At 42.4% G+C, this 115,343-nt stretch carries 103 protein-coding genes and 2 pseudogenes (2 of these 105 running past the window's edge); 64 read left to right on the forward strand and 41 right to left on the reverse strand.

What is annotated here, in order from left to right; all coding sequences use genetic code 11:
• The 19 genes from L4D20_RS02600 to L4D20_RS02690 form a co-directional block, all read left to right on the forward strand.
• Window positions 1-647 carry the 3' portion of a succinylglutamate desuccinylase/aspartoacylase family protein gene (locus L4D20_RS02600; RefSeq protein WP_428799997.1) on the forward strand. 352 nt of this gene lie to the left of the window's left edge, so 647 of the gene's 999 nt are visible here — the last part of the coding sequence; its start codon lies beyond the left edge, outside the window; it ends in the stop codon at window positions 645-647.
• A gap of 116 nt (window positions 648-763) precedes the next feature.
• On the forward strand, window positions 764-1,429 hold the full coding sequence (locus tag L4D20_RS02605; protein WP_428799998.1) for a response regulator transcription factor: 666 nt from the start codon (window positions 764-766) through the stop codon (window positions 1,427-1,429).
• Window positions 1,429-2,811 (forward strand): histidine kinase sensor domain-containing protein, encoded by a 1,383-nt coding sequence (locus tag L4D20_RS02610; RefSeq protein ID WP_428799999.1) that lies wholly within the window; start codon window positions 1,429-1,431, stop codon window positions 2,809-2,811. Before L4D20_RS02605 ends, L4D20_RS02610 begins: the two co-directional genes overlap by 1 nt.
• 230 nt (window positions 2,812-3,041) lie before the next feature.
• Window positions 3,042-5,150, forward strand: coding sequence for a TonB-dependent siderophore receptor (locus L4D20_RS02615; RefSeq protein WP_428800000.1), 2,109 nt, complete (start codon window positions 3,042-3,044; stop codon window positions 5,148-5,150).
• A gap of 210 nt (window positions 5,151-5,360) precedes the next feature.
• On the forward strand, window positions 5,361-6,128 hold the full coding sequence (locus tag L4D20_RS02620) for a DUF3450 domain-containing protein (RefSeq protein WP_428800001.1): 768 nt from the start codon (window positions 5,361-5,363) through the stop codon (window positions 6,126-6,128).
• On the forward strand, window positions 6,128-7,510 hold the full coding sequence (locus L4D20_RS02625; protein ID WP_428800002.1) for a MotA/TolQ/ExbB proton channel family protein: 1,383 nt from the start codon (window positions 6,128-6,130) through the stop codon (window positions 7,508-7,510). The genes L4D20_RS02620 and L4D20_RS02625 overlap by 1 nt, the downstream gene beginning before the upstream one ends.
• A gap of 56 nt (window positions 7,511-7,566) precedes the next feature.
• Window positions 7,567-8,088, forward strand: a complete 522-nt coding sequence (locus L4D20_RS02630; RefSeq protein ID WP_428800742.1) for a MotA/TolQ/ExbB proton channel family protein — start codon at window positions 7,567-7,569, stop codon at window positions 8,086-8,088.
• Entirely contained in the window at window positions 8,085-8,489 is a 405-nt protein-coding gene (locus L4D20_RS02635; protein ID WP_428800003.1) for an ExbD/TolR family protein, read from the forward strand. The genes L4D20_RS02630 and L4D20_RS02635 overlap by 4 nt, the downstream gene beginning before the upstream one ends.
• Window positions 8,489-9,109, forward strand: a complete 621-nt coding sequence (locus L4D20_RS02640) for an energy transducer TonB (protein WP_428800004.1) — start codon at window positions 8,489-8,491, stop codon at window positions 9,107-9,109. The genes L4D20_RS02635 and L4D20_RS02640 overlap by 1 nt, the downstream gene beginning before the upstream one ends.
• A complete protein-coding gene (locus L4D20_RS02645) occupies window positions 9,106-10,278 on the forward strand; it encodes a tetratricopeptide repeat protein (protein ID WP_428800005.1) in 1,173 nt (390 codons plus the stop codon). Before L4D20_RS02640 ends, L4D20_RS02645 begins: the two co-directional genes overlap by 4 nt.
• Before the next feature lie 215 nt (window positions 10,279-10,493).
• A complete protein-coding gene (locus L4D20_RS02650; protein ID WP_428800006.1) occupies window positions 10,494-11,120 on the forward strand; it encodes a PepSY-associated TM helix domain-containing protein in 627 nt (208 codons plus the stop codon).
• A 29-nt stretch (window positions 11,121-11,149) separates the two neighbouring features.
• The gene (locus tag L4D20_RS02655) at window positions 11,150-11,668 is read left to right on the forward strand and encodes a DUF2271 domain-containing protein (protein ID WP_428800007.1); all 519 of its coding nucleotides are present in this window, start codon (window positions 11,150-11,152) and stop codon (window positions 11,666-11,668) included.
• Between the two features lie 143 nt (window positions 11,669-11,811).
• A complete protein-coding gene (locus L4D20_RS02660) occupies window positions 11,812-12,645 on the forward strand; it encodes a DUF4198 domain-containing protein (RefSeq protein WP_428800008.1) in 834 nt (277 codons plus the stop codon).
• A gap of 70 nt (window positions 12,646-12,715) precedes the next feature.
• A complete protein-coding gene (locus tag L4D20_RS02665) occupies window positions 12,716-13,087 on the forward strand; it encodes a hypothetical protein (RefSeq protein ID WP_428800743.1) in 372 nt (123 codons plus the stop codon).
• Window positions 13,084-13,749 carry a DUF6162 family protein gene (locus L4D20_RS02670; RefSeq protein ID WP_428800009.1) on the forward strand — a complete coding sequence of 222 codons (666 nt, stop codon included), beginning with the start codon at window positions 13,084-13,086 and terminating at the stop codon, window positions 13,747-13,749. Before L4D20_RS02665 ends, L4D20_RS02670 begins: the two co-directional genes overlap by 4 nt.
• 20 nt (window positions 13,750-13,769) lie before the next feature.
• Window positions 13,770-14,690, forward strand: a complete 921-nt coding sequence (locus L4D20_RS02675; protein WP_428800010.1) for a metal ABC transporter solute-binding protein, Zn/Mn family — start codon at window positions 13,770-13,772, stop codon at window positions 14,688-14,690.
• Entirely contained in the window at window positions 14,690-15,418 is a 729-nt protein-coding gene (locus tag L4D20_RS02680) for a metal ABC transporter ATP-binding protein (RefSeq protein WP_428800011.1), read from the forward strand. The genes L4D20_RS02675 and L4D20_RS02680 overlap by 1 nt, the downstream gene beginning before the upstream one ends.
• The gene (locus L4D20_RS02685) at window positions 15,418-16,293 is read left to right on the forward strand and encodes a metal ABC transporter permease (RefSeq protein ID WP_428800012.1); all 876 of its coding nucleotides are present in this window, start codon (window positions 15,418-15,420) and stop codon (window positions 16,291-16,293) included. The genes L4D20_RS02680 and L4D20_RS02685 overlap by 1 nt, the downstream gene beginning before the upstream one ends.
• A 2-nt stretch (window positions 16,294-16,295) precedes the next feature.
• Window positions 16,296-17,183 carry an ABC transporter substrate-binding protein gene (locus L4D20_RS02690; protein ID WP_428800013.1) on the forward strand — a complete coding sequence of 296 codons (888 nt, stop codon included), beginning with the start codon at window positions 16,296-16,298 and terminating at the stop codon, window positions 17,181-17,183.
• A 50-nt stretch (window positions 17,184-17,233) separates the two neighbouring features.
• On the opposite strand, the gene cueR is transcribed toward L4D20_RS02690, so the two are convergent.
• On the reverse strand, window positions 17,234-17,620 hold the full coding sequence (cueR, locus tag L4D20_RS02695) for a Cu(I)-responsive transcriptional regulator (protein ID WP_428800014.1): 387 nt from the start codon (window positions 17,618-17,620) through the stop codon (window positions 17,234-17,236).
• A gap of 59 nt (window positions 17,621-17,679) precedes the next feature.
• On the reverse strand, window positions 17,680-18,759 hold the full coding sequence (locus L4D20_RS02700) for a helix-turn-helix domain-containing protein (protein ID WP_428800015.1): 1,080 nt from the start codon (window positions 18,757-18,759) through the stop codon (window positions 17,680-17,682).
• Between the two features lie 73 nt (window positions 18,760-18,832).
• Between L4D20_RS02700 and L4D20_RS02705 the strand changes: the two genes are divergently transcribed.
• The 4 genes from L4D20_RS02705 to L4D20_RS02720 all read left to right on the forward strand — a co-directional run bounded on the left by L4D20_RS02705 (window position 18,833) and on the right by L4D20_RS02720 (window position 24,542).
• Entirely contained in the window at window positions 18,833-20,839 is a 2,007-nt protein-coding gene (locus L4D20_RS02705) for a TonB-dependent siderophore receptor (protein ID WP_428800016.1), read from the forward strand.
• 85 nt (window positions 20,840-20,924) lie between these two features.
• Window positions 20,925-21,230 carry a DUF2218 domain-containing protein gene (locus L4D20_RS02710; RefSeq protein ID WP_428800017.1) on the forward strand — a complete coding sequence of 102 codons (306 nt, stop codon included), beginning with the start codon at window positions 20,925-20,927 and terminating at the stop codon, window positions 21,228-21,230.
• Window positions 21,231-21,541: 311 nt separating this feature from the next.
• Window positions 21,542-22,735, forward strand: coding sequence for an acetate/propionate family kinase (locus tag L4D20_RS02715; RefSeq protein ID WP_428800018.1), 1,194 nt, complete (start codon window positions 21,542-21,544; stop codon window positions 22,733-22,735).
• A 274-nt stretch (window positions 22,736-23,009) separates the two neighbouring features.
• Window positions 23,010-24,542: a phospholipase D family protein gene (locus tag L4D20_RS02720; RefSeq protein ID WP_428800019.1), complete on the forward strand. Its 1,533-nt coding sequence runs from the start codon at window positions 23,010-23,012 to the stop codon at window positions 24,540-24,542.
• A 166-nt stretch (window positions 24,543-24,708) separates the two neighbouring features.
• Here the strand turns inward: L4D20_RS02720 and L4D20_RS02725 are convergent, their stop codons facing one another.
• Window positions 24,709-27,408, reverse strand: coding sequence for a DUF2339 domain-containing protein (locus tag L4D20_RS02725; protein ID WP_428800020.1), 2,700 nt, complete (start codon window positions 27,406-27,408; stop codon window positions 24,709-24,711).
• 309 nt (window positions 27,409-27,717) lie between these two features.
• On the opposite strand from L4D20_RS02725, the gene L4D20_RS02730 reads away from it, so the two are divergent.
• Entirely contained in the window at window positions 27,718-29,697 is a 1,980-nt protein-coding gene (locus L4D20_RS02730) for a methyl-accepting chemotaxis protein (RefSeq protein WP_428800021.1), read from the forward strand.
• A 108-nt stretch (window positions 29,698-29,805) separates the two neighbouring features.
• Window positions 29,806-30,081 carry a nitrogenase-stabilizing/protective NifW family protein gene (gene nifW / locus L4D20_RS02735; RefSeq protein ID WP_428800022.1) on the forward strand — a complete coding sequence of 92 codons (276 nt, stop codon included), beginning with the start codon at window positions 29,806-29,808 and terminating at the stop codon, window positions 30,079-30,081.
• 19 nt (window positions 30,082-30,100) lie between these two features.
• Here nifW and L4D20_RS02740 read toward each other — a convergent pair whose 3' ends face one another.
• The gene (locus tag L4D20_RS02740) at window positions 30,101-30,988 is read right to left on the reverse strand and encodes a LysR substrate-binding domain-containing protein (RefSeq protein ID WP_428800023.1); all 888 of its coding nucleotides are present in this window, start codon (window positions 30,986-30,988) and stop codon (window positions 30,101-30,103) included.
• Between the two features lie 112 nt (window positions 30,989-31,100).
• On the opposite strand from L4D20_RS02740, the gene L4D20_RS02745 reads away from it, so the two are divergent.
• Together L4D20_RS02745 and L4D20_RS02750 are read left to right on the forward strand one after the other, a co-directional pair.
• Window positions 31,101-32,432, forward strand: coding sequence for a 6-phospho-beta-glucosidase (locus L4D20_RS02745; RefSeq protein WP_428800024.1), 1,332 nt, complete (start codon window positions 31,101-31,103; stop codon window positions 32,430-32,432).
• A gap of 94 nt (window positions 32,433-32,526) precedes the next feature.
• Window positions 32,527-33,300, forward strand: coding sequence for a carbohydrate deacetylase (locus L4D20_RS02750; RefSeq protein ID WP_428800025.1), 774 nt, complete (start codon window positions 32,527-32,529; stop codon window positions 33,298-33,300).
• Between the two features lie 16 nt (window positions 33,301-33,316).
• Here L4D20_RS02750 and L4D20_RS02755 read toward each other — a convergent pair whose 3' ends face one another.
• Window positions 33,317-34,213 carry a homocysteine S-methyltransferase family protein gene (locus L4D20_RS02755; RefSeq protein WP_428800744.1) on the reverse strand — a complete coding sequence of 299 codons (897 nt, stop codon included), beginning with the start codon at window positions 34,211-34,213 and terminating at the stop codon, window positions 33,317-33,319.
• Window positions 34,214-34,403: 190 nt separating this feature from the next.
• On the opposite strand from L4D20_RS02755, the gene L4D20_RS02760 reads away from it, so the two are divergent.
• Window positions 34,404-34,976: an SOS response-associated peptidase gene (locus tag L4D20_RS02760; protein ID WP_428800026.1), complete on the forward strand. Its 573-nt coding sequence runs from the start codon at window positions 34,404-34,406 to the stop codon at window positions 34,974-34,976.
• Between the two features lie 18 nt (window positions 34,977-34,994).
• Here L4D20_RS02760 and L4D20_RS02765 read toward each other — a convergent pair whose 3' ends face one another.
• The 6 genes and pseudogenes from L4D20_RS02765 to L4D20_RS02790 all read right to left on the reverse strand — a co-directional run bounded on the left by L4D20_RS02765 (window position 34,995) and on the right by L4D20_RS02790 (window position 40,266).
• Window positions 34,995-35,327: a PBPRA1643 family SWIM/SEC-C metal-binding motif protein gene (locus tag L4D20_RS02765; protein ID WP_428800027.1), complete on the reverse strand. Its 333-nt coding sequence runs from the start codon at window positions 35,325-35,327 to the stop codon at window positions 34,995-34,997.
• A 123-nt stretch (window positions 35,328-35,450) separates the two neighbouring features.
• Window positions 35,451-35,990: an RNA polymerase sigma factor SigZ gene (gene sigZ, locus L4D20_RS02770; RefSeq protein WP_428800745.1), complete on the reverse strand. Its 540-nt coding sequence runs from the start codon at window positions 35,988-35,990 to the stop codon at window positions 35,451-35,453.
• Window positions 35,991-36,246: 256 nt separating this feature from the next.
• Window positions 36,247-36,921, reverse strand: a pseudogene (locus L4D20_RS02775) (glutathione S-transferase family protein); the annotation flags it as partial.
• Between the two features lie 257 nt (window positions 36,922-37,178).
• Window positions 37,179-38,564 (reverse strand): TRAP transporter large permease, encoded by a 1,386-nt coding sequence (locus L4D20_RS02780; protein ID WP_428800028.1) that lies wholly within the window; start codon window positions 38,562-38,564, stop codon window positions 37,179-37,181.
• The gene (locus tag L4D20_RS02785; RefSeq protein ID WP_428800029.1) at window positions 38,551-39,105 is read right to left on the reverse strand and encodes a TRAP transporter small permease subunit; all 555 of its coding nucleotides are present in this window, start codon (window positions 39,103-39,105) and stop codon (window positions 38,551-38,553) included. The genes L4D20_RS02780 and L4D20_RS02785 overlap by 14 nt, the downstream gene beginning before the upstream one ends.
• 96 nt (window positions 39,106-39,201) lie before the next feature.
• The gene (locus L4D20_RS02790) at window positions 39,202-40,266 is read right to left on the reverse strand and encodes a TRAP transporter substrate-binding protein (RefSeq protein WP_428800030.1); all 1,065 of its coding nucleotides are present in this window, start codon (window positions 40,264-40,266) and stop codon (window positions 39,202-39,204) included.
• Window positions 40,267-40,496: 230 nt separating this feature from the next.
• Here L4D20_RS02790 and L4D20_RS02795 point away from each other — a divergent pair, with 230 nt between their 5' ends.
• Together L4D20_RS02795 and L4D20_RS02800 are read left to right on the forward strand one after the other, a co-directional pair.
• Window positions 40,497-41,870, forward strand: coding sequence for a cache domain-containing protein (locus L4D20_RS02795; protein ID WP_428800031.1), 1,374 nt, complete (start codon window positions 40,497-40,499; stop codon window positions 41,868-41,870).
• A complete protein-coding gene (locus L4D20_RS02800; RefSeq protein ID WP_428800032.1) occupies window positions 41,867-42,496 on the forward strand; it encodes a response regulator in 630 nt (209 codons plus the stop codon). Before L4D20_RS02795 ends, L4D20_RS02800 begins: the two co-directional genes overlap by 4 nt.
• Before the next feature lie 53 nt (window positions 42,497-42,549).
• On the opposite strand, the gene L4D20_RS02805 is transcribed toward L4D20_RS02800, so the two are convergent.
• Window positions 42,550-43,200 carry a Qnr family pentapeptide repeat protein gene (locus tag L4D20_RS02805; protein ID WP_428800033.1) on the reverse strand — a complete coding sequence of 217 codons (651 nt, stop codon included), beginning with the start codon at window positions 43,198-43,200 and terminating at the stop codon, window positions 42,550-42,552.
• 306 nt (window positions 43,201-43,506) lie between these two features.
• On the opposite strand from L4D20_RS02805, the gene L4D20_RS02810 reads away from it, so the two are divergent.
• Window positions 43,507-44,538 (forward strand): extracellular solute-binding protein, encoded by a 1,032-nt coding sequence (locus tag L4D20_RS02810; RefSeq protein ID WP_428800034.1) that lies wholly within the window; start codon window positions 43,507-43,509, stop codon window positions 44,536-44,538.
• 8 nt (window positions 44,539-44,546) lie between these two features.
• Window positions 44,547-46,994 (forward strand): putative bifunctional diguanylate cyclase/phosphodiesterase, encoded by a 2,448-nt coding sequence (locus L4D20_RS02815; RefSeq protein WP_428800035.1) that lies wholly within the window; start codon window positions 44,547-44,549, stop codon window positions 46,992-46,994.
• Window positions 46,995-47,122: 128 nt separating this feature from the next.
• Here the strand turns inward: L4D20_RS02815 and L4D20_RS02820 are convergent, their stop codons facing one another.
• From L4D20_RS02820 to L4D20_RS02835, 4 genes are all read right to left on the reverse strand, one after another.
• Window positions 47,123-48,733 (reverse strand): MopE-related protein, encoded by a 1,611-nt coding sequence (locus tag L4D20_RS02820; RefSeq protein WP_428800036.1) that lies wholly within the window; start codon window positions 48,731-48,733, stop codon window positions 47,123-47,125.
• A 250-nt stretch (window positions 48,734-48,983) separates the two neighbouring features.
• Window positions 48,984-50,753, reverse strand: coding sequence for a sensor domain-containing diguanylate cyclase (locus tag L4D20_RS02825; RefSeq protein ID WP_428800037.1), 1,770 nt, complete (start codon window positions 50,751-50,753; stop codon window positions 48,984-48,986).
• A 400-nt stretch (window positions 50,754-51,153) separates the two neighbouring features.
• Window positions 51,154-52,227: an ACR3 family arsenite efflux transporter gene (arsB, locus tag L4D20_RS02830; protein WP_428800038.1), complete on the reverse strand. Its 1,074-nt coding sequence runs from the start codon at window positions 52,225-52,227 to the stop codon at window positions 51,154-51,156.
• A 129-nt stretch (window positions 52,228-52,356) separates the two neighbouring features.
• Window positions 52,357-52,698, reverse strand: coding sequence for an ArsR/SmtB family transcription factor (locus L4D20_RS02835; protein ID WP_428800039.1), 342 nt, complete (start codon window positions 52,696-52,698; stop codon window positions 52,357-52,359).
• A 204-nt stretch (window positions 52,699-52,902) separates the two neighbouring features.
• On the opposite strand from L4D20_RS02835, the gene L4D20_RS02840 reads away from it, so the two are divergent.
• Window positions 52,903-53,577, forward strand: a complete 675-nt coding sequence (locus L4D20_RS02840) for an ankyrin repeat domain-containing protein (RefSeq protein WP_428800040.1) — start codon at window positions 52,903-52,905, stop codon at window positions 53,575-53,577.
• Between the two features lie 156 nt (window positions 53,578-53,733).
• Here L4D20_RS02840 and L4D20_RS02845 read toward each other — a convergent pair whose 3' ends face one another.
• The gene (locus L4D20_RS02845) at window positions 53,734-55,161 is read right to left on the reverse strand and encodes a methyl-accepting chemotaxis protein (RefSeq protein ID WP_428800041.1); all 1,428 of its coding nucleotides are present in this window, start codon (window positions 55,159-55,161) and stop codon (window positions 53,734-53,736) included.
• Between the two features lie 481 nt (window positions 55,162-55,642).
• Between L4D20_RS02845 and cspE the strand changes: the two genes are divergently transcribed.
• Window positions 55,643-55,855, forward strand: coding sequence for a transcription antiterminator/RNA stability regulator CspE (gene cspE, locus L4D20_RS02850; RefSeq protein WP_120032071.1), 213 nt, complete (start codon window positions 55,643-55,645; stop codon window positions 55,853-55,855).
• An 82-nt stretch (window positions 55,856-55,937) separates the two neighbouring features.
• Here the strand turns inward: cspE and L4D20_RS02855 are convergent, their stop codons facing one another.
• On the reverse strand, window positions 55,938-56,795 hold the full coding sequence (locus L4D20_RS02855) for an AraC family transcriptional regulator (protein ID WP_428800042.1): 858 nt from the start codon (window positions 56,793-56,795) through the stop codon (window positions 55,938-55,940).
• Window positions 56,796-56,918: 123 nt separating this feature from the next.
• Here L4D20_RS02855 and L4D20_RS02860 point away from each other — a divergent pair, with 123 nt between their 5' ends.
• The 7 genes from L4D20_RS02860 to L4D20_RS02890 all read left to right on the forward strand — a co-directional run bounded on the left by L4D20_RS02860 (window position 56,919) and on the right by L4D20_RS02890 (window position 67,585).
• On the forward strand, window positions 56,919-59,474 hold the full coding sequence (locus L4D20_RS02860; RefSeq protein ID WP_428800043.1) for a glycoside hydrolase family 3 protein: 2,556 nt from the start codon (window positions 56,919-56,921) through the stop codon (window positions 59,472-59,474).
• Window positions 59,475-59,514: 40 nt separating this feature from the next.
• A complete protein-coding gene (locus L4D20_RS02865; protein WP_428800044.1) occupies window positions 59,515-61,878 on the forward strand; it encodes a GH36-type glycosyl hydrolase domain-containing protein in 2,364 nt (787 codons plus the stop codon).
• A 332-nt stretch (window positions 61,879-62,210) separates the two neighbouring features.
• Complete coding sequence (locus L4D20_RS02870) at window positions 62,211-63,761, forward strand: sulfatase-like hydrolase/transferase (protein WP_428800045.1); 1,551 nt, start codon at window positions 62,211-62,213, stop codon at window positions 63,759-63,761.
• Window positions 63,762-63,905: 144 nt separating this feature from the next.
• Window positions 63,906-65,051: an anaerobic sulfatase maturase gene (locus L4D20_RS02875; protein WP_428800046.1), complete on the forward strand. Its 1,146-nt coding sequence runs from the start codon at window positions 63,906-63,908 to the stop codon at window positions 65,049-65,051.
• A gap of 37 nt (window positions 65,052-65,088) precedes the next feature.
• Window positions 65,089-66,006: a LysR family transcriptional regulator gene (locus L4D20_RS02880; protein WP_428800047.1), complete on the forward strand. Its 918-nt coding sequence runs from the start codon at window positions 65,089-65,091 to the stop codon at window positions 66,004-66,006.
• A gap of 85 nt (window positions 66,007-66,091) precedes the next feature.
• Window positions 66,092-66,913: an AraC family transcriptional regulator gene (locus L4D20_RS02885; protein ID WP_428800048.1), complete on the forward strand. Its 822-nt coding sequence runs from the start codon at window positions 66,092-66,094 to the stop codon at window positions 66,911-66,913.
• 90 nt (window positions 66,914-67,003) lie between these two features.
• The gene (locus L4D20_RS02890) at window positions 67,004-67,585 is read left to right on the forward strand and encodes a GNAT family N-acetyltransferase (RefSeq protein WP_428800049.1); all 582 of its coding nucleotides are present in this window, start codon (window positions 67,004-67,006) and stop codon (window positions 67,583-67,585) included.
• Between the two features lie 121 nt (window positions 67,586-67,706).
• Here L4D20_RS02890 and L4D20_RS02895 read toward each other — a convergent pair whose 3' ends face one another.
• From L4D20_RS02895 to L4D20_RS02920, 6 genes are all read right to left on the reverse strand, one after another.
• Complete coding sequence (locus L4D20_RS02895) at window positions 67,707-68,588, reverse strand: DUF7916 family protein (protein ID WP_428800050.1); 882 nt, start codon at window positions 68,586-68,588, stop codon at window positions 67,707-67,709.
• Entirely contained in the window at window positions 68,569-68,931 is a 363-nt protein-coding gene (locus tag L4D20_RS02900; protein WP_428800051.1) for a PTS lactose/cellobiose transporter subunit IIA, read from the reverse strand. Before L4D20_RS02900 ends, L4D20_RS02895 begins: the two co-directional genes overlap by 20 nt.
• Window positions 68,915-70,249 (reverse strand): PTS sugar transporter subunit IIC, encoded by a 1,335-nt coding sequence (locus L4D20_RS02905; RefSeq protein ID WP_428800052.1) that lies wholly within the window; start codon window positions 70,247-70,249, stop codon window positions 68,915-68,917. The genes L4D20_RS02900 and L4D20_RS02905 overlap by 17 nt, the downstream gene beginning before the upstream one ends.
• 4 nt (window positions 70,250-70,253) lie before the next feature.
• A complete protein-coding gene (locus L4D20_RS02910) occupies window positions 70,254-70,577 on the reverse strand; it encodes a PTS sugar transporter subunit IIB (RefSeq protein ID WP_428800053.1) in 324 nt (107 codons plus the stop codon).
• 279 nt (window positions 70,578-70,856) lie between these two features.
• Window positions 70,857-71,861, reverse strand: a complete 1,005-nt coding sequence (locus L4D20_RS02915) for a LacI family DNA-binding transcriptional regulator (protein WP_428800054.1) — start codon at window positions 71,859-71,861, stop codon at window positions 70,857-70,859.
• Between the two features lie 128 nt (window positions 71,862-71,989).
• A complete protein-coding gene (locus L4D20_RS02920) occupies window positions 71,990-72,415 on the reverse strand; it encodes a universal stress protein (RefSeq protein WP_428800055.1) in 426 nt (141 codons plus the stop codon).
• A gap of 248 nt (window positions 72,416-72,663) precedes the next feature.
• Here L4D20_RS02920 and L4D20_RS02925 point away from each other — a divergent pair, with 248 nt between their 5' ends.
• From L4D20_RS02925 to L4D20_RS02960, 8 genes are all read left to right on the forward strand, one after another.
• Window positions 72,664-73,371, forward strand: coding sequence for a helix-turn-helix domain-containing protein (locus L4D20_RS02925; protein ID WP_428800056.1), 708 nt, complete (start codon window positions 72,664-72,666; stop codon window positions 73,369-73,371).
• A 98-nt stretch (window positions 73,372-73,469) separates the two neighbouring features.
• Window positions 73,470-74,444, forward strand: coding sequence for a DMT family transporter (locus L4D20_RS02930; protein ID WP_428800057.1), 975 nt, complete (start codon window positions 73,470-73,472; stop codon window positions 74,442-74,444).
• A gap of 106 nt (window positions 74,445-74,550) precedes the next feature.
• Window positions 74,551-75,513, forward strand: coding sequence for an ABC transporter substrate-binding protein (locus L4D20_RS02935; RefSeq protein ID WP_428800058.1), 963 nt, complete (start codon window positions 74,551-74,553; stop codon window positions 75,511-75,513).
• A 124-nt stretch (window positions 75,514-75,637) separates the two neighbouring features.
• A complete protein-coding gene (locus L4D20_RS02940) occupies window positions 75,638-76,072 on the forward strand; it encodes a copper resistance protein (protein ID WP_428800059.1) in 435 nt (144 codons plus the stop codon).
• 60 nt (window positions 76,073-76,132) lie between these two features.
• Window positions 76,133-78,277: a protein-disulfide reductase DsbD family protein gene (locus L4D20_RS02945; RefSeq protein ID WP_428800060.1), complete on the forward strand. Its 2,145-nt coding sequence runs from the start codon at window positions 76,133-76,135 to the stop codon at window positions 78,275-78,277.
• Entirely contained in the window at window positions 78,274-78,825 is a 552-nt protein-coding gene (locus L4D20_RS02950; protein ID WP_428800061.1) for a protein disulfide oxidoreductase, read from the forward strand. The genes L4D20_RS02945 and L4D20_RS02950 overlap by 4 nt, the downstream gene beginning before the upstream one ends.
• Window positions 78,826-78,888: 63 nt before the next feature.
• On the forward strand, window positions 78,889-79,599 hold the full coding sequence (locus tag L4D20_RS02955) for a DsbA family protein (RefSeq protein ID WP_428800062.1): 711 nt from the start codon (window positions 78,889-78,891) through the stop codon (window positions 79,597-79,599).
• Between the two features lie 439 nt (window positions 79,600-80,038).
• Window positions 80,039-81,010 (forward strand): TerC/Alx family metal homeostasis membrane protein, encoded by a 972-nt coding sequence (locus L4D20_RS02960; RefSeq protein WP_428800063.1) that lies wholly within the window; start codon window positions 80,039-80,041, stop codon window positions 81,008-81,010.
• Window positions 81,011-81,080: 70 nt separating this feature from the next.
• Here the strand turns inward: L4D20_RS02960 and L4D20_RS02965 are convergent, their stop codons facing one another.
• From L4D20_RS02965 to L4D20_RS02985, 5 genes are read right to left on the reverse strand one after another with little or no spacing between them, the layout of a single operon-like run.
• Complete coding sequence (locus L4D20_RS02965; RefSeq protein WP_428800746.1) at window positions 81,081-81,974, reverse strand: hydroxymethylglutaryl-CoA lyase; 894 nt, start codon at window positions 81,972-81,974, stop codon at window positions 81,081-81,083.
• 33 nt (window positions 81,975-82,007) lie between these two features.
• Entirely contained in the window at window positions 82,008-82,883 is an 876-nt protein-coding gene (locus tag L4D20_RS02970; protein ID WP_428800064.1) for an enoyl-CoA hydratase-related protein, read from the reverse strand.
• A gap of 10 nt (window positions 82,884-82,893) precedes the next feature.
• Window positions 82,894-84,498 carry a carboxyl transferase domain-containing protein gene (locus L4D20_RS02975; protein ID WP_428800065.1) on the reverse strand — a complete coding sequence of 535 codons (1,605 nt, stop codon included), beginning with the start codon at window positions 84,496-84,498 and terminating at the stop codon, window positions 82,894-82,896.
• Between the two features lie 43 nt (window positions 84,499-84,541).
• Window positions 84,542-85,711 carry an isovaleryl-CoA dehydrogenase gene (locus L4D20_RS02980; RefSeq protein ID WP_428800066.1) on the reverse strand — a complete coding sequence of 390 codons (1,170 nt, stop codon included), beginning with the start codon at window positions 85,709-85,711 and terminating at the stop codon, window positions 84,542-84,544.
• Between the two features lie 37 nt (window positions 85,712-85,748).
• Window positions 85,749-86,135 carry a MerR family transcriptional regulator gene (locus L4D20_RS02985; protein ID WP_428800067.1) on the reverse strand — a complete coding sequence of 129 codons (387 nt, stop codon included), beginning with the start codon at window positions 86,133-86,135 and terminating at the stop codon, window positions 85,749-85,751.
• Between the two features lie 195 nt (window positions 86,136-86,330).
• On the opposite strand from L4D20_RS02985, the gene L4D20_RS02990 reads away from it, so the two are divergent.
• From L4D20_RS02990 to L4D20_RS03025, 8 genes are all read left to right on the forward strand, one after another.
• Window positions 86,331-87,602 carry a thiolase family protein gene (locus L4D20_RS02990; protein WP_428800068.1) on the forward strand — a complete coding sequence of 424 codons (1,272 nt, stop codon included), beginning with the start codon at window positions 86,331-86,333 and terminating at the stop codon, window positions 87,600-87,602.
• 124 nt (window positions 87,603-87,726) lie between these two features.
• Window positions 87,727-89,220: a CoA-acylating methylmalonate-semialdehyde dehydrogenase gene (locus tag L4D20_RS02995; protein WP_428800069.1), complete on the forward strand. Its 1,494-nt coding sequence runs from the start codon at window positions 87,727-87,729 to the stop codon at window positions 89,218-89,220.
• Window positions 89,221-89,291: 71 nt separating this feature from the next.
• Complete coding sequence (locus L4D20_RS03000) at window positions 89,292-90,446, forward strand: acyl-CoA dehydrogenase family protein (RefSeq protein ID WP_428800070.1); 1,155 nt, start codon at window positions 89,292-89,294, stop codon at window positions 90,444-90,446.
• Between the two features lie 60 nt (window positions 90,447-90,506).
• A complete protein-coding gene (locus L4D20_RS03005; RefSeq protein WP_428800071.1) occupies window positions 90,507-91,316 on the forward strand; it encodes an enoyl-CoA hydratase in 810 nt (269 codons plus the stop codon).
• Window positions 91,317-91,385: 69 nt separating this feature from the next.
• Entirely contained in the window at window positions 91,386-92,573 is a 1,188-nt protein-coding gene (locus tag L4D20_RS03010) for an enoyl-CoA hydratase/isomerase family protein (protein WP_428800072.1), read from the forward strand.
• A gap of 70 nt (window positions 92,574-92,643) precedes the next feature.
• Window positions 92,644-93,549, forward strand: coding sequence for a 3-hydroxyisobutyrate dehydrogenase (gene mmsB / locus L4D20_RS03015; RefSeq protein WP_428800073.1), 906 nt, complete (start codon window positions 92,644-92,646; stop codon window positions 93,547-93,549).
• A gap of 23 nt (window positions 93,550-93,572) precedes the next feature.
• A complete protein-coding gene (locus tag L4D20_RS03020; protein WP_428800074.1) occupies window positions 93,573-94,331 on the forward strand; it encodes an SDR family oxidoreductase in 759 nt (252 codons plus the stop codon).
• A 90-nt stretch (window positions 94,332-94,421) separates the two neighbouring features.
• The gene (locus L4D20_RS03025) at window positions 94,422-95,093 is read left to right on the forward strand and encodes a cupin domain-containing protein (RefSeq protein ID WP_428800075.1); all 672 of its coding nucleotides are present in this window, start codon (window positions 94,422-94,424) and stop codon (window positions 95,091-95,093) included.
• Window positions 95,094-95,120: 27 nt separating this feature from the next.
• Here the strand turns inward: L4D20_RS03025 and L4D20_RS03030 are convergent, their stop codons facing one another.
• The 7 genes from L4D20_RS03030 to L4D20_RS03060 all read right to left on the reverse strand — a co-directional run bounded on the left by L4D20_RS03030 (window position 95,121) and on the right by L4D20_RS03060 (window position 100,770).
• Window positions 95,121-95,462, reverse strand: a complete 342-nt coding sequence (locus L4D20_RS03030) for a Fis family transcriptional regulator (protein ID WP_428800076.1) — start codon at window positions 95,460-95,462, stop codon at window positions 95,121-95,123.
• Between the two features lie 123 nt (window positions 95,463-95,585).
• Window positions 95,586-96,122, reverse strand: coding sequence for a nucleotidyltransferase family protein (locus L4D20_RS03035; protein ID WP_428800077.1), 537 nt, complete (start codon window positions 96,120-96,122; stop codon window positions 95,586-95,588).
• A gap of 142 nt (window positions 96,123-96,264) precedes the next feature.
• On the reverse strand, window positions 96,265-96,654 hold the full coding sequence (locus L4D20_RS03040; RefSeq protein ID WP_428800747.1) for an MAPEG family protein: 390 nt from the start codon (window positions 96,652-96,654) through the stop codon (window positions 96,265-96,267).
• 57 nt (window positions 96,655-96,711) lie between these two features.
• Complete coding sequence (locus L4D20_RS03045) at window positions 96,712-97,251, reverse strand: GNAT family N-acetyltransferase (RefSeq protein WP_428800078.1); 540 nt, start codon at window positions 97,249-97,251, stop codon at window positions 96,712-96,714.
• 200 nt (window positions 97,252-97,451) lie between these two features.
• Window positions 97,452-97,796: a YajD family HNH nuclease gene (locus tag L4D20_RS03050; protein ID WP_428800079.1), complete on the reverse strand. Its 345-nt coding sequence runs from the start codon at window positions 97,794-97,796 to the stop codon at window positions 97,452-97,454.
• A 189-nt stretch (window positions 97,797-97,985) separates the two neighbouring features.
• Window positions 97,986-98,798, reverse strand: coding sequence for a family 16 glycosylhydrolase (locus tag L4D20_RS03055; protein ID WP_428800080.1), 813 nt, complete (start codon window positions 98,796-98,798; stop codon window positions 97,986-97,988).
• A 250-nt stretch (window positions 98,799-99,048) separates the two neighbouring features.
• A complete protein-coding gene (locus L4D20_RS03060) occupies window positions 99,049-100,770 on the reverse strand; it encodes an electron transfer flavoprotein-ubiquinone oxidoreductase (protein ID WP_428800081.1) in 1,722 nt (573 codons plus the stop codon).
• A 125-nt stretch (window positions 100,771-100,895) separates the two neighbouring features.
• Here L4D20_RS03060 and L4D20_RS03065 point away from each other — a divergent pair, with 125 nt between their 5' ends.
• Window positions 100,896-101,675: an electron transfer flavoprotein subunit beta/FixA family protein gene (locus tag L4D20_RS03065; RefSeq protein WP_428800082.1), complete on the forward strand. Its 780-nt coding sequence runs from the start codon at window positions 100,896-100,898 to the stop codon at window positions 101,673-101,675.
• A 33-nt stretch (window positions 101,676-101,708) separates the two neighbouring features.
• Window positions 101,709-102,698 (forward strand): electron transfer flavoprotein subunit alpha/FixB family protein, encoded by a 990-nt coding sequence (locus tag L4D20_RS03070; RefSeq protein WP_428800083.1) that lies wholly within the window; start codon window positions 101,709-101,711, stop codon window positions 102,696-102,698.
• Here the strand turns inward: L4D20_RS03070 and L4D20_RS03075 are convergent.
• From L4D20_RS03075 to pdhA, 4 genes are all read right to left on the reverse strand, one after another.
• Entirely contained in the window at window positions 102,681-103,754 is a 1,074-nt protein-coding gene (locus L4D20_RS03075) for a GGDEF domain-containing protein (RefSeq protein ID WP_428800084.1), read from the reverse strand. The genes L4D20_RS03070 and L4D20_RS03075 overlap by 18 nt on opposite strands.
• 275 nt (window positions 103,755-104,029) lie before the next feature.
• On the reverse strand, window positions 104,030-105,187 hold the full coding sequence (locus tag L4D20_RS03080) for a dihydrolipoamide acetyltransferase family protein (RefSeq protein ID WP_428800085.1): 1,158 nt from the start codon (window positions 105,185-105,187) through the stop codon (window positions 104,030-104,032).
• On the reverse strand, window positions 105,184-106,167 hold the full coding sequence (locus L4D20_RS03085) for an alpha-ketoacid dehydrogenase subunit beta (RefSeq protein WP_428800086.1): 984 nt from the start codon (window positions 106,165-106,167) through the stop codon (window positions 105,184-105,186). The genes L4D20_RS03080 and L4D20_RS03085 overlap by 4 nt, the downstream gene beginning before the upstream one ends.
• Window positions 106,160-107,290 carry a pyruvate dehydrogenase (acetyl-transferring) E1 component subunit alpha gene (gene pdhA / locus L4D20_RS03090; protein WP_428800087.1) on the reverse strand — a complete coding sequence of 377 codons (1,131 nt, stop codon included), beginning with the start codon at window positions 107,288-107,290 and terminating at the stop codon, window positions 106,160-106,162. Before pdhA ends, L4D20_RS03085 begins: the two co-directional genes overlap by 8 nt.
• A gap of 485 nt (window positions 107,291-107,775) precedes the next feature.
• Here pdhA and L4D20_RS03095 point away from each other — a divergent pair, with 485 nt between their 5' ends.
• From L4D20_RS03095 to L4D20_RS03115, 5 genes and pseudogenes are all read left to right on the forward strand, one after another.
• Complete coding sequence (locus tag L4D20_RS03095) at window positions 107,776-109,659, forward strand: HD domain-containing phosphohydrolase (RefSeq protein WP_428800088.1); 1,884 nt, start codon at window positions 107,776-107,778, stop codon at window positions 109,657-109,659.
• Between the two features lie 180 nt (window positions 109,660-109,839).
• Window positions 109,840-111,102: a GGDEF domain-containing protein gene (locus tag L4D20_RS03100; RefSeq protein WP_428800089.1), complete on the forward strand. Its 1,263-nt coding sequence runs from the start codon at window positions 109,840-109,842 to the stop codon at window positions 111,100-111,102.
• A 198-nt stretch (window positions 111,103-111,300) separates the two neighbouring features.
• Window positions 111,301-112,599 carry an ADP-ribosylglycohydrolase family protein gene (locus L4D20_RS03105; RefSeq protein WP_428800090.1) on the forward strand — a complete coding sequence of 433 codons (1,299 nt, stop codon included), beginning with the start codon at window positions 111,301-111,303 and terminating at the stop codon, window positions 112,597-112,599.
• A gap of 107 nt (window positions 112,600-112,706) precedes the next feature.
• A complete protein-coding gene (locus L4D20_RS03110) occupies window positions 112,707-113,327 on the forward strand; it encodes a hypothetical protein (RefSeq protein ID WP_428800091.1) in 621 nt (206 codons plus the stop codon).
• 139 nt (window positions 113,328-113,466) lie between these two features.
• A pseudogene (locus L4D20_RS03115) lies at window positions 113,467-114,435 on the forward strand (glycosyl transferase family protein); the annotation flags it as partial.
• Between the two features lie 119 nt (window positions 114,436-114,554).
• On the opposite strand, the gene L4D20_RS03120 reads toward L4D20_RS03115, so the two are convergent.
• On the reverse strand, window positions 114,555-115,343 hold the 3' portion of the coding sequence (locus tag L4D20_RS03120; RefSeq protein ID WP_428800092.1) for an acyl-CoA desaturase. 375 nt of this gene lie beyond the right edge of the window; the window shows 789 of its 1,164 coding nt (coding positions 376-1,164); its start codon lies off the right edge, out of view; it ends in the stop codon at window positions 114,555-114,557.

The following is a 115,343-nucleotide window of genomic DNA, read 5'->3' on the forward strand; positions in this document are numbered from 1 at the left end:
GCTCCTCTGCCAATCTAAATCGTGTATTTCCTGGTAGTTCTACAGGCGATGATGCCAGTCGTTATGCTCATAGTCTGTGGGAAAATTTATTAAAACCAAATACTGACTTGGCGATTGACCTTCACTCTCAGACGAGTGGTTCAACGTACCCACTTTATGCCTTCGCAGACTATCGATTGGAAGACTCAGTACGTATGGCAAAGCTCATCGCTCCAGACGTTATTCTTAATGACCCTGGTGATCCGGGCGTTCTTGAAACGGTTTACAATCGAGCCGGTATTCCATCAATTACTATTGAAGTGGGGGTTGGACGCTATACCGATTTAGAGATGATAGATCGAGCCACTCAAGGCGTGCTCAATATTCTTAAATCGTATGAAATTCTATCTGGTGAGATTGAATCAGCTCAAGTTCCCTGTATTGAGGGCAATGAGATTATCAGCGTACGAGCTAAACAAGGTGGCTTTGTTATTTGTCACGTCGAGTTGATGGATACAGTAAAAAAAGGGCAGATGTTAGCCAAGCAGTACAATAGCTTTGGCGATGAAGTGGAAATTTATACCTCCCCCATCAATGGCACGGTGATCAGCCATAATGTTGAATCAGTGCGAGCACCGGGTTCCTTGGTCGTAAGATTGATACGCTAAGCCGTTATGTAAGTTATCCTCATTCTCCCTAGAATTGGGTGATACAAGATAAATGGTTGTATTTGATATAACTGATAATTAGAATGCGAACCATTATTGTTTAATGGTGCGCAATTATGTCACGTGTTTTAGTTGTCGATGATGATATTCAGTTATGTGAACTTCTTAGTGAAGTCCTTGAAGAGGAGGGCTATCACGTAGATTCAGTACACTGCGGTGAAAGTGCATTAGAGTTTATTCAAAGTAATCCCGTCGACTTAGTGTTACTTGATGTGATGCTCCCTAATTTGAGCGGCCTTCAAGTTGCTCGTCGAATCTGTCAGCGATTCGCCACTCCAATCCTAATGCTCACAGCCCTCAATGATGAAGCGTCAATGCTAGATGGTTACCAAGCGGGTGCGGATCAATATATTGCAAAACCGTTTAAGGTTCCTGAGTTATTAACTCGAATCAAAGTTATATTGCGTAGAGTTGGCTTAGAAAAGCAAAGGCAATCTATCGCCACCAATAATAAGGGATTAAACGAGCAATTATCCCGGTTACCGTTAACGGGTACAGAATCTGAATTGTTAGATTACTTAATCAAAAACCACGGTGTGGTGGTTTCAAAATCTGATTTACAAGTGAGAGTGTTAAAAAAGGAACTGTGTCCTTTTGATAGAAACTTAGATATGCACATCAGCAATATTCGTCGCAAATTAGTGCAAGCAGGGCTTTCTAAACAACATATAAAAACGGTGCGAGGCAAAGGGTACAGTTATTTAGAAACGGTTGGGGCTTAATGAAAAACTGTATTCGATGCCCTGAATTTATTGCTAAACGAAAAGACGGGTTAACCTTTAAGCTCTTTAGCTACCTAACGGTCATTCTTGTATCAATATTGATTCTTCAAGGGCTTGCAGAAAAAGCCTTGATGAAGGCTCTTCTTAAAGTTCCACAAACCGTCAAGGTAGACATGTTAGATATGGCATATCAAGCTAACGTGTTAATCGAAGAGGGGGACATGGATGAACTGGCGGATTGGGCCAACGCTCAGCCGTATTACTTATTTGTGCTGGATGCAGAAAATCATCCAATTACACATAGAAATATGCACCCTCACTTTGAATTCAAGCTTCGGTATCTACGTGATTTAAATCATCAGCTAGATGCCCGTGTTAATAAACCAATTTTTGGTATCAAGTTAGTTCAAAATAAAACACTGGTGATTCAACTACCTCATCAGGTCCACCCAGCTCAACATTTCTCTTTGTATTTTTCACTGATCAAAGCCTTTATTGCACTCGTAATCTTGACCTTATTTTCAATCATCATGGCGAAGAGTCTTCAACAGCCTTTGGATAGATTACGAGAAGCGAGTAGAAGGCTCTCAAAGGGCGACTTTTCAGTGAGTGTTGTTTCGGAACTAAAATCAAAGACACGTGAGTTCAATGAATTGGCACAAGATTTCGATCATATGACTAATGAGATACATTCACTCGCAGAGAAGCAGCGTAGGCTCATCAGAGATGTCTCTCACGAATTAAGAACACCATTAGCAAGGCAAAACCTCGCACTGCATTTACTCCGTAATAAAATCCCTAGCAATGAGCAGTACTTACTTGATCGTTTAGAGAAAGAAACCGAAGAAATGAATGATTTGGTTGGGGAGATTTTGGAATTCAGTCGATTAGAAAATTCTCGATACGATGCGAAACTGACCCTTGTTCAGCTAGAGCAATATTGTTCTCTACAAGTCAATCAGATGCAGGCTGATGTGAAGCCTAATCAAACGCTAGTAATGAATGACCGGAATGACCTAACCAACTTTGTAAAAGCGGATGAACGTCTATTGTTACGAGTGCTTGGTAACTTAATCGCTAATGCCGTTAAATATGCAGGGGAGGAAGCCGAGATAATAGTTTCTTGTTTTGAAGCTACTTATGCCAAGCGCTGCAGCGTTATAACTATAGAAGATAACGGACTAGGCATTCCAGAAAGCCAACTAGAACGGATATTTGATCCATTTACACGCTTAGAGTCAGCGCGTGACAAGCAATCTGGCGGTTACGGTCTCGGGCTTGCGATTGTTAAAGAGGCGATGGTTCTGATGCAAGGTCAAGTTATTGCTGAAAATAGAAAAAATGGTGGACTGCGGGTTAGTTTATTGTTCCCAATTGATTAAAAATGGCGCTTTATAGCGCCTTTTTTATATCTGATGGCGTGTTGTTAGATTGATTGGTGAATCTTTACAAAAATTTACGAATGCAAAGAATGTAAATTTAATGCAAATGGTAATAATTATCACTTATATTCACCTCCGAAATAATTCAGTGGTACCGGAAACGGATTAACAGGAATAGCTCATCAAATGAGCCGAAACCTGAACAATAATAATATCGGAGATAAAGGATAATGTTTTCAAAGAGCCCATTGGCTTTAGTAATTGGCGCCGTACTTGCCTCGCCTGTAGCTTTAGCAGATTCAGTAAAAACAGATGAACATATGGTTGTCGAGGGGCGTGAGTATGGCTACAAAGCCGACACCAACTCAACGGCAATGCGTATGGAAGCGACTCAGCTAGAGACTCCAGGACAAGTTTCCGTTATCGATGAGAAAATCATTGATGAACAGCGCGCAAGCACACTTGGTGAAGTTTTGAAGAATGACGCTTCTATTTCAGCGGGTTCAAAATCGACCAACCGTGAGCGTTTCAACTTACGAGGCTTCTCTTTAGACAGTGGCTCAAGTTACCTACGTGATGGTGTTCAACATTGGTCTCACTATCGCCAACCTGTTGAGTTGTTGGAACGCGTAGAAGTATTAAAAGGCCCTGCTGGTTTACTGTACGGTGAATCAACGCCGGGTGGTTTAGTGAATATGATCTCTAAAAAGCCAACCTATGAGACTCAAGTGAGCGTGAGTCAAGACCTTGGTTCAGACAACTATACACGTACTGTTGCAGACGTGAGTGGTTCATTGAACGAAGCTCAAACACTAAGAGCTCGTGCGATTGTATCGCAAGAAAATCAAGACTCTTGGCGTACACGTTTCGATGGGACTGATGTAGAAACTGAGCGTTTTGTTGGTGGCCTTTTTGTTGATTACGATATTAACGACGATGTTATGCTTTCTCTTCATTACGACCGTACTCAAGAGCTTGGCGATTTAGACAATGGGTCGAAAATTGACACGACGACTGGGGAAGTCATTGACCCTAGTATCGTGAATGATCAGCGCTTTGCACAAACTGACAATGATATTGCGAATTACGGCGCAGCGATAACTGCGAGCCTAAATGACACTTGGTCTGTGAAAACGGGCATCAGCCGTCAGTTTTACGAACGTCAACGTACTGAAGCAAATAACACAGTTCGCCAAACGGGTTCAGACTACGGTTATAAAGTCTCCGATCGTCATGACGAGTGGACATTCGATACTGCGTACGCAGATTTTACGGGTGATTTTGATGCATTAGGCGTTAATCACCGTTTGCTACTTGGTGTGAACGGACTGCACTACGACTACAAACAGCTGTACTACTCTGATTACGCGTGTGTGAACTCGACTGAAGCTGATGCAATTAAAGAGTGCGGCAATGGTTTCGACAAACCGTCTGATATCCATTACAGCAATGACACATCAGGCCTTTCACATTCTGAAAGCAAACACTACGGCTTTTATGTACAAGATCTAATAACGATCAATGATCAATGGCAGGCGCTTGCGGGTGCTCGTTTTGCTTACGATAAAACAATCAGTAGCAGTGGCTCAGAAGAGAGTTACAACAACATTTTGCCAAAAGTCGGCGTTATTTATTCACCAGCTGAAAATGGCTCTATCTACGCCGTTTATTCTGAAAGCTTTGAACCCGTTGGTGAAATCACGGACCAAGACGATGTGAATTATGGTCAAAAGCAGGATGCTAAGAAAGGCACGCTTTATGAGCTAGGCTCAAAGTGGGAGTTGTTCGACGAGCGTCTATTAGTCTCTGGTGCATTGTTCCAAATTACCCAATCGAATATGCAAGTAACAGAAGACTTGGATCCAAATGGTGATAGCACTCGTACGACGCAAGTGGGTGAGCAAGTTCATACTGGTGCGGAACTGTCAGCTACTGGCTACATCACTAATGAGTTCTCATTAAGTGCTTCAACAATGTTCTTAGATGCAGAGTACAAAAACGACCCTGAACTTGAAGGTAAAACGCCTGCAGACGTACCTGAATTTACCGCGAGTATTTGGTCTACGTACGCGTTCAATAATGGTACTGATGTTAACTTAGGTATTTACCATGTTGGTGAGCGTTACACAGAAAGTGCTAATGAGTTTAAGAAAGATGCCTACACACGTGTAGATATGGGTATTTCACATACGATTAAGTATGACGAGAACCTAGATTTCGTCGCGCGTTTCAATGTCGAGAACTTGTTTGATACTGAATACCTAGAAGGCGGCAGCACAAGTGGTGTTGTTGTTGGAGAAGGCCGTAACTATATGGCAACACTCCAAGTTAAATACTAAATATATTTACTGTCGAATTTACTGTCGAATTTAGTCAGCTTTGAGTAAGAAGCTTTAATAATTCAAGTATCGGGGAAGGGTAGCACCTTCCCCATTTGCGCATTTGTTGTTAAAGCGGCATGAATAGCCTTTTATTTCTAATAATTGCTGCTGATAGACATCAGTCAATGACTTTATCTGTAACCTTTTCACACGTAATCAAATACCACTATGAACCCTCTTAAAACCAGCCTTACCTTTCTGATGTGCTCAATGGCAACGTTTGCGACAGCGAATAGCCTAAGTCAGGCACAAGCGATACAAAATAAAACGAACACTGCTTCTGCATCGAGCCAGAAAGTGATTAATCAGAGTGCGGAAGCGGCACTAAGCTTAAAAGCCGAGATAGAACAATTACAAGAGGAGGTGAAAAACCTCGAGATCTACCATAACCATCTCGCTGCGTTAGTGGATAGCCAAAACAGTGAAGCCGTCAATATAGAAGAGCAAATTGACCAGATAAAAGTGACGCGTCAAGGGGTTGTACCTCTGATGTATCGAATGATTGATGGCCTTAATATCATCATTGAAGACGATGCCCCACTTAAGCGTGAGCAACGTTTAGCGCGAGTCGAGAAATTAACCACAATGATGGCTCAAGCTGATGTGAGTGATGCTGAAAGGTACCGCCGTATTTTAGAGGCTTACCAAATTGAAATGGATTACGGCACCAAGCTGGGTGTTTACCAAGGCCGTGTGACGCTAGGTGATTCACAAAACATTAAGGCAGATATTTTACATTTAGGCCGTGTGTCTTTAGTCGCTCGAAACCTGAAAGGCAATCAATATTGGACCTGGAACAAGAATTCAGAGCGCTGGGTTGACGTTGATAGTGGCATGAAAGGTGAGTTGGATAAGGCGTACGAAGTAGCTAACCAACAAGTCGCGCCAAGTTTGATCATGTTACCTGTTTCTCTGAATATTGCTGAGGCCAAATAATGAATTTAAAACGATTAGTTACTGTGAATTTTACGGTATCAACCCTGTGCCTTTTATCCCTATCGTTCAATAGCTTTGCTGAAACAGAACTTGTGGCCCAATCAAAGGCAGAAAATAAGCACCAGCAACAACACAACGCACAGCGTGAAACTGGTTTTAAACTCACAGAAAATGAGTTACTTACGCTGAAATCTAAGATTGAAGCTCAGCGAGTGTCACTTCAATCCAAAACGGACGCTCTTACCGCTAAGTTTAGCGATAACGAAAACAAACTGGCTCAATTAGAAGAGCAGCTTCGCCTTGAAACAGGCAGTCTTGGTGAGTTATTTGGTGTTGTTCGTCAAAATGCCAAAGAGCTGGGCACTGAACTTAACACCAGTGTGACTAGTGTTGATCGCGGTGAACATACTGCAATAGTCGATCAAATCATCGAAGCGAAATCTTTACCATCAATGTCTCAGCTAACAGGTTTGTGGCTAAGCATGGTTGACCAAATTCAAGCAAGTGGCGAGCTAAGTGAAACGCAAATTCCTTTTGTTGATGGCGAAGGTAACACGCACACCATTGACGCTGTACGTTTAGGCTCATTAGGTCTTATTACTGAACATGGTTATGTAAATTGGAACGCCAACCACAATGAGGCTATTGCTTATTTAAAGCAGCCGGGCAACGGCCCAATTCTAAGCAGCCTATCTGCACTTGAAAGTGGTGGCGTTTCAAATGTCGTCTTGGATCCTTCGCGAGGGATAATGCTTGAACAACTTGCTTTATCGCCAAGCCTTATGGATCGCCTTCAAGCGGGTGGGGTCGTCGGCAGGGTTATTATCGGGTTATTGGTTGTTGGCTTAATTATCGCTTTGTTCCGTGGTGTTTCGCTTGCTATGGCAAGTCAGAAAATACGTAAACAATTAAAGAACCCGACTCAACCAAGTAACAATCCTCTTGGGCGTGTTCTCGCTGTCTATGATAAAGAGCAAAATCGCAGTGTGGAAGCCCTAGAGTTACGTTTACTGGAAGCTGTTGTCGATGAACAGACTCATTTAGAGAAAGGGCTGTCGATGCTCAAACTCTTGGCGGCGTTAGCTCCGATGCTGGGGTTACTTGGTACGGTGACTGGAATGATTGAAACATTCCAAGTGATCACACAGTTTGGTAATGGCGATCCGAAAGTGATGGCTGGTGGTATTTCAATGGCATTGATTACAACGGTACTTGGCCTTGTTGCGGCTATGCCTCTGCTGCTTGCTCACAACATTTTGAGTACCCAAGCGGAAAACATTCGCAATACTTTAGAGAAGCAGGGTATCAGCCTTATCGCGGAACAGGCAGAAAAAGACACTAAATCACATTCCCCTGCATCCTCACTCGAGGTAGCGGCGTAATGAGTGCTGTGTTATCAGAGGTTTTGTTATCAAGCTCTATTTTTGTTGACGTATGGATGAACAATAACTGGCTGCTTTCGCTGTCAGAATTTATGGAGCAAGGCGGCTTTGTCTTGTGGTGGTTAGCCGCTGTGGTCTTGCTTTATTGGTTTTTGGTTATTGAGCGCGTTCTGTATTTGACGCTCTATTTCCCAAAACAGCGCCAGTTATGGGTATCGAAGTGGCATGAACGTATGGACCACTCTTCTTGGCATGCTCGCTCAATAAAAGAGGGATGGTTAGGCAAAGCCCGTACATCGCTTCAACAGAACTTAAGTTTCATTAAACTACTCGTTGCACTTTGCCCAATGCTCGGATTGCTCGGTACTGTAACTGGGATGATTTCGGTCTTTGATGTGATGGCAAACCAAGGCAGTAGCGACCCTCAGTTGATGGCATCGGGTATCTCACTTGCGACATTGCCTACCATGGCAGGAATGGTCGCGGCTTTAGCTGGGATGTTCGTGCATGCTCGGCTATCCAAAAAATGTAACTTATTAGAACTGAAATTAGAAAAATCTTTAAGGAGTCAACGATGAGACTTGGTAGACGGCATAACCAAAATGATGAAGCGCAAATCGATCTAACTTCCATGCTTGATATTGTTTTTATCATGCTAATTTTCTTCATTGTAACCAGTTCATTTGTACGTGAGTCAGGTGTCGAAGTGAATCGCCCTCAAGCGTCTAATACAGTCAGCCAGAAAGACGCGGGTATTTTTGTCGCGATCACTTCGGCAAACGATATTTACATAGATAAACGCATGATTGATGTTGAGCGAGTACAAGCTACATTGGAGCATTTATTACTTGAACAGCCAGATGCTTCTCTTGTGATTCAAGCGGATGAACATGCTTATAACGGCACCGTTGTAAAAGTGATGGACGCGGCAAAAGGGGCGGGTGTTAAAAACATTGCCTTGGCTGCGGAGAAGCAATAATGGTGCGTTATTTACTAGCGCTGCCTTTGGCGGCAATCTTTGGTTTGGCTCTGTTCTCTTTCATGGCTTGGATGGTGGATAATGGACATCAAAGAGCACCTAAGGGAGCTGAAGCCTTAAGTTTCAACATGGTTATGGTCGAAGCGGAGCTGGAAGTCCAGCGCCGACAACGAACGGTTCCTGAACCGCCTAAAGCCCCTGAAATACCGCCAGAAGCTAAAGTTTCTCACTCTAAAGCAGAGGTGACCCCGATAACAGCAATGACGTCATTACCATCACTAGGTCTAGACACTGCAATAGATGGCTTGGCGATCAATACACCTACCTTTTCAGGTTTTGGAGCTAATCAGCAGGCGTTACCACTGTACCGTGTAGAGCCTCGTTACCCAGCTAAAGCATTAAAACGCGGAGCTGAAGGCTTTGTGATCATGCAATTTACGATTGATGAAACGGGACGTCCAATCGACATTCACATTCTTGAAGCCAACCCAAGACGTATGTTTGAAAGAGAAGCGATACGAGCGCTAAAAAAATGGAAATATCAGCCGAAGGTCATTGATGGAAAATCCATAGCGCAGACAGATCAAACAGTAAGACTGGAGTTTAAATTAGCCAAATGATGAAGCGGATATTTATTAGTCTCGCAGCGGTATTGATTTCACTGTCTGCAATAGCCAGTGAGCTGAGTCAATATACAGCGGTGCGGGTTCAAAAAGCACATCAGCTCGCCCAAGATGAGAAAGTGACTGAGGCGATAGAAACGCTAAACAAACTGGATCTTACGCGTGCCTATGACAAAGCCTTTGTTGCTCGGATGTTGGGTGTGTTTTATTGGCAAAATGAGCAAACTAAACTGGCGGTCAAGCAGTTAACTTACGCTGTAAACAGTGGGTTGCTGACGGATGATCAAGCTTGGATAACCCAGAGAATGTTGGCCGATGTGCTGCTTAACGAACAGCAGTTTAAGCAGGCGTTACTGCACTACTATGCCTTAGTGAAAAGTGTTCCTGACACTCAAAAAGAAGACGAGTTATGGATGCGTTTAGCCCAAGCGGAATATCAAGTTGAGAATTGGAATAAAACCCTCTCGGCGTTAGAGCAATATGAGGGCTTTGAACATCCTAATGCATTACCACCCTTATCTTTAAAGTTGGGGGCTCAACTTCAACTGAAACAATGGAACAGTGCCATTCCAACATTAGAGAAGCTCATTTTACTGCAACCTGAGAAATCAAATTGGTGGCGTCAACTTGTCGGCTTACAACTGCAGTTAGAGGATGATAAAGCGGCGTTAGATGCTTTATCACTGGCTAAGCTAAACGGAGTCGAGTTAACACAATCAGACCGCCGATTACTTGCACAGTTGTATGCCAAGCAAGACATTCCTGAGCGTGCCGCCATAGAACTCAGTGAATTGGAAGGAGCGAACAGTGATGAGAAATTACTTGCTGAACAAGCGACCTACTGGCAGCTCGCGAAAGAGTGGGACAAATCGATTCAAGTTTGGTCTTTGGCATCAAAAATAAATCCAAAATACCATTGGAATGTCGCACAGTTATTGGTGCAAGAGGGTCATTATCGTCAAGCACTCAAACAACTTGATCGGGTGGAAGCGAAGGATAAACAAGCGGATATTGCTTTAGCTAGGGTAAGGGCTTTGTATAAGCTCAACAAGTTAGAAAATGCGTTGATTCAAGCTAAGCATGCAAACAATGTGGAGCCGTCGACAGAAGCGAAAGGTTGGATAAAGTACTTAATTCAACTACGTACTATGGACGCCAGTTCGTAGTGGCCCAGTTAAAAGGGGGTAGTAAATTTTTCTTTAATATATTGATTTTTATATTAATTTGAAATCATGGGCATGGACTTGCTAGTACCGACATTAACCGCTCACCATGAGCGTTTTTTTTACATTTAAAACAAACGTAAACAATGTAAATTAAATGCCAATACGAATGATTATCACATAAATTAACGTCGAATATTTAATGGGTAACTCGTTTTATGGTGTTAAAAAACAGAGCCGTCCAGCTTTGGGCTCGTCGTCTTCATATCTACATATCTATGGCTTTGTTGCTGGTCGTGCTGTTCTTTTCCGTAACCGGGATTACTCTAAATCGTCCTCAACTATTCGAATTGAATGAACCAAGTATTGAGCAGTTTGAGTTGGCTCTCCCTGCTTCAATTTTCCCTATGAAAGACGGAAAAATTCAATCTAATAAAGCACAATTAATTGACTATCTGAGAGATGCAGGTGTGTCCGGTATTGCGTCGAACTTAGATGTGTATACCGAGTATGAAGATCATGAGCTTGTCATTGGAGAGATGACTCTTGATTACAAAGCGCCAGGTTATAACGCCGCCGTTTTTATCGATTTAACAACGTATACAGCAGAAGTTGAAACCACCGATTACGGCACCATCGCTTTGCTTAATGATCTGCACAAAGGTCGCAACAGTGGTGAGGTCTGGCGGTGGTTCATCGATATTACGGCGTTACTTATGATCTTTTTTGTCCTCACCGGTGTGTGCTTACTGGTACCCAAGAAGAAGACCTTTGCGACGTCCCTTAAATGGACGATGTTTGGCTCTGCAATTTCCCTCGTTATTTACTTAGTTGCCGTGCCTTAAGCGCACCACTGTAGAAAGAGATACTCATAATGATTACGTACCCTTGGAGCAAAACACTGCTGGCTCTCGCCATGTGCCCAATTGCAGTATTCGCAAAGCCACTACCTGAATCAGCAAAACTCGATATCAGCTTTGAATTACCAAAAATTGAAACCTCAATGTACGCAAGACCATATGTCGCAGTATGGCTTGAAGACAGTAATCGAAAGCCAGTCAAAACCATGGAGTTGTGGGTCGGCAAAGACGAATGGCTCAAAGATTTACGAAGCTGGTGGAGAAAGGTAGGCCGCTATGATCGAGAGTTGGTTGATGCCGTCACATCCGCAACTCGCCCAGCTGGGCAGTACCGTTTTATTTGGGATGGAACCAATGATGTCGGTCAGAGAGTCGAGCAAGGTACTTACACCCTTCATATAGAAGTGGTTCGTGAACATGGGGGCCGAGATTACTTGCGTCAAAAAGTGGAATTGAATGATACCGAAGTTGTGTATCAGTTAGAGCCAACGGACGAGACGGGTCAAATTACTCTCAATTATCAAGTGAAGTAATTATCAAGTTAAGTAATTCACGTCATACGCATCTGATTGTTTTTATGTAATGGAAACCGCCAGTTAGTGACATGAGATTTAGATAAGAATGATCTTACATTCTCAAGCAGAAAGCTTGTGAACAAACAATGGAATTGAATGAAATGAAACAGACAAAAATGAAAGCAATTGCTCTAGCTGGCGTGATGGCGTTTGGTTTAGTGGCTGCGACGACAGCACAGGCTCATCCTCGTTGGGTTTTACCGTCACACTTCACGGTATCAAAAGAAGGAGGTGACTGGCTGACGTTCGATGTTACTGCCTCTCACGGCACGTTTGTGTTTGATAAACCCGCTGGAAGCGATAAAGCATTCGTTATCATGCCTGATGGACGCAACGAGCGACCGAATTTCGTTGTAAAAGGTAAACGTCGTTCAATGTTTGACTTCTACTTTGAAGAAGAAGGGACGCATAAGGTTGCGATAAACAATGAACCGACATACTACACGCAGTACAAAGCGGGTCGACGTGACACGGTTAAATGGGTAAAAGCGAACAAGGCTGAGCGTGCGGGTATCGTTCCAGAAAAAGCACGAGATATTGTCACGCAAGTTAGCTACACCCGTGCTGAAAGTTATATCACAGTCGGAAAGCCAACTGAGAAAGCACTAGAGATTGAAGGCAAGTTGCTTGAAATGAAACCTGTCACTCACCCTGCTGACATCATTGAAGGTGAGGCAGTGACATTCCAGTTCTTCTATAACGGTCAACCTCAACAAGGTGTAACGGCTGAAATTACGCGTGAAGGGACTCTTTACCGCAATCAACAAGAACAGATTGATGTTGTGAGCAATGAGCAAGGTGAAGTGACGTTCACACCGGATGTTGCAGGCCGATACCTAATGAAGGCTAATTACAAAGGTGAATTGAAAAATCATTCAATGGCTGACACAGCAAGCGTCAATGTGCATCTAACTTTTGAAGCGCTACTTCAATAAATCATTCTACCTATTTTGGGGCTCAAGTTTGAGCCCCTTGCTGCGCCACTGGAACACTTCTATGAACCATATGCTAATTAAAAAACTGCTACTAAAAAAACAGTTACTAGAAAAACAATGTCTAATAATTAAACCATCTTTAGCTGTTACAGCATTAATCACGAGCTTGTTTTCTCAGCCTGCATTTGCGCACTTTCCATTGATGAGTTGCTGGCTAGAAAGCCAAAATGTTATTTGCGAAGCGGGTTATTCTGATGGCAGTACTGCGGTTGATTATGCCGTTGAAATGTTTGACTACGAAGACAACTTAATAGCAAAAACTATGACGGATAAACGTTCTATCGTTGAGTTTACGCATCCTGAAACGGATTTCTATTTGGTATTTGATGCGGGGCATGAAAGCCCAGTTGAAGTGGATGTCGTCGAGATTAGCGAGAAATGATTACGCAAAAGGTTAGAGCCGACACTGGTGGTCGTGAAGGGAAGTGGGTCGGTGTAATTATCTTGGGCATCTTGTTGTTTGCCTCTGTGTCGATTCCTTTTCATCAAGTTGAATCAAGCGCTCAGCCGTTACTCGATTATCAAGTTGATATTTCAGATATTGAGCAAGAGAACTTAGCGATGATTGCTGAGCTTCGCCTCGCGCATGAAGAGATCCGAGATGTTTATTTTGAGAGTAACTTAGCTGTATCAAACAAAGCTATCTCAAACGCAGATACGGATGCCTCAGCGTTAGATTCTTCAGAAACTAATCAAAATATTCCACATAAAGTTTGGCCTTCAATTGAGCAAATGGAGAGTGACTGGATCGCACCGTTTGTAAAAGATCAAAGCTGGAAAAGAAAAGGTGAGCACGAGTGGCAGGGTTTAGGGGAAGGGATTTACTTAGGCATTCCAAGCAACCTCGATGCTGCAAGTCTAGTTTTACTCGACAGTACACAAACTTCACCGAAGATATGGCTCTCTGAGCCAGACAAGGCAAGTTCAAAAGATGTGTTGGTGATGGCGGAATACCAACCTGAGCACTTGATAAAAAGGGGTTGGAAGCAAGTCATCATGAACTCAGTCTTTATGAGCCAAGACCAAGACAAGCATCAACACTAATTCCAATAAGAGAAAACAACATGCGAGTTATTACACTTATAGCGATGCTATTTACAGCGATTGTCTCACCATCGGCGTTCGCTGAAAAAGACAAACTGAACATCGGTATTACACTTCAACCTTACTACAGTTACGTCAAAGCTGTGGTCGGGGATAAAGCCAATATTTTACCTTTGGTTGATGCGGGCTTTAACCCACATAACTATTTACCACAGCCTAATGATTTAAAACGATTAAATCAGATGGATGTCATTGTCGTAAATGGGATCGGGCACGATGATTTTGCTTTGAAGGTTATTGCTGCGTCTCAACGAGATGATCTTGTTGTGATCAAGGCAAATAATGAAGTTCCGTTGCTACCTGCAATGGGGCAATCCGTTGGTCAAGGGGCCGTGAACCCACATACATTTGTTGGCCTTTCTACGACCATTCAAAAGGTGTATACCATTGCCAGCGAGCTTTCAGTGATCGACCCTGAAAATGCAACGTTCTATCGAAAAAACGCACGTAAATATGCCAAAAAATTCCGCTTGATGAAGCGCGATGCAATGGCCTCTTTAGGTGAGCTGAATACATCGGGTATGAAAGTGGCAACCACGCACAATGCTTATGGCTATATTCTTCAAGAATTTGGTGTGGATGTAGCAGCAGTTATAGAGCCCGCACACGGCGTTGAACCAAGTGCCAGTCAGCTACAAGGCACGATTGAAAAAATTCGAGAGTCGGGCATTGATGTCCTGTTTTATGAGTTAAATATGCCCAATCGTTTTGTTGACACCATTGAAGCTGAAACGGGCGTTCAATTGTACCGATTTTCGCACATGACGCATGGCGAGTACGAGAACGATAAAGTCGAGGTCGAGATGAAGAAAAACCTTGAGACGTTGATCGAAGCAATGAAGTTCGCGGCAGAAAATCAAATAACGCAAGGTCACGTTTAATGCTCGGTCCATCTATTTCTATTTCAAACCTGTCATTAAAGTACGATGACAACATTATACTTGATGGAATTACTACCTCATTTGAAGAGGGACAGTGCCATGTCATTATGGGGCCTAACGGAGGTGGAAAAACCTCGTTATTACGCTCAGTGCTTGGTTTGACCCCATTTTCTGGTGATGTGCAGATTCAATGGCCCGCTAAAACCAGTATTGGTTATGTTCCCCAAAAGGCGACGTTTGAGCCAAGTTTGCCATTGACGGTCATGGATTTTGTGTTGTTGAACCAAACCCGAATGCCTCTTTTTTGGCGAAAGCAAACGAAGCAACATCAACAAGCATTAGCGCAACTCGATCGTGTTGGTATGGCGACAAGGTCTGATCGTCGAATGGGGCAGTTATCTGGCGGTGAGCAGCAGCGTGTTCTGTTTGCACAAGCTCTCCTCGATAACCCTAGTTTATTGGTGTTAGACGAACCGACAACCGGTATGGATGAGCAAGGCGTACGCTATTTAGAGGCTTTGATTCGTGAATGTGTATCAGAAGGCCGAACTATATTGGCGGTACATCATGACGTTTCTGCGGTTAGGCGATTGAATGCAACGGTACATGTGGTGAATCGCTTTCTTGTCGAAAGTGGTCATCACGAACAAGTTCTACATCCAACAAAAATTGAAAGCTTATTCCAGCACTATACGTCTTCCGTGCCTTTGAAAAAGGAGGTCGCGTAATGGATTGGTTAAGAGAATTGGCGGTATCCGGTGTTCAAGCAGGGCTGCTCAGTGAAAGTTTTTCATACGCATTTATGGTGAACGCCTTAGTTGCGGCATTGCTACTAGGCCCACTTTTAGGTGGGTTAGGGACATTAGTTATCGCAAAACGTTTGGCTTTCTTTTCTGAAGCGGTCGGACACGCTGCGTTAACCGGAATAGCAATCGGTGTGCTATTGGGTGAGCCTGCTGAGAACCCAATCATTGGTCTGTTTAGCTTCTGTATGATATTCGCGTTATTACTTCACTTTGTGCGTAATCGTACCAATGTCCCTTACGACACTTTGGTGGGTGTGTTTCTGGCCTTAGCGTTGGCGGTAGGCGCTGCACTTTTGATGTATGTAGCGCGGAAGATCAATATTCACATGCTTGAAAATGTATTGTTTGGTTCAATTCTGACGGTGACGGATCAAGACCTCGCAATACTGGCAATAAGCTGTTCGTTAATTTTGGTTTTACTTATTCCTACATTCAACCGAATTTTACTGACCTGTATTAGCCCTGATATCGCAAAGGTTAGGGGATACAACACCAGCTTTTATGACTACCTGTTTGTCATGATGATCACTCTGGTCACCATTGCAGCCGTTAAAATTGTAGGCGCTGTGTTGGTAGGTGCATTACTTCTTATTCCAGGAGCAACCGCTAGGTTGTTAACGAAACGGATGGGTAGCTTTGTTCTGTTATCTGCGTTACTGGCGACGATCGCTTGCCTAGTTGGAACGGTGCTACCTATGGAGTTAGCGTTGCCAGTGCCTTCTGGTGCATCAATCATTATCGTATCGGCGTCGTTTTTTCTTACCGCAACGATTTATCGAATCATTAAAAAGGCTTAGCAATGAAATCAATAACAAAGCGCCGATACCTTCGTAGTGTTGCTTTTTTACTATTAAGCGCATTCAGTGTGTCAGCACTAGCCCAAGATATTTTAACAAGTACACCAGTTACTTATGCGATTGCCAGTGAGTTGACGAAAGATACTAGTATCACCACTCAGTATTTACCGCCTAAGCGTTACGGTATAGAGCGGTTACCGAATTGGTTTGCGACAAAAGGAACTGAAGCCGCGACGCAAGCGGGAGAAAAGGCGACGGTTGCTATTACTATGAGTTCTGTTTGGCAAAGTGACCCAACTTATGTATTCGCAAGACAAGGAAATATTGGGCTTATCGAAATCGATGCGGCGCAGGCTATAACACCTCGCGCCCAAGGTGTAGCAGCTTTAACATTAGATAACGGCTCGCTTTCAAAGTATGTATGGCTTAATCCATCGAACCTGATTCGAATGTCTGTCATCGTGGCTGATGACTTGAAGAGAATCTGGCCTCAATATCATTCGTTAATAGACACGAACTTGCAGGCGATGATGTTGAATGTACGTACATTGATTAATACTCAACAAGATACGATCTTCGACAACGATATAGACTCTATCGTTCTTCTGTCAGAAGCATTAGAAGACTTTGCCTCAGGAAACCAGCTGTTTGTCGTAGACCGAGTGTTTCAAGCCGAGTTGGAGTGGAGTGATGCGCAGAAACAGAACCTTAAAACTCAATTCAATGATGATGAAACACTATGGTTGGTTACTGCCCGACAACCATCTAAATCGCTACTAGCATTAGTGCCCAAAAGTCGGATTCTGGTAGTGGATTCAGTCGATAGATGGGGCTCTAAAGGAATTCAGGCTGATAAGACGTTGGAACGTTGGGAACTAAGGCTTCAATAGGGGTTTTGCTCCCCCTTAACTTAACGACGTACCGGTGAGGGTTTTCGAGATTACTTGGTTAAATCATCAATAATAGGGCATTGGCTGTCTGCGTTACCCGGGCAGGCCGATACCCAGCTTTCCAATTGGTTTTTTATTTCTGTCAGCTCATCGATTTTCATTTGAATCTCCCCGAGTTTCTCTTTAGTTTTCGACTTCACTTCACTGCTTTTTCTATTGGGGTTTTGTGCGAGTTGGACGAGCTCTTTACATTCAATTAATGAAAAACCTGCATTTTTGGCTCTAGCAATTAAACTCAGTTCTTGAACGTTCTTTGATGAATACTCTCGATAGCCAGATTCGCTACGAATTGGCGCGGTAATGATCCCTTTCTCTTCATACAAACGGATCGATTTGCTCGATAACCCAGTCAGTTTTGAAACGGTACCTATATTCATGTTGTGCCTCAGTAATTTGAACGTTATCGCTTTCGTTATGGCTTTTGTTATAGCAAGAGTTAAAGCTTGGCATAAGTAGTCGGCGTACAGCCAAATGTCTTCTTAAATGCATTGGTAAAATTCGCTGGGTGATGATAACCGGCTTCATAAGCCGCCTCGGTCACACTGACTAACCCTTGCTCTAAATGTTGCTTCGCGATTTCAAGCCGACGATATCGAATATAACTGTTCACTGTCAATCCAAATTGCTGTTTAAACTTTCTTTGTAAATTGGAGACGCTCATTGAAAAACGGATAGCAATCTGCTCCAACGATAGTGGATGATCGAGCTGAGATTCAATAAAGCTGATCATATCTTCAACTTTATTATCGGTTTTAATATGGTGTTCAGTCTCGAATGACGGCGGCGTTTCCTTTTGTGTTTTGAGTTGCGGCGAAAGTTGCTGGAGTAAATCGACTAGCAAAGAGTATGAGAGCGATTCAAGCTGTATTTTTTCGATAAACGTAGTTGGAGTTTCTGAGGCCAGAATTTGTTTCGTTAGTGACGCCATTTCATTAGTCACTGAGATCTTCAGGTGGCTCTTATGTTGCTGTAGAAAGGAACTGATGTCGCACTCTTTTCCAAGGTGTTCTCGGAGCCATTTTGGCTCCATCATTAAGTTGATTTTAACGACATGATTTCCTTGATTAATACTGCGTCTGAAATTTGCGGGCTTTTTCAAATTCACTAATATAGCGATACCCTTATGCTCGTTAGAGTTAGAGTTAGAGTTGTTGTCGGTATCAAGGTTGAAGGATAGGTTGTCGTAAGCAAATTCAAGTTGTCCCTCTAGCAAAATGGTGACAATCAAAGACTTCGGTGCAGTAGAAATGATATTGGAGTTAACCAGCTCATGGCTGTCTCCACCGTGAACAGTGAATCCATTATTAAAACTATAGGAGACAAATTTACCTTCAACGAGTGATGCACTTTTCTTTTCACCTCTGCTGACAATGATCTGTTTTTCCGTGTCTTCTATTTTTTCTGTCAGTGCGATCTTTCTTTTCTTCGGTTTATCATTTCTCGTTTGTACTTCCTTGTTTTTATGAATAGTCATATGCGATTTCTCATAAGCATTGTGTGATTTTGCATAACTCATTTACCTTTCCGATTATTGAAATGAAATCTATCATACTTGCGAATTATTATCATTTGCATTTAGGAAGAGTTACATGGAAAAGTTCCAGTTTTGTCCTCAAAAAAAATCTTTAGTATCCCTAGCCATCGGTCTCGCTCTGTCACATTCTGCTTTTGCAGAAGAAGTGAAAGCACTAGAAGAAGTTGTCGTATGGGGCACTAAGGTATCGAGTAGTTCTGAGTCTATTGGGGCTGATGATATGTCTCTGAAACAAGCGGATCATATGTCTGATCTGCTACGTGACGTTCCTGGTGTTGATGTTGGCGGTACGCATTCTGTAAATCAACGGATTAATATTCGTGGCCTTAATGAAACGAATTTGGACATTCGATTAGATGGTGCCTCTCAGCATGCCAATATGTTCCATCACATTGGTAACTTAACGCTGAACCCCGATATTTTGAAGTCAGCGGACATCCAAGTAGGTAATAACTCTGTTACTCAAAGCGGCTTAGGTGGCGCGGTTTATTTTGAAACCAAAAACGCGACGGACCTACTTCGCTATGGTGAAACCTTTGGTGCACGTGTCTTTGGCGGATACGCTTCAAATGATAGCCAGCAAGGTTCTATGACGGTATACGGAATGTTAAGCGAGAAAGTTGATGCCATGGTGTACGGGCATTTGGTCAGCCGCGATAACTTTACTGATGGAGCTGGCGAAGAAAGTTTTGGAACCGCAGGGGATGTATACAACATTATGGGTAAAGTTGGCTTTGAGCCATCGGAACATCATCGATTTGAATTTGCTTACGATCTTTATAGCGACGAAGGCGATTATAGCCCACGCCCAGATATGAATGGTGATGCGAATGAAGAGATTTCTGGGGATATATTACTTCCGACGGTTTATGAACGAAACACAATCATCCTCAGCTACCGATTAGATACCGATCAGCATAAGGGAAAAGTATCAGTTTATTCAACAGAGACAGATATTGAGCGAGACGAGAGTAAAACTGGTTGGGTTAGACAGCAGCGAGACTCAATCAATACAGCGAACAATAATAACACTGGGTTAAACGCGACTTTCCAATCTGATTTTATCGTTACCGACCTAGATAATGAACTGACTTATGGTCTGGATTACATGGATAAGTCTAGCACCAGTTCATTTGGCGACGTTCAGTTCATGGATGAGTCAGCTGTTTCGACCGCTGCGTTTGCTGAAAATAAGATCTATTTAATGGATAACTGGTCCGTGACTGGTGGCCTTCGCTACGACGATTACGAGCGTAAAGCCGATACTGGAACACATGACTTCAATGACGTTACTTGGTCAATAGGCACTAATTGGGATATCGATCAAAACTGGGCCATCTTTGCTAGTGCAAGAACGTTATTCAAAGGACCAGAGCTGCTAGAGACATTCATTCGATACCAAGACGTTACATATCTTGCTGATGATATCAAAGCGGAAACGGGGATGAACTCTCAGGCCGGATTCAGTTATAACAATCGCAATGGTGAGCATCGCTATGGTTTCAATTTAACGGCATTTCAAACCAATATTGACGACTATATTGTAGAAACTTGGGCTTCAGATTACAGCACATTAACCATGGAAAATGGTGGTGATGTTGAAATACGCGGCTTTGAGTTGAGCAGTACATATAGCTATGAACAGTTTGCAGGTAAATTGTCTTACGCGAAGTCAGACAATAAATACAGTGATACTGGATTACCTGTTGATGATGGAAACGGCGTCAGTTCAGACATGGGTGATAGTATTGCGCTCACACTAGACTACTACGCTGACTCGCTAGATACACTGTTTGGTTGGACATCTATCGTCGTTCTTGAAGAAGATAATGTCTTTGAAGGTGCTGACAATAAAGCCGCTTACGATACTCATAATTTATACGCTCAGTGGCTACCTTCTCAAGTAGAAAACTTGTCGGTCACGTTTGGCGTCGATAACGTATTTGACGAAGCTTATGTATCTCATGCCTCTAGAAGTGGTACAGCAGGTAGAAATGCGACTCAAACAGATGATTATGAACCAGGCCGTAACTATAAGTTATCTGCTGCTTACCAGTTCTAAGTCGTTCTTAAACAAGGGCCTGATTTTTAGCGGGCCTTTGTCTTTTCTAATACAAACAGATCAACTCAATTGGTAAATAACAACCATGAAAAACTCAACATCATTTATCGCGCAGACGATTATTCAATCGGATCACGCAAGTAAGTATTTAACGGTGCTGTGCCGACATTTTGCACGTAAAGTAGAGGCCGAGTGGGATGACATAACCGGAACAGTACATTTCCCTGTGGGAGTGACGACAATGAGAGTCGATAACAGCAGAAATCAGCTAGAGATCACCTGCACTTCGGACAGTAAAGAGCAACTCGAAGTACATAAACTCATCATATCTCAACACGTAGAAACTTATTCTAGACGGGAAACGATTGATGTCGTTTGGCGTGGTGTATAAATTTTATTCGATTAAAATCACTTCATTCAACTTTTTTTTAGTCTAAACCCTCTATTACAGGAGAGGTGTAAACTACGCATATTTAGTAGAGTTAACGTAATAACACTGCTAAATGTGGGGTGTTGAGTAATAATTAGTATTTATTTCGTTACTAAAATAAATAAAAAACATGAGCTGGATCAAACTAAATTCGTTTGTATAACAATAAATTTTAAAAGAAAGTTGAAACATTAAAAAATTATTGAATAATAGGGGCACACAAAAATTGAAGCATTTGCTTCATCTCTCAGCCTAAACAGGATGCATATTAAATGTCGAACTCGTTTGTTCTAGTCATCAACTCTGGAAGTTCATCTTTAAAGTTTGCTGTTATTGATGCAAATAGTGGTGATGATATCGTCACCGGTCTTGGTGAGTGCTTTGGTCTACCTGAAGCGGTTATCAGCTGGAAATACAACGGCGAAAAAACGGAAGAATCGATTACTGCACCTGATAGCCATCATCAGCATGCTATCGAACGTATTGTTGCACTAATGGATACATTGGGCTTCAATCAAGATTTAGTGGCTGTTGGACACCGTATTGTTCACGGTGGAGAGAAATTTACTTCAACAATTCGCATTGATGAAGAAGTGCTTGCTGAAATTGAGAGCTTGTCTGATCTTGCTCCGCTCCACAACCCTGCTGGTGCTATTGGTATTGAAGCGGCGATGAAGGCTTTCCCAAGCCTTCCACAATTCGCCGTCTTCGATACTGCATTTCACCAAACGATGCCACAAAAGGCATTTACCGGTGCAATTACTAACGAGTTATACAAAGAGTACGGTATCCGTCGCTACGGATTCCACGGCACTAGCCACTACTTTGTTAGCCGTGAAGCAGCAAAAGCGCTTAATAAGCCAATTGAAGAAGCGAGCTTTATTTCAGTTCACCTAGGTAATGGTGCTTCTGTTTGTGCGATTGAAAATGGTGAGTCTGTTGATACTTCAATGGGTTTCACTCCTCTTGCTGGCCTAATGATGGGTACTCGCTCTGGTGACTTAGACCCAGGCATCATCGAGTTCCTAATGAAAAAAGGTTGGAGCCAAGAGAAAGTCTTCGACACACTAAACAAGAAATCAGGTTTCTTAGGTGTTTCGGGCCTAACGTCTGATGCTCGTGGCATTTTAGAAGCGATGGAAAATGGACATGAAGGTGCTACGTTGGCGTTTGAAGTGTTTACTTACCGTGTAGCTAAATACATCGGTTCTTACCTAATTCCTCTAAATCACTTAGATGCAATAATCTTCACGGGTGGCATTGGTGAAAACGCTTTGCCAATTCGTCGCGAAATCTTGAAGAACCTAAATCTATTAGGCTTTGTTGAAGATGAAAAAGCGAATGAAGGTGCACGATTTGGCGCTTCAGGCATTATCGCTAAATCTGAATTACTAGACGCAGTAGCGATGGTAATCCCAACCAACGAAGAATTCGTAATTGCTCAACAGTCGGTTGAACTTCTGTAATAACGGATAAAATGCAAATATTAGAAAGCGAGCCTTAATGGCTCGCTTTTTTTGCTTGGCCTGCCTCGTCTAGAGGAGACGCACACCAGATGTTCTTTAGCTTCAACACATAGAGCTAAATATTTCCTACTTTTGTAAGCCCCTGTCCAAGAAACAGCTTTGAGCGTTGATAAATTATTCCCGTTAGATAAAAAGCTATATACTTCATGCAATATCACTATTAACTAGTGATGAACCATATTCTGTTAGTCGAAGTCCAAAGGAACGGTAACAAATGTCTGTGCTCCAACGCATTAGTATAACTCTATTTTTAATGGCTACTCTCAATGGGTGCTCCTCACTTCCAGAGGAGATTGATCACCCCTATGAACCACAAGTCACCCTATCAAAAAGTACGTTGTCAGAGCTGAGTGACATGTATAGCCTTGAACACTCTTCACAAGAAAGTAGTGCCGTTTTGTTGCAAGACACGGGTTGGGACGCCTTGTCTCAAAGGTTGGCGTTAATCGAAACTGCAGAGCAGAGCATTGATATTCAGTACTACATCTGGAACTCCGACGAGTCGGGGCATTATTTGGCAAGTCGCTTGATCAAAGCTGCAGACCGCGGTGTTCAAGTTCGGGTCATGCTTGATGATATCAACCTTAATGAACGCGAGGATCTTCTAACCACTCTTAATTCCCACCCTAAAATAGAGATCCGTATATTCAATCCAACGCCAAGTCGAAATGGAGTGTCAAAATGGCTTAGCTTCCTTGGTGATTTCTCCCGTCTAAATCGTCGTATGCACAATAAATCATTTACCGTTGATGGTGCGTTGTCTGTTGTTGGAGGGCGTAATATCGGTGATGAATATTTTGACCTTTCTGATGAGATTAACTTTCGTGACCGCGATGTTTTAGTCATGGGCCCCGTGGTTGACGATATACAAACCAGTTTTGTAGAGTACTGGAATAGCCGCTGGTCTTACCCTGTCGAGCTTTTGGGAGGAAAAGCCTCACCAGATTTTCCGGCTTTAGACGAAATTCTCACTCCTCAGTATAAGAATTACCCAGCGTTGCCTGAAGGGAATCAGGTAGCGAAACTGTTTTTACAAGATGCAATGAGTGAGATGACGTGGGTTAAAGCTCGCTACATCTCAGATAAACCAGTACCAGTCGATTCTGATAATACTGATGAGCCTAAAGCGACAGCAATAATGTTGGCAGAACTGGCGAATCAATCTAAACAAGAAATAGTGTTGGAATCCGCCTATTTGATTTTTGATGACTCCCAACTTGAAGCGCTACAAAATTTAACGAGTAACGGGATTGAAATTAAAGCTTTAACCAACTCAATGGTCTCGAATGATCTGATTGCTAATCATTCCGGTTACGCGGGTCGACGTCAAGATATGCTTGAACATGGAATGCAGCTGTTCGAGCTAAAACCTAATTCGTTATTATGTGAGGAATCGACGAAAGACAAATCTAAGTGTGCACCAACTACGGCTTATGGTCTTCATACTAAGTCTGTTGTGTTTGACGAGCAGATAGCTGGTATTGGGTCTTTTAACTTCAACTTGCGTTCAACCTACCTTAATACCGAGTCGGTACTAGTGATTGAAGATAAACGCATTGCTGAAAAGCTTGCGGCCGATATGGAACTAGCGATGAATGAGGATAACAGCTGGTATTTGAAGGTAAGCGAGGGTGACGTCACTTGGCATTCAGGATCGCAAGTGTGGGATAGTGAACCAAAGACGGGTCAGTGGGAAAGGTTTCAATCGTGGTTTTTACAGCTATTACCCATTGAGAAGTATTTATAATTCTATTCTTACCTCTTATTTTCTTACGGGCTGAGATTCGCAGCCCTATGAAAATAGGAGGGTGCTCAGTTCTAGGTCCGTTTTCATTCGTCGTATCTAGAACTTTGCAAATCGATCTGTCTTATCTTTAAATTCAATCCCTTGAATCAGTGGTTAGATCACTTCCTCATTCTATTGAATGCGTCTCTTTAAGTTTCTGAAATAACCATCCGATTCCGAGCAAACTGATTCCTAAACCAAGGAAGGATAAGGCGCGGTATAGTCCTGTTAACTGTGACATATCAATTAGAAATGCTTTACATACGACGACGGCCAGAATCCCAAAGCCAACTTTTGAAATGAGTGGCGCGGTGTAACGGCTAGCAAAGAGCAGACAACCAATAGAGATCAACAACCAAACTAGTGAATAGGCGTACATTTCTAACTCTTGGGTAGATAGACTGAGTGAGATGACATCATCATGAAATTGGTGGCGAATGGTGCCATTGATAAATTGCAGCAACCACAGTGCCGATATGCTGTACATGATAACGCGCTGTTTAGATTGGAACAGAGGCAAGCGACTCGTTACCAGTACTACTAGAGTTGGTATCAACCATAAGGGTAGCATCCAGTTTAATAGTGACCATTCCCCAATCGATAGATAGAAAACCCAGGGGTTGTTGAAAGTGAGTAGGCCTAAATGGTAATAGCTTGCGCCAATAGTTAACAGTGCAGCGAAGCCAAGGTAGGCCGTGCGAAGTGATTGAGAGTACTGGCTTCGATAACAATAAACAGCCGCCATAATTAACCAGTTCATAGCCAGTAATATGGCTTCATGAAAGCTTGGTGAGATAAGGTCTGGGTAGCTGCCAACGAGCTGGTAGCTACTTTCAGTTGTTACCAACAACGCGGTCACATGCAGGATTGCTCCACTGATAATTTGGCTCAGGTTAGTATCTTGATAATAGCGACGAGCCGCAAAAAGCAGAGCGATAATCAGCGGGTAAATTATGATCGTCCAATGAAAGCCAAACAGTAATTCATCGCTGTATCCATCAAGCCATGGGAACAGCGTTAACCGAACTAACAAGACTGATAACAGTGTTTTGACTAACCAAGGTGGAGGAGTGAGTATTAAGCGGTGACACCAATACCCTAAACCGACAACTTGCATACTCAATGCTAAGGTTAGAGTGCTAGACTCGAGCAACATAGTCAGAATTAAGCTGACATGCACGTTAACCAGTAACAACCCTGACAGTTTTACCCACGCACAGTCGTGCTTTGCGGTTAGCCTCTCTGCGATAAAAGCCAGTAATGCAAGTTCAACCGCCCAAAGTGAATACATCGCTAGGTTTGCTTGTGGAGGTGAGAAGATATAACACAGCGCAAAAAGAGAGCTAGGCGCTACGACGAGTAACAAAGAAAACGCCAACCGTTCTGGATAGAGCCGTTGTGCGTATAATGCATAGCTAAACAGTGCGAGTGCGATGGCCTGACTATATAGATGAGCACCAGTGAAAACAAAGTCTAGGTCGTTATAATCAGCTTCTGGTAATAGCATCCAAAGAGTCGCGATGGAGAAAAGCCAACCGAGAATTGGCCAAGTATCGAACGCTGAATGTCTAAGTGGAGCTGCGCATAATAACGCGAGTATTGCTACGGTGGTAAGGATAAGGCTTGGTTGGTAACCGTAGACATAATAAAACAGCCAAATAGGCAACAGTGAGGCTAGCAGCCCTACCTGTTCTTTTCTCGGCATGAGTAAAACATTGATGGGCATTGGACGAGAATTAACATGCTGTAGCTTCCAACCCAAAATATCGCTCAGTACATATAGATAAAGCGATACCAGAGAAAATAGCACTATGGTCAAGGCTTCTCCTTTTCCACCCAGTACGACCATGATGAAAAACCAGCTAAAGTGAGCAACGAAGCTTAACCACCATAACCAGTTAAGCCGTATTCTGTTAGCAACAAATATGGCAGATGCACTAACTAATACGATGTAACCTGCAATCGCCAATACACTATAATCGAGGTGCCAAAATGGCAAAGGAACAGAGTATGCGCCTAAAATGCCAATGACTGCGACAATTGGCCCATATCGCAGCGTCATTGCTGTTGCTGTTAAAGCGATAATTGCTAAGGTGATAAACGCAAAGGTAGGCGATATAAGCTGGTAGTAATGAGATGCGACGAGTGTCATTGCGTAGCAAGTGATCACCCCACCTGACACAAGAGCGGCACTTATGTAGTCCCCCTGAATGTTAAAGCGCTCTTTTTTCTGGGTGAGATACTCAGCCGCAATAATCAAACCAATACCGGTAGTAAAGCCGAGCAAGACGCGGGCAACAGGTGACAGTAAACCTGACTCTAAGGTGTATTTTGCTAGGAATAAACCACCAAAGGCGAGTATTACTCCTCCTAGCCAGTAAAGCCCGTTATCTTTGATGTTAAAAGAGCTGATCAACCCACTGAACATTTGCCAAGTAGAGCGCGAGTTCCTAGTCGGCTTCTCGTCACTACCATCACCCAAACTGACATGCACACCATCTTGTTGATCAATTTGTGATATGGCATTCGCGCTAACCAATTCAGACGCCTGAAAGTTCGCTATCTTTTCGGTTTCATCTTTAACTGAGTGACCGATATCTTCAGAAGTGAGGTTTGGAGAGGAGTTAGCTGAAGGACTAAGATCGTCAAGGTTTCGCTCTCTGTTAGTGGTTTCAGCTTGGATTTGTTCGGATAACTGCTGTTCAAGTCGAACGATACGTTTGGTCAGTTTGTTTACTTTATTACGCGCTTCAATTCCAAGCGCAGCACCGTAAAGTAAAAAACAAAAAATAGCAGCAATGACGATAAGTATTAGTGTGAAATCCATCTCAACCAAACTCAATGAAAGATATGTATAGGGTGACTATAGCCTATTGATAATTACCGATGAAGCAGGGAATGAGACAACTGTCTAAATCACTATAGAAACAGGTAGAGGCTCCATGTTTGATGGAGCCATGTCACAAAATAATGAATAAAGTGCTATATCTCTTGAGTCAAGATAAAGAAGTACCCGTATAACCATTAAGGGTTATTGATGTTCAACTAGCTGAGTAATATTTTCATGCCACATAAAAGTCGTCTAGACCTAAAGGCTTAGTAACAGCGCATCTATGCGCGACGTCAGGAAGTATTAATGAATCTATCAAATATCTCTTTCAAGCATAAAATTATCACTTTGCTCGCTTTACCTATACTTGGTTTTCTATGGTTAAGTGGCTCTGCTATTTCCAACAGTATCTCAACAACAAACGAGATGCATTCTTTGAATCAACTTACGCGCCTATCGGTTGTTTACAGTGAGTTAGTTCATGAACTACAAAAAGAGCGCGGTATGACTGCGGGTTTTCTTGGCTCAAAAGGAAAGCAATTCTCTAATGAACTCAAGGCGCAAAGAAATGCCGCGGATAGCAAACGTGTTAAACGAAATGAATACTGGCAAGGTGCCCATATTGAACTTGCTGATATTAAACAGCTTAATCGTTCAATCAACCAAGGGTTAGACCAAATAGACGCGATACGTCGCCAGATCGATTCACAATCTATAACGTTAGCGAACGCCTTAGCGTTTTATACCCAGATTAATAAACAGCTGTTGTCTGTATCTGGTTTAGTTGCAGAACTCAGTAGCGATCCTCTTGTGACCAAAGAAACCATTGCATATTACAATTTCTTGCAAGGTAAAGAACGCGCTGGCATAGAACGAGCAGTGATGAACAACACGTTTGCTAAGAATGAATTTGGCGCAGGAATGCTGACGAAGTTTGTTACGCTTGTTGCAGAGCAAAATACCTACTTCAATAACTTTGAAGTACTTAGTAGCCGCCAGAATGTTCGATTCTATGAGCAGCAATTACAGGATAGTTCGGTCAAAGAAGTAGAAAACCTACGTGCTTTGGCTAAATCAAAATTGAGCGGCTTTGACGTTGATCCAGTACATTGGTTTTCTCAAGCGACAGGGCGAATTGGACAGCTTAGTAAAACTGAAAACGAGATTGCTAAATCTTTGATTCAGCTAACGGACCAAAAATATCAAAGCGCGCAAACGTCGATGATCATCAGTATCATTCTTTGTACACTGGTGATTCTAGTGGCAGGATTGGTCAGTTACTTCACCATTAAAGATCTTACCGCGCGAGTAAAAGATTTAGTTTCAGTGATGGGGACGGTCAGAGAAGAGAGCGACCTGACGGTTCGTGCTACTCATATTGATAAGAGCGAATTAGGCATCATTTCCGCATCGTTAAACGCTACGTTAGAGCAGTTTTCTGGTGTGATTGATAATCTATCAAGTTCGAGCATGACACTCGCTTCTGCAGCGGAAGAAACTTCTCAAACCTGTCAATACAACTCGGAGACGATGGTTGAGCAAAAAGACCAAGTTGGCCTTATTGCCACAGCTATTGAAGAGCTATCGGCGACCGTTAGGGAAGTCGCTATAAAAACACAGCAAACTGCAGAATCAGCGAAGGTGGCGAATGAGCAGAGCCTGTCTGGATTAGGAACTGTGCAGAAATCGTATCAATCGATTGATAGTTTAGCGATGGAAATCGATGGTCTTGCTGAGAAAATCACGCGTCTACATGAAAGCAGCAATAGCATAAACAGTGTTATTGATGTGATTAAGTCGGTGGCGGAACAGACAAACTTACTTGCGCTTAATGCGGCAATAGAAGCGGCGAGAGCAGGTGAACAGGGCCGTGGTTTTGCTGTTGTGGCTGATGAAGTGAGAACACTTGCTCAGCGAACACAGCAATCAACGAGTGAAATTGAAGGCTTTATCAGTTCTTTACAATCCGATGTTCAAGATGCATTTAATGTTATTGATAGCAGTCAGGAAAAAGCCAAAGTTGCCGTTGAAGAATCCAAAAATGTTGAGCAGACCTTAGAAGGTATTTCTGAAGCGGTCAATGAGATCTTTAGCATGGCAGAGCAAATTGCAACGGCGACAGAAGAGCAATCTGTTGTCACACAAGATATCGCGATGAATGTAACGATTGTTGATGAAAAATCGACAGAGACAACAACAGGTGCGGCTCAAATAGCGGCAACTGCGGTAGAGCAAGCCCATTTGGCTACGTCTCTTAAGAACCTTTCTAGTACGTATAAGATTTAAGACGATAAGACATAACTTAAATGGAGGCCTTAGATTAGTCGTACTGCTATTCTAAGGTCTCTTTTGTTATGATGGTTTGGTTAAATAAACGTATACCAAAGTAAATCCATGAGCCAAGCTGACATTCAAAAAACCATCGCTGAATTTACTTCCATTGAGCAAGCGCTTGAATACTTCGATATTGGGTTTGATAGCCGATTTATAGAAGAGTATCGGATCCCTCTCACAAAGCGATTTGGTGGTAATTTATTGTTGGAAAAGCCCGACGACTGGTTCTCTGCTCGTCGAGCACTTAAAAATGCGTACTGCAAAATACAACGTGGACGATTAGACAAAACCACCCGATCTGCCTGCCGCGGCTGTACATCGTGTCAAAGGCGATAGTGTCTTCGGAAACACCTCGTTATTCGCCTTTTCTACACTCATCAACAATCCAATTTGAAAACGCTTGGAATTTCGCTCTTGATTGCATCCCTTGTGGACAAACCAAGTCATAGCCTTTTCCTGACTCTATAGCAGGGAATGGGGCAACCAACTCACCAGATTCAATGAGTGCATAATCAAACTCTAGCCTTCCTAGCGCAATCCCCATCGATTGGCGTGCTGCTTCTGATGAGTGTTCATGAGCAAATACGTCGCAGCGCTGTGTACAGTCAATGTTAACCTTCATTTGATCAAGCCAATATCGCCATGCAGAGTGACTGCCGTTATGGATAAAATTGACCTCTTTTAGATTAAGTACATCATCGAACAATCGATGCTTGTCTGCGTACTCAGGCGTGCAGATAGGAGTACGCTTACCTTGAAATAGCGGCACTTTAAATTGGTCAGGGTAATGGCCATCGCTATAGAAAATACCAAGGTCGATCGGATCAAATTGAAAGTCTGAGATATTCTGTTTTGTTACCAGTTTTATACTTAAGTTTGGATACAGACCGCGAAAATTCTTTAATCGCGGCATTAGCCAAGCGGACGCGAAGTAGGGTGATGTTCCAATGTAGATTTCGCCACTGAGTTCGCCGTTTTGAATATCGGACAACTCAGAAAAAATTAGTTCAAAAGAGGTGTTGAGCATCGACAACACACGAAAACCTTCAGGGGTTAATTCTAGCTTTCTTGTTTTGCGGATGAAGAGGTTGAACTTAAGTTGAGTCTCAAGTTTCTTGATTCGGTGGCTGACGGCACTTTGAGTCAAAAATAGTTCATTCGCAGCGTCAGTAAAACTCAAATATTTAGCCGCTACGCTAAAGGTGTGTAAATGGGCCAAAAGTTGTTGTTTATTATCAAACATACGCTATACATGAATTCTAGTAATCTATGGGGTGATTGTAGTCGTTTGTCAACCGTTAGTGAATTCGTTTTAATGAACTCAATTAATGGGTTTCTAGCGAAAGGTAGTAGATATGACAAACAAACAGACATTAAAAGTAACGGTGATTGGCGGTGGTTCTAGTTATACACCTGAGCTGGTTGAAGGATTATTAGCTCGAAAGGATGAACTGCCTATTTCAAATCTGTGGCTTGTTGATATCGATGCGGGGATGGAAAAAGCGAAAGTCATTGCTGCACTCACAGAGCGAATGATAGCGAAAGTCGGTGCAGATATTACCGTGCATTTAACAACAGATCGTAAAACAGCGCTGAAAAATGCAGATTTTGTTTGTTCTCAGTTTAGAGCGGGACGGATTGAAGCGCGACTACGTGATGAGCGTATCGCACTCAAATATAAAATGATTGGCCAGGAGACCAATGGGTTAGGTGGTTTCTCAAATGCTTGCCGTACGATTCCTATCGCCCTTGAAATTGCAAAAGAGATGGAAGATCTATGCCCTAAAGCGTGGCTACTGAATTTTACGAACCCATCAGGCATGGTAACTGAAGCTCTACTTAAACATTCAACCATCAAAACGGTGGGTCTGTGTAATGTACCTATTAACATGGAACGTGGCGCATCATTGATGTTAGGCGTTCCTCAAGATGAATTGACGATGCAGATAGCTGGTCTTAATCACTTAGTCTGGGCACGTAAGATCCTACATAACGGTGAAGATAAGCTTGAACAAGTGAATGAACAGCTTCTAGCGGGCAACGATAGAATGACGCCTAAGAATATTCCGCCATTTTCTTGGAATGAAGATCTACTCAAAAATATGGGCATGACGCCTTGTGCTTACCTTCGTTACTACTATCAGTCTCGAGATATCATTAACAAAGAGTTTGAAGCATCAAAGAATAAGAGTAACCGAGCTGATCTGGTTGCAAAAATTGAAGCTGATTTACTCGAGCTGTATAGCGACCCAACACTAGACACGAAACCTAAAATCTTGGAAGAACGTGGTGGTGCGTATTACTCAGATGCCGCATGCGAATTGATGAGTAGCATACATAATGATAAGCGTTCTATTATGCATGTGAATACGCGCAACAATGGTGCTATTCAGGGCCTGCCTGATGATTGTGCCGTGGAAGTGAGTTCGGTAATTACTAGCTCTGAAATCCTGCCACTTAATGTTGCGCCATTTCCAACAGATACACTGAGGTTAATTCAGCTGATGAAAGAGTTCGAAACCTTAACGGTGAAAGCCGCAATAGAAGGCGACCTTAACGCTGCGCATCGAGCTCTTATTCTAAATCCAATTGTCGACAGTGGCTCGCATATTCAGGACGCGTTTGAAGAAACGGTCCGTGAAAACATTGAATATATGCCTGCTTTTGCTCACGTTCTGAAAAAGTAATAGCGAGTCATAAAATGCAGCCGGTAAAGGCTGCTCTCTTTGGTAAAGCATTCTTTGAAATTGCTTTATCAGCAGAAACTGGCGAGATGAGACAATGAAATTAATTATGAATGCTGATGACTTCGGCCTATCTGAAAGCGTAAACAACGGAATCGTAGAGTGTATTAAAGCCGGTGTTGTGAAATCAACGACTGTAATGATGAATCAAAAAGCTGTTGAGCATGCGGCTAATCTGTACAAAGAAGGGCTTATTCCTGAGGTGGGTCTGCACTTTACGGTCACAAGTGGCAAGCCGTTATCTGAACCATCTGAAGTCTCTAGCTTGGTTGATGGGCAAGGAAACTTTATCGACAAAACTGTGCTTGTTAACAAGACTGACGTGTGTGAAAAAGAGGTCTACAAAGAGCTTAACGCTCAGTACTGCGCGGCCATTGAAGCCGGGTTTGAGGTAAATCATATCGACTCCCATCATTTTGCAGGTGTATTTCCACCGCTTAAGAATGCTTTTGTGAAGTTTGCTAATGACATTAACTTGCCTGTACGTCGTGTAGACAACATTGTTTCAGGGCAAAGTATGTTGCGGGTACAAACGCCAGATGTCTTTGACATGGGATTTTTTGATACAGGCGCAACAATTGAAAATCTAAAACAGATTATATCTGACTATAAAGAGAAGCACCCTGAAGGGGTGATAGAGCTAATGTGTCACCCAAGCACACAAGAGTTTGACGACTTAACAGGACTGACAGGCTATCGATCTATACGAGCAAACGAGACTGAAATCTTGACGTCTCCTGAGCTAATAGACTGGTTACAAGCTCAGGAGATCGATTGTGTGGGTTTTGATGTATTTAGTCGCGCTGTTTAGCTATGCATTACTGCTCTCAATCATTATGGTTTGATGATCTAAATTGACTCAGTGCTTGGATGTGCTCAGGGTGAATACCACAGCATCCTCCAATGATTGATGCACCTGAATCTAGCCACTGTTTCGCATATTCGAGGTATTGTTTTGGTGAAAGGTCATCACGAATGGCTGATAATCCGTCATTGGCAAGGTGGTCGTCTTGTATGGGTGTAAAGCCATTGGCATAAACACCAATTTGAATGTTTTTACCAAGCTCAGTGAAAATCTGTTTGCTGATTTTAACTGCGTCGTCCATGACCTCTGGGCAGGAGCAATTGAATAGAATCGCTTGTGCATTGGATTGAGCGACAGCTTCTGCAACGCGTTTAATCTCTTCTCCCGAACGAAGCTTAGAGGGTGGAGTCATATCATCTTTGAGTGTAAACGCGTAGTACACCGGTTTGTTTGAATCCGATAGCATTGCTTGGACTAGTTGAAACTCCTCAAGAGAGCTGATGGTTTCAACAATCCACAAGTCGACAAAAGGTTCTTGTGCATTGATGAGGGCGTCAAGAATAGGCCTTGCTTGTTCAGCGTTAAACAGGTCAGGGCGGTACGAGCCTAATGCAGGTGGTAGTGCACCAGCGACAAGCGTGTTTGGGTGTTCATCAGCTGCATTACGAGCAATTTGAGCCGCTGTTGTGGCTAAACCCTGTCCTTGCTCTTCAAACAACTCCGTTCCTAGGTGAAACGGTACGCACGCATAACTGTTGACGGTAATAACATCACAGTCAGCTTCAATAAAATTGCGATGTGCTTGCAGTACATGCTGTGGAGATTCTATTAGAGATTGCGCACTCCATAACGGCTGAGAAAACGGCGCACCCATACGCTGTAGCTCTCGCCCCATACCGCCATCAAAAAGTGTAAACATCATCCAACTTCCAACTATTCGTAAATGGGCAACAGTACTACATTATTTAGATGTTGAAAATGGTAAGTGCTTGTAGGGAAACACTCAAACATAAGTAAATGATTTTTAACTATTCGATCATTAGAAGGATAACGCTAACTCTTATACAGTCTTTATCTATACTCAAACTATTTAGTGAGTGGGAGACGGTATGTGTGGACGCTTTAATGTTATTGATGACCCGTTAACTAAGTTAGTTAGTGAACTGCTCGACATGCAATTTACTACCCAACCTAATAGCGATGTAAGACCAACGAATATGGTATCCACTGTTGGTCACTCTAAGCAGGCATATAAACAGTTAGAGCTAAATTGGGGAATAAAACCAAGCTGGGCTAAGCGAGTGATCATTAATGCACAGGCGGAAAGCGTATCGACGAAATCGACGTTTCGGGAGGCGTTTGAAAACCACAGAGTAATTGTGCCATGTTCAGGCTGGTATGAATGGAGAACAGAACAAGGAAGTAAACGGAAATATCTATTTGGTAACGCTGATGGTTCACCGCTCTATATGGCGGGAATCGCACTAGAGTCTCAGCAGAAACTGGTAACTCTGACGACAACATCAAATAATCAATGTCAGCCATACCATCATCGAATGCCATTTCTGGTTCCGAGCTTTGCAATTGAGGAGTGGCTGACGGTTCCATCGTCACAATGTGTTCAACTGCTCACTAATTACTGGGACGAAGAGCTATTGATAAAACATTGTGACGAGGGTTAACTTTCAGTCGTGGGGAACTTAACCGCAACACTTCTTGTATTTTTTACCACTTCCGCAAGAACAAGGGTCGTTACGGTTTGGTGTTTTTTCAAACGTTGTTGTTTTTGGCTTGTTTAGCAGCGTATCAAGCTCAAGTGTGTTTTCTTCTTTAGTCGAATCAACAGTAATGCTTGCTACGATAGCGTGCTCAGCGACTAATGCTTCAATTTCAGCTTTACGCTCGTCAGTGCTAACCATTACAGAGACCGGTGCTTCTTCAGTTCCTAACTTGACGTCACGATTAACGTTATAGCCTGATTGAACGTGGCTTTGTCTTGCATCGATTCGGCCTTTAAAAAACAGTTTTGACATTGGGGACTCGCTAACAGTTGGGGTGCGTAATTGAGCGAGGGATTATACGCATATATACCGAATGTGAAAGGCGCAATGGCGTTAAAGCTAAGTATTACTTATTGATAGCCACTATATGAACGCTTAGCAACCCGAGCACTGTTTGGGCTTTTGATGAAAATCCAGTAAGTTACCTTGAGCATCAATGGAAAATTCACAGCAGTCGCTAAACAAGGCATGCAGCATTGAACGACTTTTTTGCACACGAGATTTTAATGTGGAGTATTTAATGCCATGAGTTTGAGCGTACTCTTTTTGAGGAACACCTTCGATCTCTATCTTTGTGAGTAAGTCTGCGTGTTCTTGTGGCAGGCCTTTAATAAAGGGGAGTACGCAGGATGAAAGCTGTTGTAGTACCTCTTCGGGCTCTCCTTCCCAAACATGATCTTCTATTTCCTCAGTTCGTTTACCGTTTTTTCGGTAGAAATCGATGATCGTATTATTGGCTATCTGAAACAACCATGACTTGATCTTCTTCTTATCTTTTATGACACCTAAGTTATTGTACGTTTTGATTAAAATCTCTTGAAGAAGGTCGTCAACGTCATCGGGGTTAGAGACGTTTTTGTGTAAAAAGGCTTTGAGGCTAGCTCGGTACTCAGACCATACAGTTTCAACTTTCATCTTTTCGCTATTCACTTCTGTTTTCCTAGTACCTTGTATAAGTTAGCAAATAAGTGCTCCTAAGAGCACTTAATTTAACGGTTATCAAATAACCAAATTAGTTTGTGCAACAGTCAGGTGTGCAGCAGTTCGCTACGCTACCATTAGTCGTACAGCACTTCTCTTTGGCATTGTCTGAGGTGCAGCAATCAGAAGTACAACAATTAGCTTCGCAACAACCATCATCACAACAATCGGCATTATTACAATCGACAGTGCAACAGTTAGAGGCTTGGCCTTCATTAATTGTCGCAACAAACGTGTTGGTGAGATAAAAGTTTTTGAATCGCTCGATAAAATCTGAAGAAACTGATTTTTCTCCAAGCTCTGTTGATAATATAGCTTGTTGCCATGCTTGCGTTTTAGGCAAGCAGCAAAGTAGGTCGTACCCTGAATGCTCCTTTACTATAGCCGCGCGATGCAGAAGGGGTAACCAAGCAATATCGACATTGCTGAGTTGGTTTGAATTGAAGAACGTTGTAGAGCCAGTCAGTTGCTTCTCAATCTTTTGAAATACAGTGCGCAATTTCTCTGTACGTTGGTTGAATGTCGATTCATCTTTACTGCTCATGGCCCCGCATTGTGACAGGTAGTTTTTGGTTCCAAGATAGCTCCATGCGCGATCCTGCGCTCGTTGTTCATTTGAAATACCACCTTCTAATGGGCCAAACTCATCCTCGATGTATTCAACAATCGCATCAGATTCAAAAAGGGCGGTGTTGTTCTCGGTGATCATTACTGGCACTTGGCCGTTAGGTGAAAGATCAAGGAACCACTGCGGTTTATTCTTAAGGCTAATGAATTCGATCTCGTAAGGGATGTTTCTTGTCTCAAGTGCCGCTGTTACACGCTGAACAAATGGGCAAATTTCAAAACTAATCACTTTAATCATAATGGTCTCTTCAATAAGGTTTTAATGTATTTACCCCTATAAGACGAAGAGACGTTGAAAAAGACGAAATAAAATTGAAGTTAAGTAGAATTGAATGGATACGAATATTATCGGGGGCACTGTCATTACTGAGAGAACTTGACTGCAAAGTTGTGGAGCGGTTATAGGCGAAGCAAGCGTATAGACGAAGCAAACGTATAGGTGAGTTTGCTTCGTCTGGTCATTTTCTGACTTTGGCTTACATCTGACGCAATAACTTAGCCATAAGCAACGCTAGGGAACCAAAGTACCAATTGAGGCCAAGCGACCAAGCAGCTGAGGGCAATCAGTTGAATCACGATAAAGGGTATAACGCCTTTATAGATATCTTTTAACGCGACACCTTCTGGGCAGACCCCTTTTAAATAGAACAGGGCGAACCCAACCGGAGGGGTTAGAAAACTTGTTTGCAACGCCATGGCGACCAACATAACGAACCAGACTAGGCTAGGGTTATCAACTACGCCATGACCGTCTAATTCAATGCCTAAGCTTGAAATAACAGGAGCAAGCAAAGGAAGCGCAATAAGGGTTATTTCAATCCAATCTAAGAAGAAGCCTAAGAAGAAAATGATCATTAAGATAAAGGCGATGATCCCATAAGGCCCGAAAGGTAAACCGCTTAGGAACGATTCAATCAGTTCATCACCCCCTAATTCACGTAATACCAAGGCAAAACAGGATGCGCCTAAAAAGATCATGAAAATATAAGCGGTGGTGCCATAGGTGGAAAGAAGGACATCTTTAATCACTTTAAGTGAGAGTTTTCTATTGTAGGTTGCCAACAGGGTAGCGCCTAATGCACCAATCCCAGAGGCTTCTGTTGGGGTCGCGATGCCTGCAAAGATAGACCCAAGAACCGCAATAATAAGCACCACGGTCGGCGTAATCGCTTTGAATACTTCAAAGATGATACTCCAATCGACCGGCTGAACATCATCAGGTACAGGAGCATGATTTGGGTTGAGTTTACCGACAATCAGGATATACGCGATGTATAAGCTACCAAGCAACAACCCTGGTAATATCGCCCCCATAAAGAGATCGCCAACTGATAAGCCCAGTTGGTCAGCCATGATAACCAGCATGATGGATGGCGGAAGCAAAATACCAAGTGTTCCAGCAGAGGCCACCGTACCAAGTGCCAGTGGGAGGTGATAGCCTTGGCGCATCATGGTCGGCAGTGACATGACGGTCAGTAATACAACCGACGCACCGATGATTCCGGTTGATGCCGCGAGAATGATCCCGATAGCCATGACTGTGACGGCTAATCCACCATGAACCTTACCAAACAGCTTTTGCATCGACGCCATCAGTTTTTCGGCAATGCCTGACTTATCTAGCATATTCCCCATAAAGATAAACATGGGCAAAGCTACCAAAATCCAGTTGTCCATTATTTTGTAAATACGGTTAACCACTAGCCCAAGGGTGTTGTAATCCAAGCCTGTGAATGTATCTAAATAGATGTCGGCAAAATAACCAACACCTGCGAAGAATACGCCGATGCCGCCCAATACATACGCAACGGGAATACCAGTGAACAGTAACAGAATAAATGAGCCAAACATGGCGATAACGATCCACTCATTTGCTTCCATGGGAGTCTCCTTTCTGTGTGTTGGAATTTAAGGTATGGATGTTTCGCAAAATACGAGAAACTAGTGACAGAAGAAGCACACTGAAACTGACGGGTATGACCGCTTTGATTAGCCAACGAAAAGGTAAACCAGAAGGCGATGATGAACGTTCATTGACTCGCCAAGCTTCATAGGTGAAATCGTAAGCATGAAAAATCACGACAAGTACAAATGGAATAGCGAATAGGGATAGCCCAATAATATCGACCCATGCTTTTTTACGTTCGCTGAACTTGTGGTAAAACAAATCGACTCTAACGTGCAGGTTATTCACTTGTGCGTATGCGGTGCCAAACATGACGGCAGTTGCATAAAGGTGCCACTGCAACTCTTCAAAGGCTATTTGTCCGTTAGAGAATACTTTCCTTAAAACCACCTGAATAATGATGACAGCGATAAGTGCCAAGTTGGCCCAAGCAATAACTTTGCTGATTGATTGGATAAAATTATCGATGTGTAAATACACGGGTGTAGGACTAGAAGTGGATAACGCACGAAGCATAATTTCCTCCAGTGAGACTGATCAGCGTTTAATGCTGACCAGTCGAGCTATTAATTGAATAGTGATTGCTAAAAAGTGTTAGGTTTTAGTGCGCGTTTATTGGCCTGACTCTCTCGGAAGGAATGCATGAGATTCCCACAAAGCGTAACCACGTCGGAACTCACTTAAGTCTTCCCAAACTTTGGCAAAGAATGGGTCTTCTACTTTTTCATCAACCACTTCTAGCCACGTCGTTTCAAACAGGTTCAACATCTCGTCGTTCCAGTATCGAATCTCAACACCTTTCTCTTTGGCTTTTTGCATTGCGCTGTATTGCATCGCTTCGCCTTCAGCGATTGAGTAAGTCATTGCAGCCATACAGGTCGTTTCAACAGCGCTTTGCTGCATTGTGTCCATGCCGTTCCATGTATCTTTGTTGATCAGCAGCTCAAACACGGTGGATTGTTGGTGCCACCCAGGGAAGTAGTTGTACTTGGCCACTTTGTGGAAACCAAGACGTTGGTCAATGGCGGGTTGAGAGAATTCAGAGGCATCGATCGCCCCTTTTTCCATCGCGCCGAATATTTCACCACCCGGCAGTTGCACCGTGCCGACACCCAATTTCTCCATAACAGACGCACCCAACCCAAAGAATCGCATGTTCAAACCTTTAAGATCTTCTGGCTTCTCGATCGGTTTTTTAAACCAGCCTGAAGTTTCTGGGGAAATAATGGCACAAGGAAGAACCTTGACGTTGTAACCGCCTTGGTCATACATCTCTTGATAGAGTTTCAACCCGTTACCAAAGTGAAGCCATGCCATGTATTCGCCTGCTTCTGGCCCAAAGGGAACAGCAGAGAAAAGAGCCGCCGCCGGTAGTTTTCCTTGCCAGTAACCTGCTGTTGAATAGCCCGAGTTAATTTTACCGGTAGAAACGGCATCTAGAATCTCAGCAGGATTAACCAACTTGCCTGGCTCATAGATTTTCATCTTAATGGTGCCACCTGAGGTTTGTGGAATGCGCTCTGAATACCATTTGATAGGCGTACCAAGTGCAGGCAAGTGACTACCAAAAGCGATAGGCGTTTTAAGCAGTACTTTGTCGGCGGCGTGTGCTGAGCTGAACGTCAATCCACTGGTTGCTGCAACAGCCATGATCAGAGCGATTTTGTTGAGATTCATATCCATTTCCTCGTTAGGTCCCTAGTGTGTGTTGTTTGAAATGCGACTATTGCAAGGCAGTACGCTGATACTTGTGTTAATGCAATGTTACATTTAAGGTAGAGTTTAAAGGTCGTAGTGAGCGGGCGAAATTGGGATAAACGCGCAAATTGAATGAGTAGTATTGCTGAAAGTTTTTCGAATGTTACGTAGTAATACGTATAAAAAATTAATGTTAGTTATGGTGTTGTATGCGTTTTGTGAATAATAAAAAATTATCGATTAACATTTTTTTGCTCTCTGTAGTGCCCCTAATTGTGGTGGTTTCTATCATGGCGACCTTACTGTTTAGCCAAGCCAAACAGCTGGTGGAAGAAGAGGTTCATTTGATTCGCGCCAATCTGATTGCCTCCAAGAAACAGGAGCTGCAACAGTATGTCGAGCTTGCTATTAAAGCGATTCAGCCCTATTACGACAGTGACCTTCCTGAAACTGAAGCGAAAACCATCGTTCGCGAAAAGCTTACCCAAATGACCTACGGAAATGACGGTTACTTTTTTGCTTATGATTGGGAAGGTGATGCTTTGGTATTACCTTATCAAAAAGACAGAATTGGCAAGAACTGGTGGCTCGTTGAAGATGTTCATGGAAAAAAATTGCTTCAAGAGTTAATTAAAGTCTCCAAACAAAAAGGCGGTTTTGTTGACTACCAGTGGCACAAGCCGTCCAAATTAGAGCCCTTACCTAAATTAAGCTACGCCGTAGGGCTTGAAAAATGGCAGTGGATGATAGGCACTGGGGTTTACCTTGATGATATCGAACAACAAGTGCGCCACATGCACAATGGCTTTGATGACAAGGTGAGCCAAAGTGCTGCTGCCATGTTTGCGGTCATGATCGTTGCGGTATTTCTTATTGCGGCAGTAGGGGCATCGCTTAATTTAAACGTAAAGAAACTCGCGAACGAACAACTCAGTTTACTCAATGAGCAGATAGTTGATTCTCAAGAAAATGAACGGCGACGCGTATCGAGAGAGCTTCACGATGGTGTAAATCAACTGTTAGTTGCGGCTAAATATCGCATTGAGAATGTTCGTGATGAAAGCGATGAAAAGAGAAAACTGGAAGAGTTAGAATCAGGTAAGATCGCAATGGAACAAGCCATTGTAGAACTAAGGCGGATCTCACGAGATTTGCGCCCGCCTCAACTTGATGATTTAGGGTTGGTGGCTGGTATTGAAGCGTACCTAGATCAATTGAGGGCAAGAACGGATTTGGATTTACTCTTTGAGCATGATATCGATGAAGTCGTGTTACTGCCTGAAGTTGAAACGACACTGTATAGAGTGACTCAAGAGGCACTTCATAACGTAGAGAAACATGCGCAAGCGAAAGGAGCAGATGTCATTTTGCAGCGAGAAGGATCTGAGCTTCTGTTGACCATCAGTGACGACGGGTGTGGGTTTTCTATACCCAACAAGCGTAGAGAGAGAGCTGCGGCACAAGGAATGGGCGTGAGAAATATGAATGAACGTATTCAAGCACTTGGCGGAAAGTTTTCGGTGTCGAGTGAGGTAGGGCAAGGGACTGAAGTTCGAGTGAGCTTGAACATGGAGTTGTTATGATTAATTTAGTATTAGCCGACGATCATCGATTGATGCAGGATGGCTTGAAATCGCGCCTAGAGAGGGAAGATAATCTCAATATATTAGCCTGTGCTGGAACTGGTCTGGAGGCGCTAGAGATTACTCGTTCATTAAAGCCCGACGTTCTTTTGCTCGACATTAATATGCCCTTGTTAAACGGTATTGAGGTGCTGCAACAGCTGAAAAGCGAAGCGTGTGAAACCTCAGTCATTATGTTGTCTATGCACGATACGAAAGAGTACGTTGTCACTTCAGTGAAGGCGGGTGCGAAAGGCTATGTGTTAAAAGACGTTGGCTCAGAAGAGTTGGTATTGGCGATCAATCAAGTTGCCCAAGGGCGTTCTTATTTAAGTGCGCAGGCATCAGACAAGTTACTTGAGCAGTTCAATGAAAAACCAGAGCCCAAAGATGACACATTATCAAAACGAGAACTTGACGTGTTACATGCGTTGGTTGAAGGTGACTGCAACAAAGCCATTGCTAAGAAGCTGCATATTAGTGTACGCACAGTGGAGACTCATCGATTAAGAATTAAGAAAAAACTGGCGGTAACTTCTACAGCAGGGTTAGTGAAAGCGGCTATTGATCGAGGGTTGATAGAGTAGCTTGAAGACAAGTAGAAGCGGACATCAGGTTATGTCCGCCAAACTTTATGAGACTACATTACAATGAGCCCAAATGGTTCGAGCAACTGTGCTTGCTGCCAGTCACACACCTTCACGCCATACATAGAAACGCGGCGAATATCGAGCCCTTCCAATTCAACATGAGTTAAGTCGCATTGCTCCATGCCAAACGTTCCCCATTGTTCTGGGCTAAATTCTCCTCGTGATAAATCAGACCCTTTTAGGCTTGCGCCCGATAAGTTAGCCCCATTCCAGCGGTTTTCAAACAATTCGCATTTCTCTAGTAATGCACGCTCGAAATTACTGTAGGTTAGGTTACAGCCCGTAATATAGGCCGATGAAAAAAAAGCTGCGTTACTGATTCGATTAATAAAGTTAGCTTGTTGGAAATTTGCTCCCTTTAAATCACATTTACGCAGTTCAATGCCAAAGCAATCAGCGCCGCTGAATTGGCACATGGTCAGCATACAATTGTCAAAACTGGCGTCTTTTAAGTTGGCGTATTGGAAGCTACATCCTTCCAGTGCTTTGGGTTCAATGAAGCGACACTCTAAAAATTTTGCATCTCTCAAATCTGCGCGATCAAAACTACAATTAAAAAATCGACACTGTTTAAAGGTTTGGCCCTGCAAGTCTTGGTGAGAAAAATCGTGCTGGTGATAAGTCAGATCTGTATGAGTCATATTCCCTCTTTTGGAATGGTGTACCGAAGATGGGCTAAGACTAACACCGCTTATTGCTATATTTCCACATAATTAAACGCCGTAATATCAGTGGGTTACAATCGCTTAAATTGCCCATTTAAAGAGCCTGTAGAGCCCGCTAGCCATATCGATTTGAAATTATCGCGATAGCATATCAAGAAAATAGTTTCATTCCACGTGTAAGCTTAGCGTACGTATTAAGCAATGCCACACTCATGGTCTATAGTTAGCTAAGTATTAGAAGAACAATAAAAACAAATGTCAGATGGATTTGAGAGTGTATTTATGAACGTAACTAAAATACTAGCTGTCGCTTTAGGCTGGATAATTTGTGTCCCTCTATTTGCTGATGAGATACGTCTACTTACCTGGGAAGAGTACTTTTCTTCAGAGTTAATCAGCGAATTTGAACAACAAACCGGGCATACCCTCAAACAAGTCTATTTTGAAAGCGAAGCGTTACGCGATCAGGTTGTCTATTCAGGCAAAGCAAAAGCATATGATCTTTTTATTATTGATGGCTATACACTTCAGCAATTGAGCGAAGAAGGTGTGTTGAGTAGAGTAGATCGTTCTCTAGCAGAAGGTAATTTTTCAAAAGACTCGGTGGCGGCGTGCAAAGATTATGGTGTTCCATATTCGTTTGGATCGATTGGTATTGGGTATAGAGGATCAAAAGTGGATAAAACATTTAATTCTTGGATGGATGTTTTTGACTACGCAAAAGAGAATCCAAATACAGTCGTTATGCCAGATGAGGATCTGGATACTGCCGGAATTGCTTTGATGGCACTTGGGTATCATCCTATGAGTACGAGTGAAAACGAGCTAAAGGAAGCGTATCAATTGTTGGATGGAGTCGTAGGTAGCTTACTCGCATTTAGAAACACGCTCGGCTATGCAATGGACAAAGGTGCTGATTCTTCCATGAATGTGTCGGTGTTTTATTCTGGTGAAAAAGAACAAATAAGCATTGCAACGAATCAAGATGATTGGGAGTATGTGATTCCCACTGAAGGGACGTTAATGTGGTATGAGTGTTTTTCCAGTCATGTGGATAGACCGATTAACGAGGCTACAAGATCATTCTTAAACTTTATAAATAAACCACAAAATGCCATCAATAACGCTCAAAGTATATGGTTTGCAACAACAAACAGTAAAGCGTTGAAGTTAGCTGAGAGCGACTATCTAAAGGATAGTGAGCTATTCCCGAAGGTTACAGAAAAAACTAAGAATTACAGTTATGATGTAATAGATGAAAAATCACAACAGATAAGGGCCAATATTATCAATATACTATCATCAGACAAGTAGGGTTATTTATGCAGCTTTCACTTAAGCTTAATATAATTATACTCCCTGTTATGATATTGATATTTTCAATGACTGGCTATATAACTTATTTTGCTCAAAAACAACAATTAGAATCTGTATTGGATTTGAAGATTAAATATGAATTAAAACATGTAGCGGGAACGTTAAATAAATCCATCAATGCACTAGAGACACTGAGTAACCTATTTTTAGATAGTGATGCAATTAACGGGTATCTAAACTCATTAAGTGTGAGTAAACACAGTTCATATTCAAATAGTAGGTTAACAAAGTATATAACGAGCTTAGACCCCAGCTTTGGTTCTGTGACTCAATTTTCGTTAGTTGATTTAGCGGGAAATGAGCTGTTTATCTATGATACGAAAGATCCCTTTGCGTCTATTGAATTACCTGAAGGTTTTAGTGAGTTTTTTGAAAGTGTTAGCAGTGAGTTAAAAGACCAAGGACTGACCAAGATTGATACTAGTATGTATCATTATCATACTTTGGAGTCGAAAAGAGACGAAATTTTATTGGTGAAAATATTTTCACCAGACGTTCCTATTCCTAGTACAAACGTTTCTAAAACACATAGACTATATGCTGCGATATTTACCGTTTTGCTTAATCCGAATGAAGGGTCGTTATCTTTACAAGATTCAGCGCTAAAGAGTAATATTGAATTGAAATTATCGTCATTAGGTCCTTCTCGTACTATCTATAAAAACCAACATATTGATAGGCAGAGTACAGACGAAAGCAGGTATGGATTCTCACTAACCTCCGATCTTTTTCATATTACAATATCGCTACCCAACGAAAAGCTAAATGATTTTTATCGTCCTTATAAGGTCATTTTTACGATTATTGTATCGCTAGTGACATTACTCTCATATATGTTCCTAAAAGTACTAATAGAAAAAGGCGTGATTGGGCCCATTGTGGATCTGACACAGCAGGTAGAATTATCAACGCCGGGTGGCGTAATGACAATAAAGCGTTCTAGCGATGATGATGAAGTTTCTACCCTTGCAAATAAATACCTTGATCTAATTGAAAGTCTGGAAGCTCAAGCTAAATATGATACTTTAACTGAGCTTGCGAATCGAAATCAGTTTAACTTATTTTTAAACAGTACACTTAATACAAATGTTATCTCTAATGACCGCTTTGCTGTACTTTATTTTGATATAGATAAATTTAAAGTGGTGAATGACCGATTTGGCCATCGAGTAGGTGATGAGATATTAAAGTCAATATCGAGTGACTTAATCAACATATTAGATTCGTATAAAATACCTTATGGAGAGGATGATAAACGCCTTTTGGCGCGAATATCGGGTGATGAGTTTGCTATTATTATTCAGAACGTCCGGGGTATGAGAGACATTGAGACAATATCTAATGAAATAATCAATTTATTTCAAGGAGGGTATGAAATTGATGACGTTGTATTTGATATTGGCATTAGTATTGGTGCTTCGATATACCCTGATGATGCGATTGATGTGGAAGGGCTGATGCGTAATGCAGATATAGCGATGTATAAAGCTAAAAAATCAGAAAAAAGCGTACTGCAAATTTATACGACGGAACTTGGGGATGAGGTGGAACGCTATGAGTATATTAATTCTAGCTTGAAGCTGTCTTTAAATGAAAATGCATTCTATCTCGTGTATATGCCTATCTATCATTGCCAAACGAGGAAAATTATTGGCTGCGAAGCTCTTTTAAGAAGCACATTGTCAGAGTTATCCCACTATGGTCCCGATGAGTTTATCCCTATCGCTGAACGATCTGGAGTGATAAAAGAAATTGATTATTGGGTGATGGAAGCTGCAATAAAACAGTTATCGTTATGGATGGAGAATATTAACTTCGATGGGGTAATGTCGATCAATTTTTCATCATGGCAGTTGAAGAATCAGGAGTTTGTGCCGAAGGTTGTAGAGCTAATTAAACGATACAATGTTCCGCCTCAACGTGTTGAACTTGAAATTACAGAGACATGCTTCGTACCTGGTGAATACAAGAACTTAGAAATACTTACCGAGTTACATAACATCGGTGTGAAGCTGTCTCTTGATGATTTTGGCACAGGGTATACGGCATTCAGTCAGTTGATCGACTATCCAATCAATACATTAAAAATTGATAAGATGTTTGTTGATGCGTTAGAAGATAGTGGAAACGGAAAGAATGGTGACCGTCCGCTGGTCGATATCATGGTTGATGTGGCTAAGTTGTATAATTTAAACATGGTTGCAGAGGGTATCGAAACCGAACATCAATTGAGATACGTGACAAAGTTGGGCTGCCAAAGTGCCCAAGGTTATCTGCTATCAAAACCATTGACTGTCGAGCGTTTTGTTGAACAGTGGGAGAGTCAAGAATTGCTATTTAACGATCTTGAGGGGCAAAAATCAGAGCATCAACGAAAGCTAAAATCGGTATAGATAAGTAATCGTAAGTCGCTTAAGAAAATTTGGCTGAATAAGCCATATGCCACCGTCTTGATTGTAGATATAAAATCTCTAGTACACTTAAAGTCTCAGTGCACTAGAGATTCTCTTTGTTGTTTAGTCTATTGATTACAATTTTCACTCACTATAGTTGTAGCCTCATTAAGTGCATTTGAAGTCGCAGTTAATTCATTAAGAGCGCTCGAGCACTGCGAAGTATCCCTATTTTTATGGGTACAGTTTCGTTTCACTTGTCTTAATATTGTTTGATAATCACGTTCTAACGCTGTTGCAGTAGCGATATCATCCAGACAGGTATCTGTTTCTGGCGGAGGAGGCGGTGGTGGGTTACCCGCTAAGTTAGGGTCAGTTTCACCACTGTCTACCTGTCCATTTGAATTCGCATCTTCGACACCGTCTAACATACCGTCACCATCAGTATCTTCATTAAGAGGGTCAGTGACGGTTGATATGTCAGCATCAGGAATGAAAATATTGAAGTCGGTATCACTTCCTTGCGGAGTGTTTAATCCTAGCTCCAGTCCATCTTGTAAACCGTCGATATCAGAATCGATGAGATTAGGGTCGGTCTCACCACCATCCACGTTCCCGTTTTGGTTCACATCTTCATTACCGTCTAATACGCCATCGTTATCGGTATCATCATCCAATGGGTTGGTGGTTGAAGTTGGGTCGTAGTCACCGCCGTTTCCAGTTTCAATGCCGTCTAGCAGGCCATCAGAATCAGTATCTCTATTTACTCGGTCGGTTTCATTTGGACCTACAGTTCCATCCCCGTTTACGTCTTCCTCTTCGTCGGCTAATCCATCATTATCACTGTCTAGATCCAAGTAATCTGCTAGTCCATCGCCGTCCGTATCGCTCCCACCAGTATCTTCTTCGATATTCGTAAAGATACCGTCCCCGTCGTCGTCAGGGTCAATACGATTAACATCTCCATTATTGTCACTGTCGGCATTCAACTCATCGATGTCGGCAACAGTATCGTTGTCACTGTCTGCGTCCAAATAATCTGGAGTGCCATCACTGTCAGTATCTACACTTGGGTAGCCTTCTTCTAAATCTGAATAACCATCCGCGTCAGAATCAGAGCTACCTGTTACATCGTCCGCCATGCCATTACAGTTATCATCAATGCCGTTTCCAACGATTTCAATCATATTGGGATTAATACTAGGGTTGCTATCATCACAATCAGTGCCACCGACGATATCACTATCAAAACCATCACCATCGGCGTCTGCTGCATCAGCGCCATCACAGTTTTGGTCTATTCCGTCGTAATAAATTTCTGATGCATGAGGGTAAATTGAATTGTCGCCATCGTTACAGTCGCCTAAGGCAGAACCATCTGAATAGCCAGTGTCACTACAGCTTAAAGTTTCGTTAACCACTGCCATTGAGTCAGAGGCATATCCATCGTCATCTGCATCGACGTAACAAGCATCATAACTGTCACAGTTTTGATCGATGCCATCGCCAACAATGTCATTTGCGTCAGGGTGAATACGGTAGTCATTATCATCACAGTCACCACCATATTCAATCCATCCACCGCCTAAATGATCACATGTGTCTTGGTCAGTGTTAATCACGCTATTTTCGTCACCAAACCCATCAAAATCAAAGTCTGAATAGCACAATAGAGCGTAAGTGTTGGTCGACACCAAAATACCCAAGAGAAGTATTAAAGTCTTTAAAAGTAATTTCATATTATTATCCCCACAACGGTGGATAGATCACTTGTCACACGCGTAGGAACGGAAACTCGGCTCATAGCGCGATAATTTTGTAGTTAAAAGTTCAATTAACTAAAGGTAGAGCATGTATTGATTGATCTATCAATAAAGGAGTGAGGGACGGAGTTTTATGGTGAATAACCATACTTTTCACTAGCGAATGACTAAATGAAAGGAGCACGTATTGTTGGTTTATCGCTCTAGTCACTAGAGCGATAATAGGTTAGATATTCTCTACGGCATCTAAATCTTCAGACTCTTCTTTACTGTCGACTGGGGCAGTATTTTTGATAGGGTCTATTTTGGTGATATCAACCAAGATGTCAGCATCTTGATGGGTGTGAATAGCTTGGCTACGACCATTGTTTTTCGCTTTATACAGCGCAGTATCCGCGGCTTTAATAAGATCAACAGTAGATGCTTTTAGGTGAGGGTAAGTCGTTACGCCGATAGACACACCGAGTTGCCCGAGCGATAGCCCTTTCATTTCTAAGTGAAGCTCTCGTATCTCTTTAACGATGGCTTCAGCAAGCTTGGTTGATTCTTGAATACCACAATTTGGACTAATGACCGCTAGTTCTTCTCCGCCTAGACGACAAGCGACATGTTCTTCATCAATAACTCGTTTCAATAAGTTAGAGACTTCTTTTAAAACATAGTCCCCAGCATCGTGGCCGAAGTTATCGTTAAAGCGTTTAAAGTGGTCCAAATCAAGCATAAGAAGAGACAAAGGCTCTTGGCTTGAGTTCGATTTTGACCATTCGTTTTCGAAGACTTCTTCAAAGTAACGACGGTTAAACAGCCCTGTAAGAGGATCACTCAACGCTTGAGAACGCAGTTTTTCTTGTAGGCTTAAATTCGCTAAGGCCAAACCTAAGTGTTCTGCAATGGTAAATGCCAACTGTTTGGTCTCATCGTCAATTAACTTTTCACCAAAGTGCAGGTGATACATGCCAACAGTGTTGCCGTGAGCTGTTAAAGGAATACAAAGCGTAAGCCCGTCATCTTCACAACTGCTCATATGGGTACATGGAAGATGGTGGTGCTCATCGGCAGACAAATGATACTTCCCTTTGCGTAGAGCCCAGCAATCATTAGGAGCATAAACTTTATTAGCTGGCCATTCTCCACCCCAATCAAGTTTGATTTCTAATTGATTTCGAGAATCTCGCATAATGGAAACACACCCGTTTATATTCCCTAGGATCCGAGGAATTATGTCAGCGACTACGGTTTGAGCTTCACTGATGCTGTTACAAGCGGCCAACATATGCGCCAGCCTTTGCAGGAGTTCAATCTCTTCGGTGCTTTTCCGAATGCGAGATTCTTGCTTATCTCGCTCTTGGTTAATCAACGTCAATATTCTTCTGTTACTGATCCAAGAGGAAAGAATAAGAACTAATAAGCTGCCACCTAATAATGCATAAACGATGATTTCTAATTCGGAAGCCATGGCGTAAAGAGTTGTCATTGGCATGGCTAACCGCAGGACATATCTTGCGTCGTGCCCATGATCACTATCGTTGGTGTGATTTGTTTCTTGAGATAAATTGAGCGGTTTAGCAACGTAAAGAAGCTCTTGATGAAGATCTGGGCTGAAATATTTATTCATACCACTTTTACCTTCGAAAGCTGTGGCTATTTCAACTCGTGTTCGGTGATCGTCCATTTTCGCTATTTCACGTGCATTGAGTGTTGTGTCGGCAAGTACTTTCCCACTGCTGTGGATGATAGTAAACCGTCGTCCGAACTTGGATTGCGACAACGTCTGGAGATAGTTGTTTATTTCAGTGGGGCTCATTTCATAAAGATCGATTTGATCGGTTTGAATTTGCTTTGCCACATCGTCGACCAGTCCAAACATATAATCACTGACAATATGGGTTAGCCAATCATCTAAGGTTTTTTTGTAAAAGTGGATACCGACTAACATAGAGAGGGCAATAGCAATAATAGGGAAATACTGAAATTGACTAAACGATTTTCTTTTCATTTTTATCACCGTAAAACTAGCCTACATGATCATGCCTTACCAAAGCAAAGCACCTCAATTTGTACTGACGTTAAATTATAGTTATTCATTGAGTTTAGTATCAATTCTGAGATCCGCTACTTTTGAGGGGTGGAAATATTTATTCAGATAGGAATAGTGGATAAATACGTGGCAGAAGTCTCACTATCTATAAGTAACTGATAATGAGTTGAAAAGTTGCAGTTACGTTTGTCACAAATAGTTATTAAAATGAGTGAAAAGCCGTAGTTTTTGTAAGTTTAAGTGCCTTTATAGCTAATTTAGCGAGATCTTATATGAAGAGACTTAAAAGCCGATTGAATGGAAATTAGAGCCAACTTGTATAAGTGGCTCTAAAATTAAAAATCAGCAGTCATAAATGCTAGTTCAAGATTCCCGCAGGCTCTTTATTCGAATAACGTTCTTTTAATTTCAGCGATACGTTAATTAAAGCTATTAGCACAGGGACTTCAATGAGAGGACCAATCACACCAGCAAATGCTTGATCTGAACTGATGCCAAAAACTGCGATAGAAACCGCGATAGCGAGTTCAAAGTTGTTGCCCGTTGCGGTGTAAGCAATGGATGTGTTTTTGTCGTAAGGAATCCCCATTCGTTTACCGATAAAAAAGCTGGTAAAAAACATGATTACGAAATAGAGAGTAAGAGGGATAGCTATTCGAACCACATCCATCGGCAACTCGACGATCATTTCACCTTTTAGGCTAAACATAAGCACGATCGTACCCAGCAGAGCTATCAATGTAATAGGGGAAATACGGGGAATAAAGACATCGTTGTACCACTCCTCACCTTTGAGGCGTACCAGTAATTCACGGCTAAGAAAGCCCAGTAAGAAGGGAATACCAAGGTAGATTAATACGCTATGAGCTATGTCGAGTATCGATATATCGACGACCATGCTTTCATACCCAAACACAGGTGGTAGCACAGTGATAAACAGCCATGCCATGAAACTATAAGTAAAGATTTGGAATACGCTGTTTAATGCAACCAACGCGGCTCCGTACTCTTTATTACCTCCACCAATGTCATTCCACACCAGTACCATCGCGATGCAGCGAGCTAGCCCTATAAGGATAATTCCCACCATATATCCAGGATGATCACCCAGAAACGTCAGTGCCAATATAAACATTAGAACTGGGCCAACGATCCAGTTCATGATTAACGACAGGGTAATCGCGTGTTTGTCTTTTGTGACTTTACCAAGCAGGCGGTAATCTACCTTTGCAAGGGGAGGGTACATCATCAAAATTAGACCGATTGCTAATGGGATGTTGGTAGTACCGACGGACATTGCTTCGTTTAGTTGCTCTACCTGCGGGAAAGCTACGCCAAGGGCGACACCCACTGCCATCGCGACGAATATCCATAGAGTTAGGTAGCGATCCAAAAAGCCAAGTTTAGGGATAGCTTCTATTTGTTTAGTCATAAATTAACCTACATTATTAACAATAAAATCAATTCGAATATCGTCGATTAACGATTGGCGGATTGCTAAAAAGGAAGATAGAGATTCTCTTAAGAATGGTTATCTTCCAATATCAAACCTAGTTGTTTATTAGTTAAAAATTCCAGAAAACAATGCTGAGTAAGTATCTATTTTCTCGCGATTAACTCGATAACACATTCTAGGCGGGTTAGGTTCTGCGGTAATAAATTCCGCTTGTTTTAGAATGCGCAGGTGCTCTGATACTGTTGATTGAGCAAGTCCCAATTCGGATACTAAATCACTATTTAAGCAGCCACCTAAGTTGTCCAACGTGAGCAGTATCTTTAAAATTCTGACACGAGCAGGGTGAGAGAGTGCTTTTGATAAAGCAGCAAAGTTATTTTCTTGAGCTAACTCTTGCTCTGTAGCAGAAAATGCAGCCGAATTAGTGTTAGAACAGGCAGTCGTCATAAATAGCTCATAGTTAATCGTCGAATTACGATTGAATATACGCCCTTATAATTTATCGATCAAGTTTTCTCTTCAACGGTGATCTTTTATAAAGTAACTGATTAATAATTGTTATATGTTTGACGAATGAAGCGGTCTTGTGAATAATTTATCACTGCTTTGTTGTTAACAATAATCAGGCTTTTGCCGACTAGGAAAGTATGTATGTTTAATTCTGCTTTAGAAACGATTAATAGATTACTGACCACCATTGCGTTATTGATGGTCATTGCTTACGGATGGCAACACGCTTTTAGTCCTAGAGCAAAGAATGTCCAGATGATTCAAGAGGCTGGATATAATATAGACAGCTCTTCATTAACAGATGCCATCATGTATGGTGATGAAAACATTGTGAAAGCATTATTGAATTTTGATTTGGATCCCTCAAGGCCAGATATTGATGGTTATACACCACTGATATTGGCTGTCGAATCTGAACAGTCAGAAGTGATTAACTTACTAATAAGTAAAGGGGCAGATATAAATGGCATCGACCCTGAAGGTGGGTATCCGATCTGGTATGCTGTTGACTCTGGAAACTTGAAGTTGATTAAACAATTGGTTGGTCATGGCGCATCGCTTAACGAGCTAGACGATCTCAAACAAACCATCCTTATGTATGCGTCGTCTGAAGGGAAGAGAGAGTTAATTGAATTGGGTATTCAGGCAGGAGTGTCGCCAATGAGTCAAGATTTGGAAGGGGACACGATGCTTCACTATGCGGCTTATGGCGAAATGTATGAGACGTATGAATGGATTGCTGACCAGTTTCCTCAATTAATCGGTGTGAAAAATACTGATGGATTTACAGCTTTGGATATCGTGAGTCTAAATTAGGTCGCTCTGTTGCTTCACTGGTTCATTAGTCCCTAATCAAAATGACAAAGGCTCCCTAGTTCTTTCATTTTCGAAAGTTCTAGGGAGCCTTTGGGCTATATGAGAGTTACATTCTCATTTTGGGCCTCGGCTCATAACGTCTAAGACGTAGTTTAATTAAGTACGATAACGCGTTAACACTTTCCCCAATTCACGGGAAGACTCCGTAAGATTTGCGACCCCTGATAAAGATTGCTCAGCAACGCCCTTAAGGGTATTCGATTGGGTTCTAATATCGGACAATTCACTGGCTATATCGTTGGCGACTGAACTTTGCTCAAGCGCGGATGTGGAAATTTGAACACTCATATCATTTATGTTTCTCGCCGAATCAGCGATGAAATTAATGTCATCACCAATGTTTGTGATTATATCTCGGCTGTTTTGAGCTTGATTTACTGTTTGTTCCGTAATTGACGCGATACTTTGACTCTCATTTTGCAGCTTTTCAATCATGGCTTGAATTTCAACGGTTGCTGCTTGTGTACGGCTAGCAAGGGTGCGAACTTCATCGGCAACGACTGCAAAACCTCGGCCTTGTTCACCCGCTCGTGCTGCTTCAATCGCTGCATTAAGTGCCAGTAAGTTGGTCTGCTCGGAAATACCGTTAATAGTGGTCACGACATCACTAATTTGCGCTGTGTTATCGTTGAGCGTTGCTGCTGAGCTAGAAGCCTGTGAAATATAATCAGACAGTTGAACGATCTGCTGGATTGCTTTTTCAACGCGAGATCGACTCTCGTTAACCTGAGCGCTGTCTTGCTCGGTTTGCTGAGTCGCTTGGTTGGCAATCGAAGCGACTTCTTGTGCCGATGCCGTCATTTGTTCCATAGCAGTAGCAACAGAATCAAGTGATGAATATTGATTATTAATCTGTGCTTCACTCTCTTTCATTTCACGCTCGAAAGAACTTGATGTCTCCCCAAGCTTAGTTGAGTTACTTTTTACCGTATCAACCAGTTGAGAAAGGGTGTCCATTGCGTTATCCAGCGCGCAACCAATCGTTCCGAATTCATCCCGGCCTGCGTGAAACCCAAGACGAGAGGTTAGATCACCTTCTGATATCTTTTCGGTTGTTGAATACAATACCCATAGCGCACCACCAATAAATGTCGCCACCCAATAAACGAAAAGAGCAAAAGGTAAAACCCAAAGGTAGCTAAGAGCAAAAGAGCCTCTAGCTGAGCTGAGCATGGTGTTGTATCCGGTAGAAAAGTTTTCTGTTAGCTGATAGGTGGTACCGGATTTATGTTGGCCGTTAACCGTCACGACGCCATTGTTATAATGAGATTCACTCATTCTAGATGTCGTTGAAAGGCCGCGAATAGAAGAGGTATCAATATTGTCAGAAGCTAGAATGCCAGTCAGTTTGTATTCCGCTGCCATAATAGACTGTGCTTCAAATTGATCGATGGTGTAATAATAGCGAGCCCCCGCAATACACGTTAGGGTTGTTAAGAAAAGGGCAAAGACCACCCACATTTTGTCGTTGATCGACATTTTAATAAACAGACGATCAATCGTTCGAAAATCCACTTCTTTCATAGAAAGCTCCATGCACAAAATTTGCAGACATTTTACAAATCAATGAAAACCATTAGTGGGATATACATCTCAAATCTATGTGCTGGATGGTTTCTGTTGCGTAATTTATGTGATCTGCATCAGTAGGGGCTTGTGTTTTGGTATTAACAAAGAGGTTAACAAGGCTCATTTCTAATCAATTTGGCTTTCAAAAGACGTGCTAGATACAAATTGGTATCTGTATACGACTGTTAATGTTGAAAATTTAATAAAAATTAAAAAAAGTACTGTACATAACGATTTCAGACGTTATTATATTCCGCAGTTGTTCAGAGAGTTATTAAATGCAGCATCAAGTACAAGTAAAACTTCCACTACTAGAACCACGTTTTTGTAGCTAGGCGTTTCCCTTTTATTTTAGCGTAACATGATATAATTCAACACATTAACATACTGTTAATGTTGAACTTTTTCTTAAATATAAATAAATAAGGGACATCACATGTCTAACTCAATTACTGGTACTGTAAAATGGTTCAACGAAACTAAAGGTTTCGGTTTCCTAACTCAAGATAACGGCGGCGCAGACGTATTCGTACATTTCCGTGCTATCGCATCTGAAGGTTTCAAAACTCTTAACGAAGGCCAAAAAGTGTCTTTCGAAGTAGAGCAAGGCCAAAAAGGTCTTCAAGCTAGCAACGTTATCGCTCTTTAATTAGACGTTAATGTCGTAAGCTTATTACGAATAAATGAAAGGTCGCCATTGGCGGCCTTTTTTATGTCTGCTATAAAATGCCTTAACGAAACTGTCTTGGGCTTGAGCCGTATTGGCTTTTAAAGCACTTAGAGAAATAATTGCTGTCCGAAAATCCGCACTGTTCTGATATAGCTTGGATAGACAAGTTCATATCATCCTTAAGCAACCTCGCTGCATGTTTAAGTTGAACCTCCCGAATGTATTGATTAGGTGAGGTCTGGAAGAACTGACGAAACAACCGCTCTACCTGTCGTTTACTAATAAAAGCAGCTTTTCCGATGGCTTCGCTGTTCAGCTGAGTGCTAGAAAAGTGCTGTTCTATATGAACAAGCGCACGGCTCAGTGCTAGTGTTTGCTGATTATTGTCTTGTGAGCCTCCTTGATAAGTTCTGGAAAGGTTAATCACTAACTGTTGCATAAGCGAAGAGAGCATGAGTTCAAACCCATTGGGTGCGTTGTTGTATTCGAAATCTATTTGATTAAGTAGTTCTTCTATCCGAGCTAACTGAACGAGATCCAGAGTGAGCTTTGCTTGGTACTCACTAGTTTGCCTAGCAATAGGCTCAACGTTAAATAGTGCTTGATAGCCTGGCAACAGTTTTAGTTGAGGGGATTCAAATAGCGGTGCTTTTGAATCAAACATTAGATTAATAATTCGTAGATTGTTCACATCTTTAAATCCGTGCTCTACTTCCCCATTGATTACAAACACATCTCCTTTATTTAATGGGTATACATGCCCGGCAACTTGGTGCTTTCCAGAACCATCAAAAACGATAAACAACTCTGAAAAATCGTGCTTATGAGGTGCAAAGTCATGGTCGTGGTAGCCATGATCATAAGCAAATTGAATGTGTTTATGTTTCTGGTGTGACTTGAGCTGGTAAGTGGTCACCATGTCGCAATATTCCTCTTTATTGTCGCTATTTTGGTAGAATTGGAAATTCTAGAATTTTAAACTAATCCCATCAAGTGTATTTCGCACATTTCCTGTTTAGAAGTCACAAATGGATTTTTTATTATGACGACCCAATTCCAGACACCGTATTTCTCTAGTTGGCCTAAAGTCCAATCAGAATTTTCTGTAGAGCCAGAGATGGAAGCTGAGATTGCCTCTATTGTTGACTTGATGACCAATGAAGAAAAGGTCGGTCAGATGATACAACCCGAGCTTAGAGAGATCACTTCCGAGGAGGTTATCCAATATAAGATCGGATCTATTTTAAATGGTGGAGGTTCATGGCCGAACGGTAATAAGCACGCAACTGCAATCGAATGGGCAGAGAAGGCCGATGCGTATTGGCTTGCCACTGAACAGGCATTTATAGATCGACCATTTCGTATCCCTTTTGTCTGGGCGACAGATGCTGTTCATGGGCATAACAATGTTTTTTCATCAACCGTATTTCCTCACAATATTGGCTTAGGCTGCGCGCGAGACCCCGAACTAATTCGGGCAATTGGCCGGATTACTGCACTTGAAATAGCTGCAACGGGTCTTGATTGGACGTTTGCGCCAACTGTTGCCACGCCGCGTGACCTCCGCTGGGGCCGTGTTTATGAAGGTTACTCTGAAGATCCCGAAATTACTTATGCGTATGCAGGTGAGATGGTAAAAGGCCTACAAGGTAATAGTGAAGAATTGAAAGACGATCACCATGTCATTTCTAATGTAAAACATTGGGTTGGTGATGGCGGTACGTTATCAGGTATAGACCGTGGGATTAATAGCTACAGTGAAGATTTGCTTAGGAACATTCACGCAATGGGCTACTTTAGCGGTTTAAATGCAGGTGCTCAGGTGGTGATGTCATCTTTTAACAGTTGGGATGATGGCAATAACTACGATCACGATACCGCGACATCTGGATCTTACAACAACAAAATTCATGGCAGTAAATACTTATTAACGGATGTACTTAAAGAGCAAATGGGCTTTGATGGGTTTGTTGTTACAGACTGGAATGGTCACTCTGAAATAAGCAAATGCAGTGATGAAGATGCGAGTTATGCGATCAATGCAGGTAACGATATTTTGATGATACCGGTTCGTCAGCATTGGCAGGCGGTATACCACAAGACCTTAGCCGATATTGATTGTGGCGTGATTCCAACATCTCGAATTAACGACGCAGTGTCGCGCATATTACGAGTGAAAATGCGTGCTGGTTTGTGGGATAAGCCACAACCTTCAAAGCGAGAACTCGGTGGAAATCAGTCAATCCTTGGGGCTGACGAACACCGACAGGTGGCTAGAGAAGCGGTAAGAAAATCACTCGTCCTGCTTAAAAATAAAGAACAGATATTACCGCTAAAACGCAATCAACGTATCGTCTTAACGGGAAGCGCAGCCAACGATCTACAAAAACAGTCAGGTGGTTGGAACCTGACTTGGCAGGGCGACGAAAACTTATTCAGTGACTTCCCTGGTGCGACAACGGTGAAAATGGGGTTAGAGGCTCAGCTTGGTCGCGAGAACGTTATTTATGACCCTGAATTGGAGACAAAGCTTGTTGCCGGAGATACCGCTGTTGTGGTGTTTGGCGAAGATCCTTACGCTGAGATGATGGGTGATATCAAAGCGTGGCAAAACCTAGAATTTTCTAAACTAAAGCGAAGTTACGCTGCAGATTGTGAAAAAATCACTCAGCTTCACAATGCTGGCGTTAAAGTTATTTCGATTTTCTTTAGTGGTCGCCCTTTGTACTTAAATGAAGAGATTGCTCGTTCGGATGCATTTATTGCTGCATTTCTACCGGGCAGTGAAGGGCAGGGGATCATTGATGTGTTGGTTGCCGATGAAAATGGTGAACCTAACTACGATTTTGAAGGTGTACTGTCATTTAGCTGGCCAAACAAGAAATCGAGTACAACGGTTCATCGTATCCCGACGCATATTACCGAATATCAATTACCAGCCAATGAACAACACCCTGACGGTGAGCACGTGCCCTTGTTCGAATATGGCTATGGCTTGAATTACAGCAATAAGTTGCAAGCACGAAATCTCGATGACATTGAACTAGATATGAGTGTTGATGTAACCCTTACAAAGCAAACCCATATCTTTGGTGTGCAAGCTACCATGGGCGATTACCAATGCAGGGTAGCCGATGTCACCAATCCTGTTGGCGTTGAAGTTTCGAGAAATAATTCAATTGAGCTAGCAACTTTAGCCACTAATCCGGTCAACTATCAACAGCAGCAAGATGCGATAGAACTTACCTTTAAAGAGGGCGGGAATGTTCTGTATATTGAAACGACTAACCCCGATGGTGAAGATCTTAGCCGATACCAAAACGGGGTGATTTCATTTGAGTTGAAAGTACTAGAAGCTGCGAGTGATGAGGTGATCGTTACCCTAGCTAACCCAGCTGACGATATCGACAATGCAGTCAAATACGTACTAAATAGAGTGCTAATTAAAGAGTCTGAAGAATTTGTACAAATTCAGGTCCCCTGCCAGCACTTTTCTTATGGTGGTTTGGATTTAACAAACTTGAAGACTGTTTTCTCATTCGCAAGCCGAGGAAGCTTTAAAGCTGTGATGGCGAACGTGTGCTGGCAAGCACAATAACCTTTAAACCAAAACGAACGAAGCGTAAGAGGTTTCATTGATGTCCAAGTTTATCGATAACGGAAAACGGTTTTCTCTCACCACACCAACTGAACTGCCCAATTCAGCAGGATACCTATGGAATCGTCATATGATGATTCATATGAACTGTCAGGGCTATGCCGTTGCTCAGTACATGAACCCAGAACCCAAGAAATATGCACATATCCCGGCCCTTGCGGCAACCAGCTTCATGCAACCCGAGCAACCCTATTTTGCACACCATCCGGGTCGGTTTTTCTACTTGAGAGATGACGAGAGTGGAGAGCTGTTTTCTGTTCCGTTTGCACCTGTGAAGGCTGGGCTAGATTCGTTTAAGTTTGAACCGGGACTTGCCGATATACGCTGGAACGTTGAGCATATAGGTCTTCGTATTGAGGTGACTTTAACGCTAAGTGAAACCCATGTGGTCGAGCTTTGGAATGTGAAGGTGACTAATTTACATGACCATAATAGAAGTGTATCGATTATTCCTTACTTTCCAGTAGGTTACTCTTCATGGATGAATATGGGGGCACATTTCGACCATGAATTGAACGCGGCTGTGTGCACCTCGATCACGCCTTATCAAAAACTTGAGCAGTACGAAAAGAATAAACACCTTAAAGATATTACGTTTCTGTCATCAGATTTGACGCCAAGTTACTACGAGCTAAGCCAGCCTGCATTTGAAGGGCAAGGTGGGTTACATAACCCTGACGCACTAAGCGAGCGTAAGAACTTAACCAATGGTGATGCAATTTATGAGATCCCAGCGTGTACACTGCAATTTTGTGTCGAGCTTGAAAAAAATCAATCGAAAGAGTTGAACTTAATGTTCGGCCCTGCAATTGATAAAAAAGAAATTGCAGCGATTAAGGAAGCGCATAGTGGAACGGCTTTAAATGAACAGCGTGAAAATTACCGACAGTATATCGAATTAGGTAATGGTGTTTTAAACGTTAATACACCAGACAATACCTTTGATGACTTCGTTAATCACTGGCTACCAAGACAGGTTTATTATCATGGTGATACCAACCGATTAACGACCGATCCACAGACGCGAAACTATCTTCAAGATGGTATGGGAATGGCGTATGTAAATAGTTCTGCGACCAAAAAGGTCATACTAACGGCGTTTGCACAGCAAAAAAGTGACGGTGAAATGCCGGATGGTATTTTACTCACGCCGGAAGCCGAATTGAAATACATCAATCAAATACCTCATACTGATCATTCGGTTTGGCTCGCCATTATTTTACAGGCCTATCTGAACGAAACGAATGATTGGTCGATATTGGACCATCAACTTCCATGGAAAGATGACGAGTCAACCGCCACAGTGTTAGAGCACATGAACCGAGCGATGGCACATTTATGTGCGGCACGAGACGAGCGCGGTCTGCCTTATATTGCTCAAGGGGATTGGTGTGATCCTATGAACATGGTAGGGCCAAAAGGCATCGGTGTTTCTGGATGGTTAACGCAAGCGCTTAGCTACGCGTTACAAGTGTGGATAGAGATTTCTGAAAAGCGTAATGATCAATCTGTAATAGCGAATTTTGAAAAAACAGTCACTGAGCTACAAGCACTGACCAATGAATATTTTTGGAAAGGTAATTGGTATGCGCGTGGCATTACCGATGATGGAGTCACTTTTGGCGTTCCTGAAGATAAAGAGGGGCGTATCTTTTTGAATACCCAAAGTTGGGCCTTCTTAGCCAAAATACCAACAAGTGAACAGAAAGAAAAGATGCTCCAATCGGTGGACGATCAGCTTGATACCCCTTATGGCGTAATGCTGTATGCACCAGCATTTACCCAAATGCGCGAAGATGTGGGCCGCGTAACTCAGAAGTGGCCGGGTTCTGCGGAAAATGGGTCGGTCTATAACCATGCGGCCGCGTTTTATGCAGCTAGTTTATACGCGATTGAAGAAGCGGACCGAGGGTTCTCTGTATTACGTAAAATGCTGAGCGATCATAATGATGACGGCTTTGATCGTCGCGGCCAGCTACCAGTATATATTCCGAATTATTACCGTGGTGCCTACTATCAGTACCCAAGCAAGGCAGGCCGCTCTAGTAATCTATTTAATACCGGCACAGGCGCATGGTTTTATCGCATGGTGATCGAACAGATGTTTGGTTTAAAAGGGTGTGAAGTAGGGCTTTCTATTTCACCGAAACTACCCTCTCATTGGAATGAGGTATCGGTAACGCGCGAGTTCAGGGGAGCCACCTTCGAAGTGAACTATCTTCGTTGTGATGACGTGACAACAGATCAGGTTTGGCTTGATGGAAATAGACTAGAACATAATATTGTTACGGAAATAAAGGCTGGAAAGCTTTATGAAGTAACCGTTCGTTTGGCTAGGTGTTAATAACGAAATAAAATAAATGAATCAAAGGTTGTAGCACCGCAAAGGGGCAGGCTTATTTAATCTGAGTCTGCCCTTTATTCGTATTGGCTCTTCCTAAACAAGATTGAGAAGAATGAAAAACAGTCTTTCTGCATTACAGATTGACGCAAGCTAGAAAGAACGATTGAACTATTAGTGCTAATGTTAGTTGTCTTTATTGATATGTAAACGGTAGCTTAATGATTATTTTAAATAGATATAAGCAATCGCTATTAGTAATCTAAATAGTCGTTATATCGCTTCTTAATTGAATTATTCTTTATTATTTCTCTGTACAGTAACGGAGAAATTCAATGCAAACCCCTTCTAAATTTGTAAAAAATGTTCTTGCGGTATCTATTGCTGCTTCCACAACATTCGCGGCCTCCCCTGCGCTCGCGAAAGCCCCCAATATTGTAACGATCATGCTAGATGATGTTGCTCCTATGGATATCTCAGCGTATCACCGAGGTTTGGGAGCGATCAAGACTCCAAACATTGACCGTATCGCTAAACGTGGAGTTATGGTCAGTGACTATTATGCGCAGAGTAGCTCTACTGCGGGGAGAGCCGCCTTTATTACAGGTCAGTATCCATTTCGTTCAGGCTTAACTTCTGTTGGTCAACCGGGTTCAAAACTAGGGTTGAAAAAAGAAACCCCAACGCTTGCTGAACTACTAAAGCTGAAAGGTTATGACACAGTACATGTCGGTAAATCTCATTTAGGTGATAACAATAGTCACTTACCTACGGTACATGGATTTGACGAATATTATGGATTTCTTTATCACCTCAATGTGATGGAAATGCCTGAACAACCAGAGTTCCCTAAAGACCCCAATTTTGTAGGTGTGCCTCGTAACGTCATTCACTCTATTGCGACAGTTGAGTTTGATGAGACTGTTGACCCTCGTTTTGGCGTAGTCGGTAAGCAAAAAGTGACGGACAAAGGCAGTCTAGGTAAAGAGCGAATGAAGCTCATCGATGAAGAGTTTTTAGGTTTCGCTACGGATTGGTTGGATAAACATGAAACCAAAGATGATGACAAACCTTACTTCATGTGGTTCAGCCCGTCTCGAATGCACACCATTACCCATGTTAGAAAAGAGTATGAAGGCGCGAGTCAGACATCAACTTACTATGATGCACTTAAAGAAGTAGATGACCAAATAGGAGTCTTACTTAGCAAGCTGGAATCTCTTGGAGAATTGGATAACACCATTATCTTATTTACGTCCGATAACGGCGTAAATATGGATCATTGGCCTGACGCTGGTGCGGCTTCATTCCGTGGGCAAAAGGGCACGACATGGGATGGTGGTTTTCGTGTACCTATGTTGGTTAGTTGGCCAGAAAAGCTACCAAAGGGAGAGTATGTGGATGGGTTAATGTCTGCAGAAGATTGGTTACCAACGATCATGGCAGCAGTCGGAGAGCCTAATATCAAAGAAGAGTTACTCGAAGGGAAAGAGATTGAGGGTGTTGAACGTATCGCTCATATCGATGGATACAATCAATTAGATATGCTTTCCGGTAAAGGTGACAGTAACCGCCGTGAATTTTTCTTCTATAACGAAAGTGACTTGAATGCAGTTCGTGTGGATGAATGGAAAGTGCACTTAAGAACTAAAACTACCTGGACAGAACCTGCGAAAGAGTGGCCTTTTGGTGTGTTGGTCAATATAAAGGCAGATCCTTATGAACGTTCTCCTGATACTTCAGGTTGGTATCATTGGATGAAACAAAAATCATGGGTTCTACCTTATTTTTATAAGAGCATTAATCAGTATCAACGGTCATTGAAAGCTTACCCACCGGCTCAAAAAGGCACTGGTGTTGGTATGGGTAACGATACGATCGATTAAGTCAGACACATAATCGCTTGAGCATATTGTGCCTCTATTTATAGGGGCACGATTTACGTAGTGGATACAAAATATCAGCCTAAATAATCACAGGCATTTCCTTTTCGAATCAATACTTCAAAACAACTTTTAATGAGAGCATCTATGACAACGCCTTTGCCTTATAGCTTATCGATCAAACCTGTCGGTTCAAACTGCAATCTCGATTGTAGCTATTGCTACTACCTTGATAATCAATCCGGGTGTGGTCCTGTCATGGGTGATGATGCACTCGATTTGGCTGTTCAACAACATATTGAATCTCAACCGGTTAACGCACCCTTAGTAGATTTTATTTGGCATGGCGGAGAGCCGTTATTACGTGGAAGAGAGTTTTATGAACGAGCCATTAAACAGCAACAACGCTGGGCCGAGAAAAAAGAGATAATTAACACGTTTCAAACTAACGGAACGTTGATTAACCATCGCTGGGCCGAGTTTTTTAAAAAACACAATATTATGGTGGGGATAAGCATAGATGGACCTAATTTACTAAATGATATAGCTCGAATTGATCTCAAAGGGGAATCGAGCTTCGAGAAAACCATGCGAGGTGTTTCTCTACTGAAAGAGCACAACGTCGAGTTCAATACTCTAACGGTGATCAATAATCGAACTTATAAACATGGCGCTAAGATATATCAATTTCTAAAAGAGAACGGAAGTCCATACCTTCAGTTTCAACCGTGCCAAGATCATGAACTAGATCGTCGCTCTGAATATGATTGGTCATTGACAGGTGATCAGTGGGGGATATTACTTTGCGATGTCTTTGATGAGTGGTGTAAGCAAGATATAGGTAAAGTCTATGTACAGTTTTTTGAAAACTGTTTAATGATATTAATGGGTAAACCTAGTCAAATGTGTCATCACAGTGAAACTTGTGGCCAGCAGCTAATGATGGAAGCCAGTGGTGATGTTTTTAGTTGCGATCACTTTGCTTACCCAAAATATAAAATAGGTGAGTTAGGTGACACTACACTTCAAAGTTTAGTGAACAGTGAACAACAGCGTCATTTTGGTGACGATAAAAAAACACAACTAAACCAAGAGTGCCAACAATGTGATTTCTTAGCAATGTGCCACGGAGGTTGTCCAAAGAACTGGACAAGTAAAACTTCGAAAGGTGAGGATATCAATGCATTGTGTTATGGGTATAAAAAGTTTTTTAATTATGCGCTTCCACGTTTGTTAAAAATGGTTGATGCGATGCTGAGTGGTTATTCTCCACAATACTACGCGCTTTTTTAAGTTAAACTGACCTTATGGCAAGTAACGATTTTCTTCTATGAATAAAGACTACAACCTACTACGGTTGCTGATGGTATTATATGAAACTCGCCAAACAGTAGCCGCAGCAAGAAAGCTGAATATTAGTCAACCAACAGTAAGTTTGATGCTAAAAAAATTGCGAGAGCAGTTTTCTGATGAGCTATTTGTACGCAACAAAAACATGCTAGAGCCAACGGAAAAGTGCACAGATATAGTGGACAGAATACCAGCTTTGATTGACCAAATTGAACAGCTATATGCGACGAATGAACCATGGGGCATAGAACAAATGAAAGGGGAGATCACATTCCTTTTTCCCGCTACATTGATGGCCCCGATAGCGGCACCCCTCGTGGCTAAATTGACGGTTGTTGCGCCTTTATTAACGGTGACTTGCCATCCATGGGAGCCTAATAGTTTACGAAATTTAGAACAGACTAGGAATTACTGGGGTGTTGGTTACTTGCCCTTAGCGACAAACAAGAATGTTGTTGAAATGTCATTACCAGACGATAAGTTTATGCTCGTCACTCGAAAGGGACACCCTTTAACGGCTCCTGTTGTTGAAGAGCTATTGAAATTTCCACTCTGTGTCAGCGTGATTCCCGGTTACATAGAAGCATCTAAAGTTGAGATGTTGATAAAAAAACACAAACTCGAGAAGAATGTCAGTGTACGTTCAAGTGATTCGAGTATGATGCTAGAGCTAATTCATTTAAGTGACACTATTGGCGTAATGTCGATTAAAAATACCCCTCTCATCACTGACCGATTTGATACATATCCACTGCCTAAAGAGTTTTACCAAGAGACGTTCCGCCGTGAGTGTGCGTTGTTTTGTCATTTACGAGATAGAAATACACCATTTACAAACTGGATTTTTCAAGAATTGACGACCATGATGCGAGTAGATGATGAGTCGAGCGCCCGTTAGTCTTAATTATGAAATAATTTGGCGTGGAAAGATTTATTGTACAATCTTAGCTGATTAGCATGAAACCTAATTAAAAGAGGTCTGTATGATTACTTGGAAGCATCAAATTGAGTCGATAAAGCACTTAGTCGATTGGGTATGGTATTTGGATGTCTCGGCCAACGATGCAATTGATTCTATGCCTCAGCTTGTTCCCAATGTAAATGCTCATTATATCGTTACGCCTCGTGCGCAATCTTATGATTATAAGAGTAAGACTGATCATTTCTCGGGTATCGGAACGCACCTCCTCACGGCAAGTACTCAGACATTAACCTTGAATGATCATGCGCCATTAACGCGTCTTGGCATTCGTTTTACACCTACCGCTTTGTATCAGCTGAATAAGCCTCAAGCAGGATTAATAAATCAGTGTCTAGATATTGATTGGTTAGAGCTGCTATTACACCCTAACTCTTATCAATCGCTAATTGTAGATTCTAATAAAGATGAGCTGTTAGCCAAAGTTGAACAAGATTTGTCACCGTTAATAGAGTTAGCACAGTCTGATAGTTCGGTTGTTTTGGTGGAAAAAGCCTTAACGCTAATTGAAGACAATAACGGATTATTGACCAGTGAATTTCTGTCTGAACGTTGCTTTACGACAAAACGCACTTTAGAAAGAGCGTTTAAGAAAGTGGTTGGTTTGAGTATTAAGCAGTATCAAATCATTATTAAATTTGAAGCTCTGTTTATGCATGTATATCAGAACCCAAAACAAGCTGACTGGGCAGAATTAGCCAACCAGTTTGGTTTTAGTGATCAACCGCATCTAATTCGTCAAATGAAGCAGGTACTCGGTGTTACGCCCTCAGGATATTTGAATGCCCGAGATCTGGTCATTGATATCTATGGAGACTTTGAGTAGAGCGCCTTTATACATAATGTCGCAAAAGTTCAATCGCAGTAACTTCGTGTTCGTTATGATGCTGTCAATTTCAAAGAGAAGGTAAAAACAGTGTCGATTACAAACTTTAAACAAGGGAAAGACACCCCGCTAAGTGATGAATTTACTATCCGTTTAATTACTCATGATGATCTTCAAGATATCGTGACTATGCTCGGTAATCCCAATGTCGCCAAGTATCTATTTTTTGCACCAGCTCCAGTGGAAATGTATCACGGTTTTTTCAATCCCATCATCGAGAATACTAAAGAGTCTATTGAAAGAGGGGAGTGGCCAGAGAATCCAACGGCGATTATTCGAGATCAACAAGGGCGTTATATGGGGATGACAGGGTTGCCATCAGTCATGTTTTTACAGGGGAATTTTGAAGTAGGCTATCAACTATCTGAGCATGCTTGGGGCCAGGGGATCGCGACATTAGCGTGCCAATTTATGACGCAACTTGCGTTCACACAACTAGATGCGCACAAAGTCACTGCAGATTGTTATTTAGGTAATGTTGGTTCTTATAAAACAATGGCTCGGTGCGGTTACCAACATGAAGGTACGCAAAAAAATTATTACAAACTAGAGGACGGGTTTGAAGACCGAGTTCACTATGGAATAACCAAAGCGCAATTTGAAGCGTTGTAGGTTGAAAGATATTCACTCGAAACAGTCGTGAATCAGACTCAAAAAAGCCAGCCTAGGGAGTGGCTGGCTTGTTCATATTTTGACTAAATTATGGATTTGATGGTAATTATTGTGTGATTATTTATCGGCGATTAGCCATTCGTTTATATTGATGTCGTCTTCCTCTAAGCGTTAAGCCTAATTGCATTATATTTTCTGGCGGTGCGATACCGCTATATCCACCATCGCCAATATGTACGATATCAGCGCCGGCTGCCTTAGAAGCCATAGCCACTTGTTCGATATAGGACTCTGTCGCTCCCTCTTGAGAAGTACCAATGGCCAACATGCCGAGCATTCCGCGTTGGTGGACTGCCGTCATCATCTTTCTGGCGAGATCTGCGTCAACCCCAGGCGTAGTGTATGGGGCTGGAAACATCATGACATCAGCCCCTGCTTCAGCGAAGTTAGGAATAATATTCAGGTTATAGTCATTACCTACACCGCCAGCGTGCATTTTCCCAGCGACAACAATGATATCTTGAGACACTTCCCGTACTAAACTGATCGCACCTAGAATCGTTTCTTGCGTGACTGCGTTGCCTGGGTTTCCAGTGAGCATGACATAATCAAGCCCAATTGCGATTGCGCGCTCTACGGTTTCTCTTGTAACAGTTCGCCCGATATCAACGTGGTTGACACTTTCTGGAACAGGCTCCAAATTGCAACCTATTAAGCGTCCTGTGGCCTTTTTTACTTCTTGTATCGACATTATTTCATCAGGGTTTTCAGATAAAATTTTGATAGCTGGGTTCATGACATCTAAGCAATTCAATGTGATCATGTCAGCCCCAAAGGCTGCCGCAATTTCTGGACCAGACACTACATCCAGTGGTGGTGTAATCGCGACGACATTTTCGACCATTATGGTGCGTCCCTCTGAGTTTTGAATGCTGTCTACAATATCTTTTCGTGAAGCATTCCGAACATCTTCAGCAGTATAATCAAATATGCGCTTCTTCATGACTTCTTACCTTATGTAGTTGATGGTGAATCGCTACGATCTCTTCGGCCATTTCTCGACACAACATTGTCGTCATAATATGGTCTTGAATATGGGTTAGGATGAGCGTCATAGTGACTTTGCCTGCTCCCTCATCGAAACCAATTAATGACGTTTGCGCTTTATGAACGGAACTCAGTGCTTTATCACCATCCAGTAATAGTTGATGCGCGTGTTGGAACTGACCTTTACGTGCAGTGGTCATTGCTTCCATAAATGTCGAACGTGCTTCGCCAACCTGGCAAAGGAGAGACATCAGAAATTCTTCAGTGATGTCCTCATTACTATTAATTTTTACATTCATCGAGCTTTCCTTGTGTAGCTGTAGACTGGGCAGTATCTAATGCGTTTTCTTCTGCGAGTAACTGTCTCTCATGTACTTTTAAGAATGGGTAGAAGACGAGTGCACTGACTAAGATGCTGCTGATAACGACGAGTGCAGCTGTTCCAGAGTTGGTTGCAATGATGGCTCCTATTGGTGCTGGCATTGTCCATGGTGGAATAGCAATGATCTTGGCGACAAACCCTGCTTTAAATGCAAACCAAACAATGGTTGTGTTCAATGTCGGCGCAAGAAGCCAAGGGATAAAATATATTGGGTTCATGACTATAGGGGTGCCAAAGATGACCGGCTCGTTGATGTTGAACGTACCTGGAATTATGGACATTTTCCCTATGGTCTTAAGTTGAGCCGCCTTAGAGCGCATCATTAAGATAACTAACCCCCAAGTGCCGCCCGCGCCGCCTACAAAGATAAAGAAGTCCATGACAGGGTTAATAAAGATGGCGGGTAAAGGTTCACCTGCAGCGAGTGCTTCTTGGTTTAGCCCTAGGTTAATCAGAAGCATAGGCCCAATGATCCCGCCTACAACGGAACCGCCGTGAATGCCACTAAACCAAAGCAATTGAATCAGTAATACCGCGAGTAAACATGCAATATAGCTGTCTGATGCGAGCACCAAGGGTTGGAATAACGTCATAATTGCATCGGGTATTTTCATACCGTGCTGAGCTAGGTATACATTGATGGTCATGACGATGATTGAGATAAATACAATGGGAATCAATAAATCAAATGATGCGGATATTTTTGGTGGAACCGCTTCAGGCATTTTGATACGGATATTGTACTTGATCAGCAGTCTTTGCATTTCAGGTACAAATAAACCACAGATGATGGCGGTAAAAGCCCCCGTTCCGCCGAGAAATGCACCCGGTAGAACACCACCGATTTCGACATTGACCATAGGAGCGGCAGCCAGCAAGAATGCAAACATAGATAACATGCCAGTGTTCATTGGGCGTAATTTATAGGCTTCTGCCAAACTAAAGCCGATACCAAACGAAGCGTAAAGGGCGAAAATCCCCATACTAAGTTGGAAAGGGGTAAGAATATTGTCTTTACCAATGATTTCAATCAACCCATGCCAAGCATCAAAGAAGAAATTACCGTCTGAGGGTGGGAAAGCTAAAACCAGCAGTAGCGAACCAACAATTAGAAATGGCATTGTTGAAACAAACCCATCTTTAATTGCATTTACATGTTTTTGTGCGGAAATTTTGCCAGCAGCAGGTGCTACGACAGTTTCGACAAACCTCAATACGTTATCAAATAGTGCCATTTTGCTAACTCTCCATAGTTTCGTGGGCTTGATAGAGTGAAATTGCTTGTTCTAATACTGCATCGCCTTTTAATAATCCATAATTCATCATATCGATCAGTCCGCAGCCCTTATTTTGCTCTTTGGCTACTTGTCTAAACTCCTCATATTTGAATTTTACTTGGGGAGCAACCAAGCAGACATCGCTCCATTTGATGCACTCATCAAACTCTGAGATTGAATGCGCTGATATTTCACACTTAACGCCTTTTTCTATTGCCGCCTTTTCCATTTTGCTCACGAGCATGCTTGTTGACATACCAGCAGCACAGCAGAGGAATATCTTCATATCGTTTCTCCTTTCCGTGTATAACCACTTATGATTTTAATGTAACCGGTTTCGGTAACCGGTTACATATATACACCACAAATCATTGCAATGAGTAACATATGATCGATTTATGCTGGCTATGTCTAATTTTTAAACGAATGTAAACTAGTGATGTTTTTGTAGATAAAAGAAGGAGAATTAGGTTTAGGGCGATATAGAAAGAAGAAAGGAAACAGAAGTAATACCCCCCATTTTAAGGTGAATTAATAGCAAAAAAGGGGAGGTTAGGAAGATGAACTAGAGCGAGTTAGACATAGTCGAATTTCGTACGATGAGTTGCCCGCGAATCACCTCTGATTCAAATGAAAGGTCTCCTTGAATGAGCCTTTGTGCGACAGACATGGCCTGCGCCATAATCGTTTGAATGGGAACTTCAACGGTTGTAAGTGCTGGTTCAATGAATGCACTACAAGGATCGTTATCAATACTAACAATAGATATATCCTTAGGTACTGATAGCCCATGTTCGGTCAATGCTTTAATGCAACCGATGGCAATATCATCTGAAGCGGCAACGATTGCAGTATCCAACAGCCCTTCTGCTATGAGTTCTTTTCCGGCGGCATACCCTTCTATATAACCAAATTCACAGGCGATTTGGCGAGATTCTAGCAAAAGTTCGGGGTGTGCCATTATGGCCTTATTGAAACCGTTTGAACGAGATGACGACGTAGGTGTGGCGGGCTTTGGGCCAATATAGGTCAACTTTCTGTGGCCGGAATTTAACAGGTGTTCAACCGCCATCTTGACAGCATGTTGCTGATCAAATGCAATGGAATAGCCTGCACTTAATGGTAACTCTCGGCCTACATTCACTAACGGAATATCAATGGAATGATTGAGTGCAATGATTTGATCGCTTGATAGCATTCGACTATACAAAACGATGACATCACATCTCTTTTCAACCAATGAGTGTACGGCTTTTAGTTCACTCTCTGCTTGGTTATGTCCATCCGCAATCAGAAGTTGCTTACCCATTAGATCGGCGCTAACAGAGGCTTGTTTGAGCAAAATTCCAAAATAACTTCCGGTGAAATCTGAAAGGACTAATCCAATGCTATTACCACTTTTTGTTGCTAAGGCTTGAGCGACTGAGCTAGGTTTATAGTTAAGTTCTGACATGACAGAGTTAACTAATTCTCGAGTGCTTTCTTTGACTTGCCCCGTACCATTAATGACACGAGAAACCGTCGCTTTTGAAACTCCAGCAATACGAGATACATCTGAAATTGTTGCCATTCATGCCTCTTGCAGATCATACATCTTTATTTTGAATTCCGAAGATAACAGATTTTAGAAACAATAGAGAAGAAAATGCGTAGCTATCAATGGGCTAGCTACGCATATAAATAACGATATTTACCAAGTTAAGTTTCAATGGGCACAATTAGAATATCCACAGGTGACTTGTTTATTAGGTGCTTGGAGTAAGAAACAATACTGCTCCAAAAGTCGTGGTGGTGACCGCATATTAACAGATCGACATTGTTATCAATGATAGTGTCGTGGAGCTTATTACTTAAATCTCCCGTGCCGACAAAGAAAGACTTAATAGGGAAGTCGGTATAAGCTTCAAACGTTCTAAGTTGGTCGATGGAGTTTTGCTTTAAAGGAATGTCTTCGACGCCTGTTGTGATGTCGATAAGATCCGGATAGATTTCACCATGTGTCCCGTCCATGTGGACGAAGGAGATCTCAGCGCCCATGGTTTTTGCAAGGAAGATAGCTCGATCGATGAGTATTTTACTGTCGTCTGAAAGCTCTAGTGCAACTAGGATGTGTTTGTATTTCATAACTATTCCTCTTTCTTGATTCACTTGGGTCAGCATAGTGTTGGTGGGTTGAAATTGCTGTCGCAGCGGTCGCAAAACGCACAAGTTATATTGCCATCTTATACAAATCGATAGATGTGGAATTAAACGTTAATCTATTCTCATAGTGATCAACTATCACCATTTTCAACCCTCTGACTTTAGTGAATACGAATGTTGGGATAGGCTAGTGCAATTGACGCCATCTAATTCTTATTTGCGGTAAGGTTATGTCTAACACAATCTCGATTCGTTCTTACAGTCGCCAAAAAAGGGGACATTCTCACCCCTTTCATCAGCTTGTTCTCCCATTGCGAGGTGTGATAAATCTAGAGATAGAATCTTACACGGGGAAGGTGACACCTGGAGAGTGTGTCATTATCCAAACGGGTCAAATGCATTACTTTACCGCTCAAGACCATGCGAAATTCGTTATCGTCGATATGGACGAACTGCCAGGAAATCTCACTAACTCGGATGTCGTGGTATTTACCATCACACCTCCACTTAAGAGTTTTCTATCCTTTGTCGAACAGCAGCTTATTTTTCAGGTGAGTAATACACTAGAAGGTCAGGTCTTTGCTCTTTTTAATGGATTACTAAAAGAGCAAAGGTTAGTGAAGCAGTTGGATCATCGAGTCAGAAACGTGTTGGATCATATGGAAGAAAACTTAAGCGACGACTTTTCGATAGAGTCTTTAGCTCATATTGCGTGCCTAAGCCCGACACAATTAAAATTGATTTTTAAAAAACAGACCAAGCTCTCTGTTATGCAATATTTAACGCAAATGCGTATGGAGAAAGCGCAGGCTCTATTGCTTAATACCGATTACCCAATTTCGATTGTTGCGGAAAATGTTGGCTACCGTGATCCAACCGCATTTAGCCGTCGATTTACTCAGTACTTCGGCTTAACACCTTCTAAATTCTCTCAATAATTACGTCTTAGTTGCTGTAGGAATAGTCCTTTCTGCAAGAACAAGTGAATTATCTCGTATTAATATCACCCTTAATTTATTAAGGATGAAGAATCGATATGTTAAAGGCTAACAAAATTTTACGAGGGATTGGTGCGGTTACTTTTTCAAGTGTTTTGTGGGGGACGACGGGTACAACAGCAAGCCTAACTTCAGGTGTGAGTCCACTGGCAATCGGTGCATTTTCAACAGGACTTGGAGGGCTGTTACTTTTAATATACTCCTATAAGGCCATTAAGAGAGACATGCCAATGCTGCTCTCTAATCCATTATTGCTGCTTATAGGAAGTCTATCAGTCGCTCTATATCCATTGGCGTTTTATACCTCAATGAACTGGTCTGGCATTGCGATAGGTACCGTCGTATCGATCGCGAGCGCCCCGTTTTTTACAGCAATACTTGAACGTCTTATTAGCAAGAAGTCGATTAAGGTATCTTGGGTGGTTAGTTTTGCATTTGGAGGGCTAGGGATAACTTTCTTAGCATTCAGCCATCCGCACCAATATTCTCCAGACACTGAATTTACCAGACATAACCTTGGGCTAGTATTAGGGCTTATTGCAGGACTGACTTATGCCTTTTATTCATGGGCGGCAAAAGAGCTTATTGATAAAGGGATTTCGTCAAAATCGAGTATGGGATGTTTATTTGGTTTGGCCTGTTTGCTTTTACTACCGTCACTTTTGTATACGGGGGATAACCTTTTTAGAGATGCTGAACATACGATGATTGCACTTTATCTGGCTACAATTCCAATGTTCATTGGTTATCTCTGTTTTGGCTATGGTCTTCGATATATCGAAGCTAGTAAAGCAACATTAATCACATTACTGGAGCCGCTCGTTGCAACTGTGTTAGCCGTTGTTATCGTTGGGGAACAGCTTACGAAATTGGGCTGGGTAGGGATCTCGTCCATTATTCTCTGTTTACTTATTCAAATTAAAAGTGCGTCGCCTATACCCAAACTCAATTCTAATAAAGCATCTGCTCGTAACGCTAGTATCACTGTGGGTAGTTCTAGTGCGGAGCTATAATCTGCAATGATTGACCCTCAAGCATAAAGTAACAGCTAACGTTATTTAAACGAAGATGTAAGCGCTGTGGAATTGACTACAATTGTAAAAGCAAAGGGGGCATGGCATGAACCGGATCGCTTTACTACTTTTTCTACTACTGTTCAGTACATTGGCTACAGCAAGCCGTGTCGTCTTTATTCATAGTTATCATTTTTCTTATCCGTGGGTGCAGCAGTACCGAACTGGTTTTTTGAATGAGATAGGAAAGATTCAATTAGATGAATATGAGTTGGATACAAAGCGTAAACCCGATGTTGAATTCTCAGCCATTTCAAACAGTGCGTGGCATTTTATTGAGCAGAAAAAGCCTGATTTGGTTGTATTAGCGGATGACAATGCACTTAGATTATTAGGGCGAAAAATAACTGAAAATAATATTCCACTCGTCTTTCTCGGTATAAATTCCAATCCTCGTGACTACCTTGAATTGAACGCATATACGTCCGGTGCCATTGAACGGCCTTTAATGAATCGGTCAGTGTCTATGTTGATAAAGTTATTGCCGGAGCTAAAACATGTCAATGTGATGATGGATAATAGAGCGACATCGCATGCAATTTTAGAAACGTCGTTTAATAACAAAGTTGAACAATCTATTTTGGGTATTACGGTAAGCAGCTCACTGATTAGTGATTATAAAACTTGGAAAGAGCGCGTTTTGAACGCTAAAGAGTTGCACTATGATGCTTTAATCATTGCCAATTACGCGGCTCTCAGTGATGAGTCAGGCGATAATGTCCCGTTAGATGAGGTGAGCGAGTGGACCAGTAATAATAGCCCTGTTCCGGTTTTTTCTTTTTGGAGTTATTCGATAGGTAAGGGTAAAACTATTGGCGGTTTAACTATCAGTGGTGAGCAGCAAGGGGAAGAAGCGGCCAAACTGGTCAATGACTACTTTAGCAGTGGAGCGTTACGTCCTATTGTGACCCCTGCTCGTGGGCGTTTTATCTTTAGCGAGTATGAGTTAAAACGGTGGGGCATAGTCCTACCACAATTTATGTTGGATAAAGCCCTTTTATTGCCCTAGCTGATAAATGTCCCTTTTATACGTACGCATTAATTATATTTTCTTGTGTATTGAACAAATAGCACTTGAATTTGTCCTATAAAAACAATCACAATACACGGCACTTATTTTTGCAGTTGAAGCTATGAAGACTCCTCAAAACAAATACAGATTAGCCCGATGGTCGCTTGCGATCGTATGGTGGGTCGTATTTGTGTGCGTGGCTCAAAATGCTGGATTCTTCCAAGTTTGTTCTATCAATTACTCGCTAGACACAAACGGCTACTCTCAAGAAACGAATGGTTATGCTCAAGTTACCCCTGTGTCTACACCGCTTAATACGGCTTCATCGTTAGGTGCTCAACAAGAAGACAGCAACTTAACTCAAGAGTGTGAACTCTCGAAGCAGTTACTTAATGCTCACCAGCATCAAATCGATGACTATCCTCTGATGATGTTCATTTTTGCGCTCCTATTTATCGCATTATTGATGTCGTTGCCGGGTAACTTCTCATCTTTTACCGAACCAATTGTCCCCAAACGGCGGACTCATTTAACCTTGTGTGTGTTTAGAGAATAAAAATTTCGATTACTGGCTTAGCCAGCGATTCGTTATATCTTTATTTTTATAGGAACACAGATGAAAAAAATCAATTTTGCTGCGGTATCAGCCTTCATATGGTTGGTCATTCTTTTAGGCAGCGCATATGTACTTATCCCCAAAGCATTGGCTCAACCTGTACCAGAGACTTCATTAAGTGCAGATACTGTTAGCACTGGCTGGTTACAAAATCCAGATCACCCACCCGTAGAGACGCGCTTTGTCGTAACAGGGCAAGTGAATGAGTCTCAGAAAACAGTCGAAGGCTTTCTTGAAGTTAAACTGGCTGGAGATTGGAAGACCTATTGGCGTAGCCCTGGTGAGGGTGGAATTAAGCCAAGCATGACTTGGGATGAATCCGTAAATGTTAATGATGTGGATTGGTTATGGCCATACCCGCAGAGGTTCAGCCTGCTAGGTATAGAAACACTCGGCTACAAAAAGCGGGTCGTTTTCCCCATGACTCTTCATGTTGAAGATATGAATGCACCGGTGACGTTCAAGTCAAACTTGACGCTGTCTTCATGTACAACGGTGTGTGTTCTTACCGATTACCCTCTTGAATTGACTTTCGTACCATCAGATTTATTGCTATCTGATGCGGCGATGCACATCTACGCTCAAGGGCTCAGTCAGGTACCTAAAGCCTCACCACTGATTCAAGAAATTAGTGCGATTTGGGATCAAGGCAAGAGCAAACTGCAAGTTACTGCAGTTAAGAAAATAGGGTGGGATAAACCGGATATTCTCGTAGATGGGCACTCAGAAGAAGTTGAAGACGCCGCGTTTACACGTCCGGTCATTCGGGTTGAAGGTGATAATCTAGTAGCCACATTCGACGTGACAAGTTGGATGGGTACGCCAGATCTCGGTGGCGAAGAAATCTTGGTAACCATTGATGATCAAGACTTCATTACAGAGTTACCTACGATAGTTGTGTCGAAAATCATTACTGAAGTCGATACGAGTTTATCCATTGAAAAGATGTTTTTGTTTGCGTTCTTAGGCGGACTTATCCTAAATATTATGCCTTGTGTGCTTCCAGTTCTAGGCATGAAACTAAGCAGTGTGGTTTCAGCGTCGTCGCTTAACAGAAGGCAAATTAGACTCCAGTTTCTGGCCTCGTCTGCAGGTATTTTGACATCATTTCTCCTGATTGCTTCCTTCCTAGCAGCACTCAAGCTGACAGGCAATGCAGTAGGTTGGGGAATACAGTTTCAAAGTGGTAGGTTCATTGGCTTAATGGTGCTAATCACTGCGCTGTTTGGCGCCAATATGTTGGGCTTATTTGAGATTCGCTTATCCTCAAACACCAATACTTGGATGGCGACAAAAGGGGACAACTCATACAGTGGTCACTTCACTCAAGGTATGTTCGCAACACTGCTTGCAACGCCGTGTTCTGCTCCTTTCCTAGGAACCGCTGTTGCATTTGCCTTGGCAACGAACATTCCAACGATGTTCGCGATATTTATAGCTTTAGGCTTAGGTATGGCGCTGCCTTGGATATTGGTATCAATCTTCCCTGCGATAGCTCTCTCTCTGCCTAAACCTGGCGCTTGGATGAACAACGTTAAGTATTTATTTGGCGGCATGATGCTACTGACGAGCATCTGGCTTCTTACGTTGCTGTCAAACCACTTACCGATTTTATGGGTGTATGTCATTGCAATTGCGGCGGTAATTACTCTCTTTATTCGTACATTGAAAGTACATGGAGAGAAGGCAGCGGCTTGGGCTGGTGGCTTAACAATTGCCCTAATTGCCGGTGGCATGATCATAGGCAGTATGACGGCTGATAAATGGGCTAGCCCTTTACCGCCAGAGCCAGAATGGCAAACACTGTCTACTGATGCCATTTCACAACATGTCGCAAATGGGAAAACTGTGTTTGTCGATATTACTGCGGATTGGTGTATTACATGTAAGGCCAATAAAATTGGTGTGGTACTTCAAGAGCCGGTTTATAGCACGCTTCAACACCCAGATGTTATTACCATGCAAGGTGACTGGACGCGTCCAAGTGAGAGTGTGACGGCTTATCTTCGTTCTCACGGTCGATTTGGCGTCCCATTTAACATTGTTTATGGACCACAGGCACCAGATGGAATCCCGTTACCTGTCATCTTAAACAGCGACGTTGTCATTGACGCCATTAACCAAGCAAGTGGTGGTAAAAAATGAACACTAAGATGACCAAAGGCAAAGAAACAAAGGCCAGCAAGCCCAAAAAGAAGCGTACTTGGAAGTACTGGCTTAAAGAAGTACTCATGTATGTGGTGGTTATTACCGTCGTGTCCATAGGTGTGGATTACTGGCGAGCTCAAGACATGCCAAATGATGTCCCGTCACCGATTCAGGCTTTATCGCTCGATGGGGAATACATTGATGTAATAGAGATGAGTAAAGAGAAACCTGTCGTGGTCTATTTTTGGGCGACATGGTGTGGGGCGTGTAAGTTTGTAACGCCTACAATCAACCGATTAGGCGACTCTTATCATGTCGTTGGTATATCAGGAACATCGGGTGAAGACAGAAGAGTATCTCGTTATCTTGAGGCCCATGGGTATGATTTCTCAAACATCAATGACAATCGAAATAGCATCTTCCGAGAGTGGGGAGTAACGGTCACGCCAACCATTGTGATTATTCGTAATGGCGAAGTGAAATCAATTACCACTGGCATAACCACTCCGCCGGGTCTTTATGCTCGTTTGTGGCTTGCTCGATAGTCAGAACACAAGACTGACTGCTAAAAGTACATTCCTATAAATAAAAGAATTTTGGACAATAAGATGAAAGTTAAATTTGTTACAGCACTAATCGGTGCGCTACTGATCTCTCCGTTAGCTTTGGCTAAAACGCAAGATGAAAAAATGGACGAGATTAATACTATGTTGAGTTCAAACCCATCACTCATTGATGGCCTTCATACGAGTTTGATTAACTATTTGAGTGAGCAGAATGTGTTTGACCAAGCGTTAGAGCATAACCATGACTACATTTACAATAACCCGAATCAATCGTCATTTGGTGCGAAAGAGCCAACGGTGACGATTGTGAATGTGACAGACTACAGCTGCCCGTGGTGTAAAAAATTAGACCCTGTTCTTCATGAACTAGTTGATAAGTACCCAGAGCAGATAAAAGTGATTAACCTGTTAGTTCCACTCAAGGAATTAAGAAGCAAAAATAATTCAACAACATACGCATTGAACGTCTGGCAACAAGCACCAGAAAAATACAAAGCAGTCCATGATATGTTGATCAGTAAACCGGGTGCTCATAATGAAGCTTCAGTCTTTAAGGTGGCGCAGAAAACAGGGACAGAGAAGCAGTACAATGCTGAAAAACTGTCGACTGAAATGATGGCAACCAATTACAACTTAATGAAAGACTTAGGGATACGTGGAACACCTGCAATGCTAATCGGTGACGAACTCGTGTCTGGTTATGTACCGCTAGACCGACTAGAGAAGATGCTGGAAAGCCAGTTGACGAATTAATCTAGTATTAGGTGATTATATAAGGGCGCATGATGCGCCCTTTTACAATTAAATAGAGTGAGTCTTCGTTTGAACGGTATAAGACGGTTGTTGATTAGATTATATAACTAGTATTGTTCATACTAGTTATCACAAAACCCTGACATATTGTCTGTAGACGAACAACTGCTTTAGCCATACTATGCACTTGTTTGGGGAGTAGTCGCCTTTAGTTTACTTATCGTCATCTCGTTAAGCTTTCGCTTTTCCGGTAAGTATAAGTTGAGTCATCAATAGTGAATCAACTTCGACAAGACCAACACAATCAAAGCGATATTAAGCGTAGTTATCTGTGCTTATTGTCGTTAATTTTGTTTGTGGAGGGCTTTGTTATTAAAGTTGCAGACTTACGGTTAATCACCCTAGACTCATACCGACAGCCCTCCAATTTGGAGGAATTATGACCCCTGAAGTTTATGTAGGCTTTGCCCTGCTAACCACCGCACTTGTTTCACTCGATATTTGGCAAACGCGTGGCGGCAACATTTCTATTAAAAAAGCTACAATCTGGAGTATCTTCTGGTTCGCTCTCGCCTTTGTGTTCGCTTTCAGCATTTCACTGTTTTGGGAGGTGTATGCTCCTGACAGTGACTATTCATCCCAAAAGGCAATGGTATCGTTCATCACCGGATACTTGCTTGAGAAGTCATTGAGTGTCGATAACCTGTTTATCTTTGCGATTATATTCCATCAGTACGCAGTGCCTGAAAAATTACGGCCAAGAGCGTTACTTTGGGGCGTGATCGGTGCATTGTTTTTACGTGCCGTGATGATTTTAGTTGGAGCGCAGTTATTAGAACAGTACCACTGGCTGTTGTATGTGTTTGCTCTATTTTTGATTTGGACAGGCATAAAGTTAGCAACAAGTTCAGGCGAAGAAGAGCTAAATCCGCTGCCAGAAAAACTCATTCGCCGTTTTGTTCCTGTAACAGCAGAGTTCAAGGGTAACTCGATATGGGTCAAAGAGCAGGGTAAATGGTGGGCAACGCCGATGCTTATCGTGGTTGGAGTCATCGCGTTTATGGATGTCATGTTCGCTTTGGATTCAATCCCCGCTATTTTCGCAGTAACCAGAGAGCCATTTTTAGTCTTGGCAGCGAATGTATTTGCACTATTGGGTTTACGTTCACTCTACTTTGTCCTTCAAGGGATGATGGATAAGTTCGTTTATCTCAAGCCTGCTTTAGCATTCATTATGGTGTTCATTGGCATCAAGATGATGTTGGTGGGTAGTGATTATGAGATACCAACTTATTTGTCGTTAGCTGTGCTTCTATTGACCATGTTGATCGCCGTTATTGCGTCAATTAAAAAGCAACCGCAACGAGTCGGCGATGCAAACAATGCGAGCACGAGAGTAAAAGCAGAATAATATTTTTAGTTAAGCGACGACAATACACCTGAATATTTTCAGGTGTATTCATGAAAGTGACGCAGTGTTTTTAACCTCGCATCGCCATTGATACTTTGGAGTTTGGCTCTTTGTTCAAGACCTTACAAATATCCCATCCAGCTTGTGCCACTTTATCCAAATCAACACCGGTTTCAATACCAAGTTCGCGGCATAAATACAGCACATCTTCAGTTGCGACATTACCACTAGCGCCTTTAGCATAAGGGCAACCACCTAACCCAGCGACGCTACTGTCTATAACGTTTATGCCCATCTTTAGCGCTTGGTAAATGTTCGCGAGCGCCTGTCCCCATGTATCGTGAAAGTGCACTGCAATCTGTTGGGTGGGGATGACTTGTTGTACAGCACTCAGCATTTGTTGAACCCGAATGGGCGTTCCTGTGCCTATGGTGTCTCCTAATGAAACTTCTATGCATCCAACATCAAGTAGTAGAGTTGCGATCTCTGCGACTTGTTCTGGTGGCGTTGCGCCATCATAAGGGCAGTCGATGACACAGGATAAATAGCCTCGCACGGGTATATCCAAAGAGCTGGCGCGTTCAACCACAGGTATAAAGCGTTCAAGACTTTCCATTAGCGTACAATTGATGTTCTTTTGGCTGAAGCTTTCTGAGCACGACGTAAATATTGCGATTTGGTCAGCGCCGGCCTCGATAGCTTGTTCTAACCCTTGAAGATTCGGAGTCAAAGCGGAATAAATGACATTAGGTCGCCGAATGACTTTTTCCATGACCTGTTTAGAGTCAGCCATTTGTGGCACCCACTTAGGAGAGACAAATGAACCGGCTTCAATATGGGTTAGACCAGTGGCAGACAGTTGATTAATAAAATTAACTTTGTTCTCGGTGTTGATCAACGCTTCGTTTTGAAGCCCATCTCTTGCACCCATTTCTACGATCTTAACGTGTGATGGTAGAGTAATGTCTTGTTGGCTAACTGAACTTTGACTGTGCATTTATCTACGTTTCCATGCGGGTGGGCGTTTGGCGAAAAAGGCTCGCACCCCTTCTTGTCCCTGCTTTGAACTGCGAACATCAGCGATTAACTGACTAGTATGATCGATTAATTCTTGATCTATAGGCCGCTGTTCGCACATGTGACAAAGGGCTTTCGTCTCTTTAAGTGCATTCGGGCTGTTTGAAATTAACATATGAACAACTGACTGAACCTGAGCTTCCAAGCGCAGGTTTTGCTCTTTACTCTGGTGTTGATAGTGGTAAACCACACTTGATTCTACAACGTAATGCAGCAAACCTAATTGGCATGCAGTAATAGCGCTAAACTTTTCAGCGGTCAGCATGTATCGCCTTGCTTGGCGTGTACCAATGGCTCGGCACACATAAGGCGCGATGGTTGCGGGAACCAGTCCTAGTTTTACTTCACTAAGACAAAATTGGGCATTCTCTGTTGCTATGGCAATATCGCAACAGCATATTAGCCCTAATGCGCCACCGAACGCACTGCCTTGAACAACTGCAATAGTTGGACGGGGGAAGTTATCTAATCGTTGCATTAACAGGGCTAGGTTGTCTGCGTCCAGCCGATTCTCACTAGGACTTTGCTCAGCCATAGATTGCATCCAATTAAGGTCTGCGCCAGAGGAGAAATAGTTGCCGTTCGCACGAAGCAACAAGCAGCGGACAGAGGGGAGCCGAGCGAGTTTTTTAATTTGCTTATTCAGAAGCTTGATAAGTTTGTCATCAAAGGCGTTGTGTTTATCAACACGATTTAGTGTCAATGTGGCAACACCTTTACAGTCAATATGGCAAAGCACTTGGCTCACGCTATCGTGGGCTGAGTCCGGGTGAGTTGTTTGTGTCTGTTTATTCATGATGACCGGCCTACATACGGAAAATCCCAAATTCACTCTCTTTAACAGGTGCATTCAGCGCAGCCACTAAAGCTTGACCTAAGACAGAACGAGTCTCTTTAGGATCGATAATGCCATCATCCCAAAGTCTTGCACTGGCATAGTATGGGTGTCCCTCTGTTTCATACTGTTCAATAATGGGTTGTTTAAATTGTAGCTCGTCTTCTTCGGTCCATGGTTCGTCGTTGCGTTTTTTAATATCGCTCTTCACTTGAGCAAGCACGCCCGCAGCTTGTTCGCCTCCCATTACGGATATTCGAGCGTTCGGCCACATCCATATCATAGTAGGATCATAAGCGCGCCCACACATACCATAATTACCCGCACCATAAGAACCGCCGACGATAACAGTGAACTTAGGAACATCAGCGCAAGCGACCGCCATCACTAACTTTGCACCGTGTTTGGCTATACCTTCTGACTCATATTTCTTACCGACCATGAATCCGGTAATGTTTTGTAAAAAAAGCAGCGGGATTTTCCGTTTGGCGCAGAGCTGAATAAAGTGTGCGCCTTTTTGAGCTGATTCCGAAAATAGAATGCCATTGTTGGCCACGATTCCGATAGGGCGGCCATAAAGGTGCGCAAAACCACACACCAGAGTTGTGCCATAGAGCGCTTTAAACTCATCGAAATCAGAATCGTCTACTACTCGCGCGATCACTTCTCTTACGTCAAAGAGTAGGCGCAAGTTGGCATTGACGATCCCGTATAAATCGTTGGAATCGTATCTGGGTGGAAGTATGGTTTTGGTTGGTGGCGTAGGTGGGCTTAGGTTCGTGCTAGCGAGCGCTTCCCGTGCCAGTGTTAGTGCATGGTGGTCGTTGTTTGCATAATAGTCAGCAACACCAGATTTTTTACAGTGGACATCTGCGCCGCCGAGCGCTTCGTCTGTGACAATTTCTCCTGTTGCTGCTTTGACGAGTGGCGGTCCAGCTAAGAATATGGTGCCCTGATTTTTTACGATAATAGAAACGTCAGCCATAGCAGGAATATAAGCCCCTCCTGCGGTACAAAGACCTAACACAACGGCGATTTGGGGTATACCTTTGGCTGACATGCGAGCTTGGTTAAAGAAGATTCGTCCAAAATGATCTTTGTCGGGAAAGACGTCTGCTTGGTGGGGAAGATTTGCGCCCCCAGAGTCGACTAAATAGAGACATGGCAGTTGGCATCGTTCTGCAATTTCTTGCGCTCGAAGGTGCTTTTTAACGGTTAATGGATAATATGTGCCACCTTTGACTGAAGGATCATTGGCGATGATCATACAATTAATACCTTCGACCAACCCTATGCCAGCGACAACTCCGGCGCAAGGAATTGAATCATCATAAACCCGCCACGCAGCAAATTGTCCTATTTCTAGAAGCTCAGCCCCATCATCAAGTAGCGCGTTGATACGTTCACGAACTGGTAACTTCCCTTTAGTTCGCTGACGCTCAATAGCCGCTTTTCCACCCCCTTGCTTAATGGTGTTTAAGTTGGCGGTAAGATTAGCAACGAGCTCACTCATGACTTTCATATTCTCTTTGAATTGAGGGTCATTGGGTTTTGCTTTGGTCAGTATTACGGCCATTTAACGCTCCTTTAAGCCTTTATTGTAAGGGCAAAGATTCTAGCTATTTTGACTCTTCAAAAAGTTCTCGTCCAATCAGCATACGTCGAATTTCAGAGGTACCGGCACCAATTTCATACAGTTTTGCATCGCGTAAGAGTCGGCCTGCGGGAAATTCGTTGATGTAACCATTGCCTCCAAGAAGTTGAATCGCATCTAGCGCCATTTGTGTCGCTAACTCGGCACTATAAAGAATGACACCTGCGGCATCTTTTCGTGTTGAGTCTCCTCGGTCACAGGCCGCAGCAACGGCATAGACATAAGAACGAGCTGCATTCATCCGAGTGTACATATCAGCGACTTTGGCTTGTATCAGTTGAAACTCACCAATAGCCTTACCAAACTGTTTACGATCGTGGACATAGGGAATAACTAAATCCATACACGCTTGCATAATACCTAACGGTCCAGCCGCAAGAACAACGCGCTCGTAATCAAGACCGCTCATCAGCACTTTTACACCTTGATTTAGCTCTCCGAGGATATTTTCTTTAGGAACTTTGCACTGTTCGAAAACAAGCTCACACGTATTTGATCCGCGCATTCCAAGCTTGTCGAGTTTCTGAGCATGACTGAACCCTTCAAAACCCTTTTCAATAATGAACGCCGTGATCCCGTGAGACTTGGCCTGTGAATCAGTCTTGGCGTAAACCACTAACGTGTCAGCGTCTGGTCCGTTGGTGATCCACATTTTGGTGCCATTGAGAATATAGGTGTCATCAATTAAATCCGCTTTCAGCTGCATACTCACAACATCCGATCCCGCATTGGCTTCACTCATTGCCAGAGCGCCGACATGAGAGCCATCGATAAGCTTGGGCAGATATTTCGCTCGTTGTGCTGGGGTGCCATTTCGGTAAATTTGATTCACGCAAAGGTTAGAATGTGCACCATAACTGAGGGCAACAGAAGCCGAAGCCCGGCTTATCTCTTCCATTGCGATTACGTGGGCTAGGTACCCCATATCGGCACCACCGTATTCTTCACTGACTGTGACGCCCAATAACCCCATTTCCCCGAACAATTGCCATAGCTGGTTTGGGAATTGATTTTCTTTATCTACGTTTGCCGCGATGGGAGCGATGTGCTGTGTTGCGAATCCGTTTACATGCTCGCGAAGCATATTAATGGTTTCATCGTGTCCGAAATTTAATGGTTGAAATTGACTGTTCATAACGCCTTCCTGATTATGTTGTATCAACTAATTCAGACTATCCCTCTGAAGGAGGGTTTGAGCGACTTAAAGCTTGGTGACAACGATCTTTCGCTAAGTTGAGCTCGCTCATCACGACGTTAATGTCATCGAGCTGTCGTTGAAGGGTGTCTTGTTTATCTTCAATGATAGATAACATTTTGATTAGCTGGCTATCGCATTGGTCAGTGTCATATAGCTCGAAAAGCTCTCTTATTTCCGCCAGAGAAAACCCTAAACGCTTACCTCGTAAGATTAACTTTAAGCGAATTTTGTCCCGGTGATGGTAGACGCGAGTGCTCCCATTTCTTGTAGGGTAGATGAGCCCCATGTCTTCATAAAATCGAATACTTCGGGTTGTAATTTCGAATTCTTTGGCCAATTCGCTAATTTTAAATGTTTCCATTTATTGACCTCCTCTCCCTTCTTTGCGTGAGACTGAGCAAAGAGGAAAGCGTGTGCAAAATGCTTTACATGTTGTCATTTTGTTTCTTGACGTTTACGTAAATGTTAGTGCTATGCTTACGTAAACGTCAAGAAATCACAGTACGAAAGATAACCAGTTTAGTGTTGTGTTTTTCTCGAGCAATGGAGAGGGCGAATGGATAAATCCATTTGGATAGTGTCAGCGAAACGAACGCCATTGGGTTGCTTTCAAGGCATGCTCAGTGATTATTCTGCGCCGGAGTTGGGGCAACGCGCGATTCGTGCCGCTGTAGATGCAGCGCCTGTGAACCCTGACACCATCAGTGAAGTCATTATGGGTTGTGTATTACCGGCTGGCTGCGGGCAAGCTCCAGCTCGACAAGCTGCGCTCGGTGCTGACCTTCCATATTCTGTCGCTTGTACCACCATTAACAAAGTCTGTGGCTCGGGAATGAAGTCCGTCATGCTCGCATACGATCTCATTAAGTCTAATTCTATTGATACCGTTGTAGCTGGTGGAATGGAGAGCATGACCAATACTCCATATCTGCTCAAAGAGTCTCGTAGTGGTATGAGACTCGGTCATAAAACAACATACGATCATATGTTTTTGGATGGTTTGCAGGATGCCTATGAAGGCGAATTGATGGGGACTTACGCCCAGACTATTGCTGACAAGCTCGATATATCACGAGAAGAGATGGATGAATGGGCAACTCAATCGGTGACGCGGTCACGTGAAGCGGGCCATCAACAGTTATTTCAAGATGAAATAGTCCCGCTGGCGATTAAAGGGAAGAATCACCGTAAAACTAGTGATGCTCCCGAACAGTCACTGGACTTTGATGAGCACCCGAGAGAAATCGATCTAAATAAAATTTCGTCGTTACGATCTGCATTTTCGAAGAATGGCAGTGTCACTGCTGCAAACTCAAGTTCTATAGCAGATGGCGCGGCAGCTTTGCTAATTATGGACTCGGAAGCCGCGAAAAAGCAGGGTCTAAAACCCCTGGCCATTATTAAGGGCCATACGACGCATGCAAGAGTACCAAACGAATTTACCATCGCCCCTGTCTTTGCAATAAAACAGCTACTTTCTGAACTTGATTGGTCGATAGACGAAGTCGATCTATGGGAAATCAACGAAGCCTTTGCTGTGGTGACTTTAATCGCATTGAAACAATTAGGGTTAGATAAAGATAAGGTGAACATTAAAGGCGGAGCGTGTGCGCTTGGGCATCCCATTGGTGCAAGTGGGGCAAGAATTATCGTCACGCTTATCCATGCATTGCGCCAGTTGGGTGATAGTAAGAGAAAAGTACTTGCTGAAAGCAGTGATGCAACAGTTGAATCAGAATCTGAACCCACAAGTACTTTTCGTGGCGTTGCATCTCTTTGCATTGGCGGTGGTGAAGCGACTGCAATCGGTATTGAAGTACCATATTAAATTGAAGCTAACGCTAGATTAAGCGTTATTCTTTTCGAGAGCATAATTGGGTTGAAAGCGGTTTTCGTGACAGGTTTAGTTTGGAAGTGGAAAGCAATAAAGACCAACATAAAAGGATAGAGCTATGAATCAGTCTGTACCCTTATTTATTGATGGGAAATTTAGTCAATCAACGACCGATGAGTGGATTGATGTTACCAACCCTGCGTCTAATGAAGTGATTGCAAAGGTTCCTTGTACAACAGAGTTGGAGATGACGAAAGCCGTAGAAAGTGCTGCTGAGGCATTTAAGCTTTGGAGAAAAGTCGCGGTGCCGGAAAGGGCAAGGCTGATGCTCAGATATCAACATCTTCTGAAAGAGAATCACGATCAAATTGCGACTCTGCTTTCCCAAGAAACAGGTAAAACGGTCGTGGATGCAAAAGGGGATGTTTGGCGGGGAATAGAGGTCGTCGAGCAAGCCGCCAGTATCGCCAGTAATATGATGGGGGAGATGGTTGAGAATGTGGCCACCGACATCGACAGTTACTCGTTTATGCAGCCACTTGGTGTGTGCTGTGGTATTACGCCTTTTAATTTCCCTGCAATGATCCCACTTTGGATGTTTCCAATCGCTATTGCTTGCGGTAACTCCTTTATCTTGAAGCCTTCCGAACAAGTCCCGCTGACTTCAATTCGTCTTGCTGAGCTCTTTGAAGAGGCTGGCGCACCTGCAGGGGTTTTGCAGATCGTTCACGGAACCAAACATCAAGTTGATTTTCTTCTTTCTCATCCTGATATTCGCACTATCTCTTTTGTCGGTTCAGTGCCAGTGGCGCAGTATATCTATCAACAAGGTACCCAGAACTTCAAGCGAGTTCAGGCCTTTGCTGGGGCTAAGAACCACATGGTTATTATGCCTGATGCCAATAAAGCCCAAGTTGTTAGCAATTTAGTTGGAGCCTCTGTTGGGGCGGCAGGTCAACGGTGTATGGCTATTTCGGTAGCGGTATTTGTCGGGAGTGCAAAAGAGTGGATAGCGGACTTGAAGCAGGAACTGTCAAAGATTCAGCCAGGCATGTGGGATGATCCCGATGCGGGTTACGGGCCACTGATTAGCGCTCAAGCGAAGCAACGAGTTATAGGGTTGATTGAAGAGGGCAAAGCTCAAGGCGCGACGTGTGAATTAGATGGAAGTCAGTGTGTTGTGGAAAGTAGCCCAAATGGAAACTGGCTAGGCCCAACGTTGTTTAGTGGTGTTAGTACCGACATGTCTGTTTATCAGCAGGAGATATTTGGCCCTGTGTTGTTGTGTGTCGAAGTCGATACGTTACAAGAGGCGATAGCGCTTGTGAATAATAACCCGTATGGCAACGGCACCTCTATATTTACCGCCAATGGCGGCGCAGCTCGACAATATCAACACGAAATTGAAGTCGGTCAGGTGGGGATCAATGTTCCTATTCCCGTGCCATTGCCTTTCTTTTCATTTACAGGTTGGAAAGGAAGCTTCTATGGTGATTTACACGCCTACGGAAAACAAGCGGTTCGATTTTATACTGAGACAAAAACCGTTACAGCTCGTTGGTTCGATGATGATATCCCTACAGGCCCCAACTTCACCATTCAACTGAAGTGATATGTGTGTCTTGAAGGTTTAAAGGTCGGCACCAAAGATAGACATCAAGGAGAGGTTTCAAGGAGTTGGTTATGGATTTTGAGTTAAATGAAGATCAGAGAATGTTTGCCGATACCGCTCGTCAATTTGCTAATGAAAAGTTAGCAACGATGGCTTCTGAATGGGATGAGAAGTGTTTCTTTCCAAAAGAGATATTGAGGGAGGCGGGTGAATTGGGTTTTTTGAGCCTTTATACGCCGGAACAACAAGGTGGCTTGGCGCTTAGCCGATTAGATTCATCGATAATATTTGAACAGCTCTCTATGGGGTGTACGTCAACCACTGCTTTTATGACCATTCACAATATGGTGACTTGGATGATCGCCAGCTTCGCGACGAAGCAGGCGAAAGATGAATTTTGTCCAAAGCTGGTCACAGGAGAATGGCTAGGGTCGTATTGTTTAACTGAGCCAAACGCTGGCTCAGACGCTGCTTCTCTTTCAACTAGCGCAAAAAGAGTCGACGATAAATACCTATTGAACGGTGGCAAAGCATTTATATCAGGAGCCGGGGAAACGGATGTGCTTGTTGTTATGGCAAGAACAGGTGGCAGTGGTGCAAAAGGCGTTTCGGCCTTTGTTGTTCCTGCCAACGCGACAGGGGTGAATTATGGACGAAAAGAGCCAAAGATGGGGTGGAACAGCCAACCAACACGTTCGGTTTCTTTTGATAATGTTGAACTGCCTTTGTCATCACTATTAGGTGAAGAAGGGCAAGGGTTTAACTTTGCTATGAAAGGCCTTGATGGTGGGCGAATTAACATTGCTACTTGTTCAATTGGCACGGCTCAACAAGCGCTCAATCAAGCCACTCAATATATGCAAGAACGTAAGCAGTTCGGGAAAAGCCTTTCACAGTTTCAGGGGCTTCAATTTAAATTGGCCGATATGGCAACAGAGCTTGTTGCTGCACGCCAGTTGGTTCGTTATGCCGCCAGTAAGCTTGATAATCAAGACCCTGAAGCAACCGCTTATTGTGCTATGGCAAAACGCTTTGCAACCGATGTTGGATTTAAAGTCTGCGATCAGGCTCTTCAATTGTATGGCGGCTATGGCTACATCAAAGAATACCCATTAGAGCGTTACTTCCGTGATGTTCGAGTACACCAAATCTTAGAAGGGACCAACGAAATTATGCGGTTGATCATCGCCAGACGATTGTTAGCTGAAGGGGCGGAGATACTGTAATGAAAAATCTCGATGTGCTGATGAACGTTCGTAACTTAAAGGAATTAAAGGGTGTTAGTTATGTCTGAAAAATTGAATGGTATTCCTTTGTCGTCACAGAGCCTTCTTGTCTCTGATATTGAAAATAACGTTGTTGTAATCACCATGAACAACCCGCCCGCCAATACGTGGACAGCCGAAAGTTTGCGTCAGTTGAAACGACTAATCGAACGACTTAATCACAATAAAGAGGTTTATGCCCTGGTTATTACAGGCCAAGGTGAAAAATTCTTTTCTGCTGGTGCCGATTTAAAACTGTTCGCTGATGGCGACAAAAAGGTTGCTCTAGAAATGGCCGTTGCCTTTGGCGAAGCTTTTGAAGCGTTATCTGGATTCAGGGGAGTATCAATAGCGGCAATTAATGGCTATGCAATGGGTGGTGGCCTTGAAGTCGCGTTAGCCTGTGATATCCGTATTGCTGAAGTTCAAGCGGTAATGGCGCTGCCAGAAGCCCGAGTCGGTCTGCTTCCCTGTGCTGGAGGTACCCAAAATTTAACCGCTTTGGTTGGAGAAGGCTGGGCAAAGCGCATGATTCTTTGTGGAGAACAGTTAAGTGCAGAGCGTGGTTTAGGTATACGTTTGGTTGAAGAAGTTGTCGAGAAAGGAGTCGCATTAGAGACTGCGATAACATTGGCACAAGCAGTTGGAAATCAATCTCCTTGTTCTGTAAATGCGTGTAAACAGCTGATTCAAAATGGTCGTACATCGCCACTGTCACATGGCTTGATCAAAGAACGTGAACTGTTCTTAAAGTTGTTTGATACCGAAGACCAAACCGAAGGTGTACAGGCGTTTTTAGAGAAACGTCAACCTGATTGGAAGAATAAATAGATTCTGTAATGAATGAGTAAAAAGTGATTAACTTTAGCGATTTAATTTAAGACGCGTTAGGGGTGTTGTATGTCAGATAATGTGAAGTTTGAGCAACGAATGTGTGCAGATGGTAATCATCAAATTGCGATAGTGACGCTCGATAATCCGTCTTCACTAAATGCTCTAACCTTTGATATGTTGTCCCAGCTTCATGATCTCCTACTGCTTTGGCGCGATGATCCCAGTATCGCTTGCGTACTATTAGAGGGCGAAGGAAGTAAAGCATTCTGTGCCGGTGGCGATGTTAGAGCGATGCATGATGTGATGAGTAATGAGACGAAAGCACTAGCCCAGGAATTTTGCACCTCCTATTTCACTTTAGAGTATCAATGTGACTTTCTCATTCACACCTACCCAAAGCCAGTAATTGGTTGGGGAGAAGGGATTGTAATGGGCGGTGGTATGGGCCTATTCATGGGGGCTAGTCATAAAGTTGTTACACCTAATTCGCGCCTCGCAATGCCAGAGGTCACTATAGGGCTTTATCCTGATGTGGGCGGCACTTGGTTTCTTAATCGGTTGGATGAGGGGGGTGGGCTGTTTCTAGGGCTGACGGGCGTCATGGTTAATGCTAGTGACGCTGTGGACATTCGCTTAGCTGACTGCATGTTATTAGCTGAGAGTAGAACTCGGTTGATTGAAACGCTACAAATTCAATATTGGCCGAAACAACACTTGTCTGACGTAGTGGATGAAACCCTTGAAGAGTCGCATAACATTGTTTGTGACGTTCTAAGTTTGCTGTCTGAGCATGCAGCAGCCGATATAGAAGAACAAAGCCCGGCAAAACAGCTGATGCCTTTCTACGCAAAAATTAAAGCGGCTTGCCAAGTTGGTGACGTTACGGATATTTGTGAAAAGATTAGCCAAATCGACATTGAAGGTCACACCGAACAAGAAGCTAAATGGATGGCAAGGGCGCAGCAATCTCTTCGCTCGGGCAGCCCGATCACAGCTCATTTATGCTATCGACAAATAATGCAGTATCACGCGTTATCACTGGCTGACTGTTTTCGCCTTGAACTTGGCCTGTCGGTTAGCTGTGCATTGCTGGGTGAATTTCAAGAGGGTGTACGCGCTAGGTTAATCGATAAAGATGGAGAACCCCGTTGGTTATATACCACCATTGAAGAGGTTGATACGGGTGTTATCGATGATCTTTTCATGTCGCTATGGGAGCCAGAATCTCATCCGCTAGCTTTGTTAGGCAAGTAACCCGCTTACGTTAATGAGTTTCAACGTCGCCAATGGGGCGTCAATTATCAAGTGAAGAAGGAGTTTTATCATGACAACAATTGCTTTTATTGGGCTTGGTAATATGGGCGGTCCAATGGCGGAGAATTTACTCGCAGCAGGGTTATCTGTTCAAGTCTTTGATTTGAACCAAGCGGCTGCCCAACGGTTATCAGGGTTTGGCGCAAAGGTCGCAAGCTCTGTTGAGCAGGTAATTCAAGGTGCTGACACTGTGATTACGATGCTGCCTGCCGGAGAGCATGTACGAGCAGTCTATTTAGGTGATCACGACGGCGGAAAAGGGCTATTAAACTTGGTGGCCGATGGTACGTTCTTAATCGATTCATCAACCATCGATCCTGAATCGGCACGACTGGTGGGTAATGAAGCCCATAAAAAAGGGTTAGAGTTTGTCGATGCACCAGTTTCAGGCGGCGTTGCAGGTGCGAAAGCTGCAACGTTAACCTTTATCGTTGGTGGTTCGGATGTTGGATTTTCAAAAGCACAAACGGTCTTGAAGCATGTGGGAAAAAATATTTTTCATGCGGGTCAGGCTGGCGATGGGCAAATGGCAAAAATCTGTAACAACCTCATGCTAGGGATTCTAATGTCGGGGACGTGTGAAGCTCTCAATCTTGGTATTGATAATGGACTTGACCCCAAAGTGCTATCGGACATTATGCTACAAAGCTCTGGGCGGAATTGGGCACTGGAGCTGTATAATCCATGTCCTGGTGTTATGGAAAATGCCCCTGCAAGTAACGAGTTTCAGCCTGGGTTTATGAGTAAGCTGATGCTAAAGGATTTAGGGTTAGGGGCAGAAGCTGCACTGAAGAGTCAGTCATCCATACCAATGGGGTCTCTCGCTAGAAGTTTGTACGCATTTCATAATGCAAATGGGAATGAAGCACTTGATTTTTCGAGTCTCTTTGAGTTTTATCAGCGAGAGAAGAAGTAGACCACGGATGACGGAGTAAACGTATGGATCTAAAACAGAGTGTTGTAGCTATTACGGGGGCAGGGCAAGGTCTAGGGCAGATGATGGCTATAACGTTAGCTCAAGCAGGGGCTCAGTTAGCGCTTATTGACATGAATGAAGACGGCCTTAAATCGACTCAAGATCAGTGCCATATGTTTGGTGTAAAAGCGATGATCTATCGTGTGAATGTGACCAATGAAGCAGAGGTTGAACAGATATTTTCAGATGTTGTTGAGGATTTTGGGCAGCTTGATGGCTTGATTAACAATGCGGGTATATTACGAGATGGTCTGCTGGTTAAGGTAAAAGATGGAGAGATGACTAAGATGTCACTTGAGCAGTTCAATTCAGTGATGGATGTTAATGTCACTGGAACCTTCTTATGTGCTCGTGAAGCGGTGGCTAAGATGATTGAAACTGAGAGAAAGGGTGTGATCATTAATATCTCAAGTGTCGCTAGAGCGGGGAATATGGGGCAAACGAATTATGCAGCCTCCAAAGCGGCAGTGGCGACAATGGCGACAACGTGGGCCAAAGAGTTAGCGCGTTATGGAATACGGGCAGCGGCTATTGCACCGGGTATCGTGAAAACCGCGATGGCTGAGCAGCTTAAACCAGAAGCGATTGAACGGCTCAACAGCATGGTACCCGTTGGGCGCATGGGACAGCCAAGTGAAATAGCGCAAGCGGCTAAGTACATTTTGGAAAATGACTATTTTTCCGGTCGAGTATTAGAAGTCGATGGTGGTATGAGAATGTAGACAAGTGGTTGGCCTATCGATATTAGGACTCTCACTTATTCATTGTTATCATTCCGTTGATTACCATCACTCACTGTTTCATGAGGCTCTATGTCTACTCATATAAACGCAGACTTTACACAGCGTATCGTTATTCGGCCTGAAGATTATCAGTGGGTCGATTCTCCAATGCCCGGAGTGGAGCGAATGATGCTTGATAGAATCGGGGATGAAGTAGCACGAGCCACAACCATTGTTCGGTTTGCACCGTATAGCCAGTTTTCTCCACATCTGCATTCTGGCGGCGAAGAGTTTGTCGTACTAGAAGGTACCTTTTCAGATGATCATCAAGACTATTTGAAAGGCAGTTATGTACGTAATCCAATAGGGACGTCGCACAAACCAAAGATTGGTAAAGGTGGGGCGACTATTTTTGTAAAATTGCATCAGTTTGATCCTAATGACACAGAACAGAAAGCTATCGATACTCAGATTGAGCCTTGGCACCAAGGTCTAGTGGAAGGGCTCAAGGTCATGCCATTGCACGAATTTGAAGGTGAGCACGTCGCGCTAGTCAAATGGGCACCCAATACGGAATTCAGTAGTCACCAACATTGGGGGGGAGAGGAGATCTTGGTATTAGAAGGTACGTTTTATGATGAACATGGTGCTTACCCAGCCGGTTCTTGGCTACGCAGCCCTCACTTGAGTCAACATAACCCCTTTACGAAAGAAGACGGTGCCTTAATCTATGTAAAAACAGGGCACTTGGCGAGCCTGTAGAGAACTCTTGATAATGCCTATTGAATCCTAACCTAACCGTTTAGCCCAATTGCCATTATGATCACTTGTGCAGTTTTCTTCTGTATCGTACGAGATATGTTCAGCGGTATTTTTAAATGAAACCCCAATGCTAGCCAACTTCTGGTGGATTAAAGCGGTAAGTACTTTTTCGTCTCCTTTAATGGTAAAGGTCGACAGCTGTTCATTGGTGTCGAAAATACAAATTATCTTAAGACTTTTTGGAAAGCTTGCATAATTTACGGTGTGGGTAAGCCACTGAAACCCTGGATGTTCCTCTATAGCGGTGTCACACACATCGGTTAATATTACCCTAAGCTGATTATCGATTTTCTTATCTGTCTTTCGCATATACTTGGTGGCTCTAGTCGTTTGCTATCAATTCTGGAAGTTGAGGTAGTCTCGTGATTTACCCAGCTCATGTCAATATTTGGGTGCTCGTGATCATGGCAATAAGAGTAGCCTTATGCAGTGTTACTTAACCACATTCAAATTTGGCCACTGTACTAACCAGTTTTTAGATTCTATACGATGTTCAAAGATATCGAGTTTACGCTTGGGGTTATGCGTGATTTTAAGATCAAGCAAAGAATCAAATCCGAATGCTGAAATGCATTCATATTGCGAGTTTGCTAATTGGCGAATACCTACAGCGGTTTCCTTTTCTGGCCAATAGTTCATTGCGTCAATGGAACTAAGATAAGGTTCGTCGTTATTTCGTTTATGCATGAATGCTTGATTTCGAACTTGCCAGTTTACGTGAGGCATCATCATTTTAAGTCTTTGCTCATACAGAATGTGAGTATCTGTGTGTAATTCTCTAGGATTAAAATAGATAACATCTACGTCATTTAAGGGAGTCGCTAGTAGCGTTTGGTGTAAATGATCCCAAACCATATTTCGAACGAACCCTGCAGCAATGTAACATTCGGGCAGATTAAGTTGGAATACACACTTTAGCGCTTCAATTCTCAACTTATCTTGTTTGACTAGCTCTACGATAGTTTCCATTTACGTTCCATGCCATTGTTTTCATTCACCTCTCATTATAAATGATGGTTGCTAGTTCTTTAGCAAACGAAATGAGTTTCAAGAGACCTTCTAGTTGGCGACCATATCTAAATATAGTGCCTAGTCAGAGGGGAAATAGAGGCTATGCGTTCTGCAAAAGCAATTCAATCCATAACCCAATGACACAAAGGAAGGACAACCAAAATGAGATCATTCGATGGACGATTTTATTGTAAGTTAAATGAACATAGGAATGGATGTATCTAAGAAGAACGAATAGCCAAGCAAGAAAGAGAGCTAACATACTTTCGATGCCTAAGCTTATGTATAGGGTACCAGCGACGTAAAATAGTATGGGTATCTCAAATTGATTATTAAAGTTACGAGTCGATTTTGTAATTGAAGCAGGAACCTCGTAGCCTTCCATTAGCCTAAAGTACCGAGCATTAACAACCCCACTTTTGACGTTACCAAACCTTGTTTTTAGAGCTGTTAAACCAACAATGAAGGTAAGTAAAACCATTAAAGCCATTGGATAAAGCAAGGTTGCCTCCTTATAGAAGAATGAGATTGATAAAAATTTCTATTTTTATGTCGTGATACCTTTAAACGTAGCATAGTTAATCCAATACCTAGCCAACGGGACATTAAATACTTTACCTTTAACGATGTTCTCGAACTCTCCCCCATTAGCTTCGATTACTTTTCTAGAGGCAATATTATCTTCGTCTGCGGTAATCAGGATTTTAGTAATACCTAGGGCAGTAGCTTTGGAAATAGCGAGTTTAAGCATCGTCTTTCCGTAACCTTTCCCTCTAAAAGATGGTGCCATATCGTACCCAATATGACCTGCTTCGATAGTAAGAAATTCAGTTTCAATGTTATGACGAACCCGAATCGCTCCAAGGATTGTATTTTCTCCATTAACCAACCAGAAATGGCTACAAGGGACGTAGTCTTCTCGCAAATTGATGCCGTTAGATTCATCTTTCAGTCGTTTAACATAACGGATAAAGTCTGTTTTTCCTTCCGCGTAATGTTCTGAATTTTCGACATCATTTAATGAAAAGTCTTCAAAGAAGGTTATGAATGACGATTCAAGTGAAAGAGTGGGTGCAACTAACTCCATGTTATTGGCCTTAATTTAAACGTGTTCCATTGTGAATAGAGATACATTACATGCGCTGAGAAACATTGGTCAAATAATGGCGTAATTTGGTTAGTGAACCATGGGAAAGTAGAGAGTTAGAGAAGCGGGAAGAAACAAAAAAGCCTGTCAGTACTAAAAGTAACAACAAGCTTGAAAATCTACTTTAGGAAAGAGTAACTCTACTTTTTCATTAATTTAGCAAGGTCAGCGAAAGGGTTATGTGTCGCACTTTCATGATCATCTAGTTTTGCTTCTGAATCTACGCCATAACGGTCGTGATCCGTATATTTAGAGTGTTCGTGATCATGGCAATAAAGGCATAACAATTCCCAGTTACTACCATCTTCAGGGTTGTTGGTATGGTCATGATCTTTATGGTGAACGGTTAGTTCGCGAAGGTTAGAGTAAACGAATTCACGTGCGCAGTTACCACATACCCAAGGGTAAAGTTTTAATGCTTTATCGCGGTAGCCACTTTCTTTGCTTTTATAGGCGGCGCTAGCGCCAGTGTAATCTGAAGACATTTCTCATCCTGCCGTATTTATCTTAACTTAATGTATAATCTTGCTTAGTGTTTTAGCGATATCTTGTCTCTGATATCTTTCACTAAAGTGTACCATAACAGTTGAAAAACGATCGGTTCCTAATGCGGATTGTTATCAAAAGCAATAAATCCGTTTGCTTGGGGGCTACTGGTTGGTTAAAAAGCGTAATTACTCGTTGTTATTGAGCTTGATCCCTGTGACTTCAGCGGTTAACGCCAATATTAGCTTACCGTCGATGACATCCGCATTATCAGGAGAGAACGTCACAAGGTTGCTTTCAAAGCCCCAATCACCTTTTCCCCATCTTGAGTAATCGAAATCATCAAAATCATCACGCCAAGCAAGAGTGAAGTCACCCTTGTCGTAGCTATAGTATTCAATCCAATCGACTACTTGATAAAGAGGTAACGATTCTACTTCGAACTTTCCAACCCAACCGATGGCCTCTGAGATCCAAACGTTCATTCGATAACTTTGTGGGCTGTCACGCATATCGATGACTTGTTGGGAGTGAGAGCCAAGCTCTTTATGAATGGTATCGCTATTTACTTGCCACTCAATCTTGTCTGGAGTCCAAATCAAGGTGTATTGATTGAAATCGTTAAGGTTGGCGACAGAGTGTGTATTTTCAGAGTGAAGCCGATTTGATGCTAATCCTGTGATCAAATTCGTTTGTAGTTGGTTAGGGTGCTTACCGATTGCTTCAATATCGATTTCACGCCATGGGATCCCACCTTGCCATGATTCATTATCGTAAGTGAAAAATGACGATACAACGCCGGGGCTAGACACCATTTTCATACGAACCAGAAATTTACCAAATTGAACTTTTTCGTGGCTAAAAACCTCTGCGCCATATAAGGAAACGTCGGATTTATTGAGTTGCCCACTGTTTGCATGGCTGTCTTGGTTTGGGCTTTGGTGTTCGGTGGAACAGCCTGTAATAGCGAGAGCAGCGGAAAGGAAAATAAGCTTTTTCATATTACGTCTCTAGTGTGATTAAAAAGAATCGATTTCCATATATGATTAAATCGGCTACTAGTTGACGTTGAAGTAATTTGGAATAGTGTTCAATCTACATTAAACACTATATTTGGTTAATGTGCTTAGCGTAGAACTTAGTGGCTAGGACGTGAAACATTTGACATGTATTTGTGCTGCCCGAACTCAGACAATGTGATACTAACCAATTGAAACTCCGTAAAGGAATTGTACTCAGATCAGCTAAATATCACATATTTTTATAATTAGGGCCTCCACCCCCTTCAGGTGATTGCCATGTGATGTTTTGACAAGGATCTTTTATGTCGCAAGTTTTACAGTGAACGCAATTAGCAGCGTTGATCTGGAGTTTTTTCTGACCTTCTATTTCGATAACTTCATATACTCCAGCAGGGCAATACCTTTGAGCTGGTTCATCGTAATCTGGTAAGTTTTTAGCAATAGGTAGTTCAGGGTTTGCAAGAATCAGATGGCAAGGCTGGTTTTCTTCATGTTGGGTTCCGGATAGATAGACGGATGACGGTTTATCAAAGCTGAGCTTACCATCCGGTTTTGGGTAGTGGATAGGCTGAGAGTTAGTACTCATTTTGAGTCGGTTATGATCGTTCTCAAAATCTTTTATGTTCCAAGGGATTTTGTGTGTAAGAACTTGAGCCCAAACATTGTGTTCGAATGACGCTAGAGCGCCTCCTAAAATATCACCGTATTTATGTATGCCCGCTGAAAAGTTTCGTGCTTGGCTTAGCTCTCTATACAACCATGACGACTCGAATAAAACCTGATAGTCAGGCTCAATGTTGGCGCTGTCATTTGCGAGTTCGTAAGCGATGGCTTCTGCTGCCAACATTCCCGACTTCATTGCGCCATGACAGCCTTTAATCTTAGAAGCGTTCAATGTACCAGCATCACATCCGATTAAGATACCACCGGGAAACTGCTGTTTTGGCAGCGAGTGAAGGCCGCCTTTAGCAATGGCTCTCGCTCCATAGGAAATTCGCTCAGCTCCCTTTAAATAGCGGCTAAAACTAGGGTGGTGCTTTAATCTCTGAAATTCATCAAAAGGACTTAGGTAGGGATTGTCATAGTTAAGGTCAACGATTAAACCAACCGCAATTTGATTGTCTGCTAAATGATAAAGAAAACCGCCGCCGGAACTTTTCGATTCGGATAGAGGCCAGCCTGTACTGTGTACCACGTTACCTGCGCAATATTCATCTGAGTCGCTTGGCAACTGCCAGATTTCTTTTAGCCCTAATGCATAATGCTGAGGCTGTTTATTGACGTCCAGATTAAAGCGCTCAATCAGCTGTTTTCCTAAATGGCCTCTCGCACCTTCTGCGAACAGAGTATATTTTCCTTTAAGTTCAATTCCGGCTTCAAAGTTGTTTTTATGTTCCCCGTTTTTATCTAGCCCCATATCAGATGTGTTGATCCCGGTAACTGAGCCGTTATCGTCATAGTTAATACTCGCAGCTGCAAAACCGGGGAATATTTCCACACCAAGTTCTTCGGCTTGTACTGCAAGCCATTGGCAAAGCTTAGATAAACTGATGACATAGTTTAAGGGTTCGTCCCTATTGTCACTTCCAACATGGTCACTTCTACTATTGTCGCTTCCACCATTGTGCATTGGCCTTGGTGTTAAAGCATGGGGGATGGTGACATGATTGTATTGAGTAGTTAGGTAGACTAAGTCTTCACTCTTTACTGGCGTTGAAATTGGAGTGTCCATTTCTCGCCAATTTGGAAAGAGCTCATTGAGCGCGGTTGTTTCAAACAGAGCACCTGAAAGAATATGGGCACCAACCTCTGCCCCTTTTTCAACGACGCAAATTGTACGTTCTTGTCCAGCGTTTGATTGGTTTAACTTAGCGAGCTGACAGGCTGCGGAAAGGCCTGCAGGGCCAGCACCTACAATAACAACATCAAACTCCATACATTCTCTGTCCATGATGTAAACCTGCCTCTACACATAGGTATTACCGTTAAATATAGTCCAGTTGACGTAAACGTAAACTCAACTAAGCTCAAAATTAAGGCTTGCACGAACCGCATTCATTGAAAAAGGAACGCATTGTGAAGGTATTAGTAGCGATAAAGCGCGTTGTTGACCCTTACGTAAAGGTTAGGGTGAAGCAAGATGGTTCCGGTGTTGAAACGAATAATGTAAAGATGACAATGAACCCGTTTTGCGAAATTGCCGTAGAAGAGGCTGTTAGGCTAAAAGAGTCGGATGTCGCAGACGAAGTAATTGTTGTATCCATAGGGAATAATACCTGCCAAGAACAGTTACGTACTGCTCTTGCGTTAGGTGCAGATAGAGCGATACACGTTGATACTACTGATGTGTATACGCCTGGTATTGATAACAAAAAACCAATTGAGCCATTGACGGTTGCAAAAGTACTTCATGCCATAGTGACCAAGAATTTGTGTGAGCTTGTTCTATTAGGTAAGCAATCCATCGATAGCGATAATAATCAAGTCGCGCAAATGCTGGCGGCGCTAATGGACAGCCCTCAAGCAACCTTCGCATCAAAGCTGGAAATAGAATCCGATAATGCCGTGGTTACCAGAGAGATTGATGGTGGGTTAGAAATACTGAAAGTGAAGCTCCCTGCTGTAATAAGTACTGATTTACGCCTTAACGAACCCAGATATGCGTCTCTTCCTAATATTATGAAAGCCAAACGTAAGCCACTCGATATCTTAACACTCAACGATCTTGGTATCGAGGCGGTATCGCATCAAGAAATCTTAGAGGTATTTAAGCCTACTGTTCGTGAAGCCGGTGTCATGGTTGAAAGTGTTTCTGAGTTGGTGGATAAACTTAAAAATGTGGCAAAGGTTATCTAGTTTTAGGGTACTTTTAGTTAAAGGAGCGGTTCAATGATTGACGATAATATAAACGCACTTGTTATTGCTGAACATGATAATCAAACCATTTCGATTGATACGTTAAAAACGATCAGCGCGGCAAAGACTCTAGTAAAACTCAACGCATCGACACCCACATCAATATCGGTTTTAGTTATTGGTAACGACTGCCAATCTGTAGCGGGTTCGGCTTCCGGAATAGAGGGTGTGACTAATGTTATCGTTGCAGATGCTCAATGTTATCAGATTTCGTTAACGGAAAACCTGTCGAAGCTAATAGTGAAATACATTCAAAGTGGTGTTGAGGATGAAGCTCCTTTCACGCATGTATTTACTTCAGCGACGACGTTTGGCAAGGATTTAATGCCTCGTGTTGCTGCGTTACTCGGTGTTGGTCAGTTATCTGATGTTATAGCGATTGAAGCGCCGGATGTGGTTGTACGACCAATATATGCTGGTAATGCGTTAGCTAGAGTTAAATCAAACGATCCGATTAAAGTCATGACGATTCGCAGCTCTGCCTATGATGCGGCTGAAATGAATTCTGATAACCAATGTAAAATAACGGAATTCAATGAAGAAATTTCTGCGTCTGATACGGAATTTGTGTCTCAGCAAAAAGTGAAAACGTTACGTCCTGAATTACCGGCTGCAAGAGTCGTCATTGCAGGAGGAAGAGGGCTTGGAAGCAAAGAGAACTTTGCGTTGGTTGAGCAGTTAGCCGATAAATTGGATGGAGCGATTGGAGCATCTCGTGCTGCCGTTGATGCGGGGTTTGTTGCCAATGATTTGCAAGTTGGGCAAACCGGTAAAATAGTTGCGCCTGAGTTGTACATCGCCATTGGTATTTCCGGCGCTATTCAGCACTTAGCAGGGATGAAAGATTCTAAAGTGATTGTTGCTATTAACAGCGACCCAGAAGCTCCAATATTTGAAATAGCGGATTACGGGCTAGTGGGTGATCTATTTGAGCTGATGCCTGAGCTAATCGATTCCGTTTAAATTACCTTTACTGTCCACTTCCTTTTTATTTTTCTTGTTTTGATACATCAGTTCATCGGCGGCTAGTAGCAGTAATTTTGAATCTAATGGATGAGTTGATGTTGAAACCGCGACACCGGTACTGCACGTTTGATCTGGACCACACATGGAGTATTCATATTCAATTCTTCGTGCCATTTTAATTGCATCGGGGTGATTACAATCTGGAAGAATAATGCAAAACTCATCGCCACCGCATCGACATGGAATATCAGTCTCGCGTATTAAACTTCTAATCAATGAGCCAAAGTTTCTTAACGCTTCATCCCCTTTAGCATGCCCTTGTTCGTCATTGATGCGTTTTAAATTATCAATATCAATGTAAATGACTGCTAAATCATACTGACGTCTTAAGGCGAGTTTCAGTTCTTTCCTTAACGACTCATCCATCATACGGCGGTTGTATAGGCAGGTCAGTTCATCCACTCTCACCTGAAGTTCTAAATATTGGGTTCTTTTTGCTACTTCTTCGTTTAGGTCGTTTGTGTAGTGGCTTTTAAGATCGTTAATAAGGCTATTAATATAAGTGTCCAAGACCAGTGTAGTATCGAAATAGAAGAGTTTATCTAGGGTGGTGAGAATTGCGTCAACTTCTATATTGCTGCCATTGTCGTCTTTTATCGTCGAAAAAATGATGCCTTTTAACTGCCTCATAGCAGTAAGGTATAGCTTGGGTTCAACCCTAATTCTTTTATGTACCGCTCCAATAATTAGTCGTCCATTGGCATACTCTTCGTCATACACACCATTAAATAGTTCAATGATGTATTGAGACTGGGCATCTTTTACGTGTTGTAGTACATCTGGGTCTTGTAGCAGTGCGACGACTTCTGCATTTTGAAGCTGTTTGTCGTAAAACTGCTCCACAATTGAATTAAGATTATTTTGGATTAATGGCTGGTAGTTTAATAGGTTTCTTAGCTCAGTATGCTCTAAACCTAACATATCAAATCGACACTCTATCTCTTGTTGCGAAATGGTAAGTTGAGATTGCTTACACTGTTCATTAATTGTCATGTGATTAACTCCAAAGGCCCAAATTTAAAGAGTTAGATACCGTTACGTTACTACGAAAAATCAAGCAAAGTTCGGGAAAAATAGAGATAGCCATGACTAACAGAAATAGTATGCGGATGGAGCCGAGAGATAAGGCAGGCTGGGAAGAAAACAAGTTAAGCCAACGCATAAGCACTCCCTAAATGATGGTGTGCTTTAAATTATAGGCGTTATATGTATGTTTGCGCAGTTAACGTCATATAACGCCTCATGTTTATACAGCATCTAGGTTGTTTTTATGGTGTTGGTTTTTGTAAATGCTCGACTAAGGCCTTAATAAAGCGTGCAGCTTCACCACCAGTACATGCTCTGTGATCAAAGGTCATTGAGATAGGTAAGGCTTTGACGCCCACAGGCTTGTCATTTTTGATCATGACTTTCTCAATAATTCGACCCGCGCCAACAATGGCGACCTGCGGTGGAGATACCACAGGGGTGGCGTAAATACCTGCGATGGCACCAAAATTTGATAAAGTTATTGTTGCGTGCTGCAATTGTTCTCTACCGATTTTTCTTTCGCGAATCCCTTTGACTGTATTATCTAACCACTGACGGATGCCTTTCGGGTTATAGTCATCAGCATGACGTAAGACAGGAACATATAGACCATGAACGCTATCAACAGCTATACCAACATTAACGGTACTATGCACACAGCGCGTCATTGTTTCTGCGTCAAACCATGCGTTGAGGGCCGGTTCCTGCTGACACGCAAAGATGACGGCTTGTATTAGACGAATGGATATATCACTTTTGGGTAACCATTCTGCCAATAAAGCTTCTTCAGTAATGGTTACATCGGCGACATTATGATGTGACTCTGTCATGGTGTTTACCATGGTTCGTCTAGCTCCCTTAAGGACTTCAGTGCCCGGAAGCTGTTTATCACATTCGTTGTAAATATCTGCGTCGACAACTAAACCATCGTTACCGCTGCCCACAACCCTTGTGAGGTCGACCCCTAATCGTTGAGCGAGTAGTCTAGCAGAAGGCATGGCTGTAATGGCTTTTTCTGAGGGCGTATTATGGTCTCCTCCAACCCAAAAATCGTCAACATCAACTTGATGATTTTGATGAGATACGTTACCTACAACTGTTGCAGCGTCTTCTTTCGCCTTTGAGGTCTGATTGGTTGAATCAGAGCTGGAAGCGTGAGCACCAACCTCTTCAATTTCTACGAGAAGGCTACCTATATTAATCACATCTCCTTCGTTGCCATGCCGACTGATTATTTTACCACTGTAGGGGGCTGGAACCTCGACAACCGCTTTGGCTGTTTCCACAGTCAGTATTACTTGGTCTAGCTCTACGCTGTCCCCAACGTTTATATGCCATTCAACTATTTCAGATTCGGCCAGGCCTTCTCCTAGATCAGGTAACGTAAATGTCTTCATTTCCAACCCTCCACTAACTCTTTGGATGCGAGCACAATATCTTCTTCTTTAATAAGAAAATAATCCTCGTTTCGATAATAAGGCATGATGGTGTCTAATCCGGTAACACGTTTTGGTGGCGCTTTGAGCAAGCACATTGCCTGTTCTGCAGTTCGAGCAAGGATCTCTGCGCCAACACCGCAATTCTTACTGGCCTCATGCACAACAAGTAATCGTCCCGTTTTTTCAAGTGAATGAAAAATAGTCGCCATATCGATGGGTTTGATACTGGCAAGATCGATGACTTCAACTTCTATTCCCTGTTTAGAGAGTGTCTTGGCCGCTTGAAGGGTTTCAACCACACATGCTCCCCATGTGACTAATGTAAGGTCGCGTCCTTTTCGTAGAGTAAAGCAGGTATCAAGCGGTAGCGCTTTTCCGTCATCGACAACATCTGATCGAACGGTTCGATAGATACGTTTAGGTTCGAAAAACATAACGGGATCGTTACTACGAATAGAAGCAAGTAATAAGCCATAAGCGCGTTGTGGCGACGACGGTATGACGACTCTAAACCCGGGAATATGTGCGAATAGAGCTTCGACACTTTCTGAGTGATGTTCAGGTGCGTGTATACCACCGCCGAAAGGCGCGCGAAATACAGCAGGGCAGGTGAGTCGCCCTCGTGTTCGGTTTCTCATGCGTGCCGCGTGACACATTAAGTGCTCCATCGCTGGAAAGACAAAGCCTTGAAATTGAAATTCCGCAATGGGTCTTAGCCCTTGAGAGGCCATACCGACAGTCACACCAGCGATCAAAGCTTCAGCTAAAGGAGAGTCGATCACGCGTTTTAGACCGTACTTTTCTTTTAGTCCGACAGTGGCGCGAAATACTCCTCCATTATCACCGACGTCTTCACCAAGAACAACGACCTGTTCATCGTGGGCCATCTCATGATGCAAAGCGAGGTTAACTGCTTCGATTAAAGTCATTTCAGCCATGTTTGCCTCCCTGCATTCGCATTGCTTTATTAATGATTTCATCTCGCTGCTGATGGAGATCGGGGGTTAATGATTCATAGAGATAATCAAATGCACTTTCTGGTGCTTGATTGGAAAGGTTTAGATAATGTTCTACAACTTTCTCAATGATACTTTTGCTTTGAGTGTGCCATTGACTGTCTTGTTCTTCATCCCAAATACCTTGTGTCATAAGGTATTTATTTAACCTTTTTATCGGTTCGAACTCCCATGCTTGATGAAGCTCATCCTCACTTCTATAACGGCTTGCGTCATCGGCCGTAGTATGATCACTTAAACGATAACTAATGGCTTCAATAAGAGTTGGGCCCTTACCTTTTCTCGCGTTATCTAGAGCCGTAGTTATAGCGTCAAAAACGGCAAGAACATCGTTTCCATCCACTGTTATTCCCGCAATTCCTGCGCCTTTAGCTTTTTCAGAAAGAAACTCTGCCGCACATTGAAGACGTCGGGGTACTGAGATAGCCCATTGATTATTGTTAACGACGAAAACCAAAGGGAGATTCCATGCTCCAGCACAGTTAATAGACTCTAAGAAGTCGCCTTTCGAAGTAGCCCCATCACCGCATGTCACCAGAGCAGCGTTATGATTACCTTCAATTTTGAGTGCAGATGCAACGCCAACTGCGTGTGTACATTGGGTGGCAATAGGAACGCAAAAAGGTAAATCTCGGCACTGTGGTTTGGATGATGGTGAATCTAGCGCAGAAGATGTAGATGATTCATTGGCAGGATAAAAGTCGCTTCCTCGCTCATCACCACCCCAATATTGAAGGTTTTTTTCCATTGGAATCCCACGCGCCCACATGGCAGGTAAGTCACGATAGTACGGAATAAACACATCCTCTGCTTTCAGCGCATGACCTATGGCTATGCCTATGGCTTCAGCTCCTAAATGTGAAGGGTACGTTCCGAGTTTCCCGGTTCGTTGTAGCGCCACGGCTTTGTTATCGTAAGTGCGGGTGAGTACCATGTCGCAGTAGAACTTTTTGAGCAATGTTTCATCTGCCCAATCTGGAAGGGTGTTTACGACTTGACCATGGTGGTCGATGAATCGATGCATAGGTAACGATTGAACGTTCATCTCAAGCTCCTTGTGAGTACACGCCGAGATATATTCTTCTTAAACCTTATAGCAGTGACACTGGCAAAATGCTGTCCTGAATAACGCCTTTAGACTGCTCCATTTCGCTGAAAACACTAACGGTTATAGTGATAAATCTCGATATGACCAGATAGCTTAAGTGTAACCAAGTTGTTAAATTCTGCATGTGTTTATAAGTCGGCCGCGAGTAAACTTAGGCTTACACATTAAGAAAAGCAGATGAAAGTAGGGGGTTTTCATGATCAAATTGTTAACAAATGAAAAGATCCTCTAAGAAATGAGGAAAATTCGCATGATTATTATACAGTCGAAAAGCTAGGGATCGGTCTATTGGGATTTGATCTAGGTCAGGCGAAGGTGATAAACCACAAAATTGAAATATATTTGTAGGGGAATAGTCTACCGCACGCATATACTAAAGGTGGCATATTAAATTATAAATAAGTGGTTGCTAGGAAGGCTTTATGGGAAAAACTGCAAGTGAATTAAATGCTATCGATAAACGTGCAATGCGTAAAAGGTTTTTAACGCTGGTATCTGTTTTGTTTTTGGTAAACCTCGCTATTTTGATTGCGATAAACACACTGTTTTTTAAATTGGACCAAGAAAAAAATCAATCAAAGATTGATACGGCAATTAAGTTAGCAAGTCGTTTTATTCAACATGACTTTGAAGCTAACTTAGCAAATATTAATTTCCTTTCAAACAGTCAACCGATACGCAATTACATGGTATATGGTATTGATCCCACTCGTAACGAAATTGAAAACCTATTTATTAATCTAGCTATCCACTCTACGCAGTATGCTCAAATACGCCTACTTGATAATAATGGTCAAGAGCTTGTTAGGGTTGATTATAGAGATGGCCACGCATTCTCAACGCCACATTTTGAACTGCAAGACAAAGCAAGTCGTTATTACGTGAAAGAGAGTTTGGCTCTAGACAAAGGGCGCATTTATATTTCTCAACTTGACCTGAATATTGAGCAAGATCGCATTGAGGAACCCTACATGCCCATGATGCGGTATGGTACCGCTCTGTATGATTCTCATGGTCGACTTCAAGGAACAATAATTCTTAATTATTTTGGCGATCTTGTTTTAGACACATTTAAGGAACAAATGAAATCGATTTCAAGTGATGCGATGTTGATAAACCAACAAGGTTACTGGTTGTCAAATAACGATAAGTCACTTGAGTGGGGTTTTATGTTGGGGAATAGCCACTCTTTGAAGAACCAAAATCCGCCCTTATGGGATGAGATGTCGGAACTGAAAGAAGGATCATTTAGTGATATTGACAAACGTTATAGTTGGATAGAAGTTCCTAACAAAGAAACTGAACAAATTAGTATGGAAGACTCCTGGAAAATAGTCGTTGTTGAAAGTACTGAAATGTTTACCTTGGCAAAAATGTTCTCGCACCTTAACTTTCTATACCCTGCACTTTGTATATATATCATTGGGTTGCTACTGGTTTGGCTGATGGTTAAAAATGAGGTGTTAAAGAAAAAAGCCCAACGTGATTTGATTGAACTTAATCATTCTTTACAGCAGAAAGTCGCAGATCGTACTAAAGAGCTAATGGTGACTAAAGATGTCACTATTATGAGTATGGCAACGCTTGCTGAAACACGTGATAACGAAACTGGTCAGCATTTAAGGCGAACTCAAAATTATGTACGAGCCTTAGGTAATGCCTTGAAAGTTCATCCAAATTATAAAGATCAACTTAATGATGATTTAATAACGTTGATGTATAAATCGGCTCCGTTGCACGATATTGGCAAGATCGCAATCCCCGATAGAATTTTATTGAAACCGGGTAAGCTAACACCTGAAGAATTTCACATCATGAAAGAGCATGCGACTTTAGGAGCTAATGCAATTTCATCATCTATACAAGCGTTGCAAGATGAACTACAGCAGGCACAAGCAAATTCATTTTTGAATATTGCGCGTGATATTGCTCATTACCATCATGAACGTTGGGATGGTAGTGGGTATCCCCTTGGGCTCAAAGGTGAACATATCCCTCTGCCAGCAAGAATTATGGCAATCGCTGATGTATTTGATGCATTGTCTTGTAAACGTGTCTACAAAGCGTCATTTAGTAAGGAAAAAACGATGTTAATCATGCGTGAAGGGAGAGGGAATCACTTTGACCCTACCATTTACGATGTGTTTATCAGTATTCTCGATGAATTTTGGGATATACGAGATCGTTATCTAGATATGCCTCAACAAAATGATGAATCAGTCATAAATAAAGGAAGTCGTGAATTTATATTAGATGAAGCCGAAGTTGCTGGAAAAACGGAGAATGAGGTCAGTTATTCGATATAAAGTGGCACGTCAGTTTCATGGCTTTCATAACTCACTCCAGTAATTTTGAACTTAAATCTCTCTGATTTATAACGAAAATGTATAATCTACCGATGTAGTATCTCACTCTTGATCTAGGGCTTACTTCAGCCCATTAAGTGGGGGAATAAGCCAATGTATAATCGGCATTAATGGTAGTAAATGATGAAACAGGCACAAACCCACATATTGGTGTTAATTGTTATCTCGATAACCCTAATTTTTGTGCAGTTCTCATCCCACCGTACGATTTCAATACTCGATTATTCAGGTATTACATTTAATGATGGCTCACTTCATAGTGGCTTTTCAACATCGAATATTCTCAAGAATGACGAACAGAAGTTGCTTTTTGAGTGCCAGTTAGTGCAAGTATATCAATGGCCATTTTGTGAATACCAATTTAAAACCAATGAAGAAGGTATTGGGCTGAACCTTACTAATATGGCGACATTGAAGATAAAAATGAGCGTTCTTTTTAACGGTAGGCCAACCGTCGACACGCCCGTTCGTATCTATTTAAAACACTATGAGCCAAATATTGTCGAATTAGCTGGTCTAAAAAGTAACCAAATTGAGTTTGACGTTAGTGAGCATCCAAATGGAATTGAGATTCCTTTAACATCATTACAGGTCGCAGATTGGTGGCGTCGTGAGAATAATATTGGAGTTGAGCATGGTTATGCCGATATTAGTAATATTCACTACATAAGTATCGCAAGCGCATCGGAAGCACCTATAGGTCATTATCTATTTAATATCGAGTCGATGGAAATAACTGGGAAATGGTTGTCTGATGGCGTGTTCTATCGAGTTCTTTTAGGTATCTGGCTCCTATCCGCGTCTCTTTATGTCATTAGCGGATTTACTCGCACTCACGTGCACAACCGTGCCCTAATAAATGAGAATGAACAACTTCGAGAGTCCAATAGGGAATATATAGTAAAGGCAAGTTACGACAGCTTAACGGGAGCATTAAATCGAGGAGGCAGTGAGGTGATGATCGATGACCTTTTGGCATCATGCAACCGCATTGTAATCCTCTATTTTGACCTTGACCACTTTAAGTCAATTAATGATAAATACGGACACCAATGTGGTGATTCGGTATTACAAGACTTTAGCCGCCAAGTTCATCACATTAAAGAGGAAGGTCAGCATTTTATTCGATGGGGGGGAGAGGAGTTTCTATTGATCTGTGAAAATATCCGTGCAAAAGAAGGACGTCAGATTGCTATAGATATCCAACACAAAATGGCGACACACAAGTGGCCTTATAATGAAAAAATAACATGCTCGATGGGGATAGCCGAACTTGATAAAGCAGAGTCATTCAATCAAGCGATAGAAAGAGCGGATAGAGCACTATATAGCGCAAAAAGACTGGGTAGAAATAGGATTGAACTGGCTAAAGAAATGAATTGATCAAAGGAACATCGGTAGGTACTTCTGAGCAAATACTACTGTCGATGAAGTCAATATGTCTATGGAATAAAGGATATTCCAACAAAAGTTTTAATTTAATTAGAATGAGTAAATATTAGGTGAGAATAACTATCATCACCAATTCTAATTCGCATGTGCGCGAAAGATGAATATTAGCTTTTGTTTGGGGACACAATATTGACTAGTTTTAACTGTAGAAGTGACGCTGATTACGCTTCTAGTGCAAAAGGCGCCTTATTTGGATTAGCACTGGGCGAAGCGCTTAAAACCAAAACAGATCTACCTTTAGTTAATTTAACAGAAGCTCAAAATACCGACACTTTTTTCAAAGAAAGTACTGTTTGGTACCTTGATTTAGTATTGGCGGTTAATTTATCAGATAGCCTTCTTGCTCATGGTGAGGTTAACGTTCGAGACCAGATAAGCCGATACACAAAATGGAGGCGTGACAAATGCGCAGTATCGACACTGGAGCATTTTAAAATTGGAGAGAACTTAAATAAGGCAATTGATCGAAATGAGCAATCAATGCTTACTCATCAATTAGAATATAAAGCCTCCTCTGATTATCAAACCATTCCTGACTATGACGCATGCCTAGCTCGAATAGCGCCCATTAGTGTTTTCTTCGCCCCAGCGAAAGGAGTCTCATTAAAAACCGTACTTCAAAAAATAAAGGCATCGTGTGAAGTGACTCATGACACACAAAGTGCTGCCATCGCCAGTCAGATCCTAGGTGGACTAATACATGAATGTCTTCGCTCCTCAACGCTAACCAAACAAGAAGTTTTGAATACGTTGCGGAAAACGGAATTCGAACAGATATGTATGCGTGGTTGTGAAGAAGTGCGAAGTATTATTACTGGAAGCTTTATATCGAAAGATAGACATGAGCTTACCAATACGACTGTTGTTGGCTCGCTAGAGTCTGCGCTTTGGTGTTTTTATCATAGTTCCAGTTTTGAGCAGGGAGCGTTGTGGTCAGCCAATGTGGGCAGTAATTATTGCAGTACGTCTACGGTTTATGGTCAGTTGGCTGGGAGTTTTTATGGTTTTGATAACCTACCTAAAGAGTGGTTAGAAATGCTTGCTTGGCAAGATAGTATTGACCGAATTTCTTACCTACTACTTGAGACACCGGTAGCGTCAAGGTTAACGCGCTTTGCAGCTAAATGTGATGCGCTGATATCAAATAATTGCACAGAATTGGTCGCCGAGTTGTATCACGATTTTCATCAGGAAAATCTTGTATTAAAACATGAGAACTTAAGTGACATTGACTACATGCTTGAAGGGGATAGCGCAAAGCAAGTTTCTAGGATATCGAACTTCAATTATACGCAGTTGGTACAGTACTTAACGGTCACCGTACGAAATGATCAGTGTTGTAATGGCCTTTTAAACAGTGTGAATGGCTCGGGTATTATTAAGGAATGGTGCCAGCATCTTATGAAGTTTGTGACGCCTTTAAGATAAGTATGGATGTTCATGTATTTGCGTGGCCAATAATTGTTAGCTAGATCTAATTGACTGCTTTATCGATATGCTATCTTTAAGGAAAATAAACACATAGGGATTGTGTAATGGATTTTGATTGGGTGGAGTGGTTTGGTTATTTAGCCTCACTAGTCGTGTTGGTGTCTCTGACGATGACATCGATTGTTAAACTTAGAGTAATTAATTTCATCGGTTGTCTGTTGTTTGCGGCCTTTGCGTATTTTATTAACTCATACCCCACAATGCTAATGAATTTAGGAATAGCGTGCATTAACGTTTATTACCTCTATCAACTGGCTGGCTCAAAAGATAAGTTCAAACTGGTTTCTGCAACGATAGATTCTGAATACTTTGATCATTTTGTTGCAACCAACATCAAAGATATTGAGCGTCAAACCACGGCTAGTCATCTTCGAACTGAAAACTCTGCATTTTATATGCTAAGAAATAATGCTATCGCTGGGCTTTTAGTTGGAACAAAGCATGAGGATGGTAGCTTTGTGGTTTCTCTCGACTACGTAACCCCGGAGTATAGAGACTTAAAGTTAGCTCAATATTTTTATCAAATGAATCCTGAATTAATAAAAAGCCGTGGGATTAACCTATTAAAAGCGAAGGCTACGACGCCTGAACATCGAGAATATTTAGTTCAAGTTGGGTTTGAAAAATCAAACGAGAGTGAAGACGACTATCAAAAGACGTTATAACTAACGAACTGAATATTAGTTGAGGTACCACCGGCTATACGGGCAATATTTGGGCACTTAAATCTTTAAAAGACAGTGTGATTGAAAATCTGATATTAAAACGTCACACTGTGCTGATATCGGTATTCATTAAGCATTTAAAGAAAGGGATTCAATGAGCAGTATACTGGAATGTATTCGCACAGTAGGGCGAGGAGAGCGGGGGAGGAAACCTCTTACGTTAGAACAAGCTTATCAGGTGATGGACGAGTATCTAGATGAAAAGATAGATGATGACCAAATGGCTATGTTGCTGATGTTGATCCGTGTTCAAAATGAAACAAAGCAAGAGATCGCTGGCTTTGTTAAAGCTTTTAAATCACGGGTTCCCAATCTTGGTGCGGATATTGATTGGCCGTGCTACGCAGGTAAGCGAAAAACAGCTGGTAAACCTTGGCATATTCTTGCAGCAAAAATTCTCGCGGATAATGGCTATAAAGTACTGGTACACGGTTACACAGATAAAGTGACCGATAGAGAGCACGCCCAAGATTACATTGAGCCTTTAGGCATATCACAAGCAACTGATGCAGATCACGCACAGATGTTGCTTCAATCAGACTCTATATGCTATTTACCTCTGCAAAACTTCGCTCCAAAAGTCGAGGAAATGCTCGACTGGCGTAAACGATATGGTTTGAGAACGCCAATTAACACCGTTGTTCGAGCGTTAAACCCTGGCGGTGGTAAAATTGGCATTCGTGGAAGCTTTCACCCTGGTTTTCCTCAGTTACACGCTGACATTGAACATGAGGTTGATGAGCCCAATCATTGTGTTATCTCATTTAAAGGGCAATCCGGTGAATCGGAATACAACCCTAAAGTGAGTCAGGATGTTTGGCTAAGTACACCTGAAGGAGTTCAATCGCATTACTGGGAAGCTGATTTATTAGAGACTCTAGCTCAGCCTAAAATTTGTATCTTCGATACACCAGAGCAAGACAAAGAGATGATGGCGAACACAGTTGTGACAACGATTTCTGCTGTATTGTTTGCGGAACACCCTGATCGTACTCAGGCACTACAAAAAGCCATTCAATACTGGCAGGCGTATTGTGAAGTCAATTAACGATATTTCGTAATCGAAAATTAATTTAATCGTGAATATAAAATAGCCCGGTTACTTTTAAGAGTAACCGGGCTATTTTCATTTTGTGTGTATGTAACTGTTTTATCAAGTATGGCGATTTAAAGTGTACTGGCCTTTTTAGTGACGCTCAAAATCATCCCATTCCAAGCTTCAGTCTGTTGCGCTAGGTTCTTCTTGATGTCTTTATAACGAAGCGTTAATACCGAATATTCGTACTTCTTCACCATGTCATCTTTCTTGGTTTCTAGCAGCTGCTTTTTCAATTCATAGTAGTCGTTCATACTGGCGGTAAGCTGTTCGAACTCATGTTGAAGCTTGCTGTTAATAACTTGTCTGTTTGGCCATGTCTCAATTGCTTTTTGCGCTTTGAGTAAAGACATCGCTGCTTTAGCTTTTTCTATCTTTAACTGTGGTGCTTTACGCAATTTCCCTGCGAGCCCAACCAAAGAGCATGCTTTTATTAGCCATTTCGTTGGGTCGTAGTGCCACCACTCAATACCATTTCGATAGTCATTTTCAAAGATATGGTGGTAGTTATGATACCCCTCACCGAACGTGAAAAATGCCAATGTTGCACTATCTCTTGCTGTATTTTTGTCGGTGTAGGGTTGTGTGCCCCATATGTGGGCTAACGAATTAATAAAGAACGTAGTATGGTGGTTAAGTACAAGTCGAACCGCACCAATCATTAAGAACATACCAACTACATCGCCATAAATAACCCCCAATAAAATCGGGAAGCCAACGTTCATTAGCAGCGCAAGTGCACCGTAGTATTTGTGCTGCCACATAACAATCTTATCTTTTTGTAAGTCGCGGCAGTTATTGTAATCGTAGTATTTATCACCGTGGTAATCTCTGATCATCCAACCGATATGAGAAAACCA

Source organism: Vibrio kyushuensis, from assembly GCF_050337325.1.
In the GTDB taxonomy this organism is placed as follows: Bacteria; Pseudomonadota; Gammaproteobacteria; order Enterobacterales; family Vibrionaceae; genus Vibrio; species Vibrio kyushuensis.

Bases quoted from the DNA above. Each gene is read 5' to 3' on its own strand.
- L4D20_RS02950 (WP_428800061.1), top strand. From the start codon at position 78,274: ATGAACACTAAGATGACCAAAGGCAAAGAAACAAAGGCCAGCAAGCCC.
- L4D20_RS02905 (WP_428800052.1), bottom strand. From the start codon at position 70,249: ATGGCACTATTTGATAACGTATTGAGGTTTGTCGAAACTGTCGTAGCA.
- L4D20_RS02675 (WP_428800010.1), top strand. From the start codon at position 13,770: ATGCGAGTTATTACACTTATAGCGATGCTATTTACAGCGATTGTCTCA.
- L4D20_RS02605 (WP_428799998.1), top strand. From the start codon at position 764: ATGTCACGTGTTTTAGTTGTCGATGATGATATTCAGTTATGTGAACTT.
- L4D20_RS03100 (WP_428800089.1), top strand. From the start codon at position 109,840: ATGATGAAACAGGCACAAACCCACATATTGGTGTTAATTGTTATCTCG.
- L4D20_RS02730 (WP_428800021.1), top strand. From the start codon at position 27,718: ATGAATCTATCAAATATCTCTTTCAAGCATAAAATTATCACTTTGCTC.
- L4D20_RS02625 (WP_428800002.1), top strand. From the start codon at position 6,128: ATGAATTTAAAACGATTAGTTACTGTGAATTTTACGGTATCAACCCTG.
- L4D20_RS02860 (WP_428800043.1), top strand. From the start codon at position 56,919: ATGACGACCCAATTCCAGACACCGTATTTCTCTAGTTGGCCTAAAGTC.
- L4D20_RS02810 (WP_428800034.1), top strand. From the start codon at position 43,507: ATGAACGTAACTAAAATACTAGCTGTCGCTTTAGGCTGGATAATTTGT.
- L4D20_RS02705 (WP_428800016.1), top strand. From the start codon at position 18,833: ATGGAAAAGTTCCAGTTTTGTCCTCAAAAAAAATCTTTAGTATCCCTA.
- L4D20_RS02725 (WP_428800020.1), bottom strand. From the start codon at position 27,408: ATGGATTTCACACTAATACTTATCGTCATTGCTGCTATTTTTTGTTTT.
- L4D20_RS02815 (WP_428800035.1), top strand. From the start codon at position 44,547: ATGCAGCTTTCACTTAAGCTTAATATAATTATACTCCCTGTTATGATA.
- L4D20_RS03010 (WP_428800072.1), top strand. From the start codon at position 91,386: ATGTCAGATAATGTGAAGTTTGAGCAACGAATGTGTGCAGATGGTAAT.
- L4D20_RS02665 (WP_428800743.1), top strand. From the start codon at position 12,716: ATGCTAATTAAAAAACTGCTACTAAAAAAACAGTTACTAGAAAAACAA.
- L4D20_RS02865 (WP_428800044.1), top strand. From the start codon at position 59,515: ATGTCCAAGTTTATCGATAACGGAAAACGGTTTTCTCTCACCACACCA.
- L4D20_RS02915 (WP_428800054.1), bottom strand. From the start codon at position 71,861: ATGGCAACAATTTCAGATGTATCTCGTATTGCTGGAGTTTCAAAAGCG.
- sigZ (WP_428800745.1), bottom strand. From the start codon at position 35,990: ATGAAAGTTGAAACTGTATGGTCTGAGTACCGAGCTAGCCTCAAAGCC.
- L4D20_RS03080 (WP_428800085.1), bottom strand. From the start codon at position 105,187: ATGAAGACATTTACGTTACCTGATCTAGGAGAAGGCCTGGCCGAATCT.
- L4D20_RS02875 (WP_428800046.1), top strand. From the start codon at position 63,906: ATGACAACGCCTTTGCCTTATAGCTTATCGATCAAACCTGTCGGTTCA.
- L4D20_RS02615 (WP_428800000.1), top strand. From the start codon at position 3,042: ATGTTTTCAAAGAGCCCATTGGCTTTAGTAATTGGCGCCGTACTTGCC.
- L4D20_RS02995 (WP_428800069.1), top strand. From the start codon at position 87,727: ATGAATCAGTCTGTACCCTTATTTATTGATGGGAAATTTAGTCAATCA.
- L4D20_RS03045 (WP_428800078.1), bottom strand. From the start codon at position 97,251: ATGGAGTTAGTTGCACCCACTCTTTCACTTGAATCGTCATTCATAACC.
- arsB (WP_428800038.1), bottom strand. From the start codon at position 52,227: ATGACTAAACAAATAGAAGCTATCCCTAAACTTGGCTTTTTGGATCGC.
- L4D20_RS03060 (WP_428800081.1), bottom strand. From the start codon at position 100,770: ATGGACAGAGAATGTATGGAGTTTGATGTTGTTATTGTAGGTGCTGGC.
- L4D20_RS02910 (WP_428800053.1), bottom strand. From the start codon at position 70,577: ATGAAGATATTCCTCTGCTGTGCTGCTGGTATGTCAACAAGCATGCTC.
- L4D20_RS02900 (WP_428800051.1), bottom strand. From the start codon at position 68,931: ATGAATGTAAAAATTAATAGTAATGAGGACATCACTGAAGAATTTCTG.
- L4D20_RS02765 (WP_428800027.1), bottom strand. From the start codon at position 35,327: ATGTCAAAACTGTTTTTTAAAGGCCGAATCGATGCAAGACAAAGCCAC.
- L4D20_RS03030 (WP_428800076.1), bottom strand. From the start codon at position 95,462: ATGCGAAAGACAGATAAGAAAATCGATAATCAGCTTAGGGTAATATTA.
- L4D20_RS03040 (WP_428800747.1), bottom strand. From the start codon at position 96,654: ATGGCTTTAATGGTTTTACTTACCTTCATTGTTGGTTTAACAGCTCTA.
- L4D20_RS03055 (WP_428800080.1), bottom strand. From the start codon at position 98,798: ATGAAAAAGCTTATTTTCCTTTCCGCTGCTCTCGCTATTACAGGCTGT.
- L4D20_RS03110 (WP_428800091.1), top strand. From the start codon at position 112,707: ATGGATTTTGATTGGGTGGAGTGGTTTGGTTATTTAGCCTCACTAGTC.
- L4D20_RS02680 (WP_428800011.1), top strand. From the start codon at position 14,690: ATGCTCGGTCCATCTATTTCTATTTCAAACCTGTCATTAAAGTACGAT.
- L4D20_RS03035 (WP_428800077.1), bottom strand. From the start codon at position 96,122: ATGGAAACTATCGTAGAGCTAGTCAAACAAGATAAGTTGAGAATTGAA.
- L4D20_RS02885 (WP_428800048.1), top strand. From the start codon at position 66,092: ATGATTACTTGGAAGCATCAAATTGAGTCGATAAAGCACTTAGTCGAT.
- L4D20_RS02955 (WP_428800062.1), top strand. From the start codon at position 78,889: ATGAAAGTTAAATTTGTTACAGCACTAATCGGTGCGCTACTGATCTCT.
- L4D20_RS02790 (WP_428800030.1), bottom strand. From the start codon at position 40,266: ATGAATCTCAACAAAATCGCTCTGATCATGGCTGTTGCAGCAACCAGT.
- L4D20_RS02985 (WP_428800067.1), bottom strand. From the start codon at position 86,135: ATGGAAACATTTAAAATTAGCGAATTGGCCAAAGAATTCGAAATTACA.
- L4D20_RS02835 (WP_428800039.1), bottom strand. From the start codon at position 52,698: ATGACGACTGCCTGTTCTAACACTAATTCGGCTGCATTTTCTGCTACA.
- L4D20_RS02690 (WP_428800013.1), top strand. From the start codon at position 16,296: ATGAAATCAATAACAAAGCGCCGATACCTTCGTAGTGTTGCTTTTTTA.
- L4D20_RS02710 (WP_428800017.1), top strand. From the start codon at position 20,925: ATGAAAAACTCAACATCATTTATCGCGCAGACGATTATTCAATCGGAT.
- L4D20_RS02610 (WP_428799999.1), top strand. From the start codon at position 1,429: ATGAAAAACTGTATTCGATGCCCTGAATTTATTGCTAAACGAAAAGAC.
- L4D20_RS02945 (WP_428800060.1), top strand. From the start codon at position 76,133: ATGAAAAAAATCAATTTTGCTGCGGTATCAGCCTTCATATGGTTGGTC.
- L4D20_RS02825 (WP_428800037.1), bottom strand. From the start codon at position 50,753: ATGAAAAGAAAATCGTTTAGTCAATTTCAGTATTTCCCTATTATTGCT.
- L4D20_RS03085 (WP_428800086.1), bottom strand. From the start codon at position 106,167: ATGGCTGAAATGACTTTAATCGAAGCAGTTAACCTCGCTTTGCATCAT.
- L4D20_RS03050 (WP_428800079.1), bottom strand. From the start codon at position 97,796: ATGTCTTCAGATTACACTGGCGCTAGCGCCGCCTATAAAAGCAAAGAA.
- L4D20_RS02785 (WP_428800029.1), bottom strand. From the start codon at position 39,105: ATGCTTCGTGCGTTATCCACTTCTAGTCCTACACCCGTGTATTTACAC.
- L4D20_RS02880 (WP_428800047.1), top strand. From the start codon at position 65,089: ATGAATAAAGACTACAACCTACTACGGTTGCTGATGGTATTATATGAA.
- L4D20_RS02660 (WP_428800008.1), top strand. From the start codon at position 11,812: ATGAAACAGACAAAAATGAAAGCAATTGCTCTAGCTGGCGTGATGGCG.
- L4D20_RS03070 (WP_428800083.1), top strand. From the start codon at position 101,709: ATGATTGACGATAATATAAACGCACTTGTTATTGCTGAACATGATAAT.
- L4D20_RS02980 (WP_428800066.1), bottom strand. From the start codon at position 85,711: ATGAACAGTCAATTTCAACCATTAAATTTCGGACACGATGAAACCATT.
- L4D20_RS02655 (WP_428800007.1), top strand. From the start codon at position 11,150: ATGATTACGTACCCTTGGAGCAAAACACTGCTGGCTCTCGCCATGTGC.
- cueR (WP_428800014.1), bottom strand. From the start codon at position 17,620: ATGAATATAGGTACCGTTTCAAAACTGACTGGGTTATCGAGCAAATCG.
- L4D20_RS02845 (WP_428800041.1), bottom strand. From the start codon at position 55,161: ATGAAAGAAGTGGATTTTCGAACGATTGATCGTCTGTTTATTAAAATG.
- L4D20_RS02750 (WP_428800025.1), top strand. From the start codon at position 32,527: ATGAAATTAATTATGAATGCTGATGACTTCGGCCTATCTGAAAGCGTA.
- L4D20_RS02635 (WP_428800003.1), top strand. From the start codon at position 8,085: ATGAGACTTGGTAGACGGCATAACCAAAATGATGAAGCGCAAATCGAT.
- L4D20_RS02840 (WP_428800040.1), top strand. From the start codon at position 52,903: ATGTTTAATTCTGCTTTAGAAACGATTAATAGATTACTGACCACCATT.
- L4D20_RS02670 (WP_428800009.1), top strand. From the start codon at position 13,084: ATGATTACGCAAAAGGTTAGAGCCGACACTGGTGGTCGTGAAGGGAAG.
- L4D20_RS02740 (WP_428800023.1), bottom strand. From the start codon at position 30,988: ATGTTTGATAATAAACAACAACTTTTGGCCCATTTACACACCTTTAGC.
- L4D20_RS03005 (WP_428800071.1), top strand. From the start codon at position 90,507: ATGTCTGAAAAATTGAATGGTATTCCTTTGTCGTCACAGAGCCTTCTT.
- mmsB (WP_428800073.1), top strand. From the start codon at position 92,644: ATGACAACAATTGCTTTTATTGGGCTTGGTAATATGGGCGGTCCAATG.
- L4D20_RS02780 (WP_428800028.1), bottom strand. From the start codon at position 38,564: ATGGAAGCAAATGAGTGGATCGTTATCGCCATGTTTGGCTCATTTATT.
- L4D20_RS02970 (WP_428800064.1), bottom strand. From the start codon at position 82,883: ATGAATAAACAGACACAAACAACTCACCCGGACTCAGCCCACGATAGC.
- L4D20_RS02990 (WP_428800068.1), top strand. From the start codon at position 86,331: ATGGATAAATCCATTTGGATAGTGTCAGCGAAACGAACGCCATTGGGT.
- L4D20_RS02820 (WP_428800036.1), bottom strand. From the start codon at position 48,733: ATGAAATTACTTTTAAAGACTTTAATACTTCTCTTGGGTATTTTGGTG.
- L4D20_RS02620 (WP_428800001.1), top strand. From the start codon at position 5,361: ATGAACCCTCTTAAAACCAGCCTTACCTTTCTGATGTGCTCAATGGCA.
- L4D20_RS02855 (WP_428800042.1), bottom strand. From the start codon at position 56,795: ATGGTGACCACTTACCAGCTCAAGTCACACCAGAAACATAAACACATT.
- L4D20_RS02925 (WP_428800056.1), top strand. From the start codon at position 72,664: ATGTCTAACACAATCTCGATTCGTTCTTACAGTCGCCAAAAAAGGGGA.
- L4D20_RS02870 (WP_428800045.1), top strand. From the start codon at position 62,211: ATGCAAACCCCTTCTAAATTTGTAAAAAATGTTCTTGCGGTATCTATT.
- L4D20_RS02935 (WP_428800058.1), top strand. From the start codon at position 74,551: ATGAACCGGATCGCTTTACTACTTTTTCTACTACTGTTCAGTACATTG.
- L4D20_RS02685 (WP_428800012.1), top strand. From the start codon at position 15,418: ATGGATTGGTTAAGAGAATTGGCGGTATCCGGTGTTCAAGCAGGGCTG.
- L4D20_RS02715 (WP_428800018.1), top strand. From the start codon at position 21,542: ATGTCGAACTCGTTTGTTCTAGTCATCAACTCTGGAAGTTCATCTTTA.
- L4D20_RS03000 (WP_428800070.1), top strand. From the start codon at position 89,292: ATGGATTTTGAGTTAAATGAAGATCAGAGAATGTTTGCCGATACCGCT.
- L4D20_RS02940 (WP_428800059.1), top strand. From the start codon at position 75,638: ATGAAGACTCCTCAAAACAAATACAGATTAGCCCGATGGTCGCTTGCG.
- nifW (WP_428800022.1), top strand. From the start codon at position 29,806: ATGAGCCAAGCTGACATTCAAAAAACCATCGCTGAATTTACTTCCATT.
- L4D20_RS02760 (WP_428800026.1), top strand. From the start codon at position 34,404: ATGTGTGGACGCTTTAATGTTATTGATGACCCGTTAACTAAGTTAGTT.
- L4D20_RS02700 (WP_428800015.1), bottom strand. From the start codon at position 18,759: ATGAGTTATGCAAAATCACACAATGCTTATGAGAAATCGCATATGACT.
- L4D20_RS02640 (WP_428800004.1), top strand. From the start codon at position 8,489: ATGGTGCGTTATTTACTAGCGCTGCCTTTGGCGGCAATCTTTGGTTTG.
- pdhA (WP_428800087.1), bottom strand. From the start codon at position 107,290: ATGAACGTTCAATCGTTACCTATGCATCGATTCATCGACCACCATGGT.
- L4D20_RS02800 (WP_428800032.1), top strand. From the start codon at position 41,867: ATGATTAATTTAGTATTAGCCGACGATCATCGATTGATGCAGGATGGC.
- L4D20_RS03075 (WP_428800084.1), bottom strand. From the start codon at position 103,754: ATGACAATTAATGAACAGTGTAAGCAATCTCAACTTACCATTTCGCAA.
- L4D20_RS03095 (WP_428800088.1), top strand. From the start codon at position 107,776: ATGGGAAAAACTGCAAGTGAATTAAATGCTATCGATAAACGTGCAATG.
- L4D20_RS02645 (WP_428800005.1), top strand. From the start codon at position 9,106: ATGATGAAGCGGATATTTATTAGTCTCGCAGCGGTATTGATTTCACTG.
- L4D20_RS02650 (WP_428800006.1), top strand. From the start codon at position 10,494: ATGGTGTTAAAAAACAGAGCCGTCCAGCTTTGGGCTCGTCGTCTTCAT.
- L4D20_RS02975 (WP_428800065.1), bottom strand. From the start codon at position 84,498: ATGGCCGTAATACTGACCAAAGCAAAACCCAATGACCCTCAATTCAAA.
- L4D20_RS02720 (WP_428800019.1), top strand. From the start codon at position 23,010: ATGTCTGTGCTCCAACGCATTAGTATAACTCTATTTTTAATGGCTACT.
- L4D20_RS02930 (WP_428800057.1), top strand. From the start codon at position 73,470: ATGTTAAAGGCTAACAAAATTTTACGAGGGATTGGTGCGGTTACTTTT.
- L4D20_RS02920 (WP_428800055.1), bottom strand. From the start codon at position 72,415: ATGAAATACAAACACATCCTAGTTGCACTAGAGCTTTCAGACGACAGT.
- L4D20_RS02795 (WP_428800031.1), top strand. From the start codon at position 40,497: ATGCGTTTTGTGAATAATAAAAAATTATCGATTAACATTTTTTTGCTC.
- L4D20_RS02960 (WP_428800063.1), top strand. From the start codon at position 80,039: ATGACCCCTGAAGTTTATGTAGGCTTTGCCCTGCTAACCACCGCACTT.
- L4D20_RS02895 (WP_428800050.1), bottom strand. From the start codon at position 68,588: ATGAAGAAGCGCATATTTGATTATACTGCTGAAGATGTTCGGAATGCT.
- L4D20_RS02755 (WP_428800744.1), bottom strand. From the start codon at position 34,213: ATGTTTACACTTTTTGATGGCGGTATGGGGCGAGAGCTACAGCGTATG.
- L4D20_RS03020 (WP_428800074.1), top strand. From the start codon at position 93,573: ATGGATCTAAAACAGAGTGTTGTAGCTATTACGGGGGCAGGGCAAGGT.
- cspE (WP_120032071.1), top strand. From the start codon at position 55,643: ATGTCTAACTCAATTACTGGTACTGTAAAATGGTTCAACGAAACTAAA.
- L4D20_RS02745 (WP_428800024.1), top strand. From the start codon at position 31,101: ATGACAAACAAACAGACATTAAAAGTAACGGTGATTGGCGGTGGTTCT.
- L4D20_RS02805 (WP_428800033.1), bottom strand. From the start codon at position 43,200: ATGACTCATACAGATCTGACTTATCACCAGCACGATTTTTCTCACCAA.
- L4D20_RS02630 (WP_428800742.1), top strand. From the start codon at position 7,567: ATGAACAATAACTGGCTGCTTTCGCTGTCAGAATTTATGGAGCAAGGC.
- L4D20_RS03025 (WP_428800075.1), top strand. From the start codon at position 94,422: ATGTCTACTCATATAAACGCAGACTTTACACAGCGTATCGTTATTCGG.